At 33.7% G+C, this 115,343-nt stretch carries 118 protein-coding genes and 3 pseudogenes (1 of these 121 running past the window's edge); 39 read left to right on the top strand and 82 right to left on the bottom strand.

Annotated features, from left to right (window positions below):
- The 4 genes from DFQ06_RS18680 to DFQ06_RS18665 all read right to left on the bottom strand — a co-directional run.
- A protein-coding gene (locus DFQ06_RS18680; protein WP_133969348.1) for a TolC family protein crosses the window boundary here: on the bottom strand, nt 1-966 show its 5' portion. 252 nt of this gene lie to the left of the window's left edge; only the first 966 of its 1,218 coding nucleotides appear in the window; its start codon is at nt 964-966; the stop codon falls past the left edge of the window.
- Nucleotides 963-4,748: an efflux RND transporter permease subunit gene (locus DFQ06_RS18675; protein WP_133969346.1), complete on the bottom strand. Its 3,786-nt coding sequence runs from the start codon at nt 4,746-4,748 to the stop codon at nt 963-965. The genes DFQ06_RS18680 and DFQ06_RS18675 overlap by 4 nt, the downstream gene beginning before the upstream one ends.
- 117 nt (nt 4,749-4,865) lie before the next feature.
- A complete protein-coding gene (locus DFQ06_RS18670; protein WP_133969344.1) occupies nt 4,866-5,279 on the bottom strand; it encodes an HYC_CC_PP family protein in 414 nt (137 codons plus the stop codon).
- Nucleotides 5,280-5,484: 205 nt separating this feature from the next.
- Entirely contained in the window at nt 5,485-6,027 is a 543-nt protein-coding gene (locus DFQ06_RS18665) for a DUF2911 domain-containing protein (RefSeq protein ID WP_133969342.1), read from the bottom strand.
- Between the two features lie 156 nt (nt 6,028-6,183).
- Here DFQ06_RS18665 and DFQ06_RS18660 point away from each other — a divergent pair, with 156 nt between their 5' ends.
- Nucleotides 6,184-6,486, top strand: a complete 303-nt coding sequence (locus DFQ06_RS18660) for a DUF202 domain-containing protein (RefSeq protein ID WP_042499842.1) — start codon at nt 6,184-6,186, stop codon at nt 6,484-6,486.
- A gap of 175 nt (nt 6,487-6,661) precedes the next feature.
- Here the strand turns inward: DFQ06_RS18660 and aspS are convergent.
- The 5 genes and pseudogenes from aspS to DFQ06_RS18640 all read right to left on the bottom strand — a co-directional run.
- A pseudogene (aspS, locus tag DFQ06_RS19680) lies at nt 6,662-8,491 on the bottom strand (aspartate--tRNA ligase); the annotation flags it as partial.
- A gap of 135 nt (nt 8,492-8,626) precedes the next feature.
- Nucleotides 8,627-9,997, bottom strand: a pseudogene (gene gatB, locus DFQ06_RS19675) (Asp-tRNA(Asn)/Glu-tRNA(Gln) amidotransferase subunit GatB); the annotation flags it as partial.
- Entirely contained in the window at nt 9,997-11,397 is a 1,401-nt protein-coding gene (locus DFQ06_RS18650; RefSeq protein ID WP_133969338.1) for an amidase family protein, read from the bottom strand. The pseudogene gatB and the gene DFQ06_RS18650, both read right to left, overlap by 1 nt.
- Before the next feature lie 2 nt (nt 11,398-11,399).
- The gene (locus DFQ06_RS18645; protein ID WP_174564437.1) at nt 11,400-11,669 is read right to left on the bottom strand and encodes an Asp-tRNA(Asn)/Glu-tRNA(Gln) amidotransferase subunit GatC; all 270 of its coding nucleotides are present in this window, start codon (nt 11,667-11,669) and stop codon (nt 11,400-11,402) included.
- A 262-nt stretch (nt 11,670-11,931) separates the two neighbouring features.
- Nucleotides 11,932-13,137, bottom strand: a complete 1,206-nt coding sequence (locus DFQ06_RS18640; RefSeq protein ID WP_042505696.1) for a multidrug effflux MFS transporter — start codon at nt 13,135-13,137, stop codon at nt 11,932-11,934.
- A gap of 98 nt (nt 13,138-13,235) precedes the next feature.
- On the opposite strand from DFQ06_RS18640, the gene DFQ06_RS18635 reads away from it, so the two are divergent.
- The 3 genes from DFQ06_RS18635 (at nt 13,236) to DFQ06_RS18625 (ending at nt 15,293) form a co-directional block, all read left to right on the top strand.
- Nucleotides 13,236-13,823: a Crp/Fnr family transcriptional regulator gene (locus tag DFQ06_RS18635; protein WP_133969336.1), complete on the top strand. Its 588-nt coding sequence runs from the start codon at nt 13,236-13,238 to the stop codon at nt 13,821-13,823.
- Between the two features lie 151 nt (nt 13,824-13,974).
- A complete protein-coding gene (locus DFQ06_RS18630; RefSeq protein ID WP_133969334.1) occupies nt 13,975-14,553 on the top strand; it encodes a YceI family protein in 579 nt (192 codons plus the stop codon).
- Between the two features lie 128 nt (nt 14,554-14,681).
- Nucleotides 14,682-15,293, top strand: coding sequence for a DEAD/DEAH box helicase (locus DFQ06_RS18625; RefSeq protein WP_042499837.1), 612 nt, complete (start codon nt 14,682-14,684; stop codon nt 15,291-15,293).
- Between the two features lie 2 nt (nt 15,294-15,295).
- On the opposite strand, the gene DFQ06_RS18620 is transcribed toward DFQ06_RS18625, so the two are convergent.
- The 6 genes from DFQ06_RS18620 to DFQ06_RS18595 all read right to left on the bottom strand — a co-directional run bounded on the left by DFQ06_RS18620 (nt 15,296) and on the right by DFQ06_RS18595 (nt 21,389).
- A complete protein-coding gene (locus DFQ06_RS18620) occupies nt 15,296-16,837 on the bottom strand; it encodes an acyl-CoA carboxylase subunit beta (RefSeq protein ID WP_133969332.1) in 1,542 nt (513 codons plus the stop codon).
- A gap of 33 nt (nt 16,838-16,870) precedes the next feature.
- The gene (gene accC / locus DFQ06_RS18615) at nt 16,871-18,313 is read right to left on the bottom strand and encodes an acetyl-CoA carboxylase biotin carboxylase subunit (protein ID WP_074939624.1); all 1,443 of its coding nucleotides are present in this window, start codon (nt 18,311-18,313) and stop codon (nt 16,871-16,873) included.
- Between the two features lie 12 nt (nt 18,314-18,325).
- Nucleotides 18,326-18,811, bottom strand: a complete 486-nt coding sequence (locus DFQ06_RS18610; RefSeq protein WP_042505699.1) for an acyl-CoA carboxylase biotin carboxyl carrier protein subunit — start codon at nt 18,809-18,811, stop codon at nt 18,326-18,328.
- A 163-nt stretch (nt 18,812-18,974) separates the two neighbouring features.
- Nucleotides 18,975-19,655 (bottom strand): PrsW family intramembrane metalloprotease, encoded by a 681-nt coding sequence (locus DFQ06_RS18605; RefSeq protein ID WP_042505701.1) that lies wholly within the window; start codon nt 19,653-19,655, stop codon nt 18,975-18,977.
- Nucleotides 19,656-19,691: 36 nt separating this feature from the next.
- The gene (locus DFQ06_RS18600; protein WP_133969330.1) at nt 19,692-20,240 is read right to left on the bottom strand and encodes an NUDIX hydrolase; all 549 of its coding nucleotides are present in this window, start codon (nt 20,238-20,240) and stop codon (nt 19,692-19,694) included.
- Between the two features lie 60 nt (nt 20,241-20,300).
- On the bottom strand, nt 20,301-21,389 hold the full coding sequence (locus DFQ06_RS18595) for a M42 family metallopeptidase (RefSeq protein ID WP_042499830.1): 1,089 nt from the start codon (nt 21,387-21,389) through the stop codon (nt 20,301-20,303).
- Nucleotides 21,390-21,527: 138 nt separating this feature from the next.
- On the opposite strand from DFQ06_RS18595, the gene DFQ06_RS18590 reads away from it, so the two are divergent.
- The 3 genes from DFQ06_RS18590 to DFQ06_RS18580 are packed head-to-tail and all read left to right on the top strand — an operon-like array spanning nt 21,528 to nt 23,287.
- Complete coding sequence (locus DFQ06_RS18590) at nt 21,528-22,169, top strand: DUF4294 domain-containing protein (protein ID WP_133969376.1); 642 nt, start codon at nt 21,528-21,530, stop codon at nt 22,167-22,169.
- 3 nt (nt 22,170-22,172) lie between these two features.
- Nucleotides 22,173-22,799: a PAQR family membrane homeostasis protein TrhA gene (gene trhA, locus DFQ06_RS18585; RefSeq protein WP_133969328.1), complete on the top strand. Its 627-nt coding sequence runs from the start codon at nt 22,173-22,175 to the stop codon at nt 22,797-22,799.
- Nucleotides 22,796-23,287 (top strand): GNAT family N-acetyltransferase, encoded by a 492-nt coding sequence (locus tag DFQ06_RS18580; RefSeq protein WP_133969326.1) that lies wholly within the window; start codon nt 22,796-22,798, stop codon nt 23,285-23,287. The genes trhA and DFQ06_RS18580 overlap by 4 nt, the downstream gene beginning before the upstream one ends.
- An 8-nt stretch (nt 23,288-23,295) precedes the next feature.
- On the opposite strand, the gene DFQ06_RS18575 is transcribed toward DFQ06_RS18580, so the two are convergent.
- From DFQ06_RS18575 to kynU, 6 genes are all read right to left on the bottom strand, one after another.
- Nucleotides 23,296-23,724, bottom strand: coding sequence for a DUF4268 domain-containing protein (locus DFQ06_RS18575; protein WP_074939635.1), 429 nt, complete (start codon nt 23,722-23,724; stop codon nt 23,296-23,298).
- Between the two features lie 50 nt (nt 23,725-23,774).
- A complete protein-coding gene (locus DFQ06_RS18570; protein WP_042505708.1) occupies nt 23,775-24,416 on the bottom strand; it encodes an O-methyltransferase in 642 nt (213 codons plus the stop codon).
- A gap of 90 nt (nt 24,417-24,506) precedes the next feature.
- Entirely contained in the window at nt 24,507-25,589 is a 1,083-nt protein-coding gene (locus DFQ06_RS18565) for an amidohydrolase family protein (protein WP_133969324.1), read from the bottom strand.
- 87 nt (nt 25,590-25,676) lie between these two features.
- Nucleotides 25,677-26,210 (bottom strand): 3-hydroxyanthranilate 3,4-dioxygenase, encoded by a 534-nt coding sequence (locus tag DFQ06_RS18560; RefSeq protein ID WP_042499819.1) that lies wholly within the window; start codon nt 26,208-26,210, stop codon nt 25,677-25,679.
- A 100-nt stretch (nt 26,211-26,310) separates the two neighbouring features.
- Nucleotides 26,311-27,699, bottom strand: coding sequence for an FAD-dependent oxidoreductase (locus DFQ06_RS18555; protein WP_133969322.1), 1,389 nt, complete (start codon nt 27,697-27,699; stop codon nt 26,311-26,313).
- Nucleotides 27,692-28,963 (bottom strand): kynureninase, encoded by a 1,272-nt coding sequence (kynU, locus tag DFQ06_RS18550; protein WP_074939645.1) that lies wholly within the window; start codon nt 28,961-28,963, stop codon nt 27,692-27,694. The genes DFQ06_RS18555 and kynU overlap by 8 nt, the downstream gene beginning before the upstream one ends.
- A 128-nt stretch (nt 28,964-29,091) precedes the next feature.
- On the opposite strand from kynU, the gene DFQ06_RS18545 reads away from it, so the two are divergent.
- On the top strand, nt 29,092-30,468 hold the full coding sequence (locus DFQ06_RS18545; protein ID WP_052415449.1) for a sensor histidine kinase: 1,377 nt from the start codon (nt 29,092-29,094) through the stop codon (nt 30,466-30,468).
- A gap of 11 nt (nt 30,469-30,479) precedes the next feature.
- On the opposite strand, the gene DFQ06_RS18540 is transcribed toward DFQ06_RS18545, so the two are convergent.
- Nucleotides 30,480-31,142 carry a hypothetical protein gene (locus DFQ06_RS18540; protein WP_074939648.1) on the bottom strand — a complete coding sequence of 221 codons (663 nt, stop codon included), beginning with the start codon at nt 31,140-31,142 and terminating at the stop codon, nt 30,480-30,482.
- A gap of 31 nt (nt 31,143-31,173) precedes the next feature.
- On the opposite strand from DFQ06_RS18540, the gene DFQ06_RS18535 reads away from it, so the two are divergent.
- Nucleotides 31,174-31,974: a class I SAM-dependent methyltransferase gene (locus DFQ06_RS18535; protein ID WP_042505710.1), complete on the top strand. Its 801-nt coding sequence runs from the start codon at nt 31,174-31,176 to the stop codon at nt 31,972-31,974.
- A 13-nt stretch (nt 31,975-31,987) separates the two neighbouring features.
- Here DFQ06_RS18535 and DFQ06_RS18530 read toward each other — a convergent pair whose 3' ends face one another.
- The 8 genes from DFQ06_RS18530 to DFQ06_RS18495 all read right to left on the bottom strand — a co-directional run bounded on the left by DFQ06_RS18530 (nt 31,988) and on the right by DFQ06_RS18495 (nt 39,197).
- On the bottom strand, nt 31,988-32,950 hold the full coding sequence (locus tag DFQ06_RS18530) for an alpha/beta fold hydrolase (protein WP_133969320.1): 963 nt from the start codon (nt 32,948-32,950) through the stop codon (nt 31,988-31,990).
- A gap of 48 nt (nt 32,951-32,998) precedes the next feature.
- The gene (locus DFQ06_RS18525; RefSeq protein WP_133969318.1) at nt 32,999-33,973 is read right to left on the bottom strand and encodes an alpha/beta fold hydrolase; all 975 of its coding nucleotides are present in this window, start codon (nt 33,971-33,973) and stop codon (nt 32,999-33,001) included.
- Between the two features lie 116 nt (nt 33,974-34,089).
- A complete protein-coding gene (locus DFQ06_RS18520; RefSeq protein ID WP_133969316.1) occupies nt 34,090-34,836 on the bottom strand; it encodes an SDR family NAD(P)-dependent oxidoreductase in 747 nt (248 codons plus the stop codon).
- Between the two features lie 63 nt (nt 34,837-34,899).
- Nucleotides 34,900-35,463: a TetR/AcrR family transcriptional regulator gene (locus DFQ06_RS18515; RefSeq protein WP_042505714.1), complete on the bottom strand. Its 564-nt coding sequence runs from the start codon at nt 35,461-35,463 to the stop codon at nt 34,900-34,902.
- Nucleotides 35,464-35,527: 64 nt separating this feature from the next.
- A complete protein-coding gene (locus DFQ06_RS18510) occupies nt 35,528-36,328 on the bottom strand; it encodes a DUF6503 family protein (protein ID WP_133969314.1) in 801 nt (266 codons plus the stop codon).
- Nucleotides 36,329-36,373: 45 nt separating this feature from the next.
- Nucleotides 36,374-37,033 carry a peptide-methionine (S)-S-oxide reductase MsrA gene (gene msrA, locus DFQ06_RS18505; RefSeq protein ID WP_133969312.1) on the bottom strand — a complete coding sequence of 220 codons (660 nt, stop codon included), beginning with the start codon at nt 37,031-37,033 and terminating at the stop codon, nt 36,374-36,376.
- Nucleotides 37,034-37,319: 286 nt separating this feature from the next.
- A complete protein-coding gene (locus DFQ06_RS18500; RefSeq protein WP_042499807.1) occupies nt 37,320-38,099 on the bottom strand; it encodes a zinc ribbon domain-containing protein in 780 nt (259 codons plus the stop codon).
- A 3-nt stretch (nt 38,100-38,102) separates the two neighbouring features.
- Complete coding sequence (locus DFQ06_RS18495) at nt 38,103-39,197, bottom strand: Nif3-like dinuclear metal center hexameric protein (protein WP_133969310.1); 1,095 nt, start codon at nt 39,195-39,197, stop codon at nt 38,103-38,105.
- A gap of 47 nt (nt 39,198-39,244) precedes the next feature.
- On the opposite strand from DFQ06_RS18495, the gene lpxK reads away from it, so the two are divergent.
- Nucleotides 39,245-40,249 carry a tetraacyldisaccharide 4'-kinase gene (gene lpxK, locus DFQ06_RS18490; protein WP_133969308.1) on the top strand — a complete coding sequence of 335 codons (1,005 nt, stop codon included), beginning with the start codon at nt 39,245-39,247 and terminating at the stop codon, nt 40,247-40,249.
- Here lpxK and DFQ06_RS18485 read toward each other — a convergent pair.
- The 6 genes from DFQ06_RS18485 to DFQ06_RS18460 are packed head-to-tail and all read right to left on the bottom strand — an operon-like array spanning nt 40,246 to nt 46,319.
- On the bottom strand, nt 40,246-42,480 hold the full coding sequence (locus DFQ06_RS18485; RefSeq protein WP_042505716.1) for an ATP-binding response regulator: 2,235 nt from the start codon (nt 42,478-42,480) through the stop codon (nt 40,246-40,248). The genes lpxK and DFQ06_RS18485 overlap by 4 nt on opposite strands.
- Before the next feature lie 30 nt (nt 42,481-42,510).
- Nucleotides 42,511-43,524, bottom strand: coding sequence for a type I glyceraldehyde-3-phosphate dehydrogenase (gene gap / locus DFQ06_RS18480; RefSeq protein WP_074939655.1), 1,014 nt, complete (start codon nt 43,522-43,524; stop codon nt 42,511-42,513).
- Nucleotides 43,525-43,526: 2 nt separating this feature from the next.
- Nucleotides 43,527-44,405, bottom strand: coding sequence for a lipoyl synthase (gene lipA, locus DFQ06_RS18475; protein WP_042505717.1), 879 nt, complete (start codon nt 44,403-44,405; stop codon nt 43,527-43,529).
- A gap of 55 nt (nt 44,406-44,460) precedes the next feature.
- Entirely contained in the window at nt 44,461-45,006 is a 546-nt protein-coding gene (locus DFQ06_RS18470) for an RNA polymerase sigma factor (RefSeq protein WP_042505718.1), read from the bottom strand.
- A complete protein-coding gene (locus tag DFQ06_RS18465; RefSeq protein ID WP_162857690.1) occupies nt 44,997-46,109 on the bottom strand; it encodes a glycosyltransferase in 1,113 nt (370 codons plus the stop codon). The genes DFQ06_RS18470 and DFQ06_RS18465 overlap by 10 nt, the downstream gene beginning before the upstream one ends.
- Nucleotides 46,110-46,115: 6 nt before the next feature.
- Nucleotides 46,116-46,319 (bottom strand): membrane or secreted protein, encoded by a 204-nt coding sequence (locus DFQ06_RS18460; RefSeq protein ID WP_042499798.1) that lies wholly within the window; start codon nt 46,317-46,319, stop codon nt 46,116-46,118.
- A 222-nt stretch (nt 46,320-46,541) separates the two neighbouring features.
- On the opposite strand from DFQ06_RS18460, the gene aqpZ reads away from it, so the two are divergent.
- On the top strand, nt 46,542-47,228 hold the full coding sequence (gene aqpZ, locus DFQ06_RS18455; RefSeq protein ID WP_042499795.1) for an aquaporin Z: 687 nt from the start codon (nt 46,542-46,544) through the stop codon (nt 47,226-47,228).
- A gap of 128 nt (nt 47,229-47,356) precedes the next feature.
- Here aqpZ and DFQ06_RS18450 read toward each other — a convergent pair whose 3' ends face one another.
- Genes DFQ06_RS18450 through DFQ06_RS18435 form a run of 4 tightly spaced genes read right to left on the bottom strand, consistent with a single transcriptional unit; the run spans nt 47,357 to nt 50,951 of the window.
- Entirely contained in the window at nt 47,357-48,145 is a 789-nt protein-coding gene (locus tag DFQ06_RS18450) for an anti-sigma factor (RefSeq protein ID WP_042499793.1), read from the bottom strand.
- A gap of 12 nt (nt 48,146-48,157) precedes the next feature.
- Nucleotides 48,158-48,688 carry an RNA polymerase sigma factor gene (locus tag DFQ06_RS18445; protein ID WP_042499790.1) on the bottom strand — a complete coding sequence of 177 codons (531 nt, stop codon included), beginning with the start codon at nt 48,686-48,688 and terminating at the stop codon, nt 48,158-48,160.
- A gap of 53 nt (nt 48,689-48,741) precedes the next feature.
- The gene (gene murB / locus DFQ06_RS18440; RefSeq protein WP_042499886.1) at nt 48,742-49,755 is read right to left on the bottom strand and encodes a UDP-N-acetylmuramate dehydrogenase; all 1,014 of its coding nucleotides are present in this window, start codon (nt 49,753-49,755) and stop codon (nt 48,742-48,744) included.
- 5 nt (nt 49,756-49,760) lie between these two features.
- A complete protein-coding gene (locus tag DFQ06_RS18435) occupies nt 49,761-50,951 on the bottom strand; it encodes a pyridoxal phosphate-dependent aminotransferase (protein ID WP_042505719.1) in 1,191 nt (396 codons plus the stop codon).
- A 119-nt stretch (nt 50,952-51,070) separates the two neighbouring features.
- Between DFQ06_RS18435 and DFQ06_RS18430 the strand changes: the two genes are divergently transcribed.
- Nucleotides 51,071-52,411, top strand: coding sequence for an aspartyl protease family protein (locus tag DFQ06_RS18430; RefSeq protein ID WP_133969306.1), 1,341 nt, complete (start codon nt 51,071-51,073; stop codon nt 52,409-52,411).
- Between the two features lie 56 nt (nt 52,412-52,467).
- On the opposite strand, the gene DFQ06_RS18425 is transcribed toward DFQ06_RS18430, so the two are convergent.
- Nucleotides 52,468-52,884 (bottom strand): DUF1573 domain-containing protein, encoded by a 417-nt coding sequence (locus DFQ06_RS18425; RefSeq protein ID WP_042499789.1) that lies wholly within the window; start codon nt 52,882-52,884, stop codon nt 52,468-52,470.
- A gap of 305 nt (nt 52,885-53,189) precedes the next feature.
- Between DFQ06_RS18425 and DFQ06_RS18420 the strand changes: the two genes are divergently transcribed.
- Nucleotides 53,190-55,826, top strand: coding sequence for a valine--tRNA ligase (locus tag DFQ06_RS18420; protein WP_133969304.1), 2,637 nt, complete (start codon nt 53,190-53,192; stop codon nt 55,824-55,826).
- Between the two features lie 316 nt (nt 55,827-56,142).
- Here DFQ06_RS18420 and DFQ06_RS18415 read toward each other — a convergent pair whose 3' ends face one another.
- From DFQ06_RS18415 to rsfS, 6 genes are all read right to left on the bottom strand, one after another.
- On the bottom strand, nt 56,143-56,409 hold the full coding sequence (locus DFQ06_RS18415; RefSeq protein WP_042499786.1) for an acyl-CoA-binding protein: 267 nt from the start codon (nt 56,407-56,409) through the stop codon (nt 56,143-56,145).
- Nucleotides 56,402-57,058: a phosphatidylserine decarboxylase family protein gene (locus tag DFQ06_RS18410; protein ID WP_042499785.1), complete on the bottom strand. Its 657-nt coding sequence runs from the start codon at nt 57,056-57,058 to the stop codon at nt 56,402-56,404. The genes DFQ06_RS18415 and DFQ06_RS18410 overlap by 8 nt, the downstream gene beginning before the upstream one ends.
- On the bottom strand, nt 57,048-57,869 hold the full coding sequence (locus tag DFQ06_RS18405) for a phosphatidate cytidylyltransferase (protein WP_133969302.1): 822 nt from the start codon (nt 57,867-57,869) through the stop codon (nt 57,048-57,050). Before DFQ06_RS18405 ends, DFQ06_RS18410 begins: the two co-directional genes overlap by 11 nt.
- A gap of 93 nt (nt 57,870-57,962) precedes the next feature.
- The gene (locus DFQ06_RS18400; protein ID WP_042499780.1) at nt 57,963-58,571 is read right to left on the bottom strand and encodes an LUD domain-containing protein; all 609 of its coding nucleotides are present in this window, start codon (nt 58,569-58,571) and stop codon (nt 57,963-57,965) included.
- A 128-nt stretch (nt 58,572-58,699) separates the two neighbouring features.
- Complete coding sequence (gene ftsH / locus DFQ06_RS18395; protein ID WP_042505725.1) at nt 58,700-60,649, bottom strand: ATP-dependent zinc metalloprotease FtsH; 1,950 nt, start codon at nt 60,647-60,649, stop codon at nt 58,700-58,702.
- An 8-nt stretch (nt 60,650-60,657) separates the two neighbouring features.
- On the bottom strand, nt 60,658-61,029 hold the full coding sequence (gene rsfS, locus DFQ06_RS18390) for a ribosome silencing factor (protein ID WP_042505726.1): 372 nt from the start codon (nt 61,027-61,029) through the stop codon (nt 60,658-60,660).
- A gap of 93 nt (nt 61,030-61,122) precedes the next feature.
- Between rsfS and DFQ06_RS18385 the strand changes: the two genes are divergently transcribed.
- Nucleotides 61,123-61,854: a biotin--[acetyl-CoA-carboxylase] ligase gene (locus DFQ06_RS18385; RefSeq protein ID WP_074939664.1), complete on the top strand. Its 732-nt coding sequence runs from the start codon at nt 61,123-61,125 to the stop codon at nt 61,852-61,854.
- On the opposite strand, the gene DFQ06_RS18380 is transcribed toward DFQ06_RS18385, so the two are convergent.
- A complete protein-coding gene (locus DFQ06_RS18380) occupies nt 61,851-62,246 on the bottom strand; it encodes an SRPBCC domain-containing protein (RefSeq protein WP_042505730.1) in 396 nt (131 codons plus the stop codon). The two genes, DFQ06_RS18385 and DFQ06_RS18380, sit on opposite strands and share 4 nt — an antisense overlap.
- 75 nt (nt 62,247-62,321) lie before the next feature.
- Nucleotides 62,322-62,966 carry an orotate phosphoribosyltransferase gene (pyrE, locus tag DFQ06_RS18375; protein ID WP_042505731.1) on the bottom strand — a complete coding sequence of 215 codons (645 nt, stop codon included), beginning with the start codon at nt 62,964-62,966 and terminating at the stop codon, nt 62,322-62,324.
- Nucleotides 62,967-63,095: 129 nt separating this feature from the next.
- Here pyrE and DFQ06_RS18370 point away from each other — a divergent pair, with 129 nt between their 5' ends.
- Entirely contained in the window at nt 63,096-63,677 is a 582-nt protein-coding gene (locus DFQ06_RS18370) for an NUDIX hydrolase (protein ID WP_042499769.1), read from the top strand.
- Between the two features lie 105 nt (nt 63,678-63,782).
- On the opposite strand, the gene DFQ06_RS18365 is transcribed toward DFQ06_RS18370, so the two are convergent.
- The 5 genes from DFQ06_RS18365 to DFQ06_RS18345 form a co-directional block, all read right to left on the bottom strand.
- A complete protein-coding gene (locus DFQ06_RS18365; protein WP_133969300.1) occupies nt 63,783-64,274 on the bottom strand; it encodes a DUF192 domain-containing protein in 492 nt (163 codons plus the stop codon).
- Between the two features lies 1 nt (nt 64,275).
- Nucleotides 64,276-65,202 carry a prolipoprotein diacylglyceryl transferase gene (gene lgt / locus DFQ06_RS18360; protein ID WP_042499764.1) on the bottom strand — a complete coding sequence of 309 codons (927 nt, stop codon included), beginning with the start codon at nt 65,200-65,202 and terminating at the stop codon, nt 64,276-64,278.
- 164 nt (nt 65,203-65,366) lie between these two features.
- Nucleotides 65,367-66,494: a peptidylprolyl isomerase gene (locus DFQ06_RS18355; protein WP_133969298.1), complete on the bottom strand. Its 1,128-nt coding sequence runs from the start codon at nt 66,492-66,494 to the stop codon at nt 65,367-65,369.
- A gap of 1 nt (nt 66,495) precedes the next feature.
- On the bottom strand, nt 66,496-67,041 hold the full coding sequence (gene gldI / locus DFQ06_RS18350) for a gliding motility-associated peptidyl-prolyl isomerase GldI (RefSeq protein ID WP_133969296.1): 546 nt from the start codon (nt 67,039-67,041) through the stop codon (nt 66,496-66,498).
- A complete protein-coding gene (locus DFQ06_RS18345) occupies nt 67,034-68,053 on the bottom strand; it encodes a DHH family phosphoesterase (RefSeq protein WP_133969294.1) in 1,020 nt (339 codons plus the stop codon). The genes gldI and DFQ06_RS18345 overlap by 8 nt, the downstream gene beginning before the upstream one ends.
- A 79-nt stretch (nt 68,054-68,132) precedes the next feature.
- On the opposite strand from DFQ06_RS18345, the gene DFQ06_RS18340 reads away from it, so the two are divergent.
- Together DFQ06_RS18340 and DFQ06_RS18335 are read left to right on the top strand one after the other, a co-directional pair.
- Nucleotides 68,133-69,170 carry an alkaline phosphatase D family protein gene (locus tag DFQ06_RS18340; RefSeq protein WP_133969292.1) on the top strand — a complete coding sequence of 346 codons (1,038 nt, stop codon included), beginning with the start codon at nt 68,133-68,135 and terminating at the stop codon, nt 69,168-69,170.
- Nucleotides 69,171-69,221: 51 nt separating this feature from the next.
- Entirely contained in the window at nt 69,222-69,641 is a 420-nt protein-coding gene (locus DFQ06_RS18335; RefSeq protein ID WP_042499761.1) for a nucleoside-diphosphate kinase, read from the top strand.
- Nucleotides 69,642-69,757: 116 nt separating this feature from the next.
- On the opposite strand, the gene DFQ06_RS18330 is transcribed toward DFQ06_RS18335, so the two are convergent.
- The 5 genes from DFQ06_RS18330 to recF form a co-directional block, all read right to left on the bottom strand.
- A complete protein-coding gene (locus DFQ06_RS18330) occupies nt 69,758-69,949 on the bottom strand; it encodes a cold-shock protein (RefSeq protein ID WP_042499758.1) in 192 nt (63 codons plus the stop codon).
- A gap of 151 nt (nt 69,950-70,100) precedes the next feature.
- Nucleotides 70,101-70,292 (bottom strand): cold-shock protein, encoded by a 192-nt coding sequence (locus DFQ06_RS18325; protein ID WP_034044451.1) that lies wholly within the window; start codon nt 70,290-70,292, stop codon nt 70,101-70,103.
- A 99-nt stretch (nt 70,293-70,391) separates the two neighbouring features.
- The gene (locus DFQ06_RS18320) at nt 70,392-70,688 is read right to left on the bottom strand and encodes a DciA family protein (RefSeq protein ID WP_042499753.1); all 297 of its coding nucleotides are present in this window, start codon (nt 70,686-70,688) and stop codon (nt 70,392-70,394) included.
- A gap of 30 nt (nt 70,689-70,718) precedes the next feature.
- Nucleotides 70,719-71,399 carry a 2'-5' RNA ligase family protein gene (locus tag DFQ06_RS18315; RefSeq protein ID WP_133969290.1) on the bottom strand — a complete coding sequence of 227 codons (681 nt, stop codon included), beginning with the start codon at nt 71,397-71,399 and terminating at the stop codon, nt 70,719-70,721.
- Nucleotides 71,400-71,404: 5 nt separating this feature from the next.
- On the bottom strand, nt 71,405-72,484 hold the full coding sequence (gene recF / locus DFQ06_RS18310; protein ID WP_074939678.1) for a DNA replication/repair protein RecF: 1,080 nt from the start codon (nt 72,482-72,484) through the stop codon (nt 71,405-71,407).
- Nucleotides 72,485-72,619: 135 nt separating this feature from the next.
- On the opposite strand from recF, the gene DFQ06_RS18305 reads away from it, so the two are divergent.
- The 8 genes from DFQ06_RS18305 to DFQ06_RS18270 all read left to right on the top strand — a co-directional run bounded on the left by DFQ06_RS18305 (nt 72,620) and on the right by DFQ06_RS18270 (nt 79,309).
- Nucleotides 72,620-73,390, top strand: a complete 771-nt coding sequence (locus DFQ06_RS18305; RefSeq protein ID WP_042499749.1) for a tetratricopeptide repeat protein — start codon at nt 72,620-72,622, stop codon at nt 73,388-73,390.
- 14 nt (nt 73,391-73,404) lie between these two features.
- Nucleotides 73,405-73,890 carry a 6,7-dimethyl-8-ribityllumazine synthase gene (ribH, locus tag DFQ06_RS18300; RefSeq protein WP_042505737.1) on the top strand — a complete coding sequence of 162 codons (486 nt, stop codon included), beginning with the start codon at nt 73,405-73,407 and terminating at the stop codon, nt 73,888-73,890.
- Nucleotides 73,891-74,068: 178 nt separating this feature from the next.
- Nucleotides 74,069-74,302 (top strand): hypothetical protein, encoded by a 234-nt coding sequence (locus tag DFQ06_RS18295; RefSeq protein WP_042505738.1) that lies wholly within the window; start codon nt 74,069-74,071, stop codon nt 74,300-74,302.
- A 27-nt stretch (nt 74,303-74,329) separates the two neighbouring features.
- Nucleotides 74,330-74,617, top strand: a complete 288-nt coding sequence (locus tag DFQ06_RS18290) for a riboflavin synthase subunit beta (RefSeq protein WP_133969288.1) — start codon at nt 74,330-74,332, stop codon at nt 74,615-74,617.
- A 4-nt stretch (nt 74,618-74,621) separates the two neighbouring features.
- Nucleotides 74,622-76,472: a DNA mismatch repair endonuclease MutL gene (gene mutL, locus DFQ06_RS18285; protein ID WP_074939680.1), complete on the top strand. Its 1,851-nt coding sequence runs from the start codon at nt 74,622-74,624 to the stop codon at nt 76,470-76,472.
- 3 nt (nt 76,473-76,475) lie between these two features.
- Entirely contained in the window at nt 76,476-77,243 is a 768-nt protein-coding gene (locus DFQ06_RS18280) for a rhomboid family intramembrane serine protease (protein WP_133969286.1), read from the top strand.
- Nucleotides 77,243-78,088 carry a rhomboid family protein gene (locus tag DFQ06_RS18275; RefSeq protein ID WP_133969284.1) on the top strand — a complete coding sequence of 282 codons (846 nt, stop codon included), beginning with the start codon at nt 77,243-77,245 and terminating at the stop codon, nt 78,086-78,088. Before DFQ06_RS18280 ends, DFQ06_RS18275 begins: the two co-directional genes overlap by 1 nt.
- Nucleotides 78,089-78,280: 192 nt before the next feature.
- Nucleotides 78,281-79,309 (top strand): endonuclease/exonuclease/phosphatase family protein, encoded by a 1,029-nt coding sequence (locus DFQ06_RS18270; protein WP_074939685.1) that lies wholly within the window; start codon nt 78,281-78,283, stop codon nt 79,307-79,309.
- 56 nt (nt 79,310-79,365) lie between these two features.
- Here the strand turns inward: DFQ06_RS18270 and DFQ06_RS18265 are convergent, their stop codons facing one another.
- The 22 genes and pseudogenes from DFQ06_RS18265 to DFQ06_RS18165 all read right to left on the bottom strand — a co-directional run bounded on the left by DFQ06_RS18265 (nt 79,366) and on the right by DFQ06_RS18165 (nt 98,131).
- Complete coding sequence (locus DFQ06_RS18265; protein WP_133969282.1) at nt 79,366-79,674, bottom strand: DUF6122 family protein; 309 nt, start codon at nt 79,672-79,674, stop codon at nt 79,366-79,368.
- The gene (locus DFQ06_RS18260; protein ID WP_133969280.1) at nt 79,674-80,297 is read right to left on the bottom strand and encodes a WbqC family protein; all 624 of its coding nucleotides are present in this window, start codon (nt 80,295-80,297) and stop codon (nt 79,674-79,676) included. The genes DFQ06_RS18265 and DFQ06_RS18260 overlap by 1 nt, the downstream gene beginning before the upstream one ends.
- Nucleotides 80,297-81,526: a tetratricopeptide repeat protein gene (locus DFQ06_RS18255; RefSeq protein WP_133969277.1), complete on the bottom strand. Its 1,230-nt coding sequence runs from the start codon at nt 81,524-81,526 to the stop codon at nt 80,297-80,299. The genes DFQ06_RS18260 and DFQ06_RS18255 overlap by 1 nt, the downstream gene beginning before the upstream one ends.
- The gene (locus tag DFQ06_RS18250) at nt 81,526-82,830 is read right to left on the bottom strand and encodes an ATP-binding protein (protein WP_133969275.1); all 1,305 of its coding nucleotides are present in this window, start codon (nt 82,828-82,830) and stop codon (nt 81,526-81,528) included. The genes DFQ06_RS18255 and DFQ06_RS18250 overlap by 1 nt, the downstream gene beginning before the upstream one ends.
- Before the next feature lie 17 nt (nt 82,831-82,847).
- Nucleotides 82,848-84,428: a signal peptidase I gene (lepB, locus tag DFQ06_RS18245; protein ID WP_074939690.1), complete on the bottom strand. Its 1,581-nt coding sequence runs from the start codon at nt 84,426-84,428 to the stop codon at nt 82,848-82,850.
- Nucleotides 84,429-84,496: 68 nt separating this feature from the next.
- A complete protein-coding gene (gene dapB / locus DFQ06_RS18240; RefSeq protein WP_074939692.1) occupies nt 84,497-85,201 on the bottom strand; it encodes a 4-hydroxy-tetrahydrodipicolinate reductase in 705 nt (234 codons plus the stop codon).
- 1 nt (nt 85,202) lies between these two features.
- The gene (locus tag DFQ06_RS18235) at nt 85,203-85,841 is read right to left on the bottom strand and encodes a DUF5683 domain-containing protein (RefSeq protein WP_074939755.1); all 639 of its coding nucleotides are present in this window, start codon (nt 85,839-85,841) and stop codon (nt 85,203-85,205) included.
- Nucleotides 85,831-86,745: a ParB/RepB/Spo0J family partition protein gene (locus tag DFQ06_RS18230; protein WP_042505754.1), complete on the bottom strand. Its 915-nt coding sequence runs from the start codon at nt 86,743-86,745 to the stop codon at nt 85,831-85,833. The genes DFQ06_RS18235 and DFQ06_RS18230 overlap by 11 nt, the downstream gene beginning before the upstream one ends.
- Before the next feature lie 2 nt (nt 86,746-86,747).
- Nucleotides 86,748-87,512 carry a ParA family protein gene (locus tag DFQ06_RS18225; RefSeq protein ID WP_133969273.1) on the bottom strand — a complete coding sequence of 255 codons (765 nt, stop codon included), beginning with the start codon at nt 87,510-87,512 and terminating at the stop codon, nt 86,748-86,750.
- 144 nt (nt 87,513-87,656) lie between these two features.
- Nucleotides 87,657-87,962: an EF-hand domain-containing protein gene (locus DFQ06_RS18220; RefSeq protein ID WP_042501129.1), complete on the bottom strand. Its 306-nt coding sequence runs from the start codon at nt 87,960-87,962 to the stop codon at nt 87,657-87,659.
- 101 nt (nt 87,963-88,063) lie between these two features.
- Nucleotides 88,064-88,522, bottom strand: a complete 459-nt coding sequence (locus DFQ06_RS18215) for a tRNA (cytidine(34)-2'-O)-methyltransferase (protein WP_042505756.1) — start codon at nt 88,520-88,522, stop codon at nt 88,064-88,066.
- Nucleotides 88,522-89,802 carry an NAD(P)/FAD-dependent oxidoreductase gene (locus DFQ06_RS18210; RefSeq protein WP_042505758.1) on the bottom strand — a complete coding sequence of 427 codons (1,281 nt, stop codon included), beginning with the start codon at nt 89,800-89,802 and terminating at the stop codon, nt 88,522-88,524. Before DFQ06_RS18210 ends, DFQ06_RS18215 begins: the two co-directional genes overlap by 1 nt.
- A 64-nt stretch (nt 89,803-89,866) precedes the next feature.
- On the bottom strand, nt 89,867-90,085 hold the full coding sequence (locus tag DFQ06_RS18205) for a hypothetical protein (protein WP_042505760.1): 219 nt from the start codon (nt 90,083-90,085) through the stop codon (nt 89,867-89,869).
- Between the two features lies 1 nt (nt 90,086).
- Nucleotides 90,087-90,851, bottom strand: a complete 765-nt coding sequence (gene trpA, locus DFQ06_RS18200; protein ID WP_042505762.1) for a tryptophan synthase subunit alpha — start codon at nt 90,849-90,851, stop codon at nt 90,087-90,089.
- Between the two features lie 39 nt (nt 90,852-90,890).
- Nucleotides 90,891-91,175 (bottom strand): GIY-YIG nuclease family protein, encoded by a 285-nt coding sequence (locus tag DFQ06_RS18195; RefSeq protein WP_042501141.1) that lies wholly within the window; start codon nt 91,173-91,175, stop codon nt 90,891-90,893.
- A gap of 47 nt (nt 91,176-91,222) precedes the next feature.
- On the bottom strand, nt 91,223-92,407 hold the full coding sequence (trpB, locus tag DFQ06_RS19645) for a tryptophan synthase subunit beta (RefSeq protein WP_042505790.1): 1,185 nt from the start codon (nt 92,405-92,407) through the stop codon (nt 91,223-91,225).
- Nucleotides 92,408-92,476: 69 nt separating this feature from the next.
- Nucleotides 92,477-93,064 (bottom strand): annotated as a pseudogene (locus tag DFQ06_RS19640) (phosphoribosylanthranilate isomerase); the annotation flags it as partial.
- Between the two features lie 63 nt (nt 93,065-93,127).
- Entirely contained in the window at nt 93,128-93,913 is a 786-nt protein-coding gene (trpC, locus tag DFQ06_RS18185; protein WP_133969271.1) for an indole-3-glycerol phosphate synthase TrpC, read from the bottom strand.
- A 130-nt stretch (nt 93,914-94,043) separates the two neighbouring features.
- Nucleotides 94,044-95,036, bottom strand: a complete 993-nt coding sequence (gene trpD, locus DFQ06_RS18180) for an anthranilate phosphoribosyltransferase (RefSeq protein WP_133969270.1) — start codon at nt 95,034-95,036, stop codon at nt 94,044-94,046.
- Between the two features lie 97 nt (nt 95,037-95,133).
- On the bottom strand, nt 95,134-95,697 hold the full coding sequence (locus DFQ06_RS18175; RefSeq protein WP_042501148.1) for an anthranilate synthase component II: 564 nt from the start codon (nt 95,695-95,697) through the stop codon (nt 95,134-95,136).
- 219 nt (nt 95,698-95,916) lie between these two features.
- Nucleotides 95,917-97,323 carry an anthranilate synthase component I family protein gene (locus DFQ06_RS18170; RefSeq protein ID WP_042501150.1) on the bottom strand — a complete coding sequence of 469 codons (1,407 nt, stop codon included), beginning with the start codon at nt 97,321-97,323 and terminating at the stop codon, nt 95,917-95,919.
- A 352-nt stretch (nt 97,324-97,675) separates the two neighbouring features.
- Nucleotides 97,676-98,131, bottom strand: a complete 456-nt coding sequence (locus DFQ06_RS18165) for a MarR family winged helix-turn-helix transcriptional regulator (protein ID WP_042501153.1) — start codon at nt 98,129-98,131, stop codon at nt 97,676-97,678.
- 127 nt (nt 98,132-98,258) lie between these two features.
- Here DFQ06_RS18165 and DFQ06_RS18160 point away from each other — a divergent pair, with 127 nt between their 5' ends.
- The 8 genes from DFQ06_RS18160 (at nt 98,259) to xylA (ending at nt 104,791) form a co-directional block, all read left to right on the top strand.
- Nucleotides 98,259-98,804 carry a TlpA family protein disulfide reductase gene (locus tag DFQ06_RS18160; protein ID WP_074939722.1) on the top strand — a complete coding sequence of 182 codons (546 nt, stop codon included), beginning with the start codon at nt 98,259-98,261 and terminating at the stop codon, nt 98,802-98,804.
- 5 nt (nt 98,805-98,809) lie between these two features.
- Complete coding sequence (locus DFQ06_RS18155; RefSeq protein WP_042501159.1) at nt 98,810-99,430, top strand: thioredoxin family protein; 621 nt, start codon at nt 98,810-98,812, stop codon at nt 99,428-99,430.
- A gap of 130 nt (nt 99,431-99,560) precedes the next feature.
- Complete coding sequence (locus tag DFQ06_RS18150; protein WP_042501162.1) at nt 99,561-99,875, top strand: rhodanese-like domain-containing protein; 315 nt, start codon at nt 99,561-99,563, stop codon at nt 99,873-99,875.
- A gap of 6 nt (nt 99,876-99,881) precedes the next feature.
- On the top strand, nt 99,882-100,280 hold the full coding sequence (locus DFQ06_RS18145; RefSeq protein WP_133969268.1) for a rhodanese-like domain-containing protein: 399 nt from the start codon (nt 99,882-99,884) through the stop codon (nt 100,278-100,280).
- Nucleotides 100,281-100,432: 152 nt separating this feature from the next.
- Nucleotides 100,433-100,702: a hypothetical protein gene (locus DFQ06_RS18140; protein ID WP_042501168.1), complete on the top strand. Its 270-nt coding sequence runs from the start codon at nt 100,433-100,435 to the stop codon at nt 100,700-100,702.
- Nucleotides 100,703-100,860: 158 nt separating this feature from the next.
- Nucleotides 100,861-101,847, top strand: coding sequence for a GntR family transcriptional regulator (locus DFQ06_RS18135; RefSeq protein WP_133969266.1), 987 nt, complete (start codon nt 100,861-100,863; stop codon nt 101,845-101,847).
- Nucleotides 101,847-103,331 (top strand): xylulokinase, encoded by a 1,485-nt coding sequence (locus DFQ06_RS18130; RefSeq protein ID WP_133969264.1) that lies wholly within the window; start codon nt 101,847-101,849, stop codon nt 103,329-103,331. Before DFQ06_RS18135 ends, DFQ06_RS18130 begins: the two co-directional genes overlap by 1 nt.
- 143 nt (nt 103,332-103,474) lie before the next feature.
- Entirely contained in the window at nt 103,475-104,791 is a 1,317-nt protein-coding gene (xylA, locus tag DFQ06_RS18125; RefSeq protein WP_042505772.1) for a xylose isomerase, read from the top strand.
- Between the two features lie 66 nt (nt 104,792-104,857).
- Here the strand turns inward: xylA and DFQ06_RS18120 are convergent, their stop codons facing one another.
- Entirely contained in the window at nt 104,858-105,217 is a 360-nt protein-coding gene (locus tag DFQ06_RS18120; RefSeq protein WP_133969262.1) for a hypothetical protein, read from the bottom strand.
- A 133-nt stretch (nt 105,218-105,350) separates the two neighbouring features.
- On the opposite strand from DFQ06_RS18120, the gene DFQ06_RS18115 reads away from it, so the two are divergent.
- The 6 genes from DFQ06_RS18115 to DFQ06_RS18090 all read left to right on the top strand — a co-directional run.
- Nucleotides 105,351-107,738, top strand: a complete 2,388-nt coding sequence (locus DFQ06_RS18115) for a hypothetical protein (RefSeq protein ID WP_133969260.1) — start codon at nt 105,351-105,353, stop codon at nt 107,736-107,738.
- A gap of 134 nt (nt 107,739-107,872) precedes the next feature.
- Nucleotides 107,873-108,589 carry a hypothetical protein gene (locus DFQ06_RS18110; protein WP_133969258.1) on the top strand — a complete coding sequence of 239 codons (717 nt, stop codon included), beginning with the start codon at nt 107,873-107,875 and terminating at the stop codon, nt 108,587-108,589.
- A 353-nt stretch (nt 108,590-108,942) separates the two neighbouring features.
- Nucleotides 108,943-109,269, top strand: coding sequence for a hypothetical protein (locus tag DFQ06_RS18105; protein ID WP_133969256.1), 327 nt, complete (start codon nt 108,943-108,945; stop codon nt 109,267-109,269).
- The gene (locus DFQ06_RS18100) at nt 109,242-109,991 is read left to right on the top strand and encodes a sensor histidine kinase (protein ID WP_042505781.1); all 750 of its coding nucleotides are present in this window, start codon (nt 109,242-109,244) and stop codon (nt 109,989-109,991) included. The genes DFQ06_RS18105 and DFQ06_RS18100 overlap by 28 nt, the downstream gene beginning before the upstream one ends.
- Entirely contained in the window at nt 109,988-110,629 is a 642-nt protein-coding gene (locus DFQ06_RS18095; RefSeq protein WP_042505783.1) for a response regulator transcription factor, read from the top strand. Before DFQ06_RS18100 ends, DFQ06_RS18095 begins: the two co-directional genes overlap by 4 nt.
- Nucleotides 110,630-110,926: 297 nt before the next feature.
- Nucleotides 110,927-115,343: DUF7507 domain-containing protein (locus tag DFQ06_RS18090; RefSeq protein WP_133969254.1), on the top strand; the 4,417-nt coding region annotated here is incomplete at its 3' end.

Below are 115,343 nucleotides of genomic sequence, written 5' to 3'. Positions count from 1 at the left end.
TGTATTTAAACGGTCTTGTTTTTGAAATTCAATTTCTTGTTGTTGCAATTTGTTTTGTTTGGTTTGTGATTTGTATTTCTTGTTGAATATTGGGATTGAAACCGAAACCATTGGCATAACTATATCCTTTCCGTTATCATTAAAATTCATATTTGGTCTTTCTGAAATGGCGATATAATCTAAACCAAAACCAATCATTGGATTGCTTTCTTTCTGATTTACTAGTTCTGATTTTTCTACGGAAGCAAACAGTTTATCATACTTCAACAATTCTGGATGTAATACTAAATTTTCCAAATTTATTTCAAAATCTTCTGAAGGCATATGCAATGCATTTACAACATTTACAGCAATAGTTTTATCCCGATTTAGTAGCTTATTAAAATTAGTTTGCTCTGCTAAAAATTGTTGACTTAAGATGTCTAATAATTGTTGCATTTCATTCTGACGCATTTGCAATCGTAATACATCTGCTGCAGATGCTTTACCAACTTCAACAGAGGTTAAAGCTAATGTTTCGTAGGTGTCTAATAATTTAATATTCTCGTTTAAAACTACTTGCTTTGCTTTATTAGCGTAAAGATTATAATACGATTGCGACACCGAAGCAACAAGCTTTCGTTTAGCAATTACAATGTCTTCATATTTTGCATCAGCCAATGCGCTTACATAATTTTCGCGCGAAGTAATAGTCCCAAACCAAGGCAACATTTGCTTTGCTGAAACTTTAAAACGTTGTGCTCCTGTGCGTGTTTCTGGTTCACTTACAAAATAGCCAGCACTAAAATCGGTGTTTGGAAGCGTGTTAACTTCATTCATTTTTTCGGCAGCAATGCTATACTGCATCTCGAATTTTTGAATTTCAGGATTATTATTTAAAGCCTCTTCTATGTGTTTTTCTAATTCTTGAGCATTAGAAAAACTAACCGTTAAAAGACCTATCAGTATTAAAATTATTCTATTCATTTGTTTGCTCTTTTTAATTTAAACTCTTCTCTCCAGCTATATAAAACCGGGATAATAAAGTAGGAGGTAATGTCAATAACCATCCCTCCAAATATTGGAATTGCCATCGGAATCATGATATCACTTCCTTTACCGGTGGATGTTAAAACGGGTAACAACGCTAAAATGGTGGTTACTGTAGTCATTAAACACGGACGAATACGTTTTTCGGCACCATGTAAAGCAGCAGCTCTAATACTTTTTTTATCAGCAGGTTTTTCGCGATCAAAAGTTTGTGTTAGGTAGGTGGCCATAACCACACCATCATCGGTAGCAATACCAAATAGTGCAATAAAACCAACCCAAACGGCAACACTTAAATTAATGGTTTTCATGTTAAAGAGGTCTCGCATATTCTCGCCAAACAAGCTAAAGTTGAAAAACCAATCTTGGCCATATAGCCAAATCATGATAAAACCACCAGTAAATGCCACGGTAATTCCGGTAAATACCATTAATGATGTGCTAACAGATTTAAACTGAAAATAAAGTATTAAAAAGATGATAGCCAATGCTAACGGAACAACCACAGTCAATGTTTTTTCTGCACGTAATTGATTCTCATAAGTACCAGTAAATTTGTAACTGATTCCTTTTGGAACAATTAGATCTCCAGATTCTATTTTTTGTTGAAACAAGGCTTGTGCATTTTCTACAACATCAACCTCTGCAAAACCATCCAATTTATCAAACAAGACATACCCAACTAAAAAGGTGTCTTCACTTTTTATGACTTGTGGACCTTGCTCGTATTTAATGGTTGCCAATTCACTTAAAGGAACAGGACTACCCGTTTCTACAGGAATATAAATGTCTTTTATATCTTCCGGATTACCACGTAACTCTCTTGGGTAACGTACTCTTACAGCATAACGTTCTCGTCCTTCAACGGTTTGTGTTAATGCCATACCACCAATGGCTACTTTTAAAACACTTTGTACATCTGCTATTGAAATACCATAACGTGCTATTTTTTCTCTGTCGATATCAATTAGCAAGTAAGGTTTACCAACAATTCTATCTGCAAAAACAGCTTCTATTTTAACACCTTCCGCTTGTTTTAGTAGTCGTTCCAATTCTAAGCCAAACGCTTCAATTTGTTTTAAATCTTGACCTTTTACTTTTATTCCCATTGGCGCACGCATACCGGTTTGTAGCATGACCAATCGGGTTTCAATAGGTTGTAATTTTGGTGCAGACGTCACGCCTGGTAATTTGGTGACACGTACAATTTCGTTCCAAATATCATCAGGAGTTTTAATTTCTGGTCGCCAGTTTCTGTAATATTCACCGTTGTTATCTTCGATAAGTTGATCTGCTTTAATAGATGTTCCAGAAGGAATAAAACGTCCTTTTTTGTCATTCTGAACAGCGTGAAAAATCTCTTGATGAGATTCCTCGTCACTCGTGCCTCGCTCTGTCGGAATGACATTATCTTTCAATTCAAACAACCCGTCAGCATTCACTTTATAACGCTGTCTTTTTCCTTCGGAATTGCGCATGTATTCCGATTTATATTGAATCATGTTTTCATACATGGATAAAGGTGCAGGATCTAAAGGTGAATCTGTTCTACCAGCTTTTCCGACTACAGTTTCAATTTCTGGAATAGTCGCAACCGCCATGTCTAATTGCTGAAGTACACGTTTGTTTTCTTCAACACCAGCATGAGACAAGGAGGTTGGCATTAATAAAAATGAGCCTTCATTTAAGGAAGGCATAAACTCTTTTCCTGTATTTTTCATAATCCAAAATCCAGATACAAGAATAGTCCCAGGAATTATTAAAAACAATACTTTATTGGTTAGAGCCCAGTTTAGAATCTGACTATAATACCTTCTAAAAACAGAAAACACACCTAAAATTCCGAAGCAAATAATAGCAACAAAAATAAGATTGACAATGATACTGCGGTTAAAACCTAATGGTCTCCAATATTCGGCCAATAGAAATACAATTGCAATCGAGGAAATAATAATATTTATTAAGTTTATTTTTTTCTTATCTAATCTCTCTAAAACACCTAGTAAACCAGTGATACCAAAAGCGACTAAGAGTAATCCTAACCAAAAGCCGTAAATAATAATTGCAATTCCCGCAAGTATTAAAACGCCATTTAAAAAATATCTGAAGGAATTTTTTAATGTTGTTTTTCTGAATAAATACGCTGCAAAAGGTGGAATTAAAAACAAGGCGATCACCAAAGAGGCTGATAATGCCATCGTTTTAGTAAAGGCTAAGGGTCTAAATAATTTTCCTTCGGCACCAATCATCGTAAATACAGGTACAAAACTGATAATGGTAGTTAAAACTGCAGTTAAAATAGCACCAGATACTTCCGCAGTAGCGTTGTAAATAACCTCATTTATAGTGTATGCTGTACCATCTTCGCGAAGTCTTAAAGCATCATCATCGAGGTGTCGAATCATATTTTCGGCAAGTATGACGCCAACATCAACCATAGTTCCAATAGCAATAGCAATACCAGAAAGCGCAACAATATTGGCATCTACGTCAAATAGTTTCATGGCAACAAAAACCATTAAGACTGCAACTGGTAATAATCCTGAAATTAAAATGGAAGCTCTTAAATTAAAAACCATTATTATAATCACCAAAATGGTAATTAATATCTCTAATGTCAATGCTTCGTTAAGGGTGTCTAAGGTTTCTACAATCAATTCTGTACGATCGTAAAAAGGAACCACCGTTAATTGCGATGTACGTCCATCTGCTAAAACCTTAGAAGGTAAACCACCTTTTAATTCGTTAATTTTAGCTTTTACATTGGTAATGACTTCCATAGGATTGGCGCCATATCTTGCTACTACAACACCACCAACAACTTCTGCACCTTCTTTGTCTAAAATTCCTCTTCGTGCAGCAGGACCTAGCGTAACCTTACCAATATCTTTAATTTTAATAGCCGTAAAGTCGGCGGAAGTCACTACAGCATTTTCAATATCTTCAACAGATTTTACATAGCCTAAACCACGCACTAAATATTCCGCTTGATTAATCTCTAATGTTTGGGCACCAATGTCTTGATTACTATTTTTAACCGCTTTTACAACTTGGTTTAAACCAATATTGTATTGACGCATTAATTCGGGATTAACATCGACTTGATATTCTTGAACATAACCACCAATAGAAGCGACTTCAGCAACACCACTAGCAGAAGATAAACCGTATTTTACATAGTAATCTTGAATGCTTCTTAGTTCTTGTAAGTCCCAACCACCAGTCACGTTTCCGTCTGTGTCTCGACCTTCTAAAGTGTACCAAAATATTTGCCCTAAACCTGTAGCATCCGGTCCTAAAGCAGGATTTATACCTTCTGGCAATAAGTTACTTGGTAAAGAATTTAGCTTTTCTAAAATACGACTACGACTCCAGTAAAACTCAACATCTTCTTCAAAAATGACGTAGATACTAGAGAATCCAAACATAGACGAGCTACGAATGGTTTTTACTCCAGGAATTCCCAATAGGGAAGAGGTTAATGGATAGGTAATTTGATCTTCAATATCTTGAGGCGATCGACCATCCCATTTTGTGAATACAATTTGTTGATTTTCGCCAATATCAGGAATGGCATCTACAGCAACAGGGTCGTTTGGTAAAAAGCCAGTATCCCAATTAAATGGTGCATTTACAGTTCCCCAACCAATAAAAAGGACGAGTAATAATACGGCTACGAGTTTATTTTCTATTAGAAATTTAATGCTTCTATTTAGCATAAAGTTTGATGTTTAAAACAATTAGAAAGGGATGTTATTCCAAATAGGAAAACACCGAATACAGTACATTATCCAAATGATATAAATCACTGGATAATACAGTCTATTGTTTTAAAATCAGATTAAATACGTCTCGTCTAACTTAAAGATTTGCGTTCTGACGAGTGGTGGGTGATACGTTTCAAACGTAGCGGTGTTATTTTCGACACCTTCAAAAAGAGTGCTATAGGTGTAAACAAATGAAGCAATAAAAAACTGTTGCTCAAAAGATATTTGATCTAAATTAAGCTTAAGCTCATTTTGACCATCAACTACTAATTGTTCATCATTACAGCAGTTTTTCTTTGTAATAGAACATTTTTTAGTTGCAGGTTTTTCCATTTTCATGCCGCAACCTTCTGCTTTGTTAAACAATGCAGTTTCTACTAAAGTATCGCCACAATAATGCATGTTCATAGTGAATGACAGTGTAGAGAATAACACTACAAAAGCCATTGCAAAAGACATTATTTTATGGAATACTTGCTTCATAATTAATTGCAAAGGTAATGTTTTTAAGTAATTGGCAATTTTGTTTAACAGAAGTTTATAGTAAAGCAACTGTTGAAAGAGTTACCATTTAGTCCATTTTGTTTTTTTTATAAATGAAGTATTTCGACTAGATTTAAGAGTATAAAAAATCCCGAAAACTTATGCTTTCGGGATTTTATTATTATTTAATAAAATTATATTTTTCTTATTTAGTAAAAGGTACTGCTATACGAGTAGTTCCCCAACCTAAATGCATGTTGATTGCACCATCAGCTTCATCAAAAACAATTGAGAAAGCATCTAAATCTTTTCCAGAAGTTACTGGTACAGATAATCGTGCAACATCGTTAGCTTCATTATAAAAATAAGAACCCCAAACATTTAAATCTGTACTGATTATTGCAGTCCATTCTTTTTCGTCAGGAATTAAATAAAAAGTATATGTTCCAGCTTTAACACTAGAATCTCCAAGTTTCATATCTGTAAAAAGTGTTAATTCTGCAGCTTCGTTTGCTCCAACTCTCCAAACTTTACCATTTGGTGCTAAAGTTGCTAAGTCTCTTCCTTTAAGTTGTGGACGGCTATAAATTATTTTTATTAATTTATTAGCCTCTTTGTAATTTGTAGGGAAAGCAGCAGCATCCATTGGGCTTTTGTCTAATTTCGCGAATTTTTGTGCGCTTACATTTGTTGATAATAAAAGTGCGAATACAAATACAAGACTTGTTAATAGGGTTGTTTTTTTCATGATTTTAATTTTAAATGTTTTTTTTGATTTTAAACAGTCGTTTTACTTTGCTAAAGTTAACAATACTTGGTTAACCTTTTTTAATTTGAATTGTAAATCATGCGATTAATTAGATTTCGATGAAAAATATGTATTTTTATATGAAAATTTAGAAACATGAAACTTTTAAGTTTTGGTCGCGATTTTAAACCCGATCAACAAGTTATTCTACGAGATTACCTAGCCATAGAACGTACACGTTTAGCAAATGAACGCACATTGCTATCCTACATACGTTCGTCGCTTTATTTACTCTTAGGAAGTCTCGCTTTGTATCAGGTTAAAGAATTTCCAAACTTTAAATATTTAACTATTATCGGTTTAGTTTTTAGTGTCTTATTTTTTATTATTGGAGTGTACAGGTTCTCCATGCTTAAAAGAAGCTTAAAGCGTCTGTATTATATGGCAGAGGAGAAGTAGTGTGGTAGTTGTTTGTTAATAATTTTTGGTTGTGAGGTGATTGTATTCGCTTGGTTACTTTAGTATCTCTAGTTTTTTCGATGTTTGTTAATGTTGTCTCTTAGTTCTTTATAACAAAAAAAGCCTCAGAATTAACTGAAGCTTTTAGTTTTATTTTAAATGAAATTTAAAAGTGCTACTTGCGCATCACTTTAACATTCATTTCTTCTATTTTTCTATCAGATAATAATGAAGGTGCTCCAAAAAGTAAATCTTCACTAGTTCCTGTTTTTGGAAATGCCATAACCTCTCTAATAGATGCTTTTTTCTCTAAAATCATCATTAATCGGTCTACACCCCAAGCAATTCCGCCGTGTGGTGGTGCTCCATAATGGAAGGCTTTATACATAGTACCAACGCTTTTAAGCATTTCTTCCTTGTTGTAACCCATATTCTTGTATGTGGCTTCTAAAATTTCTGGTTTGTGTGCACGAACAGAGCCTCCTCCAATTTCGTAACCATTCAGAATTAAATCATATTGCTGTGCAATAATGCTTCCAATTTCATCTTCGTTACCATTCATATGCTTCTCAATATCATATATTGCAGGCATTGAGAACGGGTTGTGCGTAAACGTCCAACGGCCTTCATCTGTTTTTTCAAACATCGGAAAATCTACCACCCAAGCAGGTCGTAATTCTTTAGGGTTAATCAAACGTAACATGCTTCCTAACTCTTGGCGCACCGCATCCAAAGCTTTGTTAGCTGTTTCATAATCGGCAGCCGAGAAAAACACAATATCACCAACTTGAGCGTTGGTAGTTTTTATAATTCCAGCAGCAATATCTTCACCTAAAAACTTGATAATTGGCGATTGTAAATCATTTTCATTTACAATAATATATGCTAAACCGCCTAAACCATGTTGTTGTGCAATGCCGGTAAGTTTTTCAATTTGTCCTTTAGATAAACGTTTTTTGCCTTGTTCTTCGGCAGAAACTTTTATACATTTTACAATACCACCTTCATCAATAGGTTTGCTAAATACTTGGAAACTGGTGTCTTTTACAATTTCTGTAATATCTTGTAATTTTAATCCGAAACGTAAATCTGGACGGTCGCAACCGTAAAAATCCATGGCTTCCTTATATGTAATTACTTCAAACGGATGTAAAACCCATTTTTTACCATAAATTTTCTTCACAATCGCGTTAAACATTTTCGTGTTTAAATCGATAATTTGTTGCATACTCGCGTAAGCCATTTCTATATCGAGCTGTGTAAATTCTGGTTGGCGATCACCACGAGAATCTTCATCTCTAAAACAACGTGCAATTTGGAAATATTTCTCATAACCACTAACCATCAACATTTGTTTAAACTGTTGTGGGGCTTGTGGTAACGTGTAAAATGCGCCAGCTTGTTTACGAGTTGGTACAATAAACTCACGAGCGCCTTCATCGGTACCAGCGCTTAAAATAGGGGTTTCAATTTCAAGGAATTCTTGATCGTCTAAAATATCACGCATCATTTTAATCACCTTATGGCGATTCACGATTACACGACGTACATCATCATTTCTGTGATCTAAATATTTATATTGAAAACGAACATTTTCATTTGTTTTTGTAGCGCGTTTAATTTCAAAAGGAAGCGTTTTAGAGAGGTTCAAGATATCTAAATCGGTTGCTTCTAATTCTATAGTTCCTGTTTTTAAAGCCGCATTATAGTCGTCTTCTTTACGTTGAACAATAGTACCAGTCACGGTAATAACAGATTCTGGCTTAAGTTTTACAAGCTCGTCTAAATTGGCGAAAGATTCTCGGCTTAAACGGACTTGGAAAATTTGAGTACTCGAATCGCGTAAATCAATAAACATTAATTCACCATGATCTCGTACAGAAGAAACCCATCCAGAAAAAGTAACCGTTTCTGCAATGTTATCTTCAGATACATCTGAGATTAAATGCGTTCTATATTCGTCTTTTATAATTAAAGGAATTTCTGGTAGAACTTCCTCTTCTTTTTGTTTTACAGTTTGAACTTTGTTCGTTTCAGGTTGTTGACTAGCGGCAACGGCTTCAATATTAGCTCCAGAAGTTTGAACTTGTTTTAAAATCCCTTCACGAATTACTTTTCCTGAAGCACCTTTACCAATTATAGCAATTACCTTTCCTACTAAAATACCAGCTTTTCCTTGGTTTCCAGATTTAATATCATTGGCAACAGCTTCATTTTCAGAAATGACTTTAGCAATGGCATTCTCTATTTTTTCTTCGGAAATAGTATTGGCTTCAAAATACGTTTTGTAATCGAATTTTGAATCTTCTAACAACGACTTAATAGCGTTTTGAGCTAAAACAGGCGTTACATTTTCGTTTTTAAATAAGCTAAAAATTTCTATAAAGTCAGCAATATTTTCAATGCTTGTATAGTCTTCTGCTTTAATATTATTGGTTAACGTTTTTGCAACGAATGATGGATCTTTCAATTCATTATTAATCGCAACAAAGGTTTCCGAACGTAATGAATCGGCTGTAAAAAACTTAGCATCCTGTGGTAAAACACCACCCTTTATTAAAATAGATTCTACAGCAAAAGGGAGTGTGCTTAAATCAACATCAATAGATTCTACAACGTCTTTAATGCTTACAAAAGGTAAATCTGGCTCCGAAATAAAACGGTAATCGGCCTCAAATTCCTTTTTTCGCATGGTTTTAGTTTGCTTTAAATCGGCATCCCAAAGCACCGTAGTTTGGTCTGGTCTAAAAGCTTTATTCTCTACGTAATAATTAAGTTGCTTTTCTACTTCTTCCTTCAAAGCATCAATCATAAACTTAAACGAGTTTAAGTTTTTAATCTCAGTTCTCGGGTTTAGTTCGTAGCTCTGTTTTTTACGAAGCGATACAGAAACATCCGATTTAAACTCTCCTTTTTCAAGGTTAGCTTCAGATATTTTTAAGTTTTGAACAATACGCTGAATGTATTGCGCATAGGTTGAAGCATCTTCAATATGGCGAATACAAGGTTCTGTAACAATTTCAATAAGTGGAACACCTGCTTTGTTGAAATCAACTAGAGATATTTTTTTCTCATGCATCAATTTCGCAGCATCTTCCTCAATGTGAACTTGCGTTAAATTCACCGTAAATTGCGATCCATCATTTCTGAAACAAGATACTTGTCCGTCAGGAATAACAGGATTATGAAACTGTGTAATTTGTATGTTTTTCGGGTTGTCTGGGTATTCGTAATGTTTTCTATCCCAAGAAATCACTTCGTTTTCAAACGTAGATTTTACCGCTTTACCAAAGTAAATAGCCTTTGTAATAGCTTCTTTGTTAATAGATGGTAAAACACCCATTTGGCCAGTACAAACCGAACAAATGTTTTGGTTAGGTGTATCTATTTCTTCGTTTGGACAAGAACAGAATAATTTTGATTTTGTGTTTAATCGTACGTGTGTTTCCAGACCGATTACTAACTCTAATTCGTGCTTTTTAAGTAGCTCGTTTAATTGCTCTAATTCCATTATATCGTATCTTTTAAGAAGTTAGCAAACTTCAAAACGAGTTCGTCATTATGTTTTGCTGCTGTAATTTGTAAACCAGTTGCTGTACCTTGTGGAACAGTTAAAGTGGGTAATTGCCCTAAACTAAAACCAACCGTGTAAGCATCGGATAAATACATGGCGTGCGGATCTTTTAAACTGTCGCCAATTTTTGGAGGCGTATTTGGTGTTACCGGTGAAAGTATGATATCTACATTTTTAAAATCATCTTCGAAATTAGCCGAAATGGTATCGCGAAGTGCTAAACCTTTCAAATAAATTTCATCGGAAAATCCTTGAGATAATACTTGATTTCCACCAACGATACGGCGTTTTGTTTCTTCGGAAAAATTCTCCGAACGTGTTACCGAATAGGTTTCTTTTAGATTATCACCTTCAATTCTGTTACCGTAATTTGTACCGTCTAAACGCGATAGGTTTGAAGCGGTTTCGGCCATAGCCAAAGTATAATATGTAGATACTAAAGTTTCAGATTCAAAGAAGTCTAATGCTTTAACTTCAATACCTTTTGCTTTAATTTTTTCGATAGCTTGTAAAAAATCAGCTTTTACTTTGGGATCAATCGCTGGGCTTTCAATAAAGTTTTTAAAGTATCCAACGGTTTTGATACCTTCGGAATTTAAAAGTTGCGCCTGAGATATTTCCGCGGAAGCGTAAGAGGTTTGATCTTTAATATCTTTGCCACTCATTACGTTTAGCACAATACGAATATCTTCGATAGATTGTGCAATAGGTCCAACGCAGTCTGTAGACGATGCATAAGCCATTAAACCATAACGAGAAATACGACCGTAACTTGGTTTTAAACCATAAACATTATTGTAGCCAGCAGGTTGGCGAACCGAACCTCCTGTATCTCCACCAATAGAAAAAACGGTGTAATTTTTTGCAACGTTTACTGCAGAACCACCACTAGAACCACCACCAACTAAATCGGGGTTTATAGCGTTTTTTACCGCGCCAAAAATGGTGTTTTCTGAAGATGAACCATGACCAAAACTATCGCAATTTTCTTTTACCAAAGGAATAGCTCCTGCATTCAATAAATTTTGAATGGCCGTTGCCGTATATGCAGCTTTGTAGTTTTTTAACAGGTTAGAACTCGCCGTTGTTAGCGTGCCCTGAACCATGTAAACATCTTTAATACCAAAAGGAATGCCTTCTAGCAAACCAATAGTTTCGCCGTTGGCAATTTTAGCATCTACTTTGGCTGCTAAATCTAGCGCCATAGTATCTAACATGGCGTTAACCGTGTTGTGCGTATTTTGTTTTAATTGGGCTAATTTGTCTTGCACTAATGCTGTGCAAGTTATTTCTTTATCCACCAATTGCTGATGGATTTTGAGTATTTGAGAATCCATATTTATTCTTCTATCACTTTAGAGACTACTAAATATCCGTTTTTTTCCTTCGGAAAGTTTTCGATGATTATCTGTTTTTCAATTGCAGAACTTTCAATAACAACATCGTCTCTTAAATCGTTTATTGAGACCGAATTATTATGATTATTATTAAAGGTATTATTATTTGTTGGCTGTGCATTTTTAATCACATCAAATAATTTGTTGACAGCCTCGGAGGGTTGTGCACCTTTAATACTCGACAGAATGTCGACGGTCATAATTTTACTCATGTCTTAATTTTTATATTACTAAGTGAAACTTATAAGCTAGCAAAATTACGAAAGTTTTTATTGGTGCGGAAGCTTATGCAATGTAAAGTTAGAATGCTATTTTATTGATGAAATGCCCTATGAAAATGCAGGTTATTCCCGAAATTGATGATAAATTTATATTCAAAAATGGTATTATTTAAAAATATGAAAGTATTAACCTTTTGGTGGAAATGTTAAACCCTATAGTTTATGTGGTTTTATGATCTAAAAAAGATGCGTTTTATGCGGCTGCTAAACGTGTTTTTCTTCTTAAAAGAACGAAAACAAGAATAGATAAAATACCAAAAAGAGAAAATCCAATAAACAGTGGTAAAACCGATGTTTTTACAAAAGTGCCAATATAATGTGCAATAGGTACCGCTAAAACAGTTGATAAAAAACCATTTATTGCAGCTCCAATTCCTGCAATATGCCCGATAGGTTGCATGGCTAATGCTCGTAAATTTCCAAATAAAAAACCAACAGCAAAAAACTGTAAAGCTAAAAATGAGATAAGAGTATAAATACTTGGGTTTTGTCCAGATGAAAATAAAACCACATATAATACCGAAATAAAAGCATAAGCTAGAGTAGAGTAATATGCAATTTTCATCATACCAAATCGCTCAACAAGTTGGCTATTTAAAAATGTGGCAAAACCAATAGAGATCGCAAGACTGGCAAAAATATATGGAAACATTTCAGCTAAATCATATTGCTCTTGAAAAATTTGTTGCGAGGTACTTAAATATACCATAAACGAGCCGGTAATAAAACCTGAAACTAGAGTAAATGCTACAGATTCTTTATATTTAAAAAACTCTTTAGCGCCATTGATAAATAGATGCGAAGAGAATTTTATACGTTTTTCTTTTGGTAAAGTTTCGGGTTGTCTCAGCCAAAACCAAATCATGATGATTAAACCAAAAATTAGGTTGAAGTAAAATATAGCTTGCCAATTAAAAAGGTTCATTAAAAATTGACCAAACATAGGAGCTATAACCGGGACTAAAATGAAAAACATAACTACAAAAGATAAAATTTTAGCCATGTAATCGCCACTAAATTCATCACGCACCATAGAGGTACTTAAACTTCTTGGTGAAGACAAGCCAATACCTTGTAGAATACGTCCAAAAAGCATCATTTCGTAACTTTCTGTTGTTACACAAATAATACTGGCAATAATAAAAACAATAAACCCAACGTAAACAATGGGTTTACGACCAAAACTATCTGAAATAGGTCCAAAAATAAGTTGGCCAAAACCGATGCCTAAAAAAATCATGGTGATCAAAAGCTGATTCTGGCTTGAGCTTGTAGCGCCTAGCGAGGCTCCAATTTCGGGTAAAGCTGGCAAAAGCGCATCGATCGTTAAGGCAACAATAGACATTAAGGATGCCATTAAAGCCACGAATTCAAACTTTACTTTTTTGATTTTTTCCATCGGGCAAAGGTAAAATATTATAAATCTACAGGTATTCAATTAACATTTATTAACGTTATAATATTATCACTAAATTTGATTCGAATAATTACATATAAATGAATATAAAACCGCTTTTAGATTATATAGAAAACCACGTAGATTTAACGCTTAAAGAAGAAGCGTTTTTAAAGTCTAAAGTGGTTTGTAGAAAATATTTAAAAGGGCAATATATTATACAGCAAGGCGATGTGTGTAAACATGTTTGTTTTGTTATTTCGGGTTGTACCAAAACCTTTTATTTAGATAGAGAAGGTCAGGAGCATGTGTTATCTTTTGCAATAGAAAATTGGTGGACTTCCGATATGGGGAGTTTTATTTCGCAAACACCTGCCGATTATAATGTGCTATGTTTAGAGAATACAGAAGTTGTTATGTTTCTTTACGATAATTCGGAAATATTATATACCGAAATACCTAAACTAGAACGGTTTTTTAGACAAATAGTGGAGCGTGCATATACAGCTTCGCAAAAGCGAATTGTGCGCAGTTTTAGTCTTACTGCTAAAGAACGTTATATAATCTTTAAAAAAGAATATCCAAAAATAGAAAAACGTATTCCACAATATTTAGTGGCATCATACCTTGGTATTACTAAAGAGTTTCTTAGTAAAATTAAAAGTCAGCTGGCTCAAAAAAGCCAATAATTCTTCATCTTAAAAAAAAATATAACTTCAGAATAAAAGTAAATGTTAAACTAGATTAACATCATTTAATAATCTACTTCAATGTATAGTTTTTAAAAGCGTCGCACCTTTGTGGTATAATATATAAACAGATAAATAAATTTATATCACAATGAAAAATTCAATTAAAAATATAGCACTTGTTGCTTTTGTAGCGCTTTTTACATTTTCTTTTACAACTATTGAAAAGGATAAAAAAGAGATTAAAACAGAAAGTAGTAAAGTGGTTTGGAAAGGTTATAAAGTTACAGGTTCTCACGAAGGTACTATCGATATTAAGTCTGGTGCTTTAGATTTTGATGGCGATAAATTAATTGGCGGAAACATCACTATAGATATGACAACTTTAGTATCTACCGATTTAGAAGGCGAGTATAAAGGAAAACTTGAAGGTCATTTAAAATCTGATGATTTCTTTGGTGTTGAAACTCATAATACATCAACTTTAGAATTTATAGAGGTCAAGGCTTCAGGTAAAAACTCGTATGATGTTACTGGAAAATTAACCATTAAAGGAAAAACAAATTCAGTAAAATTTACAATTTCTATTTATGGAAATAAAGCAACCGCAAACTTAAAAGTAGATAGAACGAAATACGGTGTAAAGTATGGTTCTGCAAGCTTTTTTGATGATTTGAAAGATAAGGCTATTTACGATGAATTCGATTTAGTTGCCGATTTAGAGTTTTAATAGCAGCCTAATTTTTTAGGTAAAAGAGAAAGACGTTCAGTAATGAACGTCTTTTTTTGTTTTTAAGGTTTCTCTTTTAGATAATGAAAAGCCTATCTTTGAAAATCTATTAAAAGAAACTTCATTTTATGTCATTTAAAAAACTAATTGAGCCATTAAAAGATACGCTTAAAACCAAAGGCATTGAAACGCCATTGCCTCTTCAAAAGAAAATTTTGTCCAGAATTAAAGGTGGTTCGAGCATGTATGTTTATGCGCCAAAAGGTTCAGGGAAAACATCGAGCATAATTATAAGTGTTATTCAGAAACTGAAAAACGCTCATGAAGATGCTCCACGAGCCCTTATTTTTGTAAAAGACAAGCAAACAGCATTAGATTTGGAGTTAGAATTTAATAGCTATAAGCGTGGTACCGATTTGCGTGTTTATTGTGCTTACGATGAAAAAAATATTGACGATCAACGTGATGAAATCTATTACGGTACCGATATTGTAATTGCTACACCAAAGCGATTGAATAGATTGTTTTACTTAAATGCAGTAAATTTAAATAGACTACAAATGTGTATTGTAGACGACTCTGAATTTTTATTTAGAAATAATAATTTAGCTGAAGTAACTAGAACGCCAGAAAGTATTGGCAAATGTCAATATTTAGTATTTGCTGAAAAACCGGACGCTAGATACGCGCGCTGGCAAGACACCTTTATGTATAATGCCGAGATTGTAAATATGTTGTAGTGTTACAACGGAATATTACCGTGTTTACGTTTTGGAACGTTAACTTCTTTATTTTCTAACATAGCAAAAGCTTTAATTAATTTTCTTCTTGTATCTTCAGGAAGAATAACCTCATCTATAAAACCACGTTGAGCAGCACGGTATGGATTTGCAAATTTTTCGGCGTATTCGGCTTCTTTTTCTGCAAGTTTTTCTGAAGGATTCTCGGCATTAGAAATTTCTTTTTTAAATATAATTTCACTGGCACCTTTGGCTCCCATAACAGCAATTTCGGCACCTGGCCAAGCAAAGTTTAAGTCGGCTCCAATGTGTTTAGAATTCATAACGTCGTAAGCGCCACCATAAGCTTTTCTGGTAATTACGGTTACTCGTGGCACTGTAGCTTCACTTAAGGCATATAACAGTTTAGCACCGTTTACAATAATGCCATTCCATTCTTGATCTGTTCCTGGTAAAAAACCAGGCACATCTACTAGCACTAACAATGGTATATTAAAACAATCGCAAAAACGTGTAAATCTTGCTGCTTTTTTAGAACTGTTTACATCTAAAACTCCTGCAAGAAATTGCGGTTGGTTGGCAACAATACCAATACTTTTTCCGCCTAAGCGAGCAAAACCTACAATAATATTTTCGGCATAATCTTTATGTATTTCGTAAAAAGAATCGGTGTCGATAATTCCCGAAATAACCTGATGCATGTCATAAGGTTTATTTGAGTTATCAGGAACAATAGTGGCGAGCACATCTCGAACTTCATCTTGTAAATTATAATCTAAAGGCTTTGCGGTTTCGGTGTTGTTTTGTGGTAAATAACTTAAAAGTGTTTTTAAATCATCTAAGCATTCAATATCATTTGCTGAGGTTTTATGAGCAACACCCGATTTGGAGGCATGGGTTTGTGCGCCACCCAAATCTTCACTACTTACTTCTTCATTAGTTACCGTTTTTACAACATTTGGACCCGTAACAAACATGTAGCTTGTGTTTTCTACCATTAAAGTGAAGTCCGTCATGGCAGGAGAATAGACTGCTCCACCAGCACAAGGCCCCATAATAGCCGAAATTTGAGGAATAACTCCCGAGGCTTGTACATTTCTGTAAAAAATATCGGCATAGCCACCAAGTGAGCGTACACCTTCTTGAATTCGAGCGCCACCAGAATCATTTAAACCGATAATAGGAGCGCCTACTTTTACAGCCAAATCCATTATTTTACAAATCTTTTCAGCATGAGTTTCTGATAAGGCACCACCAAAAACAGTAAAATCTTGGGCGTAAATATATACCAATCTACCATTAATAGTGCCATAGCCTGTAATAACACCATCGCCATAATACAATTGGTTTTCCATACCAAAATCTGTGGTTCGGTGCGTTACCAATGCACCAGTTTCTTCAAAAGAACCTTGGTCCATTATGTAATTTACACGTTCTCTCGCGGTTAGTTTTTTCTTGGCGTGTTGTTTATCTATGCGTTTTTTTCCGCCGCCTAAATGAGCTTCGGCAATACGTTTGTTGAGTTGGTCTACTTTTGAATCCATGGCTTTTTTGTTATTCCGAGGTTTTAATGTTGCCTACTTAATAGGTAATCGTAAAATCTTCTGGTCTTCTAAATATTGTTTAACGGCAATTAGTGCGGCAATTTTGGCTTCAGTTTCCGATTCAGCTTTAATAGCTTCTGGATTATAATGTTGTTTTACAAAATGCGTATCGAAATTTCCAGATTGAAAAGCCTCATGGTTACAAACAAACTTTCCAAAATTTAATGTGGTTTGTACGCCTTCAACGTGATAATTATCAATAGCTTTTATCATTAACTGAATGGCTTCTTCTCTCGTTTTTCCGTAGGTTATTAATTTTGCCAACATGGGGTCGTAATAGATAGGGATATCCATACCTTGCTCAAAACCGTTGTCTACTCTAATGTTATCACCTTCGGGTAGTTTGTAAACTTCTAAGTTACCTACGCTTGGCAGAAAATTATTTAATGGGTCTTCGGCATAAATCCTTAACTCTAATGCGTGGCCTTTAATTTTTAAATCGTCTTGTTTTATTTGAAGTGCTTCGCCTCGTGCAATTTTTATTTGTAGTTCAACTAGATCCACTCCAGAAATAAGTTCCGTTACCGGATGTTCCACTTGCAAACGTGTATTCATTTCTAAAAAATAAAAATTTTGATTTTCATCTAATAAAAACTCAACAGTTCCTGCTCCCAAGTAATCACAAGATTTGGCCACTTTTATAGCGGCTTCTCCCATTTTTTCACGAAGTTCTGGCGATAAAATACATGATGGAGCTTCTTCAATAACCTTTTGATGACGGCGTTGTATGCTGCATTCTCTTTCAAAAAAGTGCAACACATTACCATGACTATCCGCCATAATTTGAATTTCTATATGTCGTGGGGAACTTATATATTTCTCAATAAAAACGGAGCCGTCTCCAAATGCAGATGTGGCTTCGCTTATAGCGCGATTCATCTGCGATTCTAAATCGGCTTCTTGCTCTACAACGCGCATGCCTTTTCCGCCACCACCTGCCGATGCTTTTATTAAAATAGGAAACCCAATTTCTTTTGCAATGGTTTTCGCTTTTTCAACATTGGTTATGGCTTCGTCGATTCCTGGAACCATTGGGATATTATAATGCTTTACGGCATCTTTTGCAGCTAATTTACTCCCCATTATTTTAATGGCTTTCGATTTTGGACCAATAAAAATAATGTTGTTAGCCTCGCATGCTTCCGCAAAAGCGGCATTTTCACTTAAAAAACCATAGCCAGGATGTATGGCATCGGCATTAAGGCTTTTAGCAACTTCAATAATTTTATCGGCTCGTAGATATGATTGGTTGGATGGTGGTTCGCCAATGCAAACGGCTTCATCTGCAAATTTAACATGTGGTGCATTTCGATCTGCTTTAGAAAATACGGCTACTGTTTTTATACCCATTTTCTGAGCCGTTTTCATTATACGAATGGCTATTTCTCCTCGATTTGCAATTAATATTTTCTTCATGTTTTATATTAATTATTCAAATTCAATTAATAAATAGTTTTTTTCTACGGCATCACCTTTTACAGCAGAAATCGATTTGATAATTCCGTCTCGTGGTGAAGTAATTATATTTTCCATTTTCATGGCCTCTAATATTAATAGCGGATCGTTTTCTTTAACCTCTTGTCTTGTTTTAACAAAAACCTCTAAAATTAATCCAGGCATTGGCGCTTTTAATTCATTAATGTGTTTAGAAGCGTTGTTTTCAAACCCCATTTCTGTTATTAATCTATCTAAATCGTCAGAAATTTCAACTCTATAAGTGATGTTATTAACTTGTATAGTATAAGTTTTATTTAAGAAATTGCTTTCTGAAATTTCAACTTGATACGATTTGTTATTATGAAGAATGTGTCTGCTGTTTTCGGAAGTATTTATAGCATCTAGTTGGTATGCATCTTCTTTCGAAATTTCAAAAACCTGATTATTGTTCACTTTCGTTATAAACTGTTTACTCATAAAATCCAGATTAGTTTGTAGTAAATATAAGGATTTTAAGATTCAATGTTATGTTTACTTTATTGAATCAATAAAAGTATATCAAGATGTTTAAAAAGTAATTAAATCACTTTCGGACTTATATTTTTTAGAATGAGTTTACTTTTATTAGAGGAAAATTATGTTATAATTCAATTTTAAAATGAGAGTTTTCTTGATGTTGTTTTATTGCTTTTTTAGAAAGTAAAATTCCGATAAAAAGTGAAACGAAAGCACCTATCCAAATTCCTGGAATAAAATCGATGAATAAAAAGAAATCATAAGCACCATGAAAAATTACAGCGAGTAGTAAACCGGTTAAGTTTAAAACTATTTTGTTTTTAGAGAATTTAGCTTTTCCCATAAAATAGCCCATTAAAATGCCAAAAGTAGCATGCGCAGGAATTGCTGTTATGGCACGTAAAAAAGCTGTTTCAAAACCACTGTCAAAAACATAAACAATGTTTTCGGTAGCAGCAAAACCCATGGAGACCACTACAGCATATACAATACCATCGAATGGTTCGTTAAAAGCTTTTTGAGTTTGAGCAAAATAGCGCACAATAACGTATTTGCTGAATTCTTCGGTTAAGGCAACAACCAAAAAGGCTTTTATAAATAATTGAAGTAGACTCGTGTGGTCGTCTAGTGGTAAAATATAATCGAAAACGTAATACATTAACGAGGTAATAATAATGCTAATTACGGCGCCTAATAAAAAAGCGATAAGCATAAGCCGCTTTGGTTCTTTCTCGTATTTATCTTTTATGTAGATGTAAATAATAACTAGAAAAACAGGTGCAATTGCCGAAAGTAGTAATGCCATTAAGGTGTTTTTTAAATAAGATTTTCGATAAGTAAATTAAATTTGTGCTTTTAATTTATCGAGTACAAATTGATAGTATGCTTTGTTTGAGGGGATAAAATGATTGTCGGTACTGTTTTCTAAGTGTAATTTAAACTGACTGAAAGAAACGAGTTTTAATGCTTCAACTTCTTCTTCTTGTGCAGTAAGTTCTGTGATGTCGACTTTTAGTTCAGCAATAAAAACATGGTGAAATTCATTATCTTGGATAGCTCCATCTGCATAAGCTGTTAAATGTTTATTAACGCCTATTTTAATTAAATCAGTTGGTTTAAGTAATAAACCTAATTCTTCTTGAGTTTCACGTATGGCAGCGGTTTCTATAGATTCGCCGGCATCAATATGGCCAGCAGCCGATACATCCCAAAGTAGCGGGTAGATGGCTTTTTTATGAGAGCGCTGCTGGAGCAAAATTTCACCTTGACGCGTAAACAACCAAAGGTGAATGGTATTGTGAAACCATCCGTTTTTATGAGCTTCAGACTTTAAAGCTACTTTACCTGTTTGGTCACCATTTTCGGATACAATATCGATATATTCGTCCATAAACTAAGATTAAAAAAGCCTCATGTAAATGAGGCTTTTGTGTGTTATATTTAAATGTAATTAGTCGAAATAACTAAATGTTTCTCCATCTTTAATGTTTAATAACGTTTCATAAATCATTTTAATAACGTTTTCAACATCATCTCTATGTACCATTTCTACAGTAGTATGCATGTATCGAAGTGGTAAAGAAATTAAAGCAGAAGCTACGCCTCCATTACTGTAAGCAAAAGCATCGGTATCTGTTCCTGTGGCTCTAGAAAGTGCAGAGCGTTGAAAAGGAATGCCTTTAGCCTCGGCTGTTTCTGTAATTAAATCGCGTAATTTTTGTTGTACTGCAGGAGCATAAGCAATTACAGGTCCGCTACCAATTTGTAAGTCACCTTGAGATTTCTTTTCAATCATTGGTGTGGTTGTATCGTGTGTTACATCGGTAACAATAGCCACATTTGGTTTAATAGTTTGGGTAATCATTTCGGCACCACGTAAACCAATTTCTTCTTGTACAGAATTTGTAATGTATAGTCCAAATGGTAATTCTTTTTTATTTTCCTTTAGTAAACGAGCTACTTCAGCAATCATAAAACCACCCATACGGTTATCTAATGCACGACAAACAAATTTATCACCATTTAAAATATGAAATTCATCTGGGTAAGTAATTACACAACCAACATGAATGTTTAATTTTTCTACCTCTTCTTTAGTTTTGCAACCACAATCGATAAAAATATTGTCAGGTTTTGGAGCTTCTTCGTTCGCTTTATTTCTTGTGTGTATGGCTGGCCAACCAAAAACACCTTTTACAATACCATTTTTAGTATGGATATTTACAATTTTACTTGGTGCAATTTGATGATCACTACCACCGTTTCTAATCACGTAAATAAGTCCGTCATCAGAAATATAATTAACATACCACGAAATTTCATCGGCATGACCTTCAATCACAACCTTGTATTTTGCATCCGGATTAATTACCCCAACCGCAGTACCATAGGTGTCTGTGATAAAAGTATCTACATACGGTTTTAAATAATCCATCCATATTTTCTGTCCTTCCCATTCGTATCCGGTAGGAGCTGCATTATTTAAATATTTTTCAAGAAAGTCCATAGACTTTTCGTTCAGTATACTCTTCTTTGCCATTTTATTAAGTTTTGCACTAAAATAATAATATAAATAGAAAAAAAATGTTTTAAAGGGAGTAAATTATTAATTTTGACATACTAATTATCTTGTGATATTTTGACGACATTTTTTAAATACATATTCTTCATATTCCCGATGTTACTTATCGCGCAAGTTAGCGATGTGGAGCAAGATACTACTGTAGGTAAATATTTAATAATAAAAGGCGATAGCATTCCGCGAACCACTATAGATTTAGATGCTGTAATGATTTTACCTCGGCTTAAATTTGAGAATAGAGAGGAGCGTATTCGGTATTTAATTTTGCGCCGAAAAACGTTAAAAGTATACCCGTATGCAAAAATGGCTGCAGATCGATTAGATTCACTAACTAAGCATTTAGCGACACTTACTAAAAATCGGGAAAAGAAAAAGTATACTAGAAAAATACAGAAATATATTGAAGGTGAATTTTCAGATGAATTAAAGAAAATGAGTCGTACCGAAGGGCAAATACTCGTGAAATTAATACATCGACAAACCGGAATTACTACGTTTGAATTAGTGAAAGAATTACGAAACGGTTGGCGTGCCTTTTGGTATAATACCACGGCAAGTATGTTCGATATTTCACTAAAACGAGAATTCGATCCTGAAAATGAAAAAGAGGATTATTTAATTGAAGATATCCTACAGCGAAACTTTCAAAGCGGACGATTAGTGCGTCAAAAATCGGCTATTCCGTTCGATTTTTATACCCTAACAGAAAAGTGGCGAAACACACCCGAAAAACCATAAATTATGCGAATTCAAACACCTTTTGAAGAAAAACTGAATGCTCTAACCCATGGTATTGGTGCTGTTTTAGGTGTTGTAGCGTTAATTTTATTGATAAAATATAATGCGCACAAAACGCCATGGGGTTTGTTTAGTGTTATTGTTTATGGCATTTCTATTATTGTTTTATTTACCGCATCAACATTGTACCATTCTGTTATAAAAGAGAAGCAAAAACATATATTTCGGATTATAGATCACATTAGTATTTATGTACTTATAGCCGGAACTTACACTCCTGTTTGTTTAATTACACTCGACCAAAGTTTTGGGTGGCCAATGTTTTGGGTTGTTTGGGGTATTGCTCTTTTTGGAGTTGTTTTAAAAATTTTCTTTACAGGAAGGTTTGAACTCTTTTCAACCTTACTATATTTAGTCATGGGTTGGCTTATTGTTTTCGATTTTACATCTTTATCTGACGGCATAGGAAGCAATGGTGTTTTGTTTTTGTTTGCAGGCGGTTTATCTTACACCATCGGTATTATTTTTTATGCCATTCAAAAAATTCCATACAACCATGTTATTTGGCATTTATTTGTTTTGTCGGGAGCCGTTTTTCATTTTTTCATGATTTTTAATTACGTGATATGATAGCAGTTAAAAGTGTAAAAACTCAAGAGGGTTTTAAGTTAGTAGAAACCTTAGCGAGCCAAATTTGGTATCAGCATTATCCTGATATTATCGGTTTAGAGCAGGTAGAGTATATGCTAGCAAAATTTAATTCCGCGAAAGCGATTGAAGAACAAGTTCGTTTAGGCGTGCAGTTTTACTGTTTAATCTATAACGAAACACCTGTTGGTTATATGGCCATTAAGCCAGAAGGCGATTTTTTATTTTTAAGTAAATTGTACGTTGCAGAAACTTCTAGAGGAAAAGGTGTTGGTCGGGTTGCTTTAAATTTTATAGATGAAGAGGCAAAAAAACAACAACTTTTAGGCATAAGGTTGAAGGTGAATAAATATAATACAGCATCTATTGCAGCCTACGAAAAATTAGGCTTTAAAAACGTAAAAGCATCTGTTACCGATATTGGAAACGGCTTTGTTATGGACGATTTTGAAATGGAAAAGTTGTTCTAGTTGAAGTGTTAACCTTCAATAACATCTTTGTATTCCTCGAAAAAAGCTTCAAATAAATTCATGTTTACATTAAAAAACTCCATCACATCGCGCCATGTGTTTTTGTTGTGGATAGAAACTTTTTGTTCTAACGGAACATAAATTCTCGAAATTTCTTTTTCATTATCTAAAAAATAAGCTTCGTTGTAAATGGCGTCAGGCAAGTATTCATCTAACAAAATAGATTTTAAAGCCTCTAGTTTTTCCCAATGATTAATGCGGTGTTCCAAATCGTCTTCAAGATCTAAAGCGATTAAAGCACTTCGGTTATCAAAATGAAATTTAAAGCTTAACCCTTTTAATTTTGTGTTGTATAAAATCCACTTTCGTGGGAAAGATTTTCCGAAACTGGTCCAGAATTCTTCTCTCATTTTTCTTGATTCTTCTTTACTAAACATTTAAAATATATGTTTTCTAATTTCCGCGAAAGCGAAAATCTTATTAATTTTTATCGTTTTCTACTCACCGTCAGCCCGTCACGAATAGGTAAAACAACGGTTTCTATTCTTGGGTCTTCTTTTAAAAGTGTGTTGTAATCCAAAACAGCTTTAGTCGATTTATCTTTAGGGTCTAGAGGCTCGATTACTTTACCATGCCACAACACATTATCGGAAATAATGATACCACCTGGATTTAGCTTTTCAATAATTAAATGAAAATAATTGACGTAGTTTGGTTTATCGGCATCAATAAAAATTAAATCGAAGGTTTTATCCAAAGTCGGGATAATGTCAATGGCATTCCCGAGGTGCTGAAAAATTTGGTGTCCATATTCCGATTTATCGAAATATTTACGTTGAAAATCAAATAGTTCCTCATTCACATCAACAGTGTGTAACTCACCATCTTTTTGTAAACCTTCAGCTAAACATAAAGAGGCGTAACCTGTAAAAGTGCCGAGTTCCAAAATGTTTTTTGGGTTTTTAAGTTTAGAAATCATGCTTAAAACGCGCCCTTGGTAGGGACCGCTGAGCATAATAGGCTGTAAAATTTTCTGATACGTTTCGCGGGTAAGTTGCTGTAATAATGAAGGTTCGTCTTCAGAATGGTTTACAACATAGGCGTCTAATTCTTCGGGTAAAAAGTGCATTTAGAATTTGTTCTTTTCGTAATGAATAAAACACAAAAGTATTACTTTTTTATAATCTTTAGTCTTCTGATACTTAAAAGGAGCTGCGTATTATCCTAAAATTCTAGCTATTAATTTTTCTTTTGCTACTTCATCATCACCACAAAGCCATTGCACCACGTTATTTTCCCAAATATCATCGTATTCGGTGGTGGTAATAATGTCGCGTTCCACAGCTAAATCTAAAATTTTCCCTGGGTATGATGATTGTTTATCACTTTCCATTTCACCTAAAGGGTAAGGATCGTCGAGCCCCATGATAACTTGTTTAGAACCGTGATTTCTAATTAGTAACTCCAAGCCGCCAGTATCATGCACCAAAGTGTCGAAGAATATGTTTTTATGCCCCACGGCTTTTCTTGGGTGGTGTTTACCTTCGAATAAATCGGGTCTGCCATCAAAACCTTGAATACGTCGGCCCAAATTAATTTGCGCCAACTGTCCGCCATGAGCAAAGCAAGTACGCATGTTTGGATATTTTTCTTGATAACCGTTTAATGTTAAAAAATGATATGCATCGCCACATTGTGCCAACATCCAAATAAGATGAAAACGCCAAGATGTATTTTCTAATTTTATAAATTTTTCCCCATCGTAAGGGTGAATTTCAACGGCTAAATTGTATTTGTTAGCCAACTCGAAAATAGGTTCGTTTTCTTCATCAAAAATACAACGCCATGTGCCAATGGTATCCATGTAGTGCGTTGGTAAGCAAAGCAATTGCATGCCATGCGTTTCTACGCAACGTTCAATTTCCCAACAGGCACTACGAATAAAACCTGGATGCACCACAAAGCCACAAGTGAATTTACTAGGGTGTTCTCGCTGAATACGTGCGTTAAAATCATTTTGAAAACGTAACGCTTTTTTCATTTCTTCAACACGTAAACCATTGCCATAAAGTTGCGATAGATTTAACACCACAGCATGATCTAGCTTGTTGCGCTCCATCCATTCTAATTTTTCGTCTAGGAAAAAACTAGAGTCGGTTACGGGGCGTTTCCAATCTTTTTGAAGCATAAATTTCCGGTCTTTATCCACCCAAAAAATGCCTTTTTCTTGCATGTAATCAGGTATTTCTTCCGGATAGGGAAGTAAGTGGGAATGTCCGTTAATTCTAAGTTTACGTTTCATGTGTTTTGTTTCAGCGAAAGCGAAAAAAGTTTTATGTTGTTTAGAAAATACGACTTCAAACAGGAATATCTAAAGTTTTAAAAAGTGCTATTCAATTTTAACCTTTTTAGGAGGTTGCATAACTTCACTGCAATTTGGGCAGGTGCGTTTGTGCTGATCGCTGTAATAATTATCGAAAATTTTAGGCATATCGGTTTCAATATTCTCTAGTGTAAAATCTTCTTCGTAAAGTTTGGTTACACAGTTTTCGCAAAACCAAACTAAAGCATCTTTAGTACCTTCTGGGCGTTTGTACTCGATAACTAAACCAACAGTGTTGGCTCCACGTTGCGGAGAATGTGGCACTTTTGCTGGTAATAAATAAATATCACCTTCTTTTATATGTACATCTTTAGGCGTGCCTTTATCAATAATTTTTAAAACAATATCGCCTTCAATTTGATAGAAAAACTCTGGAGTTTCATTGTAATGATAATCTTTTCGGCTGTTTGGACCTCCAACAACCATAACAATAAAATCGGCATCTTTCCAAACCACTTTGTTACCAACGGGTGGTTTTAATAAATGTCTGTTTTCTTCAATCCAAGCTTTAAAATTTAAAGGAGAAACTAGTTTACTCATTTTTTATATTTTGAATTAAGTTTTTATAAAGTTACAATTTATAATGAATTCTATATATTCCAAATGTTAAATATTAATTGGTTTTTGGAACTATAATATTCTAAAAAGCAGAATTTAGATTTAAGATGTTTTCGGTTTCTTGTTGCACCTTTTTTAGAATACTATTTAAGTTTTCTGATGGCGTTATACTTTGATTCTTTAAAAGACTAAGAATGGCTTTATCTTGAGCACGCCCTTTTAGCATAGCTTCTTGATAGCCTATGTTTTCGTTAAAAGTGACCAAGCTATATTTTGAAGAGTATTTGGTAGGAAACTCTTTTTCTAAAGCCATTTCTATTTTACGCTTTTCTTGAAAAACAGGATGTGCCACATGATCGCGCATTTCTAAAAAGTTATCGAGTGCTAAATCTGCAATAGCATCGGTGTCTTTTTTACGATGGTTTTCGTAACGTTCAAAAACGGTTTGCCAATCGCCTTCATGGTCATCTAAAATAGCATCAAATTCTACAACATCTTCAAAAGCAGCGTTCATGCCTTGGCCGTAAAAAGGGACAATAGCGTGAGCTGCATCGCCCATTAAAAGCGTATTGCCTTTGTAATGCCATGGCGAACATTTTACGGTGCCTAATGCGGCGGTTGGATTTTCAAAAAAGTCTTGTGTTAAATTCGGCATGAGCTCTAAAGCATCTGGGAATTCTTTGTGGAAAAAGGTTTCTACTCGTTCTGGTGTGGTTAAATTATCAAAATTATATTCGCCTTCGCTGTAACTTAAAAATAAAGTGACGGTAAAACTTCCATCTAAATTAGGTAAAGCAATAAGCATAAAATCGCCTCGAGGCCAAATATGTAATGCGTTTTTGTGTGTTTTGTAATCGCCCGATTTTGTTGGCAGTATGCTTAATTCTTTATAGCCGTGAGATAGGTAATCTTGCGAAAAACTAAATAGGAATTTTTTACCTAAAAAGTAACTTTTTCTTAAAGCAGATCCTGCACCATCGGTAGCTATTATAATATCGGCGTTTTCTGTAAATTCGAGTTTGGTTTCGTAATCTTTAAATAAGGCAGAAGTGTTTTCAAAATCTACTGATTTACATTTTTTATTGAAATATATATTTACATTTTCGTGTCGTTCGGCTTCATTTAAAAGAAGGCTGTTTAAATCGCCACGAGAAATGGAGTTAATGTATTCGTGAGTTCTTCCGCTGTAATTAGATTGAAAGGTGTTACCTTCTTTATCATGAATCATACGGCCATGCATGGGAATGGATAAGGCTTGCGCTTTATCTTCTAAACCAACAAGTTTCATGGCTTTGTTACCACGATCGGAAAAGGCTAAATTTATAGAGCGGCCTGCACTAATGTCTACTTTTCGTAAATCGGGACGCATTTCGAAAACCGAAACGCGATATCCGCGCTGCCCCATGCGTAAAGCAAGTAAACTTCCGCAAAGTCCTGCGCCTATAATAATTACGTTTTGCTGTTTACTCATTTAAAATAGTTTTTAATTTTTCAACTAATTGGTATACATCTTCGAAAGAATTGTATAGAGGTACAGGTGCACAGCGAATTACATCGGGCTCGCGCCAATCGCTAATTACACCAGCTTCGGTGAGTTTGTTATGTAATGTTTTGTTTGCATTTTTAACTTGAATAGAAAGCTGGCAACCACGCTCGTCTGGGTTTGTTGGTGTAATGATTTTAATAGCATCTTCGCTTAAATCATTAAGTAAAAACTCGAAATAACCAGTTAGTTTTTTAGATTTTGCTGTGAGTTTTTCTATACCAACTTCTTGAAACATATCTAAAGAAGCTTTTATTGCTGCCATAGATAAAATAGGCGGGTTACTAAGTTGCCAACCTTCTGCTCCAGGAAGTTGGTCGAATTCACCACGCATATTAAAACGTGTTTTTTTATTATGGCTCCACCAGCCTGTAAATCTATTTAACTCTCTATTATGGGCATGGCGCTCGTGTACAAAACAGCCCGCCAAGCTACCAGGACCAGCGTTTAAGTATTTATAAGTGCACCAAACAGCAAAATCGGCACCAGAATCGTGTAAATTTAATTGAACATTTCCTGCACCGTGAGCACAATCGAAACCAACATTACAACCATATTTATGGCCTAACGTTGCAATACGTTTTAAATCGAAAAATTGACCGGTATAATAGTTTATGCCACCAAGCATAATTAGGGCAATTTCATCGCCTTGAGCTTCTAAAATAGCTTCTAAATCATCATAATTTAAAAGTTCTTCGCCTTCTCTAGGTTTCCAAAGTACAACACCTTCTTTATCATCATATCCGTGGTGACGTAATTGCGATTCTACAGCATATTTATCTGAAGGAAAAGCATCACTTTCAATTAAAATTTTATAGCGTTTTTTTGTTGGTTTGTAAAATGAAACCATCATAAAATGTAGGTTGGCAGTAAGCGTATTCATTACAATAACCTCAATTGGTTTTGCGCCAACAACATGTGCCATACTTTCAGTTAAAAACTCATGGTATGGTAACCAAGGTGTTTTAGCTTCAAAATGACCTTCTACACCTAAGTTTGCCCAGTCTTCTAGTTCTTGGTTAATATATTGTTTTGTCGCTTTTGGTTGTAGCCCAAGCGAATTCCCTGTCATGTAAATAAGTGGTTCCCCATTTTTGTTTTTTGGTAAGTAGAATGCGTCGCGATACGATTTTAATATATCGTTTTGGTCCTGCTGTTTTGCAAATTCTAGACCTGTTTTAAATTCAGACAAAGGTTTGTGGATTTTCTGTTCCTAGCAAAAATAAAACAATTATATCAAATAAAAACTTGACTTAAATCTAATTCATTTTGTAGGAATTGTTTAACTTTATTGAATTAACGAATAAAACAAAAGTGTCCATGTTAGGTGATATTTGGAAATCTTATGTACAAAGGTACGTCCGGTATAGTAGATTTTCAGAACGAGAAGAAAAAGAAGGGTTGCCATATTTTAGAGATAAACTTTTTATTTCTATTTTATTATTAACTTTTGTCTTAGGTTTATTTTCTTATGTACCTAGTACTTATGTCGCCATTGCTAGGGGTGAAGATATAATTGCCGTTCTAAATACATGTACTGTTTTGGTGTTAATCTTTACGGTGTTTTATCGAGGACTTAGTTTTTATGCCAAGAAAATATTGTTTTCAATTAATTTCTTTATCCTATCTATTGTCATGTTTGTGGTGCTTGGGTTCGAGGGGAATGGGAGCGTGCTAATATTTGCATTATCTATTTTAATCACGCTTTTTAATGGTAAAAAACATGGACTGTTTTCTATTTTAATTATCGCGATTTTTTATGGGGTTTTATTATTGGGTTCATGTTTTAATCTTTTTTATCTCCCCATTTTTGAACAGTATGAGTTTCAACTCTTAGCTATTATTACGTTGAATAATTTATTATTTAACCTGCTTTTAGTTCTTTCTGTTTCATTTTTAATAAACCAATTACATACTGCTTTATTAAAAGAAAATGAATTACAAAATGAGTTGTTTAAAAAGCATAATAATGTGGTAGAAGCAAAAAACAGGGTTGAGAAATCGGATAAATTAAAATCGGCGTTTTTAGCTAATATGAGTCATGAAATTAGAACACCGATGTACGGTATCTTAGGCTGTGCACAGTTTTTGAGGGAATACAATGAAGATGATCCAGATTACCAGGAATACATAGAGGTTATCGAGGATAGTGGTGAGCAGTTATTGGATATTATGACGGATATTATTAATATTTCTATTATAGAATCTGGTTTAATGATTACAAATATTAAAATGTTTAATATCAACGATAATATAAATACCATTTACAATGCATTTTTACCAGAAGCAGAAGAAAAAGGTATCGTGTTTATTTTAAATAATTCTATTGCTATACAAGATGCTTACATAAGTTCGGATAGCGATAAGGTAACTTCTGTTTTAAAATATCTTATAAAAAATGCTATAAAATATACAGATGAGGGTATAGTTGAATTAACATGCGAGCGCCAAGACGAGAGCCTTATAGCATTTAATTTAAAAGATACAGGTATTGGGATCCATGAGGATAATTTCGAGAATATTTTCGATACCTTTTATCAAGTAGATGTTGAAAATGTTAATGCCCTACATGGTTCTGGTGTGGGTTTAACTATAGCAAAAGCCTATATAGAAATGCTTGGTGGTAGCATATCTTTAAAAAGCGAAGTTGATGTAGGCACCTCGTTTTTGTTTACAATGAAGGTGAACTTAGCCTAAAATTGTTCTTTTTATTTTATAGAAATATTAGTGAAATTTAAATTCCAATTACCATTTGGTTTTTTGTGATCTGCAGCAAGTTTTAACCCGTTAATGTCTTTATAGTTTTCGAAAGTAGTCATCATCGATGGTTCTTTTTGATTGGCTTTTCTAAAAATCCATTCTTTAATTAAAAAGTGATCATCATAAAAAATATCGTAAGCATCGCCGGGTGTGTAGCCGCCATCGTTAGAATAGGTTAACGTTATTTTATTTAAAGCCGTTTTACTTATTGGAGCTTCTGTTTTAACTGGCGTGGAAATGGTTGTTCCAGAATCCCAAACTAATTGAAATGGTATAAGCAACCAGAATTTATCGTTAATAAAACCTGGGTCTACTTTTAAGCTAATAGAATCTAATGCAGAGCGGTTGTAACTAATAGTATCTGTGCTTGTAATAGATGTGATATCGTTAGTTTTAGGTTTCCAAACCCAGCGTCTTTCAAAGTGTGTACTATCTTTATCTACGTTAAAAGTAAAAGCAATTTCATTAACATTTTTCCAGTTTTCATAACCGTGGGCATTGGCTATTTTTTCAGCAATGGTTAATGGTTTCACTTCAGGAATAGATTTGGTATTGTCTTTACAAGATGTAATTAATAGTGTTATTAGAGTTATGTAGATGAAGTTTTTCATAATTTAGATTTTTTGTAAAGATACTTTGAAGATGACAAATAATACTAAATATTTTAAAACGAATAAGGCTACTTGGAATCAGAAAGTAAAAGTACATGCCGAAAGTGATATGTATAATATGGAAGCTTTTAAAAAAGGAAGGTCTTCTTTAATGTCTTACGAGTTGGATGCTTTGGGAGATGTAAAAGGAAAATCTCTTCTCCATTTACAATGTCATTTTGGACAAGATACTTTAAGTTGGAGTAGGCTAGGTGCTAAATGTACTGGTGTAGATTTAAGTGATGAGGGTATAAAACTTGCAAAATCTTTAAGTGAAGAATTAGAGTTAGATGCTCAGTTTGTATGTTGCAATGTCTTGGAAACGTCTCAGTATATAAAAGAAGAGTTCGATATTGTATTTACAAGTTATGGCGTTATTGGGTGGTTGCCCGATTTAAAACCTTGGGGAAGAATGATAGCCGAACGCCTGAAACAAGGTGGGACTTTTTTTATGGCGGAGTTTCACCCCATAGTTTGGATGTTTGATTATTTAAATGAAAAACCAATAATGACTTATGGCTATATGCAAGATGAGGTGATTTATGAAGAGTATGAAGGTACATACGCTGACCAAGAATCGGCAATAACGAGTAAAGAATATGGTTGGAATCATGGTTTAGGTGAAGTGATTTCTGCACTTACCGAAGCCGGATTACATATTGAGTGTTTAACCGAACATAATGAGAGCCCTTACAATGTATTGCCGAATTTGACTGAAGCCGATAACGGTATGTTTGTAACCCAGGATAAATTATATCCTTTAATTTTCACTTTAAAAGCGACTAAGGTTTAGGAAAGTAGCTTTTTTATTTTATATCATGTTTATCTAAAAATTTCAAGATTAACTCGGCTATTTCTCGTGTTTTTTCTTCAGCAGCAAAATGGCCTGCATCCAAAAGGTGAAGCTCTGCGTTTGGCAAATCTTTTAAGTAAGCTTCAGCTCCATTTGCATTAAATTTTAAATCTTTTTTACCCCATACAATTAGTGTTTTGGGTTGATTTTTATTTAACATGTTTTGCCATTGTGGATAGCTCAATAAATTGGTGTTGTAATCCTGAAATAGTTGTACCTGTATGTCTCTATCTTTTTTTGAATTTAGAAAAGCCAAATCGTGTGTCCATGCATCTGGGCTTTGTATATTCATATTTGTTTCATCCAAATCAAATAAATACTGCTTGTTAATCACGGCATCTTTTCCGGTTAGGCTGTATAAAAAATCATATTGTGTTTTAGAGGTGTCGGATTGAACTGTTCTAAAAAAGTGTTGCCTTTTTTCGGTTAGACCATCAAGATAAGCATTTGCGTTTTGCACAATTAAAGCATCAATACGGTTAGGGTTTTCCATCATCATTCTATAACCTATAGGAGCTCCAAAATCTTGCATATACATCACATAGTTTTCAATGTGGAGTGTTTCTAAAAGTTTCTGAGTATAATTGGCTAATAAATCAAAGGTATATTTAGTTGTTTTCGGGTCTAGGTGAGCGCTATAACCCGAGCCTAAATTATCTGGCGCAATAACATAGTAGTGCGTTGATAGCATAGGAATTAAATTTCTATAGGAATGTGAAGACGATGGATAACCATGAAGTAAAACTATAACTGGATTCTTCTTATCACCAGCAGCTCTGTAAAACAATTTTACACTATCAATCTCGGCATAGTTGTATGTGGTTGCGGGAGGTAAAAAGAAGTTGTTATCTTCTTTAATACTGTTACATCTAAATAATGACAGGCTTAAAATTGAAATAATTATTAAGTGTTTCATTGTTTTTGTTTTCAGGTTGAAAATTGCTGATTGAGAGATTAGACGTATTTATTTTGTATGCTTGCGCATAAAGCTCCTCATTTTTTTAATAATAGCATCGCCATCTTCTTCCAAAGCAAAATGCCCCGTATCGTAAATGTTGTAATCAATATTTGTAACATCCTTTTTAAAGGCTGCTGCACCACTTTCAGGAAAAAAGGCATCATTTTTACCCCAAACAATTAATAAAGGCGGTTGATTGTCTCTTAAATATTGTTGCCATTTTGGGTATAATTTTACATTGTTTTGGTAATCGTAAAATAAATCTAAATTTACAGCATGAGCATCCGGTCTAGAAAGTCTTAAGTAATCTAAATTCCAGTTATCTGGATTTACGGTTTCTATATTTCTAACGCCGTGTGTGTATTGCCATTTTAATCCTTCTAAAGAAAAGGCTGGTAATAATGCTGTTTCGGTAGTTTCGTTTCTGTCTTTCCAAAGCGCTCTAATACCTTGCCAAGCATCTCCTAAACCTGCCTCGTAAGCATTTCCATTTTGATTAATTATGGCTGTAATTCTTTCTGGGTTTGCAGTGGCAAGCCTGAAACCAATTGGGGCACCATAATCCTGAATCATTATAGCGTAATTGTTAATATTCTTTTTTTCAAGAAAAGCGTTTATGGTTGTCGCTAGGTTATCAAAAGTGTATTCGAATGTTTTTGAATCTGGAAAATCACTATTACCAAAACCAGGATAATCAGGAGCGATGAGGTGATACTCATTTGATAACTGATTTAATACTTTTCTGTATTGATGTGATGATGCGGGAAAACCATGTAGTAAAACAATACTTGGGTTTTCAGGGTTTCCAGCTTCTCGGTAGGCTATATTCATCCCGTTGACTTCGATGGATTTGTAGGCTACATTTTCATGCTGAATGGAGGTTTCTGTTTTTGTTTCTACTCTGTTGGTTTGTGCTGAGGTGTTGTCTTTACGAGAAGCAAAAAGGAGTAGGATGGATATTGCGTAAATTATATTTTTCATAATGTATTATGTAAGTGTTTATTCCATTTTAATGCTATTAATCAAATGGGTTTAAATTAAAATGAAATAAAAAGCCGTAGTATTTTGTTTACTATGGCTTTTATCATGATATGTTTTTAGTTTCTACCAGCCATAACGCCACCATCGGTATCCCAAATGGCACCTGTAACCCATGATGCTTTGTCTGAAAGTAAGAATACAATGCTGTTTGCTACATCTTGAGATTCTCCAAAACGACCAATAGGGTGAAAGTCGTTAAAACCAACCAATGCTTCTGCTGCAGCTTGTTCTCCTCCAAAAACACCATGATACACAGGTGTGTTTACTAAGGCAGGAGATACGGCATTAACACGAATGTTATCTTCTGCTAATTCCATTGCTAAATGTTGTGTTAAAGAATGTAAACCTGCTTTTTGCATTGAATATGCTGTAGACGGTGTTGCTTTTACGGCTTGCTTTGCCCACATAGAACCTACGTTTACAATAGATCCGCCTTGAGTAGCTTTCATCTTTTTAGCAGCACTTTGAGTGATGAAAAAGAACCCTCTATTTAAATCTAAATAAGAGTTGTAATCTTCCATAGTATGGTCTAAAAATGGTTTTGGACCAAAAATACCAGAGGCATTTACTAGAAAATCTAAGTTTTCTAACTCTGAAATTTTAGATACTAATGCATCTACTTCTTCTGTTTTAGAAATGTTTACGGCATGTTTAACTAAGTTTGGAGTATCCGCTACTTTGTCAATATTTCTACCGACAATATGTACAGTTGCACCGCCTTCTAATAAGCTGTTTGCTGTTGCGTTACCAATACCACTTGTTCCGCCAATTACTAAGGCTACTTTGTTTTCGAATTCTTTCATGTTATTTATTTTTTAAAGTTTAAAATTGAACAGACAAGTCTGTCTTTGTTTGTGCAAATTTTTTTAAGATATGATCTGCGAACACAATTGTTTTGTTTCTTTTATTGGCCAATCTTCTTGGTGTAAATGGCTTTCGCCAACAGCACCTTCGTAGAGTAAGTATATTTGTCTAGCAAGAGATTTAACTTGCGCTTCTTTTACATTTTCTAAATTATTTGTAATAAGTTTTGATATAAGATCAATAAAACTATGTTTTTGCAATTGAATTTCGGCTCTTATAATTTCGTTGTCTTTCGGAATTTCAGAAACGGTTTTAATACACCAACAACCGTTGAAATCTTTATCTCTAAAAAAGAGTTCGAGAAAATCGAAAATAGCTAGAACTTGAGCTTTACCTTTTGGTTTAGATGTTGTGAAATCTTCTACATCTTGTATAAAACTTGAGTTTTTAAATTTAAGATAAGCCAGGCAAATTTCTTCCTTAGATTTAAAATGATTGTAAAGCGTTGCTTTTGCAATACCTGCTTCTGAAATAATTTCATTGATTCCCGTGGAATTATAGCCGTTCTTATAAAATAAGAACGAAGCCGTTTCAATGATTCTATTTTTTACTTCAGAATGTTTCATAGTGCAAATATAGATAAAAAAATCAAAAAACAGACAAGTCTGTCTGTTTTTTGATTTTAAAATATTATTTAGTCGATAAATTAATAATATTCTCTGTTTTAATTTTAGATAATTCCTTTAGTTTTCCGGTTTCAAAAAGTTCTGGAAGCAGGTCTAATGGCGTACCTACTTCGGCTTCGTAGTTTGTGTAGTCTTGAAAAATAATACCATCTACACCCCGTTTGTTGTAAGAAGCTCTAAAACGAACGCCTCCTTTATTTACAGAATAGTTATAAGCTAAGTAGTCTATTTTTTTAGTTTCAGTATTTATCCAATAACGATATTCGTCATCAAAATCGTCTCCACCACCTTCTTGATTAAATGTTATGCCCAAAACAGCATAGTTTTTGTCTTTAATGGTTATGTTGCCTATGTACGTTTTATTTACAGAGGCATCATTTAGCTTATGCGGTAATGTGGCAAAGTAAATAACAGAATTTATACCACCAGTTGCTCCTTTAATTTGTTTTTCGTTTAGGTTTACGGTATCTCCATTAACGGTTCTATAAAGTTTACCATTTTTAAGAACATCGATAGTTATGCTGTTGTTCTTTTTTGAAATTTTGGTGTACTTGTAATTTTGGTTATCATTTTTAAAATTATAGGTGTTGTCTCTAAAAACAAAGCTGTAATTAGCTGAATTGTATAGGTCACCACCATGAGCTTCTATGGCTTGGTTCAAAATAACTTCTGCCTTTGAAACGGGTTTTACAGGTGTTGTCGCGTTTTCTTGAGGAGAAGGTGTTACCACTTCTTTTTTCTTATTATTACAAGCAAAAAGCGTTATACTGCATGCTAATGCTAAAAGATACTTATATATTGTCATTTTATAGTTTTGAGTTTTACTAAGTATTCGGTTTAAGAAAATCATTTAATGTGAGGCTTTCAATAATTCCTTCGGGAATTTAGCTTTAAATCTATTTAATCTTGGTACCGATACATTTTGAATGTAAGGATGGTCTGGGTGTAAACGCTCGTAATTTTGATGATAATCTTCTGCTACCCAAAATTTCTGAAACGGATAAACTTCTGCTGCAATTTTTACATTTAGCTTTTCTGCAAGAGCTGCTTTCTTTTTTAAGATAATTTCTTTCTGTGCTTCATTTTGATAAAAAAGGATAGAGCGGTATTGAGAACCACGATCGTTTCCTTGTCCGTTTACTTGAGTTACGTTTTGCGATGCAAAATAAACATCTACTAGAGTTTCGAAGCTTACTACCTCTGGATTGTAAATAATTTCTACGGCTTCAGCATGACCTGTTTTGCCGGTGTTACTTGCTGCATAGGTTGGCTTTGTTGTGTGGCCGCCAGAATAGCCAGAAATAGACTCGTCTACACCTTTTATGCTTTCGTAAATGGCTTCTACACACCAAAAGCATCCGCTAGCAAAGTAGGCACGCGCTTTTCCACTTTTTATTGGCACTTCTATGGGGTCTGCAGTTTGAACGTCTAGTTGTTCTTTTTTGTTTTGTGCTGTATTTTGGCAACTAAAAAATAATGTAATTGCTAAGATTGGAATAATATGTTTCATGAGATATGTTTTGTTCTATGGCTTTAGACGTATAAAGTTATAAAAACTTAAAGGGAATTATGTAAAATTATTTTGCTAGATGTATTTTAAATATGGTTATAGCGTGCAGGTTACGCACTTTTTGACAAAGTGGCCCGAAATAGGGATTGCTGCGGTCGCTTTTGGAGAGGCGCGCATCGAGACAAAACTTTAGCGGAAAGCTAGACCCGAAGGGATTGCCAAAAATATAGGCATAAAAAAAAGCCTCTAGATTAACTAAAGGCTTTTTTTATGTGTTGTAAATGGATTAAAGTTTAGAAAACAATTTTTCCATTTTAGCTTTTTGCTCTTCTGCAAGTGCAGCATCTACTAAGATACGACCACTGTGTTCATCGGTAATTACTTTTTTACGAGAAGCAATTTCTACTTGTACTTGTGGTGGAATTGTAAAAAACGATCCTCCAGATGCACCTCTTTCAATTGGCACTACAGCTAAACCGTTTTTCACATTTTTGCGAATACGGTTATAAGCAGCAACCAAGCGCTCTTCGATTTGTGTTTTGTAATCTTCAGATTTTTGGAACAAAGCTTGTTCTTCTTTTTCTGTTTCACTTAAAATAGCATCAAGCTCATTTTTCTTGTGCTTTAAGTGGTTTTGACGTTCTTTTAAACGCTCTTTAGTTTCAGAAATGACTTGTTTCTTTTGCTCGATTTGCACCTTAAATTCTCTAATGTGCTTTTCTGCCAATTCAATTTCTAATTCTTGAAACTCAACTTCTTTTGTTAAAGAGTTGAATTCACGATTATTTCTAACGTTTTTTTGTTGTTCGCTGTACTTTTTAATCAAAGATTTTGCTTCTTCCATTAAATTTTTCTTTCCAGTGATGTCGTTGTCTATAACTTCTAAACTTGCAACAAGTTTTTCTAATCTTATATTTAATCCGGCAACTTCATCTTCTAAATCACGAACTTCTAAAGGAAGTTCTCCACGAACATTTCTAATCTCGTCTATACGAGAATCTATGAGTTGTAAATCGTATAAAGCTCTTAAGCGGTCTTCAACAGTTACTTCTTTCTTTTTAGCCATACTTTAAAAATACTTAACAGGATTGGTATTTGTCTTTGATAAAATGATGGCAAAATTAGTGATTTTTTTTGTAAGATACGCTACTAAAAGGTTTTTTGTGTACTGCTCACTTTCATAATGCCCTATATCGGCCAAAAGAATACTGTTTTCGGCCATAAAAAAGTCGTGATATTTTAAATCTGCGGTTACAAAGGCATCAGCGCCTGCTGCTTTAGCGTTATTAATAGCAAAGCTTCCCGAACCTCCTAAAACGGCTACTTTTTTAATTTTTTTGTTTAAAAATGAGGAGTGACGAATGGCTCCTGTATTCATTTTTATTTTTAAATGTTGTAAAAAATCGGTTTCGTCCATGGCTTCGGCTAATTCGCCAACCATACCCATGCCAATATTTTGATTTTTATTCTCTAAAGTTGTTATTTCGTAAGCAACCTCTTCGTAAGAATGTGTTTTAAATAGGGTGTCTATTATTTTAGATTCTAAATGTTTAGCAAAACTTACCGTAATCTTTGTTTCGTCTTCGGTGTGCGTTTTGCCCTTTTCGCCAATAGTTGGGTTAGCGTTTTCGTTACCATTAAAAGTGCCATAGCCTTCTACGTTAAAACTACAATGATTATAATTACCAATGGCACCTGCACCTGCAGCAAATAAAGCATCACGGAGTTTGTTGGCTTCATTTTTAGGTACGTAAGTGCTAAGTTTTTTTATAGTCTTACTTTGTGGTATTAAAATGTGTTGATTTTTAAGTTGTAATTGCTCGCAAATAATGTGGTTTACACCTTGTTGCGAATTATCGAGAGCTGTGTGCATACTGTAAATGGCAATATCATTTTTTATGGCTTTTAAAACCACGCGCTCTACATAATTTTTACCTGTTATTTTTTTTAGACCTTTAAAAATAATAGGATGGAAGCTTACAATAAGGTTGCAGTTTTGCTCTATGGCTTCGTCTACAACGGCTTCTAGCGTGTCTAGTGTAACTAAAACGCCTGTAAGTTTCGAGTTTTTATCACCAACCAAAAGGCCTACGTTGTCAAAATCTTCGGCATAAGCTAAAGGTGCCAAGTGCTCTAATTGATTTATAACGTCTTGAATGATCATATTGAAATAAATTTTACATCAAAGATAAAATAATTACTTTCGTGGTGATGAAAATTTTGAGATACATATTGTTTCCTATTATGCCTTTTTATTATTTGGCAACTTGGTTACGGAATAAATTATTCGATTTGGGTATTAAAAAATCTAAGTCTTATAGCACGCCTGTAATTTGTGTTGGTAATCTAAGTGTTGGTGGAACAGGCAAAACCCCCATGATTGAGCATTTAATTACAGTGCTTAAAAATGAATATAAAGTAGCGACTTTAAGTCGTGGTTATAAGCGTAAAACTAAGGGTTTTCAATTAGGTGATAAAAACGCTTCCGCAGAAACGATTGGTGATGAACCTTTTCAATTTTATAATAAATTTAAGGAAGATGTTTTAGTTGCTGTAGATGCCGATAGACAAAATGGTATTGAACAATTAATGAATTTACCAAATGCGCCCGAAGTTATTTTATTAGATGACGCGTATCAACACCGTAAAGTAGAGGCTGGTTTCAATATTTTACTAACCACTTATGCAAATCCATATTTTAAAGATTATGTTTTGCCTACAGGAAACCTTCGTGAACCAAGGTCAGGAGCTAACAGAGCGAATATTATTGTTGTAACAAAATGCCCTGATAATTTAAACGAAACAGATAAAACTTTGGTTTTAAAACGTATTAATGCTGATGAGAATCAACATGTGTTTTTTAGTAATATCGCTTACGCGGAAACGTTATTGTCTGCTGAAAAAACAATGAAAGTTGAGGATTTAACTTCATTTTGTTTAGTTACAGGAATTGCGAATTCTAAGCCTTTAACTGATTTTTTGGAAACCAAAAAGTTAAAATTCGACCATTTAAATTTTAACGATCATCATAATTTTTCACCGGCTGATATTGCAGAATTGAGTAAAAAAGAATTGATAGTAACTACCGAAAAGGATTTTATGCGTCTTAAAGATTACGAGGTTTTAAAAGATAAGTTATTCTATTTGCCTATAGCTATTGCTGTCGATAAGGAACCAGAATTTAGAGATACTATCAAAGCGTATTTAACTGCTTAAGCCGTTGGTGATATATCTTTTTTAGCGGCTAAAGCATTGTAAAGTTTCTTTTCAAACTCATCTTGCTTAAATGGTTTTGGAATAATATCGGTAAAGCCAGCTTCATCAAACTCATGCATTTTATCTTCAATAGTAACCGCTGTAAGCGCGAAAATAGTTAAGTCTTTATCAAACATTCTTATACGCTTGGTCGCCTCAATACCACTAATACCTGGCATGTGGATATCCATTAAAATAATGTTGTAATCGTTGGCTTTAATTTTCTCTACAGCATCTTCACCATTATCGGTGATTTCACACTGAAGATCCATTTTAGTCAAGATTTTTTTGGTAATCATTTGGTTGATTTTGTTGTCTTCAACTACTAATATTTTCACACTTTTTAGATCTAGTTCGTCTTTATTTCCTTCAAAATAATCTGCTTTTGTTTCTGCAGCTTCTTTTATGGCGCTAAATTCAATTGGAATTTCAAAGTAAAAGGTAGTCCCTTTTCCTAATTCACTTTTAAGGTAAATTTGCCCTTTTAAAATTTCAATTAAGCCTTTTACAATCGATAGTCCTAAGCCTGTACCACCGTATTTTCTGTTAATTTGTATGGACCCTTGAGAGAAACTTTCAAACATATGGTCTTGTTTCTCTTGAGTAATTCCAATACCGTTATCTTCAATTTCGAAACGTAATGTGTAAATTTTATCGACTTGATCTATTTTGTAAACACGAATCCAGATATCTCCATCTTTTGTGAATTTAATAGAGTTACCAACAAGGTTAATAAGGATTTGAGATATTTTTAGTTGATCGGCAATAAAGTTTTCTGGTAAATCTTTATCGTATTCAAAATGTATATTAACATTATTGTCTTCGGCAGAATTTTTTAGAGCCAATACAATATTGTTTATCTTTTTATTTAGGTTGAATGGTTCTGGTTCTAGATCTACTTTATTCGCTTCAATTTTGTTAATTTGAAGAATGTCGTTTATAAATGTTAATAGGTAGTCGCCCGAAAATTTAAGCGATTTTAAATGCTGTACTTGTTCTGGCTTTGGGTTTTCTTCTAGTAGCATATTGCTTAAGCCTGTTACAGCATAAAGCGGTGTACGTAGCTCGTGAGTTACTGTAGATAAAAAGTTAGCTTTAGTTTTGGAAGCTAGTTCTGCTTTTTCTTTCGCAAGAATAAGTTCTCCGTTTTTTTTATGAAGCATATTATTCGTTTTTAAACGAATATTATTGTTTTTATAAAGTGATAATGTTAGTAACGAAAGAATTGTAATTAGAGCAACACTCAATATTGATATTAAGGTGTTAATACTACTTTCGGCTTCTTTTTTTGCTAGCTTTTTGTTAACCGTTTCTAGCTCTTCACTCATGTTACTGAGTAAAGGTTGGTTTATTTGTTGTTTTGCTAAGTTGTTTTTAAAACCACGAATTGAGTCTGATAATTCTGTATGTAAAACTAAATAATCTCGTGATGTTTTAAAATCTCTGGTAGCATAAGAGATATCACTAAGTACTTTGTATGCTAAGTTTTTGTTGTTTATAAAATTATTGGCTTTTGCTATTTTTAAGCCTTCTGTACTAGCTTCTAAACCATGTTTATAATCGTTTAATTTGTTGTAAACAATAGCTTGGTTTATTAAAGTTTCACTCTCTGTACTTAAAAGGTCGTTTTTTCTAGATAAAACTAAGGCTTGCTCAAGTGTTGTTCTTGCCTTATTATAGTTTTCTAGAAGCATGTATGTTTTACCTTCTAGAAGTAAAGTTTGCGCAAGTTTACGCTCTTGTAGAGTTTGTTGAAAAAGATTTTTTGATGAAATAAAATAGTCTAGAGCCTGAGTATAGTCTTTCTTATTAAGAAAAACTTCACCTAAAATTTTAAAAGATCGCGCCAAATTGACGTCGTCTTTCGTCATGCGCTGTATCTCTATCGCTTTATTAAGAGAAATTATGGCTTTGTCTGGTTGTTCTAGAATAAGTTCTAAACGGCCTTTGAAAGAATATATAAGTCCTTTACTTTGTTGATCCTCCGTTTTTTCGGCCAAAACCAAAGCGTCATCTAAACTCTTTAGAGCATCATAAGTATTATGAGTTTCTAATGCAGACTGTGCTTGTTTTATATAGTGATCTATGTTGTTTTGAATAAGTTCAGGGTCGTTCTCCATGGTCTGTTGAGACCAACCTAAAACACTAAACAGCACCATTAGAGCGATTAAAGAGGGTTTTATTTTGAACATAAATATATGGTTACCAACAAATATAAATTTTTACTTCGACAAAGTACATCTTTTTACTGATAAATTGCATATTAAGTCTATTATTCTTGAGGAATATCCCGTTTCATTATCATACCAACCAATAATTTTGACCATGTTGCCAATAACCGAAGTCATTTGCGAATCGAAGATGCAAGAATGTGTGTTACCAACAATATCTATAGACACTATCGGATCTTCCGTATATTCTAAAACACCTTTATAGTTGGTGTTGGCGGCTTCTTTAAAAGCATTATTAATTTCTTCTATAGAAACGGTGCGTTTTACATTAAATGTAATATCGGTTAAAGAACCGTTTATAACTGGTACGCGAATACCGCAACCACCGATAACATTAGCTAACTCTGGGAAAATTTTGGTTAAAGCCTTTGCTGCTCCCGTTGTTGTTGGTACAATAGATTGGCTCGCAGCTCGGGATCTACGTAAATCTCTATGTGGCTGGTCGTGTAAGCTTTGGTCGGTAGTGTAGGAGTGAACCGTAGTTATGTAAGCCTGATTAATACCACAAAGTTTATTTATAATATCGATCATTGGCGCCGCATTATTTGTTGTGCAAGACGCGTTGGATATTATAGTTTCGGTACCATCAATACTATCGCCATTAACACCTAGTACTATAGTTTTTATATCATCTTCAATAGGAGGCACACTTAGTATTACGTGGTTTGCTCCGTTTTTTAAATGAAATTCTAACTCCGGAATTGTTTTAAATTTCCCTGTAGATTCAATTACATAATCAACCTTAAAAGGCGCCCAATCAATAAGTTTTGGGTGATTCTCATTTAAGAGAGTGACCTTTTCGTTGTTAACAATAATATGATTTTCATCTGAAGAAACCTCACCGTTAAACCTACCATGAACACTATCGTATTTTAGTAGATGACTCAGTGTTTTTGTGTCGGCCAAATCGTTTATAGCAACAACTTTTATATTTTGATGATCTTGAAGTAATCTAAAAACACGGCGTCCTATTCTTCCAAAGCCATTAATTGCAACGTGAATCATGCTTAGTTGATATGTTTTTGAGCTTTGTAAGAAGATCTTACAAGTGCGCTACTTTCAACATGACGGAAACCTAATTCTAGTCCAATTTCTTCGTATTCTTTAAATTGATCTGGGTTTATAAACTGTTTTACAGGTAGGTGTTTTTTACTTGGTTGTAAATATTGCCCAATAGTAACCACATCAACATCATTCGCTTTAAGGTCGTGAAGAGTTTCAATAACTTCTTCGCGAGTTTCCCCCAAACCAAGCATAATACCAGATTTTGTTCTACGTTGTCCTTGTTGTTTTAAATATTTTAAAACCCCCATACTACGGTCGTATTTAGCTTGTATACGTACTTCGCGGGTTAAGCGTCTCACTGTTTCTATATTGTGCGATACAACTTCTGGAGCTACATCAATAATTCTATCAATATGTTGCTCTATACCTTGAAAATCTGGTATTAAAGTTTCTAAGGTTGTTTCAGGATTCATTCTACGAACGGCCTTTACGGTTTCGCTCCACATAATGCTTCCCATGTCTTTTAAGTCATCACGATCAACACTCGTTAAAACGGCATGTTTAATCTTCATGATCTTGATAGAACGTGATACTTTTTCAGGTTCATCCCAATCTACAGTTTCTGGACGCCCGGTTTTAACACCGCAAAAGCCGCAAGAACGCGTGCAAACATTACCTAAAATCATAAACGTAGCAGTACCTTCTCCCCAACATTCGCCCATATTCGGGCAACTTCCCGAGGTGCAAATAGTGTTTAGACTATATTTATCTACTAAACCACGTAATTCTGTGTATTTTTTTCCGGTTGGAAGCTTTACACGAAGCCATTTTGGTTTAGCTTGACGTTCTGGGAGTATATTTGAAATTGTTTCGCTATTCATATCTTTAAAATGTAGAAAGCAAAGATACAAAGTATTCTATAAAAAGTACCCTTGTTTACTTATCTTGAATAATTTCTGCAAGTAGTTTTTTTGCACGTAAAAGTTTAACTTTTACATTATTCATAGGTTCGTTTAATTGTTTTGAGATTTCTTTATAGCTAAGCTCTTGAAAATAGCGTAGGTTTATTATTTCTTGATAATGGGGTTTTAGTTTTTTTATGTCGCGCAGTAGCTTGGCTAGATGCTGCTCGGTAATTAAAATATCTTCCGGCGAAGGCGACTCGTCTAAAACTTGAAATGCTTTTTTATCGGTATTAGTAATAACTTGTGTGATGGAGTTTTTTTCCTTCCGAAGTAAATCAATATGCAAATTTTTAGAAATGGTAATCAACCAAGTTTTGAAGGTGTATTTCTCATCGAAAGTTTCAATTTTATCAAAAGCCCGAGAAAAGGTTTGGATTGTAACATCTTCAGCATCATTTTCATTTTGAATGCGTTTTAATTGAAAACCATAAACATCATCCCAGTATAAATTTAATAAGAAATTAAAGGCTTTTTGGTCGTTAGACTTTGCTCGTTTTATGGCTTCGTTTATTTCCAAAAATTAGGTTTTGAGATTAAGTTGTTTATAAATATAGCGAATTGAGAAATAATAAGCGTAACTTCTAGTAAAGGAAGTAGAAGTAAAACATCGGTTTCTTTAAGTTTTTTCGATGAAAAGCCGATAACTATATATTGAATAATTATTCGAAGTAAAAATAAGCCAAGAGCAATAGGCCAGTTGTACATCGTGCTTAAAAGTGCTATAGCAAGCAACCAAAATAAAACGTTGGAAAGATAGAATAAGCCTAATAATATTTTGTGTTTAGGTTTGTACAATTGCGCTGTGGAAACGTGACGCCTTTTCTGTTTGTACCAAGCTTTAAAACTCGATTTAGGTATTGAAGAGGTGAAACTATTAGGAGAAAAGCTAATTGCTGTGTTTTTTGAATTTGCTACTTGATTTATAAACAAATCATCATCGCCCGAACGTACTTTTATGTGCTGAATAAAGCCGTTAGCATTAAAAAACTCTGTTTTGGCGTAGGCTAGATTTCGACCAACACCCATATATGGCATGCCTATTTTCGCTAAAGAAAAATATTGAACAGCCGTCATTACCGTTTCAAAACGGATAAGTTTATTTAAAAATGAATATTTTACTTTTGAATATCCACCATACCCCAAAACAATAGACTTTTTATTGCTGAAATGAGCACTCATATCCTTTATCCAATATTTAGAAACAGGTTGGCAATCAGCGTCAGTAAATAATAGATAATCGTGTTTAGAGGCTTTTATACCTAATGTTAAAGCATATTTTTTATTGCCCCAAAAAGCTTCAATGTTTTTAACGTTAACAATTTTTATGTTATCGTTTGTTTTTGCAAACTCTTCAATAACATTTAAGGTGTCATCATGAGAACCATCGTTAATTAAAACAATTTCGAATTCAGGATAATCTTGATTGATTATTGAGGGTATAAATGCTTTTAAATTTTCAGCTTCGTTTTTCGCACAAACAATAACAGAAACCGGAAGTTTTTTAGAAGATGGTTTTTTTATTTTCAGAAAAGCAAAATTTCCAAAAATAAAAAGATAATAAACCACTTGAATAAAGACTACAGCAATAAATGCGTAGAGTAACGTATCAAGTATAACCATTAAATTTTAAGAATGTTGAGGTTCGCTACAATCGGCATATTGATCTGGCGTTTTTCCACAAAAACCACAAGCTTCACCGTCTTTATTAAGCATTGGATTTTGACTGGCACATGTTCCAGCAAATTTACCGTCTTTTTTTGCCCATAATTTAATGGCAATTCCAGCAATACCAAGTCCTAACAATGCAACAGTTATAAGTAAAAGTTTCATAATAAAATGAGATTTTAATTTTTAAATAAGTCGAAATTAGTTTCATAAAATTACAGAAACACGACACTTTCAACCTTGAAAAATAATAGGTTACAAAGATATGATTTTAACCTTTAAAAAAGGAACTCATAATTGATGAATTGTGACCTATTGGAAAAAATAGTGTCTAAAATGAAAGCACACAGTGTGTTAAGTATTGCTAACAAGTAAAAATTATTAATTATGAATAAATTATTTGCGGAGTTTTTTGGAACATTTTGGCTTGTTTTTGGAGGTTGCGGTAGTGCCGTTTTTGCAGCCGCTTTCCCTGAGTTAGGAATTGGGTTTGCTGGTGTTGCTTTGGCCTTTGGTTTAACCGTGTTAACAATGGCTTATGCTGTAGGGCATATTTCTGGCGGACATTTTAATCCGGCAGTGTCTATAGGTTTATGGGCTGGCGGAAAGTTTGAAGCCAAGAATTTAATTGGCTATGTGGTATCTCAATTAATTGGAGCGGTTACTGCTGCTGGTGCGTTGTACTTAATAGTAAGTAATAAAGCAGATTTTGAAACAATTGGTGGTTTTGCTGCTAACGGTTATGGTGATTTATCGCCTGGCGGTTATTCTGTAACAGCTGCTTTAGTTACCGAGTTTCTATTAACCATGTTTTTTCTTTTAATTATTTTAGGGAGCACAAACTATAGAGTTCCTAAAGGTTTTGCTCCAATAGCTATTGGTTTAGGTTTAACCTTAATTCATTTAATAAGCATTCCTATTACAAATACATCTGTTAATCCCGCGAGATCTACTAGTCAAGCTTTATTTGCTGGACCAGAATTTACTGGGCAACTTTGGTTATTTTGGGTAGCTCCAATTGCGGGTGCTATTGTTGCAGGAATAATACATAGAGCATTGTTCGAGAAAGAATAAAAAGAATAAGCCCGATTAGCAATTTGTGTAAAATTGTATAAGACGTTTTATTAATAGCAAGAAAGCCTCATTTATAAATAAATGAGGCTTTTAAATTTAGTTTAGTTTACGTGTTGCTAAAAAAGTACTTAATGTAAAGTGATTTCTGCAACAGAGTTTTCAACAGAAGCTACGGTGTTACCACCTTTCGGTTCTATAGTTATATTTAAAGCTAATGCGTTTTCCGCATAAGGTAAATTCATTAATTTACGATCTGTTTCGTTTAAAATACCCAGGCTCACCATTTCTCCTTGCAAGTCGGCCCATATTTGGTAGCATTGTTCTTCGGGTAGCTCTGGTAAAGATACCACATCAATCATCGATGTTTTTTCTTTAGGGTTAATATAGGCTACTGTTTTTAAATCTTTAGCACGCTCGTTACCAGAAATGATATACTTTTCGGTTTCGGGATTGTTAAGTTTTAAAAGTTGCCTCATTACGTTATCGAGCATCATATTGTTTTTCTCAATATCGCTTCTTAAGTCAAATATTTCGTCTACAACTACCTGATTTTCTTTAGAAAGTTTTAGGTTTTGGTTGTAAAACGAGTAAGAGGTTCCTGCAAAAATAAAAGCTATAAGACTAGCTGCAATTGTGTATTTGTACCATGCTTTATATTTCTTTTTTGCGTTTAATTTCACTACCGGTTTCTCATCTAGTTCGTCTAAAATATTATCTAAAATAAATTTAGGCGCTTCTACAGCATTTGTTTTTACAACAATTTCTAAATTATGTTGTAAACTGTTGTAGGCATTCTGTACATCTGGGTATTTTGAAATAAAAGATTCCACTTTTTCTGTTTCCACAGAAGTCGTGTCACCAATTAGATATTTTTCTAATAGGCCAGAATTTAAAAAATTAGTTATTTTTTCATTCATGACGTTAATAATTTAAGGATTATAAATTTTTTTCAATTCTCGTAATCCAATTTTTAATCTCGATTTTATAGTGCCTAGCGGAATGTCCAGTTCTTCGCTAGCTTCTTGCTGGGTCATACCTTCAAAAAAGAGGGCGTTTATTACTATTTGATACTTTTCTTCTAAAGTGCTTAAATGTTTTTGTATATCTAAAACATCGTCATTTAGTTGGTTCGTAGTTATTTTATATACGCTTGAAGTTTCTATCTGGACTTCTTTGGTTGTTTTATTTTTTAGAGATCTTACTTTATCTATAGCCGTGTTATATGCTATGCGATACAGCCATGTAAATAGTTTGGCTTTGCTAGAATCATACTTTTTAGCGTAGCGCCAAATTTTAACAAAAGTTTCTTGTAGAACGTCTTGCGCTGTATCCTCATCGCTGATAATTTTCTGAATTACGCCGTATAGAGAGTCTGCATAATTCTCATACAATAGCGTAATAGCTTTTTTATCACCACGTTCTAATAAATAAACTATGTCTTTTTCTATAGCTGAAATCAATATAAAGTTGGTTTTATGATATGCAAATATACCAAAGTTAGGATTGTTTTTAATTATAAGATGTTTACTTCAGCTTCAATTGAAATATCAAAAAGCCTTTTCACCGTTTTTTGAATGAGTTTTGAGAGATTAAAAATATCCGAACCTTTTGCTCCACCATAATTTACTAAAACTAGAGCTTGCTTTTTATGAACGCCATAATTACCAAATTGTTTTCCTTTAAAGCCTGTTTTTTCAATAAGCCAACCTGCAGGAACTTTTACTTCATTATCTGATATGGGATAACTAGGTGCATTCGGGAAGTTTTTTAGTAATTCGTTAAATTCTAATTTAGAAATTACAGGGTTTTTAAAAAAACTGCCACTATTCCCAATTTCTTTTGGATCTGGTAATTTACTTTGGCGTATAGCAATTACGGCTTTAGAAATATCTTGAATAGTTGGGTTTGTAATGCCATTATTTTCAAGTTCATTGGCTATAGTGCCATAATTGATGTTGAGTGTGTGGTTTTTTTTAGAAAGCTTAAAGCACACACTAGTAATAATATATTTTCCTTTGTTTTCTTGTTTAAAGGTGGAGTTACGATAACCGAAATTACAATCTTCCTTGGTAAAACTTTCAAATTGAAGACTTTCAAGGTTAATGGCTTCGCAAGATTCAAAGGTGTCTTTTATTTCAATACCATAGGCACCAATATTTTGTATTGGCGTGGTGCCAACATTTCCAGGTATTAACGATAGATTTTCTAAACCTCCAAAATCATGTTTTAAGCACCAAATTACAAATTCATGCCAGTTTTCGCCAGCTTGAGCTTTTACAATGGCGGTGTTTTCATCTTCAGAAATTATTTCAATTCCTTTTAAATTAACATGAAGTGCCAAACCATCGTAATCTTTGGTGAGCAATAAATTGCTTCCTCCTCCAAGGATTAGTTTGTTTGGATGATTTTCTAAGGTTAAAACTGTTTTTAAATCGCTAATAGATGATACTGACGTAAAATGTTTTGCAACCGCATCAATACCAAACGTATTGTAGGGTTTTAAGGATATGTTGTTAAGTATTTGCACTGGCACTAATCTTTATAAACTTCTAAAGCTTGTTTTAAAATATTTACAGCTTTTATTAAGCTTTCCTTTTTAAGTACGTAAGCAATACGGATTTGGTTTGAGCCTACACCTGGAGTTGAATAAAAACCTGCGGCAGGAGCTACCATAACTGTTTCTCCATCGACGTCGAAAGATTCTAATAACCATTTAGCGAAATGATCGGAATCTTTTATTGGCAATTCCACAATACAATAAAAAGCACCTTTTGGTTTAGCAACCTTAAGGCCTTCAATTTTTTGTAATTCGCTAATTAGCGTGTTTCTTCTTTCAACATATTCTTCAATAACATCATCAAAATAACTTTGTGGTGTTTCTAAGGCCGCTTCACTTGCTATTTGTGCATAAGTTGGTGGACTTAACCTAGCCTGAGCAAATTTAAGAACGGTTTCCATCACTGCTTTGTTTTTAGAAACTAAACAGCCTACACGTGCGCCGCACATGCTGTATCTTTTAGAAACAGAGTCTATTATGATAGCATGCTCATCGACTCCTTTTTCTTGTAAAATAGAGTAGTGTTTATGGCCATCGTAAACAAATTCTCGGTAAACCTCGTCGGCTACTAAATATAAGTCGTGTTCAATAGCAATGCTTGCAAGTTTGTTTATTTCTGCTTTAGAATAAAGGTAACCGGTTGGGTTTCCTGGGTTGCAAATTAAAATAGCTTTTGTTTTTGGCGTAATTAATTTTTCGAAAGCAGAAAGAGTTGGTAATGCAAAATTATCATCAATATTACATACTGCTGGCACCACTTTAATGCCTGTAGCAATAGAAAATGCAATATAGTTAGCATAAAATGGCTCCGAGATAATAACTTCGTCGCCCGGATCCATAACACTACTAAATAAAAACTGTAAAGCCTCACTTGCTCCCGTGGTTACTACAATATCGTCTAATGTAACATCAATTTCATGTTTAGCGTAGTAATTAGCTAGTTTTTCTCTATATGTATCAGAACCTTGCGATCTGGAATATTCAAGAATTTCTATAGTATTGTTTTTAACAGCGTCTAGAGCGACTTGGGGAGTTTTAATATCTGGTTGTCCAATGTTTAAATGGTAGATAGTTTTCCCTTGTTTAATAGCATCTTCTGCATAAGGAACTAACTTACGAATTGGAGACTCAGGCATCAATAGCCCTTTTTTAGATATTGTTGGCATTATATATGTGTTTACTTGCAAAGTTGCAAAAATAATCCTAGATATTTTTTAAAACAAGGCTTTAATACTGTAGTTATGATAATGTTTACTAAATTGTTAGAGATTAGTTTTTATTCTATATGAAAAGGGCATTTTATGTTATTATTTTATATGTTTTGAGTAGCAGTTTTTGCTATTCACAGGACTATTTTATAGTAAATAGTAAGAAAGGTGTCGATAAAGTGAAATTTAAGCTCGTTAATAACTTAATAATCATACCTGTTGAAATTAACGGCGTTTCCTTGTCTTTTTTGCTTGATACAGGTGTAAGTAAGCCTATAGTTTTTAATTTTTTGAACATCTCCGATTCCTTAAAAATTAAAAATGCCCAAAAAATAATGCTAAGAGGTTTAGGGGAAGGCGATGCTATTGAAGCTTTACGGTCCAAGAATAATATTTTTAGAATTGGAGAAGCCATTAATATCAATCAAGATTTATATGCTATTCTCGATTCTAGTTTAAATTTTAGTCATAAACTCGGACTGCCTATACATGGTATTATTGGCTACGATTTGTTTAAAGATTTGGTTGTTGAAATCAATTATACCAAGCGCTTTTTAAAACTTACTAATCAAGAAGATTACCGTCGTAAATCGTGTAAAGGTTGTGAGGAGTTAAATTTAGAATTTTATAAAAATAAACCTTATGTAAATGGTGTGGTTGATATTGATAACAGGAATATTCCTGTAAAAATGCTCATAGATTCTGGAGGTAGCGATGCACTTTGGTTGTTTGAAAATGAAGCCATTGGTATTAACTCCAATGCTAAATTTTTTCAAGATTTTTTAGGGCATGGATTAAGCGGAAGTGTTTATGGTAAACGCTCTAAGATTAAGGCCTTTCATTTAAATAAATTTACAATTAAAAACCCTAATGTAGCATTTCCGGATACCACATCAATAGGACATGCATTAGATCATAAAGAGCGACATGGTAGTGTTTCTGGTGATATTTTAAAGCGTTTTAATATTGTTTTTAATTATAGAAAAGGAAAAGTAAGGCTTAAAAAAAACAGGTTTTTTAAAGAGTCTTTTCGGTATAATAAAAGTGGGATAGAATTAGCACATAATGGCGTGCGCCTGGTAAAGGATGATACAGGGTTTGTTTCACCAAAAACCAAGAATAAAAGTAGTACGGTTGAAGATAATACCCAAATTGTATACAGCCCCAATTATAAACTCCGCTTAAAACCAGCTTATGTTATTTTGGAGTTACGAATAGATTCACCTGCTTATAGAGCAGGATTAAAAATAGGAGATACCGTTTTAAGTGTAAATAATAAACCGGCGCATCAGTTTGCACTTTTACAAGATTTAATGGAGCTTTTTTATGGCAATCATAATAAGAGCATAAAGTTAAAAGTTGAAAGGGGAGGAGAAGTATTAACTTATAGTTTTAAACTGGTAGATATGTTAAAATAAAAAGGGCTTAAAATCTTGAGATTTTAAGCCTTTTTCTAAATTATTGTAGATAACGTCTATTGTTCAACAATATTTTTATCTTTTTTCTGTAAAACACCATCTGTAACTTCGTTTACAACTAAGCCTTTAATTTTTAAAGCTACTGTTGGAGTTTCAGCATTAGATATTACAGTAATTGTTTTTCTAATTGGGTTAACACGGTTCGTGTCATATTTCACCTCAATAACACCTGTTTTTCCTGGCATAATTGGAGCATCTGGTTTTTTAGGAATAGTACAACCACAACTAGATGATACTTTAGATACAATTAATGGTTCGTTTCCTGTGTTAGTAAACTCAAATTCACGAACACCGTTCGATCCTTTTTCGATAGTACCATAATCGATTGTATCGGTTTTAAACTCTATTTTAGCCTGTGCATTTACCGAGAAACTTACTAGTCCGATAAATAAAATTGTAATAATTTGTTTCATGATTTTGTTATTTAATATTCTATAGGTTACAATTGTTATCCTAAATTGTAGGAAAATTTATTGTTAATAATTTTAAAATCAAGTCAAACATACTCACTTTTTCCATCATCTGCAAAAATAATGGATGTATTACATGTTTATTAACATATTTAACTTGTTTCGAAGTACAGACACCTTTTTATCGAATTCATTTAAAAATGAAAAAGCGTATTGGTTTTAAATGTTTTTCAATACCGCTTATTGCTTTCACAGAAAAAGAAATATAAGTACTTTTGCAATATAATATTCAAAAACTATTCCAAAGTATGCAAATTCCATCAAAATATGATGCAAGTCAGGTAGAAAGTAAGTGGTACGACTACTGGATGAAAAATAATTATTTTCATTCTACACCAGATCACAGAGAACCTTACACCATTGTAATTCCGCCACCAAACGTTACTGGCGTTTTGCACATGGGGCATATGCTAAACAATACTATTCAAGATGTATTAATACGTCGTGCTCGTTTATTGGGTAAAAATGCGTGTTGGGTTCCCGGAACCGACCATGCATCTATTGCTACAGAAGCAAAAGTAGTTGCTAAATTAAAGGAACAAGGGATTGATAAAAACGATTTAACACGCGAAGAGTTTTTAGAACATGCTTGGGAATGGACGCACGAATACGGTGGAGTAATTCTTGAGCAATTAAAAAAACTGGGTTGTTCTTGCGATTGGGATAGAACAAAATTTACTATGGACGACGATATGTCGGAAGCCGTAATAAAAGTTTTTATTGATTTACATGAAAAAGGACTTATCTATCGTGGTTACCGTATGGTGAATTGGGATCCTGAGGCTAAAACAACGTTGTCTGATGAAGAGGTTATTCATGAAGAGCGTCAAGGAAATTTATACTATATTAATTATAAAATTGAAGGTAGTGAAGATGTTTTAACCATTGCAACTACAAGACCGGAAACTATTTTCGGAGATTCAGCAATTTGTATTAATCCTAACGATGAGCGTTTTACTCACTTACGTGGAAAAAAAGCAATCGTTCCAATTTGCGGAAGAGTCATTCCTATTATTGAAGATGAGTATGTAGATCTAGAATTTGGTACAGGTTGTTTAAAAGTAACGCCTGCACACGATGAAAATGATAAGGTTTTAGGAGATAAGCATAATTTAGAAGTTATTGATATCTTTAATGAAGATGCTTCTTTAAATAGTTTTGGTTTACAATTTGAAGGTCAAGATCGTTTTGTAGCAAGAAAATCGGTTTCAAAAGAACTGGAAGCTTTAGGTGTTTTAGTAAAAACAGAAACGCACATTAATAAAGTTGGAACTTCTGAAAGAACAAAAGCCGTAATAGAACCACGTTTAAGCGATCAATGGTTTCTTAAAATGGAAGAGTTGGTAAAACCTGCGATTGAAGCTGTTTTAGGTGAAAATGCTGAGGTTAAACTATTTCCAAAGAAATTTGAAAATACATACCGTCACTGGATGGAAAATATTCGTGATTGGAATATTTCTCGTCAGTTGCTTTGGGGACAACAAATTCCAGCCTATTTCTATGGTGATGGAAAAGAAGATTTTGTAGTTGCAGAAAATATAGAATCTGCACTAGAAAAAGCTCAAAAAGTAACAGGTAATGCTACTTTAACAACAGCAGATTTACGTCAAGATACTGATGCATTAGATACTTGGTTTTCATCTTGGTTATGGCCAATGTCCGTTTTCGATGGCATTAGAAATCCAGAAAACGAGGATATAAAATATTATTACCCAACCAACGATTTGGTTACGGGGCCAGATATTTTATTCTTTTGGGTAGCTAGAATGATAATTGCTGGTTACGAGTATAAAGATGAAAAACCATTTAATAACGTATACTTAACCGGCTTAGTTCGCGATAAGCAACGCCGAAAAATGAGTAAAAGTTTAGGGAACTCTCCTGATGCTTTAAAACTTATTGAACAATACAGTGCCGATGGAGTTCGTGTTGGACTTTTATTGAGTTCAGCAGCCGGAAACGATTTAATGTTTGATGAAACACTTTGCCAACAAGGTAAAGGTTTTGGAAATAAAATTTGGAATGCTTTTAACTTAACTAACCTTTGGGAAGTGAGTGATAGTATTGAGCAACCAAATTCTAGTAAAATTGCATTAGAATGGTACGAAGCTAAATTTCATGCAGCTTTAGTAGAAATCGAAGATCACTTTAGTAAATACCGTTTAAGCGATGCTTTAATGGCTATTTATAAATTAATTTACGATGATTTCTGCGGATGGTTGTTAGAGATTGTAAAACCAGCATACCAACAACCTATTGATGCGGTTACTTATAATAAAGTAATGTCTGCTTTTGAAGATAATTTAAAAATATTACACCCATTTATGCCTTTCTTAACGGAGGATATTTGGCAATATATTTCTGAAAGAGCTCCAGAAGATGCATTAATTGTTGCAAAATGGCCAGAAGCTAAACCAATTAATAATGAATTAATTGCTCAGTTTGAGTTTGCTTCGGAGGTTATTTCTGGAATTAGAACGATTAGAAAAGAAAAAAATATAGCTTTTAAAGATGCTATTGGTTTTTCTGTAATTAATAATGAAAATTCAGATGCTACATTTGATGAGGTTATTACGAAACTTGGTAATTTAGAGATTTTAGAATACGTTAAAGAACCAGTTGACGGCGCATTAACGTTTAGAGTGAAATCTAACGAGTATTTTATTCCAATGGATGGCGCTATTGATGTTGAAGCTGAAATCAAAAAACTTACTGAAGAGTTAAGTTATACTGAAGGTTTTCTTAAATCTGTACAGAAAAAGCTTTCTAACGAACGTTTTGTAGCCGGTGCTCCAGAACAAGTTGTTGCTTCTGAGAAGAAAAAAGAAGCTGATGCTTTAGCTAAAATTGAAACTTTAAAAGCGAGTTTAGCAAGTTTGGTTTAAACGAACTAAAACTATAAATTATAAAAAAGGATATTTTGATTAATTCAAAATATCCTTTTTTGTTTTATAAAATAATGAGTTTAAGCGTCTGTTTCGGAAAACGTGATAACTTATATAAGTGTTTAGTGCTACGGCTTAAAATGTATTCAAGAAGTGTTGGTTTAAGAAGTTTTAAAAGGGGGAAAAACTCATTTTAGCTGTGTTAGCAAATGAGTTTATTAGTGAAGTGCTCTTCAATTTATTACTAAATGAAGCTGCTTCAGTTTAAAATGTTTAATTAGGATGTATTCTTAAGGAAAACGAAGTATTAATAATACTACTCGCGATATAAAAAGTAATTATCTACAAGTTCAATATAAGTTTCCATAGCTTCACTTTCACTAATATTCTTTACTTGAAATAAAGCATTTGTTTTAAAAGCGTTGATAATAGGCTTCTTGCTTTTCGGGCGACTATAGTCGTTTGTAGCTTTTTTGTAGTAGGCGTATAGTTTTAAAAGCGTATCTGCAGGAAATGGCTCTGTATGCGCATTTACCCGGTTTACGGCATCTTCAAACTGTATTTCTAATTCTTTACTAATCATTAACTTCTGCAATAATACTTTCACCACCTCGAACTTTTTGATTAAGTTCTACTTTGATTTTAGTGTCTAAAGGTAAGAATAAATCAACTCTTGAACCAAATTTAATAAAACCAGAGTCAGCACCTTGCGTCGCTATATCGTCTACTTTTGCGTAGTTTACAATACGTTTTGCTAATGCTCCAGCAATTTGTCTGTATAAAACTTTACCGTAAGTTTCGTTTTCAACAACGACTGTTGTACGTTCGTTTTCTTCACTAGCTTTAGGGTGCCATGCAACCAAAAATTTACCAGGATGATATTTACTAAAAATAACATTTCCAGCAATAGGATAACGCGTAACATGCACATTTATTGGAGACATAAATACACTAACTTGTAAACGTTTTTCTTTAAAGAATTCTTTTTCAAAAACTTCTTCAATAACTACAACTTTACCATCTACAGGAGATACTACAGTTTTATTATTTGCAGCTGTTAAGCGTTTTGGGTTTCTAAAAAATTGTAGAATTATAATTAGAAAAGCCAATACAGTTAGCATTAGCAAAATTCTAAGCCATGATATGTTTATAAAACTATCAATTAATAAAAACATGGCCACGACTAAAACAAGCGTGATAACTATAATTTTATTTCCTTCTTTATGAAACATAGTGCAAAATTCTTAAAAACAAATATATAAATGGTGCTGCAAATATAATACTATCTAATCGATCTAATAGACCTCCATGGCCAGGCATTATAGTTCCGCTGTCTTTTACTTGGGCTTGGCGCTTAAATTTAGATTCTATTAAATCGCCTAAAGTACCTGTTACGCTTACTATTATGCTTAAAATAAGCCAGTATGTAGAGTTTAATGTATTTGTGCAACTAGCAATAAAAAAACTTGCTATACACGCAAAAAATAGACCGCCTAAAAAGCCTTCTACGGTTTTTTTAGGTGAAATTTTTTCAAAAAGCTTCTGTTTTCCAAAGTTTTTGCCAACTAAATAAGCGAAGGTATCGTTTACCCAAACTAGAATTAAAGAGCCTAATAAAATATTTGGATTGTAGGTTTTAAAGTAATGGGCAATTAGAAATAAGAATGAAAAACCACTTGTAATGTAAAATGTGGTAAGTAAATAGCGCTTAGAACTAAAAAGCGGAATTGTTTTTCTTGAAAATAAATCTCTAATTAAAAATAGTAGAACAAAAATAGTAAGTACAATAAAGATCCTAATAAATTCATTGGCCGCTATATGTTCAACTTTAAAATGTTTTACATAAGCTATGAAGCCGTAAATTAAAATGAATATGAAATAAGGAATTTTGCTTTTAAACTGAATCAATTTCAAGAATTCATTCATGCTAATTAAGCCAAAAACAAATAAAAGTACCGTTATAGATTGCTCAAACCATAAGCATGTGATAAGTAATACAACGTAAAGCAGGCCTGAGAGTGATCGGGTAATGGTTTCTTTCATGTGCTTTTAATTATGGTTTTTTATAAAGACACATGTAATATACATAACAGTTCTCTTTTGTGCAATTAAGATTTTGATCATAAACAATGAAGCTTATAGATCTTCTAAAAGTAAAAGGTATAGGTTTTTTGCGCTGCTACCATAACTTAAAAAATCTTTATCATCTTGCGCTTTAAACTGCTTAATTGTAGTAATATTCGTTGGTATTTTTTGGCGGTTTTTAGATTTAATACCTCTTAGACCTTCGCCAATGTTTTCTACCATTTGGCTTGTTGTACCAAAAACCACAAAGTTTAAAGGTAGTTCGTTAAGTTTTTTCTCAAATATTTGGTTAGATGATATAAGTAGCGAACCATCGTTAGCAATAAGATTCTCACAAGTTGTTAAAAAATATGTGGCTTCACTTATTACTCGAGTCGATTTTAAATCGGAATTTTTAAACTTGTCTTTTAAGTTTGAATCTAAAAGCAGTACATTTTTTGAGTCCCAAGCATTTTCTTGTATTATGTTTTCAAGATTTTGAAAAACTTCAGATAAATTTTCACAATACAGAAATTTACCGCCATTAGCTTTAAAGTTTATAGTAAACCTTTCGTCTATTGGTAGCTTAACTTCCGGCATATATCTGCCGCGGTCTGTGGATTTTAGTTCATCGTCTGATTTGTCAGCTTTTAAACCAAAAATTTTTCTGAAAAGACTCATTTAGCTGGGTGCAATTAACTGTTTTTTTCGAGAGATTCCTCAAATATAAAAAATCTTAAATTAACCATACGATTAATTTAAGATTTTTACAAAAAGCTTAACAAAATTTTTATTTTGTATATTTCTCGTTACTCTTTTTCTTCAGTTTTATCAATTATAACAGGGCTCTTTTTGAAAGGAGATATTCCTAAAAGCTCTTCTAAATCGTCTTTAAATATAACTTCTCTTTCAATTAATCTTTGAGCTAATTTGTCTAATAAATCTTTCTTTGAAGATAATAACTCGACAGCTCTTTGATATTGAACTTCGATGATGTCTTTAATCTCATTATCAATAAGTTCAGCTGTTTTTTCAGAGTATGGTTTAACAAAACCACTTTCTCCAGCAGGATCGTAATAGGTAATGTTTCCAACCTTTTCATTAAGGCCGTAAATCATTACCATAGCTTTTGCTTTTTTAGTAACGCTTTCTAAATCACCCAAGGCACCAGTAGAAATTTCGTTAAAAATAATTTTTTCAGCAGCTCGTCCACCCATTGTAACACAAATTTCATCAAGAAATTTATTTGTTCTGGTAATGTATGCTTCTTGTGGTAAGTACCATGCAGCACCTAAAGATCTACCACGAGGTACAATAGTTACTTTTACCAACGGGTCGGCATGCTCTAAGAACCAACTTACAACAGCATGTCCTGCTTCGTGATAAGCAATGGTGCGTTTTTCTTCAACAGAGAACAAGTTGCTTCTACGTTCTAAACCACCAATAATTCTATCTACAGCGTCTAAGAAATCTTGTTTTTCAACAGCTTTTTTATTTGTTCTTGCGGCAATTAAAGCAGCTTCATTACATAAATTAGCGATATCTGCACCAGAGAAACCTGGAGTTTGCTTTGATAAGAATTCAATATCTAAACCGGGCGCTTTTTTAAGAGGTCTAAGATGAACTTCAAAAATAGCTTTACGTTCACTTAAGTTAGGTAAATCAACAAAAATTTGTCTGTCAAAACGACCTGCACGCATTAAAGCTTTATCTAGAATATCGGCTCTGTTAGTTGCTGCAATTACAATAACGTTTGTGTTGGTACCAAAACCATCCATTTCCGTTAGTAATTGGTTTAATGTGTTTTCACGTTCATCATTACTTCCAGACATGGCATTTTTACCTCTGGCACGACCAATGGCATCAATTTCATCTATAAAAATAATAGAAGGAGATTTTTCTTTTGCTTGTTTAAATAAATCTCTAACACGAGATGCACCTACACCAACAAACATTTCAACAAAATCAGAACCTGATAATGAGAAAAAAGGCACTTTAGCTTCACCTGCAACGGCTTTTGCTAATAATGTTTTACCTGTTCCTGGAGGGCCGACTAATAAGGCGCCTTTTGGTATTTTACCGCCTAAGGTTGTATATTTTTCAGGAAATTTAAGGAAGTCTACAATTTCTTGTACCTCTTCTTTAGCACCTTCTAAACCAGCAACATCTTTAAAAGTTGTTTTAACTTCTGTGTTCTCGTCAAAAAGTTTTGCTTTAGATTTTCCTATGTTGAAAATTTGTCCGCCTGCTCCGCCACCGGCACCACCAGACATTCTACGCATAATAAATACCCAAACACCAATTAGTAAAATAAAAGGTAAAATACCCATTAATAAATTACTCCAATCGTTGGTTTCGGTATCAAACTTTACAACAGGTTTTGTAGCTAAGTTTTCGGTAGTTGTATTTAATTCGTTTTCAAAATTCTGTAAATCACCAAATTCAAATTTATAATTAGGCAATTTTGTTGCCGAAGGAATAAATGTTTCTGGTTTAGAATTTTTGTGAATTTCTTTTTCTTGAGCGTCTTTTGTTAGGTAAACTTTAGCAACACGCGTGTTTTTTATAATATCAACACGTGCTACATCACCATCTTTTAAGTATTTAAAAAAATCGGATGGGGTAGTAATATTGCCTTCTTGGTAGCTGGCACCACTAAATAGTTGAAACCCTAAAAATAGAGCGATTATAATTCCGTAAATCCAATACGGACTGAATTTAGGCTTATTTTCCTTTGCGTTTTTCTTGTCTTTTGCCATGTCTCTTTTTAGTAACTCGTTTCTATAGCTGTAATTTTTGCATCGCCCCAAAGACTTTCAATATCATAGTACTCTCTAATTTGTTTTTGAAAAACATGTACTACAACATTAACATAATCCATTAACACCCACTCGGCATTATCTAAGCCTTCGGTGTGCCATGGATGATCTTTAAGTTCTTTGCTTACTTTTTTCTGAACAGAATTAACTATAGCGCTTACTTGTGTATTGGAAGTCCCTTCGCAAACTATAAAGTAGTCACAAACCGTATTTTCAATCTCTCGTAAATCTAGTATATTTATTTCTTTTCCTTTAACGTCTTCAATTCCACTGAGTATTACAGATATTAATTGGTCTGAGTTTATATTTTGTTTCGCCATTAATTTTATTTAATTTGTGCAAAGTTATTATTTTTTTAGTTCTTTATGGTTTAAAATAATCATAAGATTTTATACTAGTGCAATAACTTCTGTATGCGAATAATCAAACTTGATGCCATCAATTCCACAAACAGCTATTTACGCGAGCTTATTAGCAAGGGTAATGTGGAAGATTTTACTGTTGTTTCAACCAAAAACCAAACTAAAGGTCGTGGGCAAATGGGGACAGTTTGGGAATCGAAAACAGCAAAAAACCTTACGTTTAGTGTGTTTAAAGACGTTTCTCGCATAGAAACTGATCAGGCTTTTTATATAAGTGTGGTTACTGCTTTGGCGATAATAAAAACTTTGAAGGAGCTTGGTATTCCTAAATTAAGTGTGAAATGGCCGAACGACATTTTGTCAGAAAATAAAAAGATTTGTGGTGTTTTAATTGAAAATGTCATAAAACAAAGTCAGTTAAAAGCCTCTATTATAGGAATTGGGTTGAATGTAAACCAAACAGAATTCGAGAATTTAACAAAAGCATCGTCGTTAAAATCAATATCGGGTAGGGTTTTTGTTTTGGATGAAGTGTTGGTTGCTCTGGTTTTAAATTTAGAATATTACTTCGGAATTTTAGAAACAGGAGACTTTAAAGTCCTGAAGAAAGAATATGAAGTCAATTTATTTCGAAAAAATAAACCTTCAACATTTAAAGATGCTGAAGGTTCTATGTTTTCTGGTTTTATAAAAGGAACTTCTCCTGAAGGCAAATTAGTAGTATTGCTAGAAGATGAAATTATAAAAACCTTTGATTTAAAAGAAATTTCACTGTTGTATTAAATAGCTTTTGGCATATTTGTAGCAAGAGTTTCAATAAATTTTGTGATTGGGCCTTTAATCATCATGGCCATCATTGGGTTAAAATCACCAGCAAATTCTAATTGTACTTCACTGTTACCATCTGCAGTTTCAACAATATTTCCAATTAAAGAAAAATCGAGTTTTCCGCCTGCAGCACCTAAAACAATTTTATTTGGAGGGATAACCTCTTTCTTTTTTAAAACAATTTCTGGCATGCCTTTTAAAGCAAAAAGAAATTTGTCGTCGTCCAAAACTTCAAACTTGCTAATGTTTTCAGGCATTAAAGATTTAAAGTTTTTTATATCTTCTAAAAAGTTGAAAACTTCTTGAGGCGATTTAGTAACGTTAACTTTTGGGGATTCTAAATTCATTGTGTTATTTTTTTTTCGTTAGACTATAAAATAGCTTTTAAAAGCTATTTTATTTTACAGTACACGTATTTTATATCAAATAGCGTTCCATTCACTAGGATTGGAATTCCACTCCGATAGGGTTTTTAATTCTTTTTCAGAAATGTAATTAGTATCTAGCGCTTGCTCAAGTAAATTCTCGTAATTACTTAATGTATTTAATGTAACACCTTCTTCTGCAAAGTTTTTTGTAGCGACATCAAATCCGTAAGTAAAAATAGCAACCATGCCTTTCACATTTACTTTAGCTTCTTTTAAAGCTTTTACAGCGTTTAAACTGCTTTTTCCTGTGCTTATTAAATCTTCGACCACAACAACACTTTGTCCGCCTTCAATAAAACCTTCAATTTGGTTTTTCCGGCCGTGTCCTTTTGCATCTGGTCTAACATAAATAAACGGAAGCCCTAAGTATTCGGCAACCAACATGCCTATACCAATTGCTCCTGTAGCTACTCCTGCAATAGCATCTGGTTTTCCGTATTGGTTTTCAATATGTTTAGCCATGGTTTCGCGCACGTAATTACGTATCGCTGGATACGATAGTATAATACGATTGTCGCAATAAATTGGTGATTTCCAGCCAGAAGCCCAAGTAAAAGGTTCTTTTGGACTTAATTTTATTGCATGAACTTGCAATAAAACTTCGGCAGTTTTTTTAGCGGTGTCTTTGTTGAATATCATGCCGTAAAATTACGTATAAATTTGCTTTTATTCTGATGTTGTAAATGGAATAAAAATATTTTTTTTCAACAATAAGCAGATTGTGAGTAAAAATGATATTTTTACCATATCATTAAATCAAATCTAACCATGCACAAGATTTTTGTAAATAATAAGCCAATAACTTTAACAACCAACACCGAGAAGGGCGAAGGTTACAAAACTTATAAGCTAAAACGAGTAGGTTTATATCGAGCTATACGGAAGTTGAATAGAACCAATTTACAAGAGGTTAGGCTTACACATAAAAATGAAAGTAAACTACTTTCTAAGTTTTTAAAGAAGTTACCCAATGTAATTGCTGGTGGTGGAAAGGTGTATAATGATGAAGGAAAAGTGCTTTTTATTTTTAGAAATGATAAATGGGATTTGCCTAAAGGAAAAGCCGAAGGCAACGAAACCATTGAGGAAACGGCAATTCGTGAAGTTGAAGAAGAGACCAAAGTAGAAGGTTTAGAAATTGTGAGACCGCTAGAAACTACGTATCATATTTTTAAGAGAAATGGACGCTACAAAATAAAAATCACGTATTGGTTTGAAATGAAAACGAGTTTTACCGGAGAACTTAAGCCTCAAAAAAAAGAAGGTATAACTAAAGTGAAATGGTTAGGTAAAAAGAAAACAGCTAAGGCATTAGAGAATTCTTATGCCAATATAAAATTATTGTTTTAGGTTGAAAATTTGAATACTTGAGATATAAAAAAAAGCATAAAATATTAAATCTTATGCTTTTTTTATGACCTAGAAGAGGCTTTATGTAAACTGTTTTTATCTTTTTCACTTCGAAATCTTACTGTAATTAATAGAATCTCCAACAGAAAGTTCCCAAAGATCGACTAAACCAGCGTTAACTTCTAAAACGTATTTTGCAGGAGCGTTAGACGGTAAAGAAGTTTCATCAAATGGCTTTGCATTCTTCTGAAAACTTACAATAGTTTTATTCTCATTAATATAAATAAGGTCTAATGCTATTTTTGTATTCTTCATATAGAAATAACGCTCGGTGACATCATCAAAAACAAAGAGCATACCTTGGTTGGTTTCCATGGAGTTTCGATACATCAATCCGGTTTGGATGTCAAAATCGGTGTCAGCTATTTCAATATCTAAAACTACTTTAGAATCATTTGCTTTGGTAATCGTTAGCTCGCCTTCTTTAGTGAAAAGTACTTCGGTTTGAGTGATTACCTTAGCTTCATCTTTACAATTTGAAAGGGATAATACGGTAAAACCTATAGCTAAAATGAAACCAAATTGTTTTAAAGTCATTTTATTTTACTGCATTTTTAGGTTTGTACATAAACATAAAGTAAAGCCCTAAAAGTACAAATGGAACACTTAACCATTGCCCTGTGTTTAATGCCCAAGTAGCACGCTCATCAACTTGCGCTTCTTTTACAAACTCCACAAAGAATCTTACCGTCCAAAGTAGGACTAGAAACAAGCCAAATAAAAAGCCTGTTTGGTCTCTTTTATCTGTTTTTATGTAGAAATATAAAAGAATTAAAAAGACAAAAATATAGCAAAACGATTCGTATAACTGTGCTGGATGTCTGTACGGTACAGCTTCTAATAAGCTACTGAATTTTGGGTTATTGGTTACAGCGTTATAGGCAGCTTGAACATCGTTTATGCCTGTACGTTGCATAATTTCATTTTTGTAATATTCATCTTGAATAAAACGAACACCAAAACTAGAATCGGTAATTTTACCTATAATTTCAGAGTTTATAAAGTTTCCAATACGAATGAAAATAGCACCAGAGGCCACAGGAATTACAATGCGGTCTAAAATCCATAAAATCGATTTGTAATTATATTTTCGTCTGTATAAATACATGCCAATAATAATTCCGATAGCAGCACCATGACTCGCTAAACCTTGAAAGCCTGTAAACTCAAAGCCTCCTTTAAATTTTACTGGAAGAAAGATGCTTAAAAAATCTTGAGATATTAATTCCGATTGATAGAAGATAACGTGACCTAAGCGCGCACCTATCATGGTAGAAAGCACAGTATAAATAAATAAAGGATCTAAATATTCTAACGATATTTTTTCTTTAGTAAAAATACGTTTCATTATATACCAACCAATAACAAAGGCGGTAACCCACATAAGGCTGTAAAAATGGATTTTAAAATTCCCAATAATATCGATTCCTGTTACGGGATTCCAATCAAATTTTAATAGTTGCATAGGTTTTGTTTTTCAGTGCGAAATTAAGCGTTTCAGACTGGTTTTATGTTATGTTTTATTTAAAAATAAGAATTCAGAGTTGTACGTGCTCTAAGCTTCTTTGTAATTCTATGTTGCGTTAAAACATCAATAAATATCAGAGATGTATTCAAGTTTTGTATTCTTTATTTTAAAAGCTCTAAAACTTCAACTTCAAATATAATATTGGTTTTTCCTGGTATACCTCGGTTTCCCGATTCACCGTAGGCTAAGTGATATGGAATAAATAGGGTCGCTTTGTCTCCAACACTTAGTTGTTGTAAGCCTTCTTTAAAACCTGCAATCATTTTGGCATCTGGACCAATTTCGGCAGTAATAGGTTGGTAAGCATTATGGGCTTTTTTACGTTCGTTTACAGCATCTAAAGCTTCGGCTATTTCTAGTTTACTTGTGTCTAATAGGCTTCCGTCTTCAAAATAAACAGCGTAATGCGTTATTAATTCTGCAGTTTCAGGTAGCTTTTCTCCTGTTCCTTTTTCTGTAATTAGATATTTTAAGCCTGAAGGAAGTGCGATTGCCTTTTCTTTTTGAGCTTTAAATTTATCTTGAGTTGCTTTTAGAATAGCAGCGGCTTTTGCTTCTTTTTCTTTTGCTATACGTTCTGCTTCAGCAAAATGATTTACGAAAATGTTTGGTGCATCAAATTTCTTGGCAGCTTTACCTTTTCTGATAATGTTTAATTCTTCAATAATAACATCTTCAATAGGTCTGTCGCTTCTGTCTACTTCTACATTAGAAATGCTATCTTGAACATCTAAGCCAATAACTAATTCACCAAAAACACTATGCCTGTTGTCTAAATTAGGTTTAGGAACTTCTGTAATAAAAAACTGAGATCCGTTGGTATTTGCTCCAGAGTTAGCCATGGATAGTATACCTGGTTTGTCATGTTTTAAATCTGGAGAAAATTCATCCATAAATTTGTAACCTGCATCACCAGAACCTGTGCCTGTAGGATCACCACCTTGTATCATAAATTTATCTATAACTCTATGGAAAATAATGCCGTTATAGAATTTTTTCTTTTTGAATTTTTTATCCACCATGGTATTTTCGCCTTCAGCTAAGGAAACGAAATTAGCAACCGTTACGGGTGTTATTTCATAATTTAATTTAGCCACCATAACGCCTTTGTTTGTAATGAATTCGGCATATATACCATCTTCTAAATCTGGATATTGCGCTTTGCAGGATGTTAGGTTAAGTACTAATGTAAAGAGAACGAGTTTTATAGCGTTTTTTAATAAATACATATTAGTTGTTTTGATTTTGGGTAATAGAGTTTACGGTAACCTCACAAATTAAAGGTGTATTTGGACCAATTTTATTTTCATCTCCATAATAACCGTATGCACGATCTGAAGGAAAAATAAAGGTTACAGTTTCACCAGCTTTCATGAGTTTTAAGCCATGGCGTAAACCTGTAAAAAGTTCTTGCTTGTCCATAGCATAATTTTGCGTTTTTAAATCTGCTTTAGAGTAAATTTCGTTTCCATTAAGGCTTTTAACATCGTAATCGAAATTTATTAGGTCTCCAAAGCCAGGTGTTTTTAAGCTGTCGCTTTCTGTTTTAGTTTGGTATTTATACCAAAAACCAGTGTCTGAGGCTAAATAAGTGTCATCATCGGCTTCCATTATTTTTTCAATAACGGCTTTTTCTTTTGCAAAACGTTTTTTGTTAAGAGCGATAGAAGCATCAATATACGATCCCGATTTTGTAGAAATAGGTTGCCTTGCTTCTGGGCTTTTACAATTAAAAACAAGTAGGGCAAGTAAGGCTGTGGCAATTAGTTTATTCATTGTTTAAAGCATTATTATAACTAGGTAATATACTAATAAATTTCTCAATAGTTTCAGCTAGTGGTAGGTCGCTTTTGCCACCGGCTGCATTGGTGTGGCCACCGCCGTGGAAGTGAGCGCGAGACATTTCGTTTACCGAAAAATCACCTTTAGAACGTAAAGATATTTTAATAATTCCTTCTTGCTTATCTTCTATAAAAATAGCGGCAAGTACAACTCCACTTAGTGATAATGCATAGTTTACAACCCCTTCAGTATCTCCTTTTTTGAAGTTAAAACGATTAAGTTCATCTTGAGATAGCGTAATATATGCCGCTCTAGATTCTGGAACTACTTTTAAATTACTTAAGGCACAACCCAATAGTTGCAGACGTTCATAGCTGTTTGTGTCGTAAATATTATTATGAATTTTAGTGTTGTCAGCACCTTTTTCAATAAGCTTCGCTATAATCTCGTGTGTTTTATTTGTGGTAGAACGGAATCTAAACGATCCGGTATCTGTCATAATTCCCACGTAAATGCAAGTTGCAATATCGGCATCAATTAAATTGGTATCGCCTAGCATGTCGATAAAATTATAAACCATTTCGCAAGTAGAACTCATGCTTACATCACTATATGTATAAGTAGCATAATCATCTGGTGCTTGGTGATGGTCTATCATTACCTTTAGAGCTTTGCTTTCAGAAAGTGGTATTTCCATATTTCCAGTTCTATGGAAAGCGTTAAAGTCTAAAGTAAAAATAATATCGGAAGATTCAATTAAACTATTACAGGTTTTTGTTTGATAATCGTAAACCGAAATTGTGTCATTTCCGGGAATCCATTTTAAAAAAGTAGGATAATCATTTGGTACAATAACAGTCGCATTATGATTTCCTTTTAAAAGATAATGGTAAAGCGCTAAAGTTGATCCAATAGCGTCGCCATCAGGGTTTTTATGTGGAACAATAACTATTTTTTTAGGGCTAGATAATAGTTCCTTTATGTTGGTAATGTCTTCTTTTTTCATAGGAAACGAAGATACAATTTAATAATATAGACTTAAAATAGAATCTTGTACTTTTATAGAAAAATTAACGGTAAAGTAGATGAAAACAAGATTGATATTTAGTGTTTTTGTGCTAGCTTCAGTTTTCTGGGCTTGTAAAACATCGCAATTAGAACTTAATAAAAATGTAGAAACAGAATATGATACAACTATTGCTTTTGGGTCTTGCAATAAGCAAAATGTCGAAAATAAACTTTGGGTTGAAGTCCTAAAACATAAGCCCGATTTATGGATTTGGGGAGGCGATAATGTCTATGCTGATACTGATGATATGGTTAAATTGAGAGCTGATTATGAAACTTTACTTGCTAATAAAGGGTATAAAGCATTAAGAGAAACAACTGAAGTTACAGGAACATGGGACGATCATGATTATGGCTTAAACGATGGTGGTGTCGAGTTTGAAGCTAAAAAGGGTAGTCAGCAATTGTTCTTGGATTTTTTGAAAGTACCAAAAGATAGTGAAAGACGATATCGCGAAGGTGTTTATAGTTCTCAAATTGTAAAGGCATTAAATGGTAGTGTGAAAGTTATTGTTTTAGATACTCGTTATTTTCGGACAGCATTAACGGATGACAAAAAAAATAAAAATAGATATGAACCTGGTGTTTACGGAGAAGGTACCATTTTGGGTGAGAAACAGTGGCAATGGTTGGAGGCAGAATTAAATGGGTCGGATGCTGATTTTAATATAATTGTAAGTAGCATTCAGGTATTGTCTGCAGAACATGGTTTTGAAAAGTGGAGTAATTTTCCGCACGAAGTCGATAAGTTGAAGTCTTTAATCAAAAAATCTAATGCCAAAGGTGTGATGGTGCTTTCTGGAGATCGACATATTTCAGAATTTTCTAAAACAAAAATAGAAGGTGTTAGTTTTCCTTTAGTAGATTTCACATCTAGCGGTTTAACGCATGTTTATAATGGTTTTACTTCAGAGTCTAATAAATACAGGGTTTTAGAGGTTGTTCCTGAATTGAGTTTTGGTGTTTTGAAATTTAATTTTGAAGCAAAAACAGTACTTATGGAAATGCGAGGTGTAGGTAATATATTGCAACAAAAACTTTTACAAACCTATTAAGCTGTAAACAAATATAAAACTGTACTTTTGCAGAAATTTAAAAAAATAAAAATGGCAACAAATAGAACATTTACAATGCTAAAGCCAGATGCTGTTGAAAACGGACACATTGGTGCAATATTAGAAAAAATTTCAGCTTCAGGATTTAGAATTGTAGCTATGAAATTAACACAAATGACAAAAGCTGACGCTGAAGCATTTTATGCTGTACACAACGAGCGTCCATTTTTTGGAGAATTAGTTGAATTCATGACTAGAGGCCCAATAGTTGCTGCAATTTTAGAAAAAGAAAATGCAGTAAACGATTTTAGAACTTTAATTGGTGCTACAAACCCTGCAGATGCAGCTGAAGGCACTATTCGTAAAATGTATGCAACGTCTATGGGCGAAAATGCTGTACATGGTAGTGATAGTGACGAGAATGCAGCTATTGAAGGTGAATTTCACTTCGCTGGAAGAGAGCAATTTTAATTAAAACTAATCCATCAAGGCTATGCCTTAAGAGTGTTTTAAAAAATAGTATTACATAAAAAATCCCGCAACCTATGTTGCGGGATTTTTGTTTTAAAAAAGTTTACTAGTATATACTAAATTACTTTTACGTTTACGGCGTTTAATCCTTTTCTGCCTTCCTGCAAATCGAATTCTACTAAATCGCCTTCGCGAATTTCATCGATTAAACCTGAAATGTGAACAAAATGCTCACTGTTTGAACCTTCTTCTGTTATAAATCCGAATCCTTTAGAATCGTTGAAGAATTTTACTGTTCCTTTACTCATTGTATTAAAATATTAAATTATTACTAACTGTAATACAAAAGTGATGCCACAATTTTAAAATGAAAGTTATTCTGTTTAAATAGCAAACAAAAAAAAGTCTGTCAATTTAAATTGACAGACTTTTAAAGTTGTAATTGTTAAAGTATAAATCTTAGATTACTTTTACGTTTACGGCGTTTAATCCTTTTCTACCTTCTTGTAGATCGAATTCAACTGCATCACCTTCACGAATTTCATCGATAAGTCCTGAAATGTGTACGAAATGTTCTTTGTTGTTGTCATCTTCTGTGATAAATCCAAAACCTTTAGAATCGTTGAAGAATTTTACGGTACCTTTACTCATTGTAATTTGTATTATAAATAATTAAGTGCCAAAGATAATGTAAAAAACAATAAGTAACTAAATAATCTTAAATATTTTATTTTAATTCTTTTGCTCTAATTATCTTAAAACCAGTTTTTTAATAATATCCTTTCCTAACTCTTCGTTTAGCATGTCTATTATTTTTTGTTTGCCATAACTTAATTCCTCCCTAAGAACACTTGAGGTAAGTTGTATGTACAGGGTTTCTCTCTCTAGCGTTACCGAACTTGTGTAGTTGTGCACGCCATTTCCCATAAGTTTTGCCCATGCATCAGATACATTAACTTTATCTAAACCTTTTTCTAAGCGGTTAGTTTCAACAAATTCTTTTAATGCGTCGGAAATACTGATATTATCGTTGTTGCGTTTTGCCATGAGGTTAAATGTTTATGAGAGTTTTGTAGATTAAATGCTAAAATTGAATAGTGTTTTTACATGTCCTTCTTTTTGATACCAGTCGTTGTAAACCAATTCTAGGTTATCAACTTTAAAAGTACCAAAATTATAGTTTTTATACGATTCTACTGCTGTTAAAAATGCTGTTTTGTTATTTAAGGGATTGCAAAATCGAACTACAGTGGTGTGTGCTGTTTGTATAGTGTAGCGTTTGTCTAGGCTTTGCTCCAAACTAGAGTTTTTAAAATGAATTCTTAAATTATCCCGAATAGCGTTTAAACTATTATTTTTCATAAAACCTTTCAACATAATACAAGAAGGCGAAGCTGTTACCCCTTTAAATTCAATTTCTAAAAGCGGTTGCTCTATGATGCTTTTTTTTATAACTTCTATATATTTTGAAATATCAATTTGATCCAAATTAAATCCGTTATAGCAAGAAATGATAGACATTACCGTAATATGAATGTCTGAGTTTTCATAATAATATTGATTGGGATCAATGGTTTTTAGGTGTTTTAAAAACTTTTGAATGTTGTGTTTTACTTCTTCGGAAGGACGAATTAAAAGTGTAATTCCAAAACGTTTATCGGTTGGGTCGTGGATTAATGTGTCAATTTGGTAGTCGTCAGCTTTAATTTTTTTAATTGACGTTTCATATAAATCCTGATAATGATACTCTAAATCCATGCGTATTACAATTTGAAAATCTCGTAAGATTGATGTACTTGTTTAACAGCATTTTCCGTACGCTCAGCATGTGTGTCACTTATAAATAGTTGTCCGAAATTTTCATCGTCAACCAATTTAATAATTTGAGATACACGTTGTTCATCTAGTTTATCAAAAATATCATCGAGTAATAGAATAGGGTTTACACCACTTTGTGCTTTGATAAAATCGAACTGCGCCAGTTTTAAAGCGATTAAAAACGATTTTTGTTGACCTTGACTTCCAAATTTTTTAATAGGGTGTCCCGAAATATTAAAATGCAAATCGTCTTTATGTATACCAACACTTGTGTATTGAAGGGCTTTATCTTTGTTAATGACTTTATTTAGTAAGGTGTTTAAATCATCATCAAACAAATCACTGTGGTAATTTAAATCTACATCTTCATTACCATTGCTTATAGCTTCGTATCTAGATTTAAAAATAGGAATAAATTCTTGTAAAAAAGCATCGCGCTTTTCGAAAATTTTAGTTCCAAAATCGGTTAGCTGGCTGTTATATACGTCTAAAGTGTCTTTGTTAAAGGTGTGGTTTAGTGCAAAGTACTTAAGTAGCGCATTCCGTTGTGTTAAAATTTTATTATAATTTATTAGCGTGTTTAAGTAGCTGTTGTCACTTTGTGAAATTACGCTATCAATAAATTTTCTACGTGTTGTACTGCCTTCAATAATTAAATCTCTATCGGCAGGAGAAATAATAACTAAGGGTAAAAAACCTATGTGTTCGCTAAACTTATCATAAGCTTTTCCGTTACGTTTTATAACTTTCTTTTGTCCGCGTTTTAAACTAACAATTACTTTCTCTAGTTTTTCTTCTTTTTCATAATCGCCATTAATCACAAAAAACTCCTCGTCGTGCTTAATATTTTGAGTAGCTACCGGATTAAAATAGCTTTTCCCGAAGGATAAATGATATATAGCATCGAGCACATTGGTTTTTCCAATGCCATTATTGCCTACAATGCAATTAATTTTCTCGTTGAAAGCAAAGGTTTTGCTTTCAAAATTTTTGTAATTGAGTAATGAAAGTGATTTTAAAATCATATAAATAGCAACTTAAAGCGCATAAAGAGGGTAAAGTCTTAAAAAGAAGTGCAAATTATTGAAAAATATCAAATAAATACCCTTTTAGTTCTGAAGAAAAATTATATTTTTGCGCCACATTAATAGAAACAGAAAATGGCGACATATAATAAGAGAGGTTACAAACCGAAAACGAAAGTTGAGAAAGAACAAGATATTGAAGAAGGATCAACAACGGCTGAAGTTTTTAACACCCTTGATGAAACAGCTTCTAAAACAGAAGATTTTGTAGCGAAGAACCAAAAATATATTTTTATTATTATTGGTGTTGTAGCATTAGTTGTTTTAGGATCGTTAGCATACAAAGAATTTGTAGCTGCACCTAAACAAGAAAATGCAATGAACGATATGTTTCAAGCACAAAAATATTTTGACCAAGCGGTAACAGGTGTTGCTAAAGATTCTCTTTACAACTTAGCCTTAACTGGTGGTGAAGGTAAATTTGGTATGCTAGATGTTATAGAAGAATATAGCGGTACAGATGCAGCTAACTTAGCAAACTATTATGCAGGAACAGCATATTTAAGATTGAAAGATTACAAAAATGCTGTAGAGTATTTAAGTGCTTTTGATAGTGAAGATGAAGTTTTAGCGCCTTTAGCAAAAGGAAACATAGGTGATGCTTTTGTACAGTTAAACCAAAAAGAAGATGCTTTAGAGTACTACGAAAAAGCAGCTAAAATGAGAGATAACGAGTATACTACACCTATGTATTTATACAAAGCAGGTGCTATTGCTTTAGATTTAGGAGAAGCTGATAAGGCTTTAGATTACTTTACTCAAATTAAAGAAAAATATCCAAACGCTACCGAAGCTTCTACTGTAGATGTGTTTATCGGAAAAGCGCAGGTGTTGGCTAACAAATAATAGCTTTACCATATATGGCAACAGTAAATAAAAATTTATCGGATTACGATAAAACAACAATCCCAAATGCGAAAGACTTTCGATTTGGGATTGTTGTTTCAGAATGGAATGATACTATTACAGAAGGTTTATATCAAGGTGCATATAATGCTTTAATTGAAAATGGGGTAGACCCAGAAAATATTGTACGCTGGAATGTGCCAGGTAGTTTCGAGCTTATTTACGGATGTAAAAAAATGCAAGAACAAATGGTTAATGCCATTGTTGCTATTGGTTCTGTAATACAAGGTGAAACCAAACATTTCGATTTTGTATGTGATGGGGTAACACAAGGGATCAAAGATTTAAATGTGCAAGGAGAAACTCCTGTTATTTTCTGTGTGCTTACCGATAACAACATACAACAATCTATAGATCGTTCTGGAGGTAAACATGGTAATAAAGGCACTGAAGCTGCTATTGCTGCAATTAAAATGGCAGAACTACGCAGAATTAGTTAATACCTTTTATAAAACTATAATAAATTCCAAAGGTGTTTTAATCAACGCCTTTGGAATTTGATATTTTAATTCGGGTGGGTTTACCTGTTTTAGCTCTTAACTTTTAGATATTTTTAGCATTTCTAAGCCCTATTTCTGCCTATTTTTAAGTACTTTTGAAAGATAACACCACTAGATTTTGTTTAAACAACGTAAACATAGAAGCTTTAATTATCAATCTCGTTTTTCAGAAGAAAAGAAAGCAGATTCTGGTTTAAACAAAGACTCTAATACCAAAGACTATATTTCTCAATGGAAAGAAAATAGAGCAGGTAAGAGAAAAGTACGCGGTGCAATGCCCGTAAAAAGCTTGATTTTATTTTTGGTATTATTATTGATTTGTATGTATTTATTAGAGAAAAAATACATGTAATACATATCATTTAAAAACGCAGAAATTATGGGAATCTTAAAGGCAAGAAAAAATAAAAAATTCAGTTATACACCTCGTTTTTTTGACGATAAAGGTGAAGGAAACCCTTTTGAAATAAAACATAAGTTTGACGAATACAGAACCACTGTTGGACCAAACAAAGGATTTAAAACAAAACTAAACAATGCTTTAAACGAATTAAAGCATAATAGAGATCGTGAAGCTAACCGACGCATTTTAATTATTGTAGGTGTGTTATTATTAGTGTTTTTCTTTATTATCGATTTCGATTTATCTATATTCTTTTCTAAATAATTATATGGCAGACATTATACAGCTTTTACCCGACCATGTCGCAAACCAAATTGCTGCTGGAGAAGTTGTTCAACGTCCAGCATCTGTTGTTAAGGAATTGCTTGAAAATGCAATCGACGCAGGCTCGGACTCTATTAAACTGATAATAAAAGACGCAGGTAAAACACTTGTTCAAGTTATCGATAACGGTAAAGGGATGAGTACTACCGATGCGCGATTAAGTTTCGAGCGTCATGCAACATCTAAAATTCGAAATGCAGAAGATTTATTTCAGCTACATACCAAAGGTTTTCGTGGTGAGGCTTTAGCGAGTATTGCGGCCATTGCACACGTTGAGTTGAAAACTAAACAACCTCATGATGATGTTGGAAACACCATTGTTATGGAAGGTAGTAAGGTTACCAGCCAGGATGTGGTAGTAACACCGCAAGGGACTTCTGTTTCAGTTAAAAACTTGTTTTTTAATATTCCTGCTAGACGTAATTTTTTAAAATCGGATAACGTAGAATTACGTCATATTATAGACGAGTTTCATCGTGTAGCCTTGGCGCACCCAGGCATCGGGTTTGTTTTTTATAACAACGGAAACGAAGCCTTTAATTTACCAATTAGTAATTATAGACAACGTATTGTAAATATCTTCGGAACAAAAACTAACGAAAAATTAGTGCCTGTAGAAGAAGAAACTGAAGTGCTTAAAATATCTGGATTTGTTGGTAAACCTGAATTTGCCAAAAAAACCAGAGGTGAACAGTACTTTTTTGTGAACGATAGGTTTATAAAAAGTGCCTATTTAAATCATGCCATAGCATCGGCTTATGATGGATTGCTTAAAAACGGAACACACGCCAGTTATTTTTTAAATTTAACAGTAGATCCGCAAACTATTGATATCAATATTCACCCCACTAAAACTGAAATTAAGTTTGACGATGAGCATACGCTTTATGCTATTCTTCGTTCGGCTGTAAAACACAGTTTAGGGCAGTTTAACATTGCTCCAGTTTTGGATTTTGAGCGCGATGCTAATTTAGATACGCCATACGAGCTTAAAAAAGAATCTGCTAGAGCGAGTACACCAACTATAGAAGTAGATAGAAGTTTTAATCCATTTCAGGATGAAGCTCCAGTGAAACAGAGAGCCGTTTCTTATAAAAAAGAACCAACAGAAAGTTGGGAGAGTTTATACGTTGGTTTAGAATCTAAAGGTACAAAAACGCAACAAGATTTTAGCGAAGTACATTTTGAAACCGAGGAAGCTACGGTTTCCATGTTCGATAAAGATATCGAGAAAACCCACACCACATACCAATTACATAATAAGTATATTGTTAGTACTATTAAATCTGGTATGTTGGTTATCGATCAGCATAGAGCGCATCAACGTATTTTGTATGAAGATTACCTTCAGCACCTAACGATCAAAGGCGCTTTAAGTCAGCAACTATTATTTCCGTTAGATTTACATTTTTCAAATCAAGAAATAGCAGTTATTATTCAGTTAAAAGAAGATTTAGAGCATACCGGTTTTGTGTTTTCTAACGTTAAAGAAGAGTCTATAGAAATTATAGGCGTTCCAGTTGGCGTTCCAGAAAGTGAGGTGTCTATTATTTTAGAGCAACTTATTAGTGATGTAGAAAATGAAGTGCCCGACAGTAATTTTTCGGCAACCGATTTACTAGCAAAATCTATGGCAAAAAGTTTAGCCATAAAAACAGGGCAGTCTTTGCAAAAAGACGAGCAAGAGCATTTAGTAAATAAGCTGTTTGCTTGTAAAGAACCTAATGTTTCGCCGGCTAATAGAACAACATTTGTAACGATGAGTGTTGACGAATTAGACAAAAAATTTATATAAATTATGATGCGAATTTCAGAAACCGTTAAACACCTAATAATCATTAACGTGATTATGTTTATCGGTACCTTATTTATAGGGAATGGTGGTTTTTATCAATGGTTCGCAATGTATTTTCCTCAAAACGAATTATTTAAACCATGGCAATTAATTACGCACATGTTTATGCATGGTGGTGGTTATATCCAAAATTTAAGTATCACGCACTTATTATTTAATATGTTCGCTTTATGGATGTTTGGTTCGCCAGTAGAACAAACTCTGGGAGCTAAACGCTTTTTGTTTATTTATATTTCTGCCGGTCTAGGCGCTGTATTATTACAAGTTGGTTTTTACTATTTTCAATATTTACCAGATTATAATGCATTGTTAGATTCTGGTTTATCTTCAGAGAGTATCAAAGCCATGTTAACCAATAATGAAACTGTAGCAGGAGTATCGCAATCTCAAATAACACTGCTTAAGGAAATTTATCCGGCGTTTAACGCGAGTATGGTTGGTGCATCTGGTTGTATAATGGGGATTATGGCTGCTTTTGCCATGATGAACCCTAATGCAGAATTAATGATGATTTTTTTACCAATTCCTATAAAAGCGAAGTATTTTATCCCAGGAATCATTATTTTAGATTTAATTTCAGGCGTTACTGGTCAGTCATTTTTCAGTCCAAGCAATACGGCATACATGGCCCACGTTGGAGGCGCAATTACAGGGTTTTTAATCATGTATTATTGGAAAAAAACACAGTTTAATAATAACCGTTGGAACTAATGAGTTTAACTACCGATATAAAATATAAGTTAGCACGGCTTAACATATTAGAGAAAATAATAGCGGTAAATGTTGTTGTTTTTTTAGTAGGGCTAATTTTGCCAAGATTCCTAAGGTGGTTCGAGTTACCTAGCAATGCTTTTACGGCTCTAGTGAACCCATGGACTATAGTAAGTTACGCTTTTGTACATTACGAATTTTTACACCTACTATTCAATATGCTTTGGCTGTATGTCATTGCACGTATGTTTCTTAATTTATTTAGCCCAAAAAGAGCCTTAAATATTTATTTTTTAGGAGCCATAAGTGGTGGAGCTATGTTTCTTTTGGGCTATGCGTTATTACCTAGTTTTTTTGGTGGTAACTCTAGTTTAGTTGGCGCTTCGGCAGCTGTCCGAGCTTTGTTAATTTTCTTGTGTGCTTATATGCCTAACCAAGATGTACGTGTTTTTATGTTCAATCTTAAACTTTGGTATATTGGTGTTGGCCTTGTTGTTTTAGACATTGTTGGTTTATTTGGGTTAAATGCAGGTGGTAATTTGGCGCATCTCGGCGGTGCACTTTTAGGTTACGTTTATGCCACGCAATTGGTAAAAGGAAACGATATTGGTAGCGGTTTCGAGCGTTTTGTAGATGCTATTGCAAATATGTTTAAAGCTTCAAAAAAAGGACCTTTAAAAACGGTTCATAAAAATAAAAGTAAGGTCGGTGGTTATAAAAAATCAGATTTTAGCCAGTTTAATAATCAGAAAAAAATTGATATTATTTTAGATAAAATCAGTAAAAGTGGGTACGATAGTTTAACAGCCGAAGAAAAAGAATTGCTTTTCAGGGCAGGTAAATAAGTTATTGTAATTATTAATGTTTTGGGCGTTACCCGAAAAGGGTCGGGCTTTCACTACTCAATCTTTTTGTTTTTTGCTAAAAACAAAAAGGATTTCAAACAAACCGTTCAATCCCTAACGCGGGTAAATCTGCTAAGGGCAAAGTTAATTTAATTAAAAAGTGAGTATCTATAGAAGTCAAATAAAGCAAAAATGAAAAACCTAAGTTTCATTAATAAAATAATATATATCGTCAACAGTATTGTGGCGATGTTATTATTGCTGTCAATGGTTTTTCCTTATTTACCACCAAAAACATTTTCATTCCTATCCGTAATAAATTTAGGCGTATCTTTTTTAATTATTATTAATGCACTCTTTGTAGTTTATTGGTTGGTAAAGTTAAAAAAGCAACTATTAACATCTTTAGTAGTTTTGCTTTTTGCGTATTTAACTTTTGGATCTTTATACAAGTTTTCACCATCTAAAAAAATAGAATCCGATCAAAATTTTAAAGTCATGAACTATAATGTTCGTTTGTTTAATCTTTATAAATGGATTCCAGAAGACCAAGTAGAAGTGAAAATTGTAGATTTTATAAAAGCAGAAGCACCCGATATATTAAGCATTCAAGAATATCATCCGCACGAGAATATTAACCTGTCTAGTTTTAAATATAAGTTCGAAAAACTATCGGGTAAAAAAATAAAATACGGACAAGCAATTTTCTCTAATTTTCCAATTATAAATTCCGGATCTGTGGAGTTTCCTAAAACAGCAAACAACGCCATATTTGCCGATGTTGTAAAAGGAAAAGATACTATTAGAGTCTATAATATTCATTTGGAATCTCTTCGTATCGATACTAAAATAGAGAGTTTAAAAAAAGAGAATTCCGAACGTCTTTTACAACGTATAGGTTCTGCTTTTAAAAAACAACAAAACCAAACTGAATTGTTTTTGGAGCACAAAAATAAGTGTAAATACAAAATGATTATTTGTGGCGATTTTAATAACACCGCCTTTTCTTATGTGTATAGAAAAATAAAGGGAGATCTTAACGATTCTTTTAAGGAAGCCGGTAATGGTTTTGGGCGCACACATGAATTTCAGTTTATACCAATGCGTATAGATTTTATTTTAACCGATGAAGCTTTTGCTATTAATGGCTATAAAAGCTACAGTGAGCACTTCTCTGATCATTATCCAATAAGTACAACACTTAGTTTAGAAAATGAGTAAGTTTTGTTTATTAGGCCTAAAATTCGGGTGTTAGAGTTTTAAGAATAAGTAATCTTTTACATAAAAGAGCAGTCTACCGTATCGGCAATAATATGTATTACTAAGCCTAAGCCAATTAAACGTGTTTTTTTTAAGAAAAGTAAAGCGATATAAAATGCCAAAGCATAATACGTATGTAAGGGATGGAAGTTAACACTACACCTATTTGGATCGAAAATAGGATCGGCTAGCAAGTGATCTAAATCTATTAGCATTCCTGCAATCATTATTAAATACGCAACTTTCCAATTCGGTTTAAACCAAATAAGCGCCACAGCCAAAGGCAATAGAAAATGACAACCGTAATGTGCGATAGACTGTAACATTAGGGCGTAATAATGGTTTGAGATTCTAAATAATTTAGTGCATTTGGGCCTTCGTTAAAAAGTAAGTCTAGAATACTTAAATTGGGAATAAACCCATGCTTGTTGTTAAAAACCTGTGTATAGCTTTCAAAGTTTTGTGGCTGTTCTTTTTTTGCGTGTACTAAAAATCGAAAATCATTAGTATCTGTTGGAGTTTCTTGGTAGATTTCAGTTTTTGATGTGTGGACGTCTAATTGTAAACACTCGGTAATAGTTTCAAAACACTTCAAATTAAAATCTAAAATAAAATCAGTTTTCATTTCAAATAAAGGTTGAAGCTCATCTTCATAATACTCAAAAAAAGGAGATGTTCTGTAAGCTGAAAGTAAAGATTTCCAATGTAAGCTCTGCCATTTTTCTTCATTAAATATTTTAACATCACGATACTTTTGCCTGTTTTTTTGCGAGTGTATCACGGGTATATTTAAAGTAAGTTTACCATTGGCACCGTATACGTAAGCGCGGTTTCTATAGGTTTGCTTTAAAAAATTATCATCGGTTTCAAATACCAATTCATCTGTATTTGCAATAGCTACAAAATGAGCAATACTCGGGAAATATGTGGGATGAATTAGAGTTTTCATTATTTAGTAAAAAAGTTGCTTAGCCAAGTATACGCAATAAACATAATACCAACCGTAATGCCAATATGAGCAATAGAGCCACCTGTAAGCGACAATACAATGGCTACGAATAGCATAATACCGCCGTAAACTAAGTTGATTATTTTAGATTTTTCGGTATTTGCCAAAACACCACGGGTTAGCGGTAAAATAGCGGCTAAACACGTTAGGCTTAGCATGGTGAAATAATCGTTTTTTGTTAAAACATTACCCAAAAACATAAGTAATGCTCCAACAAGTAGAGCGAAAAATATTTGACCACTTAGTTTTTCTTTTTTGTCTAATAAATACTTGCCGTATTTATCGAGAATAAGTAGCATATTAGAAAGCGGTTCCATAATCCAACTGCCTAGAGCAAATAATAGATATGCAATAATTAGCGGGATTAATAAAAAAGTATAACCCGACGCTGCAATGAGCTTTGCTGAAATTTTATAAGCAATATAAATACCGATAATAAAAATCCATTGGTTTTTTCCCGATTGCTTGTTCATCCAAAAGGAGTAACGCAAATAGAGGTTGTAAACTCTGTTTTTAGATTTTATAGCGGTTACCATTCCCGATCTAGCGTAATCTAAATTTGGGTTTAGTGATAAGGCTTCTTTAAAATGAGTTAATGCTTTTTTAGTATCGTTGTGCTCCAAATAACTCCAGCCCACGTTAGCGTGCGAGTGAGCGTCTTCAGGATCGTCTTCTAGTAAGTTTTCAATAGAAGATTTTGCTTCTTCTTTTCTATTTAATTTTGTTAATGCTGTGGTTCGTGCATTTTGGCAGAAATTACTTTTTGGATTAATTCGCAACCCTTCGTTGGCAAAATTTAAAGCCGCTTCAAACTTCTTTTTTGTAATTTCAATGTATGCTTTTTGTCCAAAAGCGGTATCATCGTATGGATCTAATTCCAGAGACTTATCGATGTTTATTTCCGCTTCTTTTACATCATCTTGATGTAAATATATTTGAGACAGTAAAAAGTAAACATTAGCCCAATTAGGTAATTCCGCACGAAGATCAAGTGCCAAGTTTAGCGCTTTATCTAAATCTTTAGTAAGGAATAGGCATTGTGCCAAAAAATATTTAGCATTACTATTATTGACATCTTCGGTTAAAGCCGTTTGAAAATAGGGGATAGCATCTTGATATCTACCAATTTGAAAAAGCTGAATGCCGCGTTCTAGATTTGGGCTATCCATTATTTTTTAATTTTTAGGTAGACTAAAATATCATCATATAAACCAGAATCGTTTGAGTATAAAGCGTAGTTTTTTGCCGAATTAAACCATTCTCTGGTAGAAGCTTTCATTTTACCAAAGGCTTTTAAAATATCTTTAGTAGTTAATGGTTTAGGAATGCCATCTTTAAAAGATTCGAGTAGTTTTTGCTCTATGGCAATATCTACACTTGCTTTAATATCTGCTCCCGAAAATTCTTTACTTTTTTTAGCTAAATCTTGAAACTTAATATTGTCTGTAGGTTTCTCTTTTAGTTCAATTTTGAATATTTCCTCTCTAGCAATTTCATCTGGTGGTGCTACAAAAATAATACGATCAAAACGCCCAGGACGTCTAAAAGCTGGGTCTATATACCAAGGTGCGTTTGTGGCGCCTAATACTAAAATACCATCGTTATCAGAATCAATGCCATCAAGTTCTGATAAAAATTGATTGATAACAGTTCTTCCTGCGGTTTTATTAATATCATTTCTATTGGCACCCAAGGCATCAATTTCATCTATAAAAATAACGCAAGGTGTGTTTGCTCTAGCGGTTTCAAATATTTCGTGTAAGTTCTTCTCAGAGCTTCCCATCCACATATCTAAAATGTCGTTAATGCCAATATTTATAAAGTTGGCATTAATTTCACCTGCCGTAGCACGTGCAATATGGGTTTTACCACATCCTGGAGGTCCATAAAGTAAAATACCTCCGCCAATTTTTTTACCGTAAGCTTTATATAAATCTTTATGTAAAAGCGGCTTAATGATTTTTAAATCAATTTCCTCTTTTACTTTTTCCATACCACCAACATTTTTGAAATTAATGTCTGGTTTTCTTAGAAAAGATATGCCATCTTCATCTATAAAATCATCATCAAAATCTTCAACCGGAATTCTAAATAAATTTTCAAATTCGTCATTTCTAAACGATTTGTCAATTTCTAGAATACGTTGGTAGGTAGCAAGAGCATCTTCCTTTTGGTCTTGGTCTATATAGCAAAAACATTGAAGTTCTAAATAAGTAGTCGCTTCATTGTTTTCAATAAGTTCTTCGAGGATAACCTCTGTTAAATTATATTTTTTCTGTTTAAAATAACATTCTGCTAATAGAAATTTATGAGCTTCTGTAGGCTGTTTATCTAAAATAAATAATAGATGCTTCTCTGCTTCTTCATAATTTAAAGCATCAGAATATAGCTTTGCAATTTGAAATCGCAATTCTATGTTTTCTGGCGAAAACTCTAAGGCTTTAAGTAGACTTTCTAGTAGTGTGTTATCCATAAAATTTAAGTCAATAATTAGCTATTGGCCGCTTTTCTTTCTTTCCATTTTTTGAATCCAAAATATCCTGCTAACAGAATTAAAAATGGAATTAAAAAAGATGTTGCTTTTCCAGAACCGCTTACGGTTGTAAAGAAACGTTCCCATCGTGGGCTAGATCCATCCCAACTCATCCATATAAATACAGGTTTACCAACAACGTGATCAAACGGTACAAAACCCCATGCTCTCGCATCGATAGAGTTATGGCGGTTATCACCCATCATCCAATAATAATTTTGTTTAAAAGTGTATGTTGTTGCAACTTCTCCGTTTATTAAAATTTGGTTACCTCTTACGGTTACATCATTGCCTTCATACTCGCTAATTACGCGTTTGTAAAGTGGTAAAACATCTAAGTTGATATCTATTGTTTTTCCTTCTTCAGGAATGTATAATGGTCCGAAGAAATCTACATTCCAATCATAATTTGGATCATGAGGAAAAATGTTAGCATCACGAACGCCTTTTTCTTTCTTGTTAGGCGTTATGCTTGCAACGTTTGGATGGTTTTTAAACTGTGATAAAGCTTCATCGGAAATCGCTGAAAAATAGTAGGTATTGTTGTTATTAATAATACCAAAACCATCAGTAATATCATAACGTTCTTTTAAATATGCAGGATTAAATTGATTGGTTTTTGGTTGCACCAAATAACTAAATTGTAAATGTGCACGATCTGGCAATTCGTTTTTCTTTCCGTTAATATAAACAAAACCATCACGAACTTCTAAGCTATCTCCTGCAATACCAACACAACGTTTTACAAGGTTGGTCTTTTTGTCTATAGGTTTGTAATAGTTTCTGTCTGGTTGAAAATCGTTCATGTCCAGCAATGTATCTGCTGGCTGATTGAATACAACAATATCATTACGTTCTATGTTTTCGAAACCAGGAAAACGTAAGTACGGAAGTTGTAGTTTATTGACTAATGATGTTTTACGTTCTTCGAAATTATCGTTGAATAAATATGATTTCTTTTTTAAACCAGGAATAGTATCATGTACCATTGGTGCTCCAACAGTTGTCATTGGTATTCTAGCACCATAATGAAATTTACTTACAAACAGAAAATCGCCTACTAATAAAGATTTTTCTAAAGAAGAAGACGGAATCGTAAATGGTTGAATAAAATAGGTGTGTACAATAGTGGCAGCAACAATGGCAAATAAAATAGAGCTTACCCAATCTCCAGAAGAAGATTTTGGTTGTAAATCACGATTTTCAATATAAGTTACATTGGCAGCGTAATTGAGGTAATAGTTGTAAAACCCTAATGTAAGAATGGCTAAAGCAGTATCTAAAGGTTTGTTTTTTCCAAAGCTTCTAGCAGTTTCTACCCAAACTACAGGAAACATAATCATGTTTACTATAGGAAGAAAAAGAAGAATAACCCACCAAATTGGGCGGTTAATTATTTTCATTAAAACTACGCCGTTGTAAACAGGAATAAATGCTTCCCAGGCTTGGCGACCGGCTTTAATATATAATTTCCAGGTACCTAATCCATGAATAACCTGAATTATTAAAATGAATATAAACCATTGCATTAACGTCATAATCCTAAATATTTTATTTATTGATGTAAGTAGCTAAATGAGATGTAGCGTTACATTAATTTATTTTTTTAACCAATGTTTAACACATCGTTCATTGTGAAAACACCTGTTTTTCCAACAATCCATTCCGATGCAATTACGGCTCCTAAAGCAAAACCTTGTCTGTTATGTGCCACGTGATCTATAGTAATGGTATCTACTTCACTTTGGTAAGTTACTGTGTGCGTACCTGGAACATCTTCTATACGTTTAGCAACTATAGGTAATTTTTTATCAGCTTTATCGTCAAGCATCCAACCATCATAATGTGGATTGTTGTTTATAATACCTTCTGCTAAAGTAATGGCAGTGCCACTTGGTGCATCTAACTTTTTTGTGTGATGAATTTCTTCCATAGAGACATTGTATTGCTCTAAGGTGCTCATCATTTTAGCTAGTGTTTTATTTAATTCGAAAAAAATATTTACACCTAAACTAAAGTTTGAAGCATAAATAAAAGCGCCTTTTTTCTCTTCGCACAACGCTACAGCATTATCATAATTATCTAACCAACCTGTTGTTCCCGAAATAACAGGAATGTTGTTGTTTAAACAGTTTGAAATATTGTTGAAAGCTACGTTTGGAATACTGAAATCTATGGCAACATCGGCTTTAGTAATATCGTAATCTGTATCATCTTTATCAACCTTTAAAACAATATTGTGGCCGCGTTTAATGGCTATTTGTTCTATGGTTTGACCCATTCTCCCGTATCCGAGTAAAGCAATGTTCATATTAAAATTTAAAATTTAAAGTTAGTCCAAGGTTGCTAGTTGCATCAACCTCATTAAATTGGTAGTGTGGTGCCAAAGATAAATTCTCATCTACATTATACTGTAGTAAATGGGCATCCACATTGGCTTCTATTATATTCAAAGCGTACAGGCCAATAGTTACAAGAAGTGAAATTTCTTTATTTTTTCGATAAAATTCTTGTGCTGTTTCTAATCTCTCTGTACTTACGCGTGGTTCGTCAAGTTTTGTTCCAGAGGAATCGAAATAAAACTCATCGGTTTCAAATCCGGCTAAACGACTTTTATAGGCATCGCGATACCTTGTGTATTCATTACTGTTGTTTATGTAAAAATAAACTCCTGTTCCTAATGCAGCGTATACAATAGGGATTTTCCAATATTTTTTGTTGTAAGCTTGCCCTAAACCTGGTAAAATTGCTGAGTAAAACGCAGCTTTTGCAGGTCTTAACGGATCGTAAGCTTCTGTTATTTGTAGTGTAGAATCTATTACAAATTCTTTTGGCAGTTCTTTTGTTTTTTCCTTCGGAAGAGGTTCTTCCTGAGGAGCCTTATCTTGAGCAAATAAAGAAAAGCAACATAGAAAAGCGCAAAAACTTGTTATTAGAAATTTATTTTGAATCACCTTCGACTAATTTTTTAATACGGTTAAAATCTTCTTCGGAATGAAATGGAATTGTAATTTTTCCTTTTCCGTTTTTAGAGACTTTAACGTCAATTTTATGTCCAAAGTATTCCGAGAACGAGCTTATGCCAGTTTTAACAAAATTTGGCATAGCTGTATTGGCTTCCTTTTTTGCAGGAGCAGCAACAGTTTCGTCGTTGTTATAATTACGAACTAATACTTCGGTGTCTCTAACCGATAATTTGTTTGATAAGATTTTTTCGTAAATATCTAATTGAATCGATTGGTCTTCGATAGTAATTAAAGCACGGCCATGTCCCATAGAAATAAAGCCGTCGCGCATACCTGTTTGGATAATTGGGTCTAACTTTAATAAACGTAAATAATTGGCAATAGTAGAACGTTTTTTTCCAACACGCTCGCTCATTTGCTCTTGTGTTAGGTTTATTTCGTCTATTAAACGTTGGTATGAAAGTGCAATTTCAATAGGGTCTAAATCTTGACGTTGAATGTTTTCAACCAAGGCCATTTCTAACGATTCTTGGTCGTTTGCAATTCTAACGTAAGCCGTAATAGTTTCTAAACCTAGTAATTTAGACGCTCTATAACGACGCTCTCCCGAAACGAGTTGATATTTATTTAAACCTAATTTTCTAACAGTTATAGGTTGGATAATACCCAACTCTTTTATAGAAGACGCTAACTCGCGTAAGCTTTCTTCACTAAAATTAGTTCGGGGTTGAAATGGATTAACTTCAATAAAATCGATATCTAAATCAACAATGTTCCCAATAACTTTATCTGCATTTTTATCTTCGGCAGATTGGATATCGTTACTTGGGTCGTTTAAAAGTGCTGATAAGCCTCTACCTAAAGCTTGTTTTTTTGTTGCCTTCGCCATAATTAAGCATTTTTAGTGATAACTTCTCTTGCTAAACTCAAGTAATTGGTTGCGCCTTTACTACCAGCATCATAATTAATAATGCTTTCGCCGTAACTTGGTGCTTCGCTTAAACGAACATTACGTTGTATAATGGTTTTAAAAACCATATCGTTAAAATGTTTTTGTACCTCTTCCACCACTTGGTTAGATAGGCGTAAACGGGAATCGTACATGGTAAGCAATAAGCCCTCAATGTCTAATTCTGGATTGTGTATTTTTTGAACACTTTTTATAGTGTTTAATAACTTCCCTAAACCTTCTAATGCAAAGTATTCACATTGAATTGGGATGATTACGGAATCAGCGGCTGTTAAAGCATTTAAGGTTAATAACCCTAGTGATGGCGCGCAATCTATTAATATGTAATCGTAATCGTCTTTGATTTCTTTTAACGATTTTTTAAGCATGTATTCACGCGATTCTTTGTCTACAAGTTCAATTTCTATAGCAACTAAGTCGATATGAGCAGGTATAATGTCAAGATTTGGCGAATCAGTTTTCATGATGGCTTCTCTTGCGGTGTTAGAATGCTCTAAAAGTTGGTAGGTTCCAATTTCTACAGTTTCTACATCTATACCTATTCCAGAACTTGCATTTGCTTGAGGGTCAGCATCTATAAGTAATACTTTTTTTTCTAATACACCTAAGGATGCGGCAAGATTTACCGACGTGGTTGTTTTTCCAACGCCTCCTTTTTGGTTAGCAATTGCGATGATTTTACCCATTAATGATTTGGTTTTATTAGCTGTAAAAATACGATTATTTATTAGTAATAAAAATGTAGCTTAATATAATTAATTCACAAAAAAAAAGACAGCGCATTTGGCTGTCTTTTCACTATAAAATGTAAGCTAATATTGTTTAGCTTGTTAGTTTTTCTTATTATTTCCTTTGCCTTTTCCTTTTGCCATTCCAGCTTTAAACTCCTCGAAAGTTACAGAGCCATTACTGTCAGCATCCATTTTAGCAAAACGTTTTTCTAAAACTTCAGCTTCCATTTCTTTCTTGCGCTTTTTTGCTTTAAACTCATCTAAAGTTATAAGTTTATCTTCATCAGTATCATAAGAAGCAAACATTTTCTCAGGATCTGGTTTCTTTTTGTCTTGTGCATTAGTAATAGTAACAGCACATAATGCCATAACAGCTAAACCGAATTTTAAATTTTTTGATGTCATTTTATATTAGTTTTTTAGTTAAACTTCATGTTTAGACACTTTTTTTAAAAAATAGTTTAATGGTTTAAGAAAATATTTTTTTGTATATTTTAATACTCTTTTTATTTTAGCCTTAACTGACTCAAACCTTCGTAAACTGTAATACTAACGGCATTTGCTAAATTCAAGCTGCGGATGTGTTCGCTGTACAGCGGAATTTTATAAAGTTGATTTGCGTAGGTTTCATTAATCCATTTAGGAAGACCAACCGATTCTTTTCCGAAAACTAGAAATAAATCGTCCTTGAAAGGAATATCCCAATGTTTTTTTTTACCATGGCTAGACATGAAGGCCATTTTTTTATCATGATTTATTTTGAAGAATTCATCAATATTATCGTAATACGTAATAGAAAGGTGTTTCCAATAATCGAGTCCGGCACGTTTTAATCGCGCATCCGATATTTCAAAACCAAAAGGTTTTACTAGATGTAGGTGTGAGCCCGAACCTAAAGCTAAACGGCCTATGTTTCCCGTGTTATTCGGTATTTCTGGTTCAACTAAAACGATGTTTAAAGGCATTATTCTTTTGTGGTTTTAACTTTTGTGGCAACAGGCTTCATTATAATTCGTAACGTACTGTCGTTGTTGAAATAACTAATCATCCAATTCATGAAAATCAGAAGTTTATTTTTAATACTCAAAATAAGCATTAAGTGAATAAACATCCAGGTAAACCAAGCTAAACGCCCTTGGAAACTAAATTTAGGCAAATCTACAACGGCTTTGCGTTTGCCAATAGTTGCCATGGAACCTTTATCGGTATACTCGTAATCTTTTAATGGTTTGTTTTTAACTTTTCTACTTAAGTTTTCAGCCAAAAGCGAAGCTTGTTGCAAAGCTACACTAGCCACTTGTGCATGGCCTTTCGGAAAATTAGGGGTTTCCATGTATGCAATATCGCCTAAGGCGTAAACATGTTTTAAACCAGTAACTTCGTTTTGTCGATTAACAATAAGTCGATTGCCACGAGTTATACAAGTTTCAGGGAAACCTTTAATAGCATTTCCGGTTACACCTGCTGCCCAAATTACATTTTTAGAGTTTATTGTTTTTCCTGTATTTAGGGTAACAATGGTGCCATCATAATCTTTAACAAAGGTGTTTGTAACAACAGAAACACCAAGCTCTTCTAAATACTTTTGAGACATTTTCTGAGAGCCTTCACTCATCGGACTCAGTGTGTTCGGACTGCCTTCTAATAAAAATATTTTAAGTTTAGAGAAATCTTTATCAGGGTAATCTTTAGGTAAAATGTGTTGTTTCATTTCTGCTAAAGCACCCGCTAATTCTACACCAGTTGGGCCACCACCAACAATAACAAAATTTAATAAAGTTTGCAGTTTTTCGGGTTCGCTGGTGTTAAGCGCGTTTTCAAAAGTTTGCAGAATTCTATTTCTAAGTTGTATAGCCTCAGGAATAGTTTTCATTGGGTAAGCGAAATTCTTTAGGTTTTCGTTCCCAAAATAATTGGTTGTACAACCAATAGAAATAACCAGATGGTCGTAATCAAAATCACCAATAGGTGTATTAACAAACTGGTTTTCGAAATTAATTTCTGCGACTTCTGTAATCCTAATTCTTACGTTTTTTGCTTTTTGAAAAACCTTTCGTAACGGAAAGGAAATACTCGCAGGTTCAAGCCTAGCTGTCGCTACTTGATACATAAGTGGTTGAAATTGGTGGTAATTTTGCTTGTCAATTAAATACACCTCGTAATTTGGGTGATTTATTAAATCTTGTGCAAGTCTCAGTCCTGCGAAACCAGCACCAATAATTACAATTTTTTCTGTTTTACTCATGTTATCTTATTTTTAGGCAAGAATAAATTTTATTAATTCACTAACGATATTTGTTCTTTATTTTTTACTCTTTTGAAAACATTTTTAAGAGCACAATTCGTATTAATAGCACAAAAGGAAACCCGTGTAAACAAACATCAAACCAATCTTTAAGTTTCATTCCTGTTGCTCCACCTAGTATCCATTTGAGTTTACCTAGAATATGAGGCTCAGGGAAAAAAGGAGCTAAACCTAAAGTTAAACAAATTAGTAAAACAAGTTTCCAATCGTTAAGCATTTTCATTTTAACCGAGTATCGATTTCACAAATACCTCCGTTTTGTTAACACCGTTTTCCGTAATGTGCTTTATAAAAGCACTACCAATAATGGCGCCTTTAGAATGTTCGGTAGCTTGTGTAAAGGTTTCATTATCCGAAATTCCAAAACCAATAACTTGTGGGTTTTTTAGTTCCATTTTTGCAATACGCTCAAAATAGCTCATTTGCTCGTCTCCAAACCCAGAACTACTTCCTGTAACACTAGCACTACTTACCATATAAATAAAGCCATTCGAGATCGAATCGATAAAATTAATACGCTCCACAGAGGTTTGCGGCGTAATTAAAAATACGTTTATCAGGCCGTATTTCTCAAAAGTCGCTTTGTATTCATCGTTATAAACATCTACAGGTAAATCGGGAATTATTAAACCATCGATACCAATTTCCTGACATTTTTTACAAAACGCTTCCACACCATATTGTAACATCGGGTTAAAATACCCCATAATTATTAATGGAATGGATACCGTTTTTCTAATACCTTTTAACTGATCGAAAAGGACCTCGGTAGTCATACCATTTTTCAGTGCTTGCGTCGAACTTGCCTGTATCGTTGGGCCATCGGCCAAAGGGTCACTAAACGGAAGTCCGATTTCTATCATGTCTACACCGTTTTTTTCCAAATCTTCAATGATGGAAACAGTATCGGTTAAACTCGGGTAGCCTGCTGTAAAGTATATAGATAGCAGTTTTTTATCTTCTTGTAATTTTTTATTTATTCTATTCATAGTAAGAATATTTTGTATTCTCTCGAAGGAGGGAATCTTTTAAATGTATTCGGAAAGGTCTTTCCAATCAGGGTTTAAACTATTTATTAAATTGATTTTCCAGGCTCTATTCCATTTCTTAATTTGTCGCTCTCTTTTTATTGAGTTGTTTACGTATTTCGTTGTTTCAAAGTAAACTAATTTATCAACATTATATTTTCCTGTAAAGGATTTTGAACTATTGTTTTTATGTTGATTTAGCCTAACCTTTAATTGTTTAGTACGCCCAACATACAAAACTGTATGGTTCTTATTTGTTAATATGTAAACGTAATGTACGTCCATGGTTTTACTTTGAGATTTCCGCCTTCGCGGAAATGAAAAAATGAAACTTATATCTTAAAATATTCAATATAATTCTGTAAATCCTTATCACCACGTCCTGAAAGACTCACAACAACCACGTCGTCTGGTTTAAAGGTTTTTTCTTCAAAAATAGCCAGCGCATGCGAACTCTCAATAGCCGGAATAATACCTTCTAGTTTACATAAATCCAAACCAGCCGTCATAGCTTGATCATCGGTAATCGACATAAATTCAGCACGTCCCGTTTTGCATAAATGTGCGTGCATTGGGCCAACACCAGGATAATCTAAACCAGCCGAAATAGAGTAGGGCTCTGTAATCTGTCCGTCTTTAGTTTGCATTAACAAGGTTTTACAACCATGAATAACACCTTCGTGTCCTAAAACAGAAGTCGCGGCACTTTCTCCAGAATCTACACCTAAACCAGCCGCTTCAACAGCAATAATTTTTACATCCGGTTCGTGTAAATAGTGGTAGTACGTTCCGGCAGCATTACTTCCGCCACCAATACAAGCCACAACATAATCTGGGTTTTCTCTCCCAATTTGTTCTTTTAGTTGCCATTTTATTTCTTCGGAAATTACCGATTGAAATCTGGTAACCATATCCGGGTATGGATGTGGCCCAATAGCCGATCCAATAATATAATGTGTGTTCACAGGGTTGTTAATCCAATCGCGAATGGCTTCGTTTGTAGCATCTTTTAAAGTTCTACTTCCAGAAAGAGCAGGCACAACAGTAGCGCCTAACATTTTCATTCTGGCTACGTTTGGTGCTTGACGCGCAATATCAATTTCACCCATGTAAACAATACATTCTAGTCCCATTAAAGCACAAACAGTAGCGGTGGCAACACCGTGTTGTCCAGCTCCTGTTTCAGCAATAATTCGAGTTTTACCTAAACGTTTGGCCATTAAAATCTGGCCAATAGTATTGTTTATTTTGTGTGCGCCCGTATGGTTTAGATCTTCACGCTTTAAATAAATTTTAGTGTTGTATTTTTCAGAAAGACGTTTAGCAAAATACAAAGGTGATGGGCGACCAACATAATCTTTTAAAAGTTGATCGAATTCCTTTTTGAAATCTGGTTCGGCCATCACTTTTAAATAGTTTTGGCGTAACTCTTCCACATTCGGGTAAAGCATTTCTGGAATAAATGCACCACCAAATTCGCCGTAATAGCCTTTTTCGTTTACGTTATAGTTTTCCATATGTTTATTTAAATTTGAGTCTGTTCCATGGTTTGCATGGAAAAACAAATTTGTTTTAAAGTCTTTTAATAATTCTATGTTTTTTAATCCGGGTTCTATTTCAAACTTACTGTTTACATCTAGTGCATAACAGTATTTGGAAGCCATACTTTGCTGAAACTTTTTAACCGCTTCAATTTCATCGAAACCAATACCCCCACTTAAAAAGAAGGGTTTGGTAGACGAGTAATTGTTTAGCACATTCCAATCGAAAGTATAGCCATTTCCGCCTGGGTGTTTTCCTTTGGTATCAAATAAAAAGTAATCGCAAACGGCTTCGTAAGGTTTTAAAACCTCAAAATTGAATTCGTTTTTAATAGAGAATACTTTAATGATTTCAAGAGATGCAGAAACAAGTTCAGCTTGTCGATTTTTTAAATCGTTACAATATTCCGGGGATTCTTCGCCGTGTAATTGAACAGCTTGTAAGTTGAATGTTTTTATTTTTTCAATAACAACTTCTAAATCTTCATTCACAAAAACACCAGTCTTTTTTATAGAATTTGATATTTCGGGAATGGATGTGTCGAAATTTCTAGACGATTTATCGTAGAATATAAAACCTAAATAGTCGGGCTGTAGAGCAGCGACTTCAGTCATATTCTCTTGATATTTCATTCCGCAAATTTTCAGTTTCATGATGTTCAAATTGTGTTGTTCTAAAATAAATTCAGTAAAACTTTATTTATTTAATTGGTTTATAAAATCGGTAGCACTTGCCCCAGGATTATTCGTTTTCATAAAGTTTTCACCTATTAAAAATCCTTGATATCCAAAAGGTTGAAGTTCTTTAATGGCTTCAACGCTGCTTATGCCGCTTTCTGATACTTTTACAAAATCGTTTGGTATCTGTGTGCTTAATAACTTACTGGTTTCTAAACTCACCTCGAAGGTTTTTAAATTTCTGTTATTTACACCCAGCATGTCTAAACTCGGCATAATCGATTTGTGTAATTCTTCTTCGTTATGTACTTCTAAAAGCACATCTAAATTTAAGCTTTTAGCAAACTCAGAGAATTGTTTTATTTCGTCTCGAGATAGAATAGCAGCAATAAGAAGAACAACATCTGCACCATAAGCCTTCGCTTCTAGCATTTGGTATTCATCGATTATAAATTCTTTTCTAAGTAATGGTAGGTTGCAACTTGCTCTTGCTGTTAATAAATCGTCTAGAGAGCCTCCAAAGTATTTTCCATCGGTTAGAACAGACATACCGCAAACGCCAGCATCTTGATAACCTTTTGCTACATCTTGAACATTTAAGTTGTTATTAATTACAGATTTTGATGGCGATCGGCGTTTATGTTCGGCGATAATTCCAGATTTACTATTACGTAAATTATTAGCAAGAGAAACGGTTTGTCTTCCGAATAAAACAGATTGTTCAAGTTGCGATGTTGGAATGAGTTGCTTTCTAAGAGCTACTTCATTTCTTTTATCTAATGTTATTTTGTCTAAAATGTTCATTTTTTAGTGTTGAGTTGGCAGAGTTTAATTTGAAGACGACTTCGACTTTAATGGTTATCTGCTTAATTCTAAACTTAATTTTTATGTGTGTGAGTAAGTCTGAAAACTGTGACTGCCACTGTTAACTTTTTTACTTACTCAGTTCAATTAATTTATCTAAACTTGTTTTTGCTTTTCCAGAAAACAGCGATTCTTTTGCTAGTTCAAAACCTTCTTGATGGGGAATTTGTTTTGAAGTAGCAATAGCTAAACCGGCATTAGCACAAACTACGTTGTTTTGCGCTTCAGTTCCTTTTCCAGAAATGATATCAACAAATATATTTGCGGCATCTTTTATGGTATCGCCACCAAAAATATCTTCTTGTTTAATTATTGAAACGCCTAAATCTTCAGGTGAAAAAAGTTTTTCGGTATGATTAGAAATAATTTTCGCTTTCCCTGTTAATGAAATTTCATCGTAACCATCTAAAGCGTAAACAATATTATAATTGTGCCCTGTGTTTTGAAATAAGAAACTATAAAGTCTTAAAACTTCTAAATTAAAAACACCTAAAACATGATTTTTTGGAAACGACGGATTTACTAAAGGCCCTAACATATTGAAAAAAGTTTTAACACCAAGTTCTTTACGAATAGGCGCCACGTTTTTCATTGCTGGGTGAAATAGTGGTGCATGTAAAATACATATACCTGCTTGGTCTAAAGCGCGTTTTAAAAAATCTTCATTATTAGAAAATTTCACACCTAAATGCTCCATAACATTTGAAGAACCTGATGTAGATGAAACTCCGTAATTTCCATGTTTAGAAACATGAACACCTGCACCTGCCGTAATAAAAGCCGATAGGGTAGAGATGTTGAATGTGTTTTTACCATCGCCACCAGTACCTACAATATCGATAGCGTTAAAATCGCTAAGATTTACCGGTAAACAAAGCTCTAGAAGTGCATCTCTAAAACCTTTTAGTTCTTCGAGAGTAATACTTCTCATCATAAAAACTGATAAAAAACATGCTATTTGGCTCGGGTTATACGCATCATTCGATATGTTTACCAAGATTTGTTTAGCTTCTTCGGTAGACAGGGTGTCGTGGTTTATTAATCTGTTTAGTAAGTTCTTCATTTCTGTAAAAGAGATAATTGTTACTTGTTATTAGTTGTTGGTTAATTATGTTTTTTCATCCGAGTGAGTACTGCTTCACTGCGACTGAATACTGCTTTTAATTCTCCACCCAGTTTTTTAATATCGCTTTTCCGTTAGGTGTTAAAACCGATTCTGGATGATATTGTACACCACGAACATCGTAAACTTTATGACGCAAAGACATAATTTGTCCGTTGGCATCTACCGATGTGGCTTCTAAACTTTCTGGTAAGTTTGGGTTTACTACCCATGAGTGGTAACGCCCAACCTCTATGTTTTTATCTAAACCTTTAAACAAAATTTCGTCGTCTACGGTTATAGTAACATTGGTTGCTACACCGTGGTAAACGTCTTCTAGGTTTATAAGCGAACCTCCGAAAACTTCACCTATGGCTTGTTGGCCAAGGCAAACACCTAAAATGCTCTTTGTTGGTGCGTAAGTTTCTATAATGGCTTTTAGTAAACCAGCTTCGTCTGGAATTCCTGGGCCTGGCGATAGTACGATTTTATGGAACGGTTTAACATCGTCTAGAGTGAGTTTGTCGTTACGTACTACGGTAACATCGCAGTTTAAATCTTCTAGGTAATGAACTAGATTGTATGTAAAACTGTCGTAATTATCTATGACTAGTACTTTCATATGTTTATTTTTTTTCAGATGACTCTGAATTTTATTTATTTTGTTAGTCGAGTAGGTGTTGGTTTACTTTGACTTTTTTATTTTTATCTGAGTAAGCTCTGTTAACTGCAACTACTCACTGTTGCTTTTTTTATTCATTCGAGTAAACACTGCCAACTGCTACTGAATACTGAGACTCTCTTCAAAGCTCTGACCCTTTTCGGGTAATGCCCAAATTATTTATATGTCTTCGGCTACTTTTATGGCTTTTGTTAATGCGCCGAGTTTGTTAAATACTTCTTGTAGCTCGCTTTCGGCATTGGATTTTGATACCATTCCGGCACCTGCTTGCCAGTTCAATTTATAATCTTTACTTAAAAAAGTACGGATCATGATGGCGTGATTAAAATTGCCTTCGAAATCCATAAAACCTATGGCACCACCGTAATAACCACGACTTGTTTTTTCGTACTGCTCGATAAGTTGCATGGCGCGGTGTTTTGGTGCTCCACTTAGAGTTCCTGCCGGAAAAGTGTCGGCTACAACTTGCATGGTTGAGGTGCTTTTGTGTTTTTTGCCAACGACTTTACTAACGAGGTGAATAACGTGCGAGAAAAACTGAACCTCGCGGTAGGTTACTACTTTTACTTCGCTGCCGTGACGACTCAAATCGTTTCGTGCAAGATCGACAAGCATTACGTGTTCGGCGTTTTCTTTGTCGTCTTTTTTAAGTTTTTCTGCTAATATTTCGTCTTTTTCCTCGTCGCCTGTACGTTTAAAAGTTCCGGCAATAGGGTGGATTTCTGCCATACCTTCGGAAACAATAAGTTGAGCTTCGGGCGAACTACCAAATATTTTAAAATCGCCATAATCGAAATAAAACAGGTATGGTGATGGGTTTATGCTACGAAGGGCACGATAGATATTGAAATCGTCGCCAGTGAATTCTTGTGAAAAACGACGTGATAATACGAGTTGAAAAACATCACCTCGTGCACAGTGTTTACGTGCTAACTCAACTTGGTTTTTAAATTCGTCGTCGGTTAAATTAGATTGTATATCACCTTTAGATTTGAAATTATAAGATGCAAAGTTTTGCACGTTTATAAGTTTATCAATGGCATCGATATTATTTTCGGCATCATCATAGCAATGCGCGAAAATATAAGCTTCGTTTTTGTAATGGTTTATGGCAATGATATTTTTGTAAACCGCATAATAGATATCTGGTATAACTACCGAGTTGTCTTTTTTGCTAATTTGTACATCTTCAAAATACCGTACGGCATCGTAAGCAGTGTAACCAAATATACCGTTGTTTATAAACTTAAAATCTTCGTCGGATTGTGGTTTAAAACGTTTGGTGAAATCGTGAATTTCATCGGCTACATTTATATCGCTTGTAATATTAAGTGAGGTTGAACTGCCATCTGGAAAAGTTTGCGATATCACTTCATTCTCTACCTTTATAGATGCGATTGGATTGAAACAGATGTACGAGAAGTTTTTATGACTTCTATGGTAGTCGCCACTTTCTAATAGAATGCTATTTGGGTATTTATCGCGTATTTTATAGTAAACGGATACAGGTGTAATGGTATCTGTTAATATTTTTTTGTGATGTGTGTATAGACTAAATTTTTCCATTTATTGTTTTTTGTATTTCGGCAAATGGCCAAAAAGTGAACAGTTTTAAAATAAAAAAAAGGCTTGTCGTGAATGACAAGCCTTTTGGATATTTTAAGTTTTAAATATACTCGGGTTTCTTCACGAATTTTAGTTTCGAAAGTTCCACCACCAAGAATTATTTAAAAATATGTTCATTGTTATTTTTTATGTTGGTTCAAATATAAAGATTGAAAAAGTATTAAACAAAACTTTATTCATTTTTTACGAAAAAACGAAAAATAGCTTTAGTTTGTTAGGGATTTCCTTTAAAAAAAAGACTGCTATAATAAGTACAGCAGTCTTGGTTGGTTACTAAGGGTTTAGGGAAACCCTACTTTGCTATTAACCTTAATTTTCTCAAAAGCGCAGTTAATTCCGCTTTTTCGTTAGTGGTTAGGCCAGCCACTAATTCGTTTTCTGTTGTTGTTAATATGTCGTCTGTTCTTTTTAATAAATCTAAACCTACATTGGTTATTGTTAAATCTATTTTACGTTTGTTTTCAGCATTAATTACGCGTCTTACACAGTTTTTAGCTTCTAGTTTATCTATCAATCGCGTGGTATTACTCATTTTGGTAATCATTTGTTCTTGAACTTCAGCTAAAGAAATAGGGTTGCCTTTTTGCCCGCGTAAAATTCTAAGCACATTAAATTGTGGTTCAGAAATTCCGTAAGGCTTAAGTGCTGAATTCATTTTAGAACTCACTTCGTTTATAGTTTGTAGTAAGCTAATAACCAATTTTTTATTTATAGGTAATTTAGAGTTTATATGTCGTGAATAGTCCATAATACGTACCAGTTAAATAACTGTTGTACATACAAATGTATGTAAAATTTTGAGGAATTTTCTGTTTTTGTATAAAAGTTTGTTAAACAGGCAGAAAAGTAAAATAAGATGAATTAATTTTATAGTTATGAAACGATATCTCTTTGTAATAACCGTACTGTTAATTGTGGGGTGCGGAAATAATAATAAAAAAAATAACGATTCAATTCAAGACATGGAAGTAACCGAAATTCAGTCTTCACCAGAAAGCGATTTTAATCTTGAGGTTTATGATTTTGAGGGTTTAAAACCATTTCTGAATAAGGAAGATGGTAAAATTCATGTTATCAATTTTTGGGCGACTTGGTGTGCACCATGTGTTAAAGAATTGCCATATTTTGAAAAGCTGAAGTCTGAATACGGTAATAAGAACGTAGATTTTACATTAGTGAGTTTAGATTTTCCACATATGTATGATTCTAAATTGAAACCTTTTGTTTTGAAACAACAATTAAAATCGAAAGTTATCGCTTTAGATGATGTTGATAGTAACTCTTGGATTCCGCAGATTGATGAAAGTTGGTCCGGCTCGTTACCAGCAACAATAATCTATAAAAACGGAGAACGTAAATTTTTTGAAAAATCTTTTACTTACGAGGAATTAGAGCATGAATTAAAGCAATTTTTAAATTAAACGTTATGAAAAAAACAATTAAAATAGTGTCGGTAATTTTGGTGGTGCTTTGTGCAAGTGCATTTACCTTAAAAACATCTAGCAGTGCTGGAGGCTATGGTATTGGTGATATTGCTGAAGATTTTTCTTTGAAGAATATTGATGGTGAAATGGTCTCACTTTCCGATTATAAAAATGCTAAAGGTTTTATAGTAACCTTTACTTGTAATACTTGCCCATATGCTGTAATGTATGAAGACCGAATTGTAGAGTTGGATAAAAAATATGCAAAGTTAGGTTATCCAGTAATTGCTGTCATGCCTAATAACGCAGATGTTATGCCTGGCGATAGTTTAGAGGCTATGAAAAAGCGTGCAGAAGAAAAAGGATTTACTTTTCCTTATTTAATAGATGAAAAGCAAGAAATCTATCCGAAATTTGGAGCAACAAAAACACCTCATGTTTTTGTTTTACAGAAAACAAACCAAGGTAATGAGGTGAAATATATTGGAGCAATCGACGACAATTATAAAGATGCAAATGCTGTAACAACTAAATATGTTGAAAATGCTGTAGATGCTTTGCTTAACGGAAAAGACGTTAAAGAAACAGAAACAAGAGCAATAGGTTGTGGTATAAAAGTATAATGAATTAATATGATTAGAAAGACTGATAAAAATCTGAGGTGTAATACTTCAGGTTTTTTTTCGTCTATCATGTTATAAATATTAAATTTGTTTTCAATAAAATATTAAACAAAAAAAGAACAACATAACAATGGAAGATTTAACACAAGAGGAGTGGACGGAGCAATTAGCCAAAGATGATAATGCGGTAATTTTAGACGTAAGAACAGATGCTGAGGTGGCCGATGGTATTATTGCTGGCGCGAAGCATATCGATATATATAAAGGACAAGAATTTATAAGTGAAATAGAAGCGCTGGATAAAAGCAAAAATTATTATGTGTATTGCCGTTCTGGCAACCGTAGTGGGCAAGCTTGTGCTATTATGGATCAATTAGGTTTTGCTAATGCATATAATTTAGAAGGCGGCATGCTTGATTGGACTGGTGATGTTGTAGATTTATAATAGTTTATGAAGAAAATTTCAATACTGATAACTATCTTTTTTTGTGCTATCATGTTTAACTGTAAAGCACAAAATGATGATATTGTTACTAAAGTAACGCCAGAAGAATTAGAGGTGCTTTTGAAAGAGCAAAAAGAGATGAAATTAATTGATGTTAGAACGCCAGAAGAGTTTGGTGCTGGGCATATTTCTAGAGCAGAAAATATTAATTTTTTCTCCGAAAATTTCTCTAAATCTTTAGCGGAATTAGATAAGGAAGAACCATTGATAATTTATTGTAAGTCAGGCCGAAGAAGTGGTAAGAGTATCGCTATTTTCAAGGAATTAGGCTTTACCAAAATATACGAATTAGAAGGCGGTGTTTTAAATTGGAAATCTAAAGATTTTGAGGTTAAAACAAAATAACTTGTAATTTTTACGTTTATCTGTTTTTTCTTACTGATAGTCTTTTTTATTCTTCTATCATATTTGTTTTCGCTAACTTTATTTTGATTTAAAAATATAGTTTAACCTACTGGTTTTTAAGTTTTAATTCTAATTAATCCCTCATAGAATTTATGGAAAATGGTTATGTCATTATTGGTATAATAGCCCTGCTCTTTGTTAGTATGTATGGCTATTCATATTGGTCTGTTTTTAAAGAAAAAGCCAGGCAAAAAGAAGAAGGTCTAATGCAGAAAAAAGCACAAGAAAAAAGGCGCCAAGACCGAGTAGAAAAGCAAGAAGCCTTGTTAGAACGCGTTCGTGTTTTTAATGAGCGCAAAGAAGAAAAACGAGCAGAAACCAGAATGCTTCGCAAAGTAAAAAAAGAGCAGAAAGTGAGTTAAGTTTCGTCTAAAATATTTTTTTTATAAACCATGTATGTTTTTTAATGTACATGGTTTTTTTGTGCCTTAAAAAAAAACTTTTTTAAAAAATAATAATACTGAGTAAGATTTAATTTCTATATTTGCATACCAGACCAGAACAGTATGGTTTTTTAAGTATGAATTTTGAAATTAACATAAATAGCGAAACACCAAAGTATCAACAATTAGTTAATGCTATAAATAACGAGCTTGCAAACAACAGGTTAACCAGTGGCGATGCCTTGCCATCGGTAAATGCGGTATGTAAATCTCTTCAGCTTTCTCGTGATACTGTTTTCAAAGCCTATTCTGTTTTGAAGGAGCATGGTGTAATCGAGTCTGTGCCAAACAAAGGTTATTATGTAGCCAATGAAACACGTAAAGTGTTATTGCTTTTAGATACCTTTAAAGCATATAAGGAAGTATTGTATCATTCTTTTGTAAATAATTTACCCGAAAATGTTATTACCGATATTCAGTTTCATCACTATAATATCGATAACTTCAAAACCATAATTAATAACAGTAAAGGCAAGTATTATAAATACGTGGTAATGACTTTCGATAATAAAGAAGTTGCTGAGGTTTTGTCCGATATTGACGATAGTAAACTGTTGTTAATAGATTGGAATGTACATGCTAAAAAGAACAATAATTTTGTTTTTCAAGATTTCGGAAAATCATTTTACACTACATTAAAGGAGGCGACGCCAGCTTTTCAGAAATACAAAAAAATAATACTTGTTTATCCAACATTTACACATCACCCTATAGAAACGGTAAAATATTTTAAAAGCTACTGTAAAGAAGCAGGTTTTAATTTTGATATTATTACCAACCCAAAAGAATTTATCATTAAAAAAAACGAAGCTTATATTAGTGTTAGTGATCGTGTTTTAGGCTTTTTTCTAGAGCAATGCCGTAGCAATAATTATGAGCCAGGTACAGATGTTGGGTTTTTATCATATAATGAAACACCTATGAAGCAATTTATCTACAAAGGTATTTCGGTTATTTCAACAGATTTTAAAGTGCTAGGTGCCAAAGCGGCAAGTTTTGTTAGTGAAGAAGCAAGAATTCAAGAATACATACCAACCAAACTAATTTTAAGAGACTCATTATAATGAATTACAACTTAGGAATCGACATTGGCAGTTCGTCAATAAAAGTCGCGTTAGTAGAAACAGAAACAGGTAAAAGTTTAGGTGTAGTACAAGAGCCTAAAGAAGAAATGGGCATGTTTGCGCAAAAAAACGGCTGGGCCGAGCAAAAACCAAACGATTGGTGGATGCATATTTGCAATGCCATTACACGTTTAAAAAAGCAATATAATGTAAGCCGTACAGAAATAAAAGGTATTGGTATTTCTTATCAAATGCACGGTTTGGTGGTGGTCGATAAAAATGGAGAACTATTGCGTAAAAGTATCATTTGGTGCGATAGTCGTGCGGTAGAAATCGGTCATAAAGCTTTCGCTGAAGTTGGTGAGGCTAAATGTGCCGAGCATTTACTTAATTCTCCAGCAAACTTTACAGCTTCAAAATTAAAATGGGTAAAAGATAACGAGCCCGATATTTATAGCAAAATTTACAAATTTATGTTGCCTGGCGATTATGTGGCGTATAAATTTTCAAATAAAATAAACACAACAATTTCAGGACTTTCCGAAGGCATCTTTTGGGATTTTAAAAACGATAGCGTAGCCAATTTTCTATTAGAACATTATGGTATTAGTGCAGATTTAATTCCAGACATTGTAGATACTTTTTGTAACCAATCTCAAGTTGATGAGCATGGCGAGCAAGAAAGTGGTATTGCAGCCGGAACACCTATTTATTACCGTGCCGGAGATCAACCAAATAATGCACTGTCTCTAAATGTTTTTAATCCAGGCGAAGTAGCTGCAACCGGCGGAACATCTGGTGTAGTGTATGCTGTAACCGATAGTCTTTCGGGTAAAGAAAGCACGCGAGTAAATAATTTTGCACACGTAAACTATACTAAAGAAAATAAAAATATAGGTAAGTTATTAAACATCAATGGAGCAGGAATACAATACCGTTGGTTATTAAATAATCTCGACGTAAGCTCTTACGAAGAGATGAATAATATTGCATCCGAGATTCCAATCGGGTCAGATGGAGTGTGTATTTTACCATTTGGAAACGGTGCCGAGCGTATGCTAAACAACAAAAGTATTGGCACGCGTATGGTAAACGTAAACCTTAACAATCATAACAAAGCACATCTATGTCGTGCTGCTTTGGAAGGTATTGCCTTTTCATTTTTATATGGCATGGAAATTCTAAAATCCGATGGTATTAAAGCTAGCGTAATCCGTGCTGGCAACGATAACTTATTCCGTTCCGAGATCTTTGCAAACACCGTAGCAACCCTAATTGGGCAAGAAATAGAAATATATAATACCACCGGAGCTATTGGTGCGGCACGTGCAGCAAACCTGCATAAAGGCGATTTTGAGGCCTTTGGAAAAACTATAATGGACAACGATCATGTTATGACTTTTATGCCGTTTAAAGACAAAACACCATACACCGAAGCATACAATAACTGGAAAAAAGAACTAGAACTCGTATTAAATAAATAAAATAAGGGCGTTACCACAAGGGGCGGGCTTTACGTTACAAGTCCTCGCACTTCCTGCGTCAGGCTGTGGGCTTTTCACTGCAATCCCTAACGCAAACAAACATTAGAAAAATAAAAAATAATATCAACAAATAATTTAACATTATGGCTACTAAAGAATATTTTAAAGGCATTAGCAACATTAAATTTGAAGGTAAGGAATCTGATAATCCATTAGCATTCAAATATTACAATCCGGACCAGGTTGTAGCAGGAAAAACCATGAAAGAATGGTTTAAATTTTCAATTGCTTACTGGCATACATTCTGTGGGCAAGGTGGAGATCCATTTGGTCCAGGAACACAAAGTTTTGAGTGGGATAAATCATCAGATCCAATTCAAGCAGCAAAAGATAAAGCCGATGCAGCTTTCGAATTTATTGGAAAAATGGGATTCGATTATTTCTGTTTCCACGATTTCGATTTAATTCAAGAAGGTGCAACATTTGCAGAGTCAGAAAGTAGATTAGAGACTATCACAGATTACATAAAAGGTAAACAAGCCGAAAGTGGTGTAAAATTACTTTGGGGAACAGCAAACTGTTTTTCTAACCCACGTTACATGAATGGTGCTTCTACAAATCCAGATTTCGATGTGGTAGCTAGAGCAGGCGGACAAGTAAAATTAGCTTTAGATGCGACTATTAAATTAGGTGGTGAAAACTACGTATTCTGGGGAGGTCGTGAAGGTTACATGTCTTTATTAAATACTGATATGGGGCGTGAATTAGATCACATGGGACAATTTTTAACCATGGCTAGAGATTACGCAAGAGCTCAAGGTTTTAAAGGAAACTTTTTTATCGAGCCTAAGCCAATGGAGCCATCTAAACACCAATACGATTTCGATTCGGCTACAGCTATCGGTTTCTTAAGAGAATATGGTTTAGATAAAGATTTCAAAATAAACATAGAAGTAAACCATGCTACATTAGCACAACATACGTTCCAACACGAAATTGAAACGGCTGCAAAAGCTGGTATGTTAGGTAGCTTAGATGCTAACCGTGGCGATTACCAAAATGGTTGGGATACCGATCAATTCCCAAACAATATTCAAGAAACAACAGAAGCTATGTTAGTTTTCATGAAAGCTGGTGGTTTACAAGGTGGTGGTGTTAATTTCGATGCTAAAATTAGAAGAAACTCAACCGATTTAGACGATGTTTTCCATGCACATATTGGTGGAGCAGATACTTTTGCTAGAGCATTATTAACAGCCGATAAAATTATTACAGATTCAGCTTACGATAAATTACGTAAAGAGCGTTACAGTTCTTTCGATGCTGGAAAAGGTAAAGATTTTGAAGCTGGTAAATTAAACTTACAAGATTTGTATAAAATTGCTCAAGATAATGGTGAACTGCAATTACAAAGCGGTAAGCAAGAATTGTTTGAGAATATTATCAATCAGTATATCTAGATTCTAGAATAAGAGAATAGAATTCATTTCAAAAGAGCTCGAAAATCATTAGGTTTTCGGGCTTTTTTAATTTAATAACTCTCTTTTTTCTGTTATTTTAAAACAGCGTTCTTCTCCTAAAAATAATGGGTTTCCATGTTTTTCAGACCAAAAACCTTCAAGTAAATCGGGGGTTAGGCATTTGTAAACCACAACACCTTTGTAGATTTTTTGGTCTTCACCTTCATAATTAAAATTAATAACGAGTATGTTGTTTTTAAAAAAACCGGTTCCGGTTTGTGTCTGTGAGTTTCCAATAATCCATTGCGCTTCAATTCTTTGGTTTGCATCAATAGATAGATTTAGATGGCCTTGGTAAGGTGTTTTTTCTTCATCTTGATTAAAACCTTCAATAGTATATTTTCCGATGATGTCGTTTACAGTCATATTGGGCAAAGTTATTGATTTTAAGTAACGAATTCCTTAGAAAGTTTGGATAACTATTCTAGAAATGTTTAAATTGGAGTATTATTGCATAACTGATTTCTTACGGGAATTAAATTAATTTAAAAATTAAATTTTGATTAAATACGTTTGCTTTTTATTGTTTTCTATGAGTTTGTTTGCTCAAGATATTAGTATACCTACTAAGTTTTTAGAAGATGGTAATTTATATAAAAATTTAGATAAGACCTCAAATCAATTATCAGAACCTGTAGTGGCGTTCAGTATAAATGATAAGTGTGTTGTTATTGGTTTTTTAGGAAGAGATAATTATAAAGTTCGGTTTAAAGAATGGGAAGGTATTGTTAAGGATATCGACTTGTTGGTTACCGAAAAAATGTCCGATTTATATTTCGATTTTCAAGAAAAAGAAAGTTTAAAAGCTATTGAGTTAGAGAAAAAACGAAAGCAAGAAATGCAAGAGCTTATTCAATATGGCGAAGTGCTTTCAGATGAAAAAAGACAAAAAATAATAAATGATTCTATAGCAGAAAGAAAAGCTAAAAACCTTGAGAAGTTAAGAGTAGCAGATTCTATTGCACAGGTAAAAGCTTTAGAACAAAAGGAGTTAGAGCGTTTGCGTTTACAAAAAATAAAGACTCAAGAATTAAAATTTGCTGCGGAGCGAGAAGCGCAGCGTGTAAAAGATTCTGTAGCTAAAGCCAATGCCGAAGAGAAAGCGCGTTTGGAAAAAGAGCAAGCTTTAAAGTTGAAACAAGAAGCAGAACAAGAGCTACAGCGTAAAAAAGATTCGATCGCTCAAGCGAAAATAGCAGAGAAAGAACGCTTAGAATTAGAAAAAGAACGGGCTAAAGCTTTAAAAAAAGCAGAGCAATTAGAGGCACAGCGAATTGAAGATTCTATAGCTAAAGCAGAAGAAGCAGAAAAAGAACAAGCTGCTATTAGAAAAAAAGAGGCCGAACTTGAAATAAAACGCGTTAACGATTCTATTGCACAGGCAAAAGTAGCCGAGAAAGCACGCCTAGAATTGGAGCAAGAACGTGCTAAGGCTTTGAAAAAGGCAGAGGAGCTAGAAGCTAAGCGTATTGCCGATTTTAGAGCAAAAGCAGAAGCTGAAGAAAAACAACGTTTAGAGAATGAAAAAGCAGAAACTCTAAAACAAGCCGAAGCCTTAGAAGCTAAACGTGTTGCAGATTCTATTGCAAAAGTAGCTAAAGAAAAAGAAATACTGCTTAAATATGAAAGAGCTGAAGCTTTAAAACGTGCCGAAGCAATGGCCTTAAAAAAAGCAGAAGACCTAAGAATAAAACAAGTAAAAGACTCGATAACCCAAGCAAACGAAGCTACAAAGCAGCGTATAGAGCGGGAGCGTTTGGAGGCTTTAAAGCGAGAAGCTGAATTAAAAGAAGTTCGCAGAAAAGATTCTATAATACAGGCAAAAGCAGCCGAAAATAAACGCTTAGAGCAAGAAAGGTTAGAAGCTTTAGCTTTAAAGCAAGCTGCAGAGATAGAAGTTAAGCGTGTTAGTGATTCGATTATAAAAGCAGAAGAGGATGAGAAAAAACGTTTAGTTTTTGAAAGAGAAAAAGCAATAGCGCGAGAGCGCTCAGCAAAATTAGAAGCTAAGCGTATAAAGGATTCTTTAGATTTAGTACAAGTAGCCGAAAATAAACGATTAGAAATTGAAAGAGAAAATGCTAAGGCTCAAAAAATAGCAGCAGAATTGGAGGCAAGTCAATTAAAAAAGGCTCTTGAAAAAGCAGAAGAGGAAGCTTTGAAAAAGGAACGTTTGGCACTTGCTTATAACGAAGCTTTGAAGCGTCAGGCCGAGCAGGAAGCTGCTAGAATTAGTGATTCTATAAATAAAGCTAACGCGGCGCATATTAAACGTTTAGAAATCGAGCATGCTTTGGCTCTACAAGAAGCAGAGAAACAAAAGGCTTTAAATAACCAGGCCGATGCCATAAAACAGGCGGTTGAGCTAGAAGCGAATAGAATTAGAGATTCCATAGCTCAGGTTAATGCTAATAAAGAGCAAGAGAGTAATCGTATTGCCGAAAATCAAAACTCGGAACGTATGCAATTTCGTAATAATTGTCATTATTTATTAGATGAATATGACGATTTTACTAAAAAAACAACCATAAAAACAGAGGCTTATACCATAAGTGAAAAGGTAAATGTCGAGCTATTTAAATACGGTAAAAAGATTTCTGTTTTCATTAATGCTTCTATAGATTTAGGTTGTGTTAGTTATCTATCTAACAGCCGTTCTAATGTGGTGGTGCAGTTGGAAAACAATCAATCTGTAACCTTGTATCACTCATGGAATATGGAGTGTGGTGAGTTTTTGTTTAAGGCAGATTTAACGAAGTCGCAAATTCTAAGCTTAGAAAAATCGCCTATAAAATCGCTTAAATTAAGAGGGACAAAAGGTATTAGAGAAATTGACAACATAAGTTATAAAGAGTTTTTTATGGATAAGCTAAGATGTGTTGAGTAGGAATATGCATTAGTTTTTTGTTTATCCTTTTAAAAACGGGTGATATGCTTGTTTTTATTTGAAAAAGGGTGTTTTTCCTCTTATGCGCTAATTTTATAGTCGTTAACTTTGAGGTTACACAAAATCAATGTAATATGAAATCTTTTAATCCATTTTTAATTATTCCCTTACTGTTGTTTGCTTTCATTTTTTCTAGCGGTGCGCTAAAAGGAGAAGAGCCTATAGACAATATTAAACCCCAAGACGATATACTTAAAAAACATTTAATTTCTTCCGCTCAGGGTAAAGAAATGTTTGCTGAATTTGATAAAAATAGAGTTCAGGTTCTCGATTCAAAACTTCAAGATTTATACAGAGACCGTAATTTTGAGGATACTAAGTTTATATGGTATTCTTTAGATGAAATTAAGGCATATTTAAAGTATATTGAATCTATTCAAAAAGCAAATCCAAAACAAGATGTTTCTGGTCTTAGAATATATTTTGCTGCTTATCCTAATTCTGAAAATTTTGAAAGTGGAAGAACAATTAATCATCCTAAACAGCAAACTGTTTTTATGATACCTACTGTTGCTGTAGAAGGAGGAGATAAAGAATATAATAATCTAAACCATTTACCATTTATTATACAATCTAGCACTTCCAATAAATTAAAAGGTCAGTTTGAGATAGTAGAAGAATTTATGGATGATCATAACAAAAAAGAACGTCTTGAGTTATTTAGAAAACAAGCTAAGAAGATTGAAAAAGCTGGTATAGGTTTTAGTGCTAGTTTATTTTCTGCTGAAACTGAAGAAACTAGCACCATTTATAATGAAGGAGAAATGACACCTCCACCGTACAAAGATTAATATAACCTATAAGAAAATATATGATTTTAGACATTTCGTTTATTACAATAAGAAGTTCAATAAAGTATATAGAACTTTTTGCTGCTATTGTGGGATCTTTTTATTTCTATAAGTATAAACGGGAGTTCTTAAAGTATTTTTTAGTGATATTGTGGTACACTGCAGTTAATGAGTTTTTAGGCTTTACCTTAACAAGAATGGGAGTTGCTGTAAATGTTATTATTTATAATATTTTTCATTTTATCAATTTTTCATTTTTGTTTATATTATTCAATAAATGTTTGAAGATAGAGCGACACAAGAAATTCACTAAAATATTTTTATTGATCTATGTACTAAGTTTTTTTATAAACATGTGTTTTGAAAATTACTTAAATCAAATACAAACTATTCCATATTTAATAGCATCTGTTCTGTTAATAACGAGTATTGTTTTTTATTTTTCAGAAATATTAAATACTGATGAGGTACTTTTTATAAAAACAAATATCATGTTTTGGGTTAGTGTTGGTTATTTGCTTTATTTAGCCGGAAACATACCCGTTCGTGTGGTTAGAAATTATCTTTATGAGTTGGTAGATTTAAAGTATATTCTAGAAATAAGTAGTGTTTTAAGTATAGTAATGAATATTTGTTTTATTTTCGGGTTTATATGGGGAGAGAAGGACAAGCAATATTAGTTGCCGTTTTTACATTAGTTTTTTTATGTTTAATACTTGTAGCGCTATTTGTTGTTTTTAACAGAAGAAAAAATCTTTTATTATTAAAACAAAAAGAAATAGAAAAGCAATTTGAGCAGGAAATTGCTAAAACTCAAATAGAAATTCGAGAAGAAACCTTTAGAAATATAAGCTGGGAATTGCATGATAATATTGGGCAGTTATTAACGCTGGCCAAAATACAAATTCAGGATCCAAAAAATATTGAAGATGTAAAGCTAACGCTAAACAAGGGGTTAACAGAGTTGAGGTCGTTATCTAAACTTATTAATCCGGAGGCTTTAAAGTTAATGCGTTTTACCGAGGCTGTTACACAGGAAATTGAACGTTTTAATAGGCTTAATTTTATTAAAGCATCTATAGAGGTTTTAGGTGAAGAAAGAATAATTAATGAGAAAACGGAAATAGTGTTATTTAGAATTTTGCAAGAATTTTTCTCTAATACCATGAAGCATGCTAAAGCAAGGCATTTAGATGTAACGTTACATTACAAAGCGGACGAGCTATTAATAATGGCTAAAGATGACGGGAAAGGTTTCGATATGAAAGAGCCTAATAGCTTCTCGGGTATAGGATTGTCGAACATAAAAAGTAGAGGGCAACTAGTAAATGCAGGTGTTAATATTTTTTCTAAACTAAACCAAGGCACGCAGTTAACAATAACATATAATTATAAATCATGAATCCATACAAGGTAGTCATTGTTGAAGATCATATTTTATTGTCTCAGGCAATTGCTGGGCTAGTTAATGCGTTTAGTAAGTTTGAAGTGCCATACCAATGTAATAATGGGCAGGAATTATTAGATAAATTGAAGCTTCCTAGTAATATTCCAGACGTCGTCTTAATGGATGTTAATATGCCTATTTTGAATGGGATAGAAACTACTGGGGTTTTAAAAAAAGAGTATCCGCAGATAAAAGTAATAGCTCTTTCGGTGGAAGGTGCAGAGGGAACTATTATAAAAATGCTTAAAGCAGGAGCAAAGGGATATTTACTTAAAGATGTTGAAAAAGAAATTTTAGAAACGGCTTTAAAAGAGGTGATTTCTACAGGGTACTATCATACTAAAGAAGTGTCTAGTATTTTAGTTAATTCTTTAAATGATGAGCATAGTGCGGTTTATCAATTAAAAGAGCGTGAACTAGAGTTTATAAAACTAGTATGCTCTGAATTAACCTATAAAGAAATCGCCGAAAAAATGTTTTTAAGTCCTAAAACAATCGATGGTTATCGAGATGCCTTATTCCAAAAACTCCATGTAAAAAATAAAATTGGTTTGGTGCTTTATGCTATTAAAAATAAAATTGTGCATTTGTAAATTGGCATAAAATCATTCTCTCTAAAATTATTTGTAATACTTTTTTAGCTTATTTAAGTCCTTTATTTACATAAAATTAAAGGGTTTACTCGTTTTATTTTCATAAAACACCCTTGTTTTCTTCGAAAAACGGTATCTTTTCTTCAATTAGCTTTTGTTTTGTCGGGTTTGTGTTACATTCCTAGATTATTTAGCTCTATTTTTGTTACAATCGATTATTTTATAATAGTCCCTGTATTATTGATTAATTGGCAGCGCCCCAAAATTTGAACAGGCTGTTTTACAAAATTTACTTACATGAAAAGAATATTACTCTTTATATCTGTATTCCTTTTTTTTATAACCAATAGTTTTGCTCAGTTAGATAGTGAGCATTATTTACCACCATTAAAACAAGGAACCAATAATCAATCAATTAATCAGCAGGCTATTTATTTGTCAACACCCGCAACGGAAGGAACATTTAATGTTGAGGTTTATATAGGCACCAATACTGCATCATCTTTAACCATTTCCTTGTCTAATGGGGCACCTTACACTATAGATTCTTCTACAACAGGGTTAAGTTTAGGTAATGGCGATAATGGTATTACTTTAATAGATAATGTGAGTACAGGTATAGCTTTATCAACAGCAGGGTTGCGGTTTGTAGCTCCTGGAGGTCAAAAATTTTACGTTAATTATAGAGGGCGTTCTGGTGCGCAAGCCGGTTCGTTAACATCAAAAGGAAAAGCTGCGTTAGGAACAGATTTTAGATGGGGAGGTATTGCGAACAATGCTTCCAATGGTACGCTATCTACAAGTTTAGGTATTATGGCTACAGATCCCGGGACTACAACGGTTACTGTTTTTGGTTATGATCCTGGTTGTATTTTTAGAGAACCATCCGGTATTCCTGCTAGTTCTCCAGATTTTTTAACCATAACACTTCAACAATACCAAACTTATGTCATAGAAGCTCCAAAAAACGCAACCACTGCAAATATTGATGGTTGGTTAGGAGCGACGCTTACTTCTGATAAAAAAATAGCAATAAGTGTAGGAGGTTTAAATGTTGGAGTAAGAACGGGATCTGGGTCTCGTGATGTTGGTCTAGATCAGCCAGTACCTACAAATGTTTTAGGTCGCGAATATGTTTTTGTGAGAGGAAATGGAGCGTCAGGTAATGAAACAGAATTTGCTATTATAGTGGCAACTCAAAATGCAACCGATGTGTTTGCTGGAGGTGTTTATCAGGGTACTATTAATAATGGGGAGTATTTAGAAGTAGCGAATTGGTCTGTGAATTCGGCAGGTGGAAATATGTATATTCAAACATCGAAAGAAGCTTATGCATATCAATGTTTATCTGGTTTGTCTGGAAGGCAAACTTTAGGGATGAATTTTATAGCGCCTGTAAATTGTTTATTACCAAATATTTTAGATGAAGTTTCAAGTATACATCGTATTGCTGGTGTTAATTCGAATGAATCTGCTTTAACAATTTTAGCATCGACGTCTACACCAGATAGTTCTATAGAGGTAACCGATGGGAATGGGGTTATTGTTGGACCTCTGGTTTCTACACCTGTTGCTGGAACAGCAGATTGGAAAACTTTTTTTATAAATGGATTAACAGGTGAGGTTAATGTAACATCAACAGGACCAATAGCAGTTGGTACATTTATGTCTTTTGGCAGTAACGCAGGTCTCGCTGGGTATTTTTCTGGCTTTGATACCGTACCAATAGTGGAGCTAGATATTACCGGAGGTGGTTGTTTGCCAGGAGCCGATGTTATTGAAATTACTGGTGGTTTCGATGCTTATCAATGGTTTGAAAATGGTGTAGAAATTTTAGGAGAAACTACTAATGTATATACACCTTCGGAACCTGGAGATTTTTTTGTGAGAGTGACCAGAGGTACTTGTACTTACGATTCTGCGGTTATATCCGCTTATAATTGTGATCCGGAATTAGTGCTAACTAAAGTCGTAGATACATCACCCGTTTTAGAAGGTGATAACGTTATATTTACAATTAGCGTCGAGCATTTAGGGATAAACCAAGTAACCAATTTAGTTATTAATGATTTACTTCCTCCGGAATTAACTTTTGTTAGTGGAACGCCTTCATATGGAACTTGGTCGGCACCTAACTGGTCTATTGGAGATATGTTTAGTGGAGAAATACATACTATTGAAATTGTTGCTTCGGTAAATGAAGTAACCGCAACCACTACGGTAACCAATGTTGTTGTTAATACACAAACAGAAATTGAAGGCGATGTTTTACTCGATGATGAAACTGAAGATGTAAATATTATAAATAGCGAAATAGAAGTTACTAAGGTTGATAGAGCTGCTGTAGATGGTAGTTATGATACCTTAGGGGAAGTGATTACTTACGATTTTATTGTTACAAATACGGGAGATACAGCTTTAACGAATATTACAATTACCGACCTTAAAATAGATTCAGGAAGTTTAACACCTAGTTCTGTTGCAAATTTAGCCATAGGAGCATCGGCTAATTTTACAGCAACGCATACTATTACTCAGGCAGATATTGAAGCGGGGCAAGTCGTTAATTCCGCTACAGCGAATGCTACATTAGCTAATGGTTATGTTATTTCTGATGTATCTGATGATCCAGATGATACAAATAATGCAGTAGACGATCCAACTATAACACCAATTGAACAATTGGGAGGTTTAGAAGTGGAAAAAATAGCACAACCAGCTTCAGATGGTTTATACGATGATTTAGGGGAAGTAATCGCTTATGAAATAACCGTAATTAACACGGGTAATGTAAGTTTAAATAATGTAACGGTAACAGATGGAAATGCAGATTCTGGAAGTATCTCTCCTGCTACTTTACCTAATCTACCAGCAGGAGCGTCATTTGTTTTTACAGCTCAACATACTATTGTACAAGCCGATTTTGATAATGGAAACGTTACAAATACAGCTACAGCTAGTGGAACAGAGCCTGTTGAAGGTACTACGATTTCAGATGATTCTGATGATCCAACAACTGCAGCTCCTAATGATGCTACTGTAGTATCAATTCCTCAATTTGGACAATTGCAAGTTACAAAAGTAGATTTGACAGCTGCAGATGGAGCCTATGATGCTGTTGGAGAGTCTGTTATTTATTCTATCGTGGCAACAAGTGTTGGTAATGTAACTCTAACTGAAATTAATATTGTAGATCCAAATGCTGATGTTATTGTTTTGTCTAGCACTACAGGTACAGATGCAGATAATTCTGACGGTATAGTTGATACCATGCAACCTACAGAAACGGCAACATTTACAGTAACTCACTTTATTACGCAGGCAGATTTAGATAAAGGGGAAGTAGTAAATAGAGCAACAGTAGGAAGTCTTGATCCAAACAATGGTAGTGTTACAGATTTATCTGATGATCCAGATGATAATACAACAACTGATAATTTTAGTAGCGGAATTACAGCAGCAGATCCTACTATTACGCCATTAATTTCCATACCATCTTTATCGGTTTCAAAAATTGTAGATGATTATTTTAATGTTACAGAAGGGCAAACCATAACGTATACCTATGTGGTCACTAATGATAATAATGTCACTATTGATAATGTCACTATTGCTGATGTTCATGTAGCGGATGGAACAATAACGACTCCTGCATTGCAAAGCACAACAGGAACAGATGCTGATAATTCAGATAATGAAATAGATACTTTAGCACCGGGAGAAACAGGAACATGGACAGCTACTTATCAAGTAACGGCTGCAGATATTTCAAATCAAGCAGATATAACAAATACCGTAACAGCAACAGGTAATGCAAAAACGGGTAATTTTGTAGATCCAACGGCAGATGTTACCGTTACCGTACATCCAATAGATACAATTTGTAGTGATGAAACATTAAATCATGACTTAACAAGTGATAATAATTTTGTAGGAGAAACATACAGTTGGTCTGCTACAGATAATCCAAATGTTACGGGAGAGACTTTGTCAACAACGTCGGCGACTTTAATTGCGGATACTTTAGTTAATATATCTGGAGTCGATCAAATTGTTGAGTATGCAATTTCAGTAAATGTAGGTGGAGATATTAATGATGTTTATGTCTATCAAGTAACAGTGCATTCTCAATTAGTGGTTCCGGAAGATGAATTTGATTTTGTAGATTGTCCAGCCGATGCAGTTCAACCGGACACTCCGATTGTAAATGATTCAAATGGATCACCTATTACACCTGTAATAACAGCTAATACGGATCCAGTTTGTGAAGGAGATAAGGTTTATACTTTTACTTATACGGATCCAGTTTGTGCTGGAAATGTTGCCGTTTATACTTTTACCTACACCATCGACATGCCCGATGGTATGACTATTCCTGCAAACGAAAGTAGTACCGTAGATTGTCCAGCAGATGCCACCGATCCAGGAGCACCAGCTACGATAAAAGATAACTGTGGCAATGATGTTGTACCAACTTTACTAACAACTCCAAGTGCAGTAGCCTGCGAAGGTGACATGATTTGGGAATACGAGTATAGAGATTGCGCAGACAACGTTCAAGTTTGGCAATACACCTACACGATCGACATGCCTGATGGTATGACGATTCCGGTTAACGGAAGTAGTACCGTAGATTGTCCAGCAGATGCCACCGATCCAGGAGCACCAGCTACGATAAAAGATAACTGTGGCAATGATGTTGTACCAACTTTAC

The sequence above is a fragment of the Algibacter lectus genome, from assembly GCF_004368925.1.
Lineage (GTDB): Bacteria > Bacteroidota > Bacteroidia > Flavobacteriales > Flavobacteriaceae > Algibacter > Algibacter lectus.
The sequence above is the reverse complement of the archived record's forward strand: the minus strand, read 5'-3'. Positions and strand labels throughout refer to the sequence as shown.

Coding starts and splice junctions, on each gene's coding strand:
- DFQ06_RS18675 (WP_133969346.1), bottom strand. CDS start 4,748: ATGCTAAATAGAAGCATTAAATTTCTAATAGAAAATAAACTCGTAGCC.
- DFQ06_RS18670 (WP_133969344.1), bottom strand. CDS start 5,279: ATGAAGCAAGTATTCCATAAAATAATGTCTTTTGCAATGGCTTTTGTA.
- DFQ06_RS18665 (WP_133969342.1), bottom strand. CDS start 6,027: ATGAAAAAAACAACCCTATTAACAAGTCTTGTATTTGTATTCGCACTT.
- DFQ06_RS18660 (WP_042499842.1), top strand. CDS start 6,184: ATGAAACTTTTAAGTTTTGGTCGCGATTTTAAACCCGATCAACAAGTT.
- DFQ06_RS18650 (WP_133969338.1), bottom strand. CDS start 11,397: ATGGATTCTCAAATACTCAAAATCCATCAGCAATTGGTGGATAAAGAA.
- DFQ06_RS18645 (WP_174564437.1), bottom strand. CDS start 11,669: ATGAGTAAAATTATGACCGTCGACATTCTGTCGAGTATTAAAGGTGCA.
- DFQ06_RS18640 (WP_042505696.1), bottom strand. CDS start 13,137: ATGGAAAAAATCAAAAAAGTAAAGTTTGAATTCGTGGCTTTAATGGCA.
- DFQ06_RS18635 (WP_133969336.1), top strand. CDS start 13,236: ATGAATATAAAACCGCTTTTAGATTATATAGAAAACCACGTAGATTTA.
- DFQ06_RS18630 (WP_133969334.1), top strand. CDS start 13,975: ATGAAAAATTCAATTAAAAATATAGCACTTGTTGCTTTTGTAGCGCTT.
- DFQ06_RS18625 (WP_042499837.1), top strand. CDS start 14,682: ATGTCATTTAAAAAACTAATTGAGCCATTAAAAGATACGCTTAAAACC.
- DFQ06_RS18620 (WP_133969332.1), bottom strand. CDS start 16,837: ATGGATTCAAAAGTAGACCAACTCAACAAACGTATTGCCGAAGCTCAT.
- accC (WP_074939624.1), bottom strand. CDS start 18,313: ATGAAGAAAATATTAATTGCAAATCGAGGAGAAATAGCCATTCGTATA.
- DFQ06_RS18610 (WP_042505699.1), bottom strand. CDS start 18,811: ATGAGTAAACAGTTTATAACGAAAGTGAACAATAATCAGGTTTTTGAA.
- DFQ06_RS18605 (WP_042505701.1), bottom strand. CDS start 19,655: ATGGCATTACTACTTTCGGCAATTGCACCTGTTTTTCTAGTTATTATT.
- DFQ06_RS18600 (WP_133969330.1), bottom strand. CDS start 20,240: ATGGACGAATATATCGATATTGTATCCGAAAATGGTGACCAAACAGGT.
- DFQ06_RS18595 (WP_042499830.1), bottom strand. CDS start 21,389: ATGGCAAAGAAGAGTATACTGAACGAAAAGTCTATGGACTTTCTTGAA.
- DFQ06_RS18590 (WP_133969376.1), top strand. CDS start 21,528: ATGTTACTTATCGCGCAAGTTAGCGATGTGGAGCAAGATACTACTGTA.
- trhA (WP_133969328.1), top strand. CDS start 22,173: ATGCGAATTCAAACACCTTTTGAAGAAAAACTGAATGCTCTAACCCAT.
- DFQ06_RS18580 (WP_133969326.1), top strand. CDS start 22,796: ATGATAGCAGTTAAAAGTGTAAAAACTCAAGAGGGTTTTAAGTTAGTA.
- DFQ06_RS18575 (WP_074939635.1), bottom strand. CDS start 23,724: ATGTTTAGTAAAGAAGAATCAAGAAAAATGAGAGAAGAATTCTGGACC.
- DFQ06_RS18570 (WP_042505708.1), bottom strand. CDS start 24,416: ATGCACTTTTTACCCGAAGAATTAGACGCCTATGTTGTAAACCATTCT.
- DFQ06_RS18565 (WP_133969324.1), bottom strand. CDS start 25,589: ATGAAACGTAAACTTAGAATTAACGGACATTCCCACTTACTTCCCTAT.
- DFQ06_RS18560 (WP_042499819.1), bottom strand. CDS start 26,210: ATGAGTAAACTAGTTTCTCCTTTAAATTTTAAAGCTTGGATTGAAGAA.
- DFQ06_RS18555 (WP_133969322.1), bottom strand. CDS start 27,699: ATGAGTAAACAGCAAAACGTAATTATTATAGGCGCAGGACTTTGCGGA.
- DFQ06_RS18545 (WP_052415449.1), top strand. CDS start 29,092: ATGTTAGGTGATATTTGGAAATCTTATGTACAAAGGTACGTCCGGTAT.
- DFQ06_RS18540 (WP_074939648.1), bottom strand. CDS start 31,142: ATGAAAAACTTCATCTACATAACTCTAATAACACTATTAATTACATCT.
- DFQ06_RS18535 (WP_042505710.1), top strand. CDS start 31,174: ATGACAAATAATACTAAATATTTTAAAACGAATAAGGCTACTTGGAAT.
- DFQ06_RS18530 (WP_133969320.1), bottom strand. CDS start 32,950: ATGAAACACTTAATAATTATTTCAATTTTAAGCCTGTCATTATTTAGA.
- DFQ06_RS18525 (WP_133969318.1), bottom strand. CDS start 33,973: ATGAAAAATATAATTTACGCAATATCCATCCTACTCCTTTTTGCTTCT.
- DFQ06_RS18520 (WP_133969316.1), bottom strand. CDS start 34,836: ATGAAAGAATTCGAAAACAAAGTAGCCTTAGTAATTGGCGGAACAAGT.
- DFQ06_RS18515 (WP_042505714.1), bottom strand. CDS start 35,463: ATGAAACATTCTGAAGTAAAAAATAGAATCATTGAAACGGCTTCGTTC.
- DFQ06_RS18510 (WP_133969314.1), bottom strand. CDS start 36,328: ATGACAATATATAAGTATCTTTTAGCATTAGCATGCAGTATAACGCTT.
- msrA (WP_133969312.1), bottom strand. CDS start 37,033: ATGAAACATATTATTCCAATCTTAGCAATTACATTATTTTTTAGTTGC.
- DFQ06_RS18500 (WP_042499807.1), bottom strand. CDS start 38,099: ATGGCTAAAAAGAAAGAAGTAACTGTTGAAGACCGCTTAAGAGCTTTA.
- DFQ06_RS18495 (WP_133969310.1), bottom strand. CDS start 39,197: ATGATCATTCAAGACGTTATAAATCAATTAGAGCACTTGGCACCTTTA.
- lpxK (WP_133969308.1), top strand. CDS start 39,245: ATGAAAATTTTGAGATACATATTGTTTCCTATTATGCCTTTTTATTAT.
- DFQ06_RS18485 (WP_042505716.1), bottom strand. CDS start 42,480: ATGTTCAAAATAAAACCCTCTTTAATCGCTCTAATGGTGCTGTTTAGT.
- gap (WP_074939655.1), bottom strand. CDS start 43,524: ATGATTCACGTTGCAATTAATGGCTTTGGAAGAATAGGACGCCGTGTT.
- lipA (WP_042505717.1), bottom strand. CDS start 44,405: ATGAATAGCGAAACAATTTCAAATATACTCCCAGAACGTCAAGCTAAA.
- DFQ06_RS18465 (WP_162857690.1), bottom strand. CDS start 46,109: ATGGTTATACTTGATACGTTACTCTACGCATTTATTGCTGTAGTCTTT.
- DFQ06_RS18460 (WP_042499798.1), bottom strand. CDS start 46,319: ATGAAACTTTTACTTATAACTGTTGCATTGTTAGGACTTGGTATTGCT.
- aqpZ (WP_042499795.1), top strand. CDS start 46,542: ATGAATAAATTATTTGCGGAGTTTTTTGGAACATTTTGGCTTGTTTTT.
- DFQ06_RS18450 (WP_042499793.1), bottom strand. CDS start 48,145: ATGAATGAAAAAATAACTAATTTTTTAAATTCTGGCCTATTAGAAAAA.
- DFQ06_RS18435 (WP_042505719.1), bottom strand. CDS start 50,951: ATGCCAACAATATCTAAAAAAGGGCTATTGATGCCTGAGTCTCCAATT.
- DFQ06_RS18430 (WP_133969306.1), top strand. CDS start 51,071: ATGAAAAGGGCATTTTATGTTATTATTTTATATGTTTTGAGTAGCAGT.
- DFQ06_RS18425 (WP_042499789.1), bottom strand. CDS start 52,884: ATGAAACAAATTATTACAATTTTATTTATCGGACTAGTAAGTTTCTCG.
- DFQ06_RS18420 (WP_133969304.1), top strand. CDS start 53,190: ATGCAAATTCCATCAAAATATGATGCAAGTCAGGTAGAAAGTAAGTGG.
- DFQ06_RS18415 (WP_042499786.1), bottom strand. CDS start 56,409: ATGATTAGTAAAGAATTAGAAATACAGTTTGAAGATGCCGTAAACCGG.
- DFQ06_RS18410 (WP_042499785.1), bottom strand. CDS start 57,058: ATGTTTCATAAAGAAGGAAATAAAATTATAGTTATCACGCTTGTTTTA.
- DFQ06_RS18405 (WP_133969302.1), bottom strand. CDS start 57,869: ATGAAAGAAACCATTACCCGATCACTCTCAGGCCTGCTTTACGTTGTA.
- DFQ06_RS18400 (WP_042499780.1), bottom strand. CDS start 58,571: ATGAGTCTTTTCAGAAAAATTTTTGGTTTAAAAGCTGACAAATCAGAC.
- ftsH (WP_042505725.1), bottom strand. CDS start 60,649: ATGGCAAAAGACAAGAAAAACGCAAAGGAAAATAAGCCTAAATTCAGT.
- rsfS (WP_042505726.1), bottom strand. CDS start 61,029: ATGGCGAAACAAAATATAAACTCAGACCAATTAATATCTGTAATACTC.
- DFQ06_RS18385 (WP_074939664.1), top strand. CDS start 61,123: ATGCGAATAATCAAACTTGATGCCATCAATTCCACAAACAGCTATTTA.
- DFQ06_RS18380 (WP_042505730.1), bottom strand. CDS start 62,246: ATGAATTTAGAATCCCCAAAAGTTAACGTTACTAAATCGCCTCAAGAA.
- pyrE (WP_042505731.1), bottom strand. CDS start 62,966: ATGATATTCAACAAAGACACCGCTAAAAAAACTGCCGAAGTTTTATTG.
- DFQ06_RS18370 (WP_042499769.1), top strand. CDS start 63,096: ATGCACAAGATTTTTGTAAATAATAAGCCAATAACTTTAACAACCAAC.
- DFQ06_RS18365 (WP_133969300.1), bottom strand. CDS start 64,274: ATGACTTTAAAACAATTTGGTTTCATTTTAGCTATAGGTTTTACCGTA.
- lgt (WP_042499764.1), bottom strand. CDS start 65,202: ATGCAACTATTAAAATTTGATTGGAATCCCGTAACAGGAATCGATATT.
- DFQ06_RS18355 (WP_133969298.1), bottom strand. CDS start 66,494: ATGTATTTATTAAAAAACGCTATAAAACTCGTTCTCTTTACATTAGTA.
- gldI (WP_133969296.1), bottom strand. CDS start 67,041: ATGAATAAACTAATTGCCACAGCCTTACTTGCCCTACTTGTTTTTAAT.
- DFQ06_RS18345 (WP_133969294.1), bottom strand. CDS start 68,053: ATGAAAAAAGAAGACATTACCAACATAAAGGAACTATTATCTAGCCCT.
- DFQ06_RS18340 (WP_133969292.1), top strand. CDS start 68,133: ATGAAAACAAGATTGATATTTAGTGTTTTTGTGCTAGCTTCAGTTTTC.
- DFQ06_RS18335 (WP_042499761.1), top strand. CDS start 69,222: ATGGCAACAAATAGAACATTTACAATGCTAAAGCCAGATGCTGTTGAA.
- DFQ06_RS18330 (WP_042499758.1), bottom strand. CDS start 69,949: ATGAGTAAAGGAACAGTAAAATTCTTCAACGATTCTAAAGGATTCGGA.
- DFQ06_RS18325 (WP_034044451.1), bottom strand. CDS start 70,292: ATGAGTAAAGGTACCGTAAAATTCTTCAACGATTCTAAAGGTTTTGGA.
- DFQ06_RS18320 (WP_042499753.1), bottom strand. CDS start 70,688: ATGGCAAAACGCAACAACGATAATATCAGTATTTCCGACGCATTAAAA.
- DFQ06_RS18315 (WP_133969290.1), bottom strand. CDS start 71,399: ATGGATTTAGAGTATCATTATCAGGATTTATATGAAACGTCAATTAAA.
- recF (WP_074939678.1), bottom strand. CDS start 72,484: ATGATTTTAAAATCACTTTCATTACTCAATTACAAAAATTTTGAAAGC.
- DFQ06_RS18305 (WP_042499749.1), top strand. CDS start 72,620: ATGGCGACATATAATAAGAGAGGTTACAAACCGAAAACGAAAGTTGAG.
- ribH (WP_042505737.1), top strand. CDS start 73,405: ATGGCAACAGTAAATAAAAATTTATCGGATTACGATAAAACAACAATC.
- DFQ06_RS18290 (WP_133969288.1), top strand. CDS start 74,330: ATGGGAATCTTAAAGGCAAGAAAAAATAAAAAATTCAGTTATACACCT.
- mutL (WP_074939680.1), top strand. CDS start 74,622: ATGGCAGACATTATACAGCTTTTACCCGACCATGTCGCAAACCAAATT.
- DFQ06_RS18280 (WP_133969286.1), top strand. CDS start 76,476: ATGATGCGAATTTCAGAAACCGTTAAACACCTAATAATCATTAACGTG.
- DFQ06_RS18275 (WP_133969284.1), top strand. CDS start 77,243: ATGAGTTTAACTACCGATATAAAATATAAGTTAGCACGGCTTAACATA.
- DFQ06_RS18270 (WP_074939685.1), top strand. CDS start 78,281: ATGAAAAACCTAAGTTTCATTAATAAAATAATATATATCGTCAACAGT.
- DFQ06_RS18265 (WP_133969282.1), bottom strand. CDS start 79,674: ATGTTACAGTCTATCGCACATTACGGTTGTCATTTTCTATTGCCTTTG.
- DFQ06_RS18260 (WP_133969280.1), bottom strand. CDS start 80,297: ATGAAAACTCTAATTCATCCCACATATTTCCCGAGTATTGCTCATTTT.
- DFQ06_RS18255 (WP_133969277.1), bottom strand. CDS start 81,526: ATGGATAGCCCAAATCTAGAACGCGGCATTCAGCTTTTTCAAATTGGT.
- DFQ06_RS18250 (WP_133969275.1), bottom strand. CDS start 82,830: ATGGATAACACACTACTAGAAAGTCTACTTAAAGCCTTAGAGTTTTCG.
- lepB (WP_074939690.1), bottom strand. CDS start 84,428: ATGACGTTAATGCAATGGTTTATATTCATTTTAATAATTCAGGTTATT.
- dapB (WP_074939692.1), bottom strand. CDS start 85,201: ATGAACATTGCTTTACTCGGATACGGGAGAATGGGTCAAACCATAGAA.
- DFQ06_RS18230 (WP_042505754.1), bottom strand. CDS start 86,745: ATGGCGAAGGCAACAAAAAAACAAGCTTTAGGTAGAGGCTTATCAGCA.
- DFQ06_RS18225 (WP_133969273.1), bottom strand. CDS start 87,512: ATGGGTAAAATCATCGCAATTGCTAACCAAAAAGGAGGCGTTGGAAAA.
- DFQ06_RS18220 (WP_042501129.1), bottom strand. CDS start 87,962: ATGACATCAAAAAATTTAAAATTCGGTTTAGCTGTTATGGCATTATGT.
- DFQ06_RS18215 (WP_042505756.1), bottom strand. CDS start 88,522: ATGCCTTTAAACATCGTTTTAGTTGAACCAGAAATACCGAATAACACG.
- DFQ06_RS18210 (WP_042505758.1), bottom strand. CDS start 89,802: ATGAGTAAAACAGAAAAAATTGTAATTATTGGTGCTGGTTTCGCAGGA.
- DFQ06_RS18205 (WP_042505760.1), bottom strand. CDS start 90,085: ATGAAAATGCTTAACGATTGGAAACTTGTTTTACTAATTTGTTTAACT.
- trpA (WP_042505762.1), bottom strand. CDS start 90,851: ATGAATAGAATAAATAAAAAATTACAAGAAGATAAAAAACTGCTATCT.
- DFQ06_RS18195 (WP_042501141.1), bottom strand. CDS start 91,175: ATGGACGTACATTACGTTTACATATTAACAAATAAGAACCATACAGTT.
- trpB (WP_042505790.1), bottom strand. CDS start 92,407: ATGGAAAACTATAACGTAAACGAAAAAGGCTATTACGGCGAATTTGGT.
- trpC (WP_133969271.1), bottom strand. CDS start 93,913: ATGAACATTTTAGACAAAATAACATTAGATAAAAGAAATGAAGTAGCT.
- trpD (WP_133969270.1), bottom strand. CDS start 95,036: ATGAAGAACTTACTAAACAGATTAATAAACCACGACACCCTGTCTACC.
- DFQ06_RS18175 (WP_042501148.1), bottom strand. CDS start 95,697: ATGAAAGTACTAGTCATAGATAATTACGACAGTTTTACATACAATCTA.
- DFQ06_RS18170 (WP_042501150.1), bottom strand. CDS start 97,323: ATGGAAAAATTTAGTCTATACACACATCACAAAAAAATATTAACAGAT.
- DFQ06_RS18165 (WP_042501153.1), bottom strand. CDS start 98,131: ATGGACTATTCACGACATATAAACTCTAAATTACCTATAAATAAAAAA.
- DFQ06_RS18160 (WP_074939722.1), top strand. CDS start 98,259: ATGAAACGATATCTCTTTGTAATAACCGTACTGTTAATTGTGGGGTGC.
- DFQ06_RS18155 (WP_042501159.1), top strand. CDS start 98,810: ATGAAAAAAACAATTAAAATAGTGTCGGTAATTTTGGTGGTGCTTTGT.
- DFQ06_RS18150 (WP_042501162.1), top strand. CDS start 99,561: ATGGAAGATTTAACACAAGAGGAGTGGACGGAGCAATTAGCCAAAGAT.
- DFQ06_RS18145 (WP_133969268.1), top strand. CDS start 99,882: ATGAAGAAAATTTCAATACTGATAACTATCTTTTTTTGTGCTATCATG.
- DFQ06_RS18140 (WP_042501168.1), top strand. CDS start 100,433: ATGGAAAATGGTTATGTCATTATTGGTATAATAGCCCTGCTCTTTGTT.
- DFQ06_RS18135 (WP_133969266.1), top strand. CDS start 100,861: ATGAATTTTGAAATTAACATAAATAGCGAAACACCAAAGTATCAACAA.
- DFQ06_RS18130 (WP_133969264.1), top strand. CDS start 101,847: ATGAATTACAACTTAGGAATCGACATTGGCAGTTCGTCAATAAAAGTC.
- xylA (WP_042505772.1), top strand. CDS start 103,475: ATGGCTACTAAAGAATATTTTAAAGGCATTAGCAACATTAAATTTGAA.
- DFQ06_RS18120 (WP_133969262.1), bottom strand. CDS start 105,217: ATGACTGTAAACGACATCATCGGAAAATATACTATTGAAGGTTTTAAT.
- DFQ06_RS18110 (WP_133969258.1), top strand. CDS start 107,873: ATGAAATCTTTTAATCCATTTTTAATTATTCCCTTACTGTTGTTTGCT.
- DFQ06_RS18105 (WP_133969256.1), top strand. CDS start 108,943: ATGTGTTTTGAAAATTACTTAAATCAAATACAAACTATTCCATATTTA.
- DFQ06_RS18100 (WP_042505781.1), top strand. CDS start 109,242: ATGGGGAGAGAAGGACAAGCAATATTAGTTGCCGTTTTTACATTAGTT.
- DFQ06_RS18095 (WP_042505783.1), top strand. CDS start 109,988: ATGAATCCATACAAGGTAGTCATTGTTGAAGATCATATTTTATTGTCT.